104 protein-coding genes and 5 pseudogenes (2 of these 109 cut by a window edge) are annotated in these 112,329 nt (G+C 72.2%); 58 read left to right on the top strand and 51 right to left on the bottom strand.

The features are described from left to right. A pseudogene (locus tag HNR57_RS33950) lies at positions 1–255 on the bottom strand (NADP-dependent oxidoreductase); its annotated part reaches 522 nt to the left of the window's first position; the annotation flags it as partial. A gap of 163 nt (positions 256–418) precedes the next feature. Then, positions 419–1,021, bottom strand: coding sequence for a TetR family transcriptional regulator (locus HNR57_RS33945; protein WP_313675515.1), 603 nt, complete (start codon positions 1,019–1,021; stop codon positions 419–421). Between the two features lie 481 nt (positions 1,022–1,502). On the opposite strand from HNR57_RS33945, the gene HNR57_RS33940 reads away from it, so the two are divergent. Together HNR57_RS33940 and HNR57_RS33935 are read left to right on the top strand one after the other, a co-directional pair. Then, entirely contained in the window at positions 1,503–2,354 is an 852-nt protein-coding gene (locus HNR57_RS33940) for an alpha/beta fold hydrolase (protein WP_184566305.1), read from the top strand. Between the two features lie 846 nt (positions 2,355–3,200). Beyond that, complete coding sequence (locus tag HNR57_RS33935; protein WP_313675513.1) at positions 3,201–4,067, top strand: alpha/beta fold hydrolase; 867 nt, start codon at positions 3,201–3,203, stop codon at positions 4,065–4,067. A 112-nt stretch (positions 4,068–4,179) separates the two neighbouring features. On the opposite strand, the gene HNR57_RS33930 is transcribed toward HNR57_RS33935, so the two are convergent. Next, positions 4,180–4,752, bottom strand: a complete 573-nt coding sequence (locus HNR57_RS33930; protein WP_184566301.1) for a TetR/AcrR family transcriptional regulator — start codon at positions 4,750–4,752, stop codon at positions 4,180–4,182. Positions 4,753–4,870: 118 nt separating this feature from the next. Beyond that, complete coding sequence (locus tag HNR57_RS33925) at positions 4,871–5,338, bottom strand: winged helix-turn-helix transcriptional regulator (protein WP_184566299.1); 468 nt, start codon at positions 5,336–5,338, stop codon at positions 4,871–4,873. Between the two features lie 92 nt (positions 5,339–5,430). Between HNR57_RS33925 and HNR57_RS33920 the strand changes: the two genes are divergently transcribed. Beyond that, positions 5,431–5,931: a PaaI family thioesterase gene (locus HNR57_RS33920; protein WP_184566297.1), complete on the top strand. Its 501-nt coding sequence runs from the start codon at positions 5,431–5,433 to the stop codon at positions 5,929–5,931. A gap of 199 nt (positions 5,932–6,130) precedes the next feature. Here the strand turns inward: HNR57_RS33920 and HNR57_RS33915 are convergent, their stop codons facing one another. The 4 genes and pseudogenes from HNR57_RS33915 to ppk2 form a co-directional block, all read right to left on the bottom strand. Beyond that, positions 6,131–7,198 carry an alkene reductase gene (locus HNR57_RS33915; protein ID WP_184566295.1) on the bottom strand — a complete coding sequence of 356 codons (1,068 nt, stop codon included), beginning with the start codon at positions 7,196–7,198 and terminating at the stop codon, positions 6,131–6,133. 147 nt (positions 7,199–7,345) lie between these two features. Beyond that, positions 7,346–7,776, bottom strand: a pseudogene (locus HNR57_RS39910) (ATP-binding protein); the annotation flags it as partial. A gap of 60 nt (positions 7,777–7,836) precedes the next feature. Continuing rightward, a pseudogene (locus tag HNR57_RS33910) lies at positions 7,837–8,424 on the bottom strand (AMP-binding enzyme); the annotation flags it as partial. A gap of 124 nt (positions 8,425–8,548) precedes the next feature. After that, the gene (gene ppk2, locus HNR57_RS33905) at positions 8,549–9,352 is read right to left on the bottom strand and encodes a polyphosphate kinase 2 (protein ID WP_184566293.1); all 804 of its coding nucleotides are present in this window, start codon (positions 9,350–9,352) and stop codon (positions 8,549–8,551) included. 207 nt (positions 9,353–9,559) lie between these two features. On the opposite strand from ppk2, the gene HNR57_RS33900 reads away from it, so the two are divergent. Further along, on the top strand, positions 9,560–10,585 hold the full coding sequence (locus tag HNR57_RS33900) for a 6-phosphofructokinase (protein ID WP_184566291.1): 1,026 nt from the start codon (positions 9,560–9,562) through the stop codon (positions 10,583–10,585). A 4-nt stretch (positions 10,586–10,589) separates the two neighbouring features. Here the strand turns inward: HNR57_RS33900 and HNR57_RS33895 are convergent, their stop codons facing one another. Further along, positions 10,590–11,477, bottom strand: a complete 888-nt coding sequence (locus tag HNR57_RS33895) for a universal stress protein (RefSeq protein ID WP_184566289.1) — start codon at positions 11,475–11,477, stop codon at positions 10,590–10,592. Positions 11,478–11,669: 192 nt separating this feature from the next. Here HNR57_RS33895 and HNR57_RS33890 point away from each other — a divergent pair, with 192 nt between their 5' ends. Then, positions 11,670–13,400: a GAF domain-containing sensor histidine kinase gene (locus tag HNR57_RS33890; RefSeq protein WP_184566335.1), complete on the top strand. Its 1,731-nt coding sequence runs from the start codon at positions 11,670–11,672 to the stop codon at positions 13,398–13,400. Between the two features lie 45 nt (positions 13,401–13,445). On the opposite strand, the gene HNR57_RS33885 is transcribed toward HNR57_RS33890, so the two are convergent. Next, positions 13,446–14,147 (bottom strand): response regulator, encoded by a 702-nt coding sequence (locus HNR57_RS33885; protein ID WP_184566287.1) that lies wholly within the window; start codon positions 14,145–14,147, stop codon positions 13,446–13,448. Positions 14,148–14,408: 261 nt separating this feature from the next. Between HNR57_RS33885 and HNR57_RS33880 the strand changes: the two genes are divergently transcribed. From HNR57_RS33880 to HNR57_RS33870, 3 genes are all read left to right on the top strand, one after another. Continuing rightward, the gene (locus tag HNR57_RS33880) at positions 14,409–15,302 is read left to right on the top strand and encodes a universal stress protein (RefSeq protein ID WP_184566285.1); all 894 of its coding nucleotides are present in this window, start codon (positions 14,409–14,411) and stop codon (positions 15,300–15,302) included. A gap of 105 nt (positions 15,303–15,407) precedes the next feature. After that, complete coding sequence (locus tag HNR57_RS33875; RefSeq protein ID WP_184566283.1) at positions 15,408–16,133, top strand: CBS domain-containing protein; 726 nt, start codon at positions 15,408–15,410, stop codon at positions 16,131–16,133. A 16-nt stretch (positions 16,134–16,149) separates the two neighbouring features. Next, on the top strand, positions 16,150–16,647 hold the full coding sequence (locus HNR57_RS33870) for a flavodoxin domain-containing protein (protein ID WP_184566281.1): 498 nt from the start codon (positions 16,150–16,152) through the stop codon (positions 16,645–16,647). 5 nt (positions 16,648–16,652) lie between these two features. Here HNR57_RS33870 and HNR57_RS33865 read toward each other — a convergent pair whose 3' ends face one another. Continuing rightward, positions 16,653–17,015, bottom strand: a complete 363-nt coding sequence (locus tag HNR57_RS33865) for an STAS domain-containing protein (protein ID WP_184566279.1) — start codon at positions 17,013–17,015, stop codon at positions 16,653–16,655. 173 nt (positions 17,016–17,188) lie between these two features. Between HNR57_RS33865 and HNR57_RS33860 the strand changes: the two genes are divergently transcribed. Both HNR57_RS33860 and HNR57_RS33855 read left to right on the top strand, forming a co-directional pair. After that, positions 17,189–18,262, top strand: coding sequence for a zinc-dependent alcohol dehydrogenase family protein (locus HNR57_RS33860; RefSeq protein WP_184566277.1), 1,074 nt, complete (start codon positions 17,189–17,191; stop codon positions 18,260–18,262). 22 nt (positions 18,263–18,284) lie between these two features. Further along, a complete protein-coding gene (locus HNR57_RS33855) occupies positions 18,285–18,962 on the top strand; it encodes a helix-turn-helix domain-containing protein (RefSeq protein WP_184566275.1) in 678 nt (225 codons plus the stop codon). 21 nt (positions 18,963–18,983) lie between these two features. On the opposite strand, the gene HNR57_RS33850 is transcribed toward HNR57_RS33855, so the two are convergent. Beyond that, positions 18,984–19,442, bottom strand: a complete 459-nt coding sequence (locus HNR57_RS33850; protein ID WP_184566273.1) for a Crp/Fnr family transcriptional regulator — start codon at positions 19,440–19,442, stop codon at positions 18,984–18,986. A gap of 180 nt (positions 19,443–19,622) precedes the next feature. Here HNR57_RS33850 and HNR57_RS33845 point away from each other — a divergent pair, with 180 nt between their 5' ends. Then, positions 19,623–20,486 (top strand): universal stress protein, encoded by an 864-nt coding sequence (locus HNR57_RS33845; protein ID WP_184566333.1) that lies wholly within the window; start codon positions 19,623–19,625, stop codon positions 20,484–20,486. Then, complete coding sequence (locus HNR57_RS33840; RefSeq protein WP_376772319.1) at positions 20,483–22,855, top strand: glycoside hydrolase family 65 protein; 2,373 nt, start codon at positions 20,483–20,485, stop codon at positions 22,853–22,855. The genes HNR57_RS33845 and HNR57_RS33840 overlap by 4 nt, the downstream gene beginning before the upstream one ends. A gap of 35 nt (positions 22,856–22,890) precedes the next feature. On the opposite strand, the gene HNR57_RS33835 is transcribed toward HNR57_RS33840, so the two are convergent. After that, positions 22,891–24,648 (bottom strand): ABC transporter permease subunit, encoded by a 1,758-nt coding sequence (locus HNR57_RS33835; protein ID WP_184566269.1) that lies wholly within the window; start codon positions 24,646–24,648, stop codon positions 22,891–22,893. A gap of 5 nt (positions 24,649–24,653) precedes the next feature. Next, complete coding sequence (locus tag HNR57_RS33830; RefSeq protein ID WP_184566267.1) at positions 24,654–26,171, bottom strand: ABC transporter substrate-binding protein; 1,518 nt, start codon at positions 26,169–26,171, stop codon at positions 24,654–24,656. 172 nt (positions 26,172–26,343) lie between these two features. Between HNR57_RS33830 and HNR57_RS33825 the strand changes: the two genes are divergently transcribed. The 3 genes from HNR57_RS33825 (at position 26,344) to HNR57_RS33815 (ending at position 31,124) form a co-directional block, all read left to right on the top strand. Next, complete coding sequence (locus HNR57_RS33825; RefSeq protein WP_184566265.1) at positions 26,344–27,192, top strand: oxygenase MpaB family protein; 849 nt, start codon at positions 26,344–26,346, stop codon at positions 27,190–27,192. Between the two features lie 62 nt (positions 27,193–27,254). Next, the gene (locus HNR57_RS40420; RefSeq protein WP_184566263.1) at positions 27,255–29,486 is read left to right on the top strand and encodes a serine/threonine-protein kinase; all 2,232 of its coding nucleotides are present in this window, start codon (positions 27,255–27,257) and stop codon (positions 29,484–29,486) included. Between the two features lie 60 nt (positions 29,487–29,546). Further along, positions 29,547–31,124, top strand: coding sequence for a phytoene desaturase family protein (locus tag HNR57_RS33815; RefSeq protein WP_184566261.1), 1,578 nt, complete (start codon positions 29,547–29,549; stop codon positions 31,122–31,124). A 4-nt stretch (positions 31,125–31,128) separates the two neighbouring features. Here the strand turns inward: HNR57_RS33815 and HNR57_RS33810 are convergent, their stop codons facing one another. Then, the gene (locus tag HNR57_RS33810; RefSeq protein ID WP_184566259.1) at positions 31,129–32,919 is read right to left on the bottom strand and encodes a serine hydrolase domain-containing protein; all 1,791 of its coding nucleotides are present in this window, start codon (positions 32,917–32,919) and stop codon (positions 31,129–31,131) included. 152 nt (positions 32,920–33,071) lie between these two features. Here HNR57_RS33810 and HNR57_RS33805 point away from each other — a divergent pair, with 152 nt between their 5' ends. Next, a complete protein-coding gene (locus HNR57_RS33805) occupies positions 33,072–34,181 on the top strand; it encodes an NAD(P)H-dependent flavin oxidoreductase (protein WP_184566257.1) in 1,110 nt (369 codons plus the stop codon). After that, complete coding sequence (locus HNR57_RS33800) at positions 34,178–35,731, top strand: acyl-CoA synthetase (protein WP_184566255.1); 1,554 nt, start codon at positions 34,178–34,180, stop codon at positions 35,729–35,731. The genes HNR57_RS33805 and HNR57_RS33800 overlap by 4 nt, the downstream gene beginning before the upstream one ends. A gap of 25 nt (positions 35,732–35,756) precedes the next feature. Here HNR57_RS33800 and HNR57_RS33795 read toward each other — a convergent pair. Further along, a pseudogene (locus HNR57_RS33795) lies at positions 35,757–37,536 on the bottom strand (penicillin acylase family protein); the annotation flags it as partial. A gap of 210 nt (positions 37,537–37,746) precedes the next feature. Between HNR57_RS33795 and HNR57_RS33790 the strand changes: the two are divergent. The 3 genes from HNR57_RS33790 to HNR57_RS33780 all read left to right on the top strand — a co-directional run bounded on the left by HNR57_RS33790 (position 37,747) and on the right by HNR57_RS33780 (position 40,932). Next, positions 37,747–39,249 (top strand): acyl-CoA synthetase, encoded by a 1,503-nt coding sequence (locus HNR57_RS33790; RefSeq protein ID WP_184566253.1) that lies wholly within the window; start codon positions 37,747–37,749, stop codon positions 39,247–39,249. A gap of 60 nt (positions 39,250–39,309) precedes the next feature. Next, on the top strand, positions 39,310–40,143 hold the full coding sequence (locus tag HNR57_RS33785; protein ID WP_184566251.1) for an alpha/beta fold hydrolase: 834 nt from the start codon (positions 39,310–39,312) through the stop codon (positions 40,141–40,143). A 156-nt stretch (positions 40,144–40,299) separates the two neighbouring features. Then, positions 40,300–40,932, top strand: a complete 633-nt coding sequence (locus HNR57_RS33780) for an alpha/beta fold hydrolase (RefSeq protein WP_376772318.1) — start codon at positions 40,300–40,302, stop codon at positions 40,930–40,932. On the opposite strand, the gene HNR57_RS33775 is transcribed toward HNR57_RS33780, so the two are convergent. After that, entirely contained in the window at positions 40,904–42,970 is a 2,067-nt protein-coding gene (locus HNR57_RS33775) for a sulfatase (protein WP_184566249.1), read from the bottom strand. The genes HNR57_RS33780 and HNR57_RS33775 overlap by 29 nt on opposite strands. 113 nt (positions 42,971–43,083) lie before the next feature. Beyond that, positions 43,084–44,703, bottom strand: coding sequence for an acyl-CoA synthetase (locus HNR57_RS33770; protein WP_184566247.1), 1,620 nt, complete (start codon positions 44,701–44,703; stop codon positions 43,084–43,086). A gap of 174 nt (positions 44,704–44,877) precedes the next feature. Between HNR57_RS33770 and HNR57_RS33765 the strand changes: the two genes are divergently transcribed. The 7 genes from HNR57_RS33765 to HNR57_RS33735 all read left to right on the top strand — a co-directional run bounded on the left by HNR57_RS33765 (position 44,878) and on the right by HNR57_RS33735 (position 50,995). Continuing rightward, on the top strand, positions 44,878–45,678 hold the full coding sequence (locus tag HNR57_RS33765) for a crotonase/enoyl-CoA hydratase family protein (protein ID WP_184566245.1): 801 nt from the start codon (positions 44,878–44,880) through the stop codon (positions 45,676–45,678). 117 nt (positions 45,679–45,795) lie between these two features. After that, complete coding sequence (locus HNR57_RS33760; RefSeq protein ID WP_184566243.1) at positions 45,796–46,737, top strand: Zn-ribbon domain-containing OB-fold protein; 942 nt, start codon at positions 45,796–45,798, stop codon at positions 46,735–46,737. Next, on the top strand, positions 46,734–47,798 hold the full coding sequence (locus HNR57_RS33755; protein ID WP_184566234.1) for a thiolase family protein: 1,065 nt from the start codon (positions 46,734–46,736) through the stop codon (positions 47,796–47,798). Before HNR57_RS33760 ends, HNR57_RS33755 begins: the two co-directional genes overlap by 4 nt. After that, positions 47,795–48,961 (top strand): thiolase family protein, encoded by a 1,167-nt coding sequence (locus HNR57_RS33750; protein WP_184566232.1) that lies wholly within the window; start codon positions 47,795–47,797, stop codon positions 48,959–48,961. Before HNR57_RS33755 ends, HNR57_RS33750 begins: the two co-directional genes overlap by 4 nt. An 82-nt stretch (positions 48,962–49,043) precedes the next feature. Then, positions 49,044–49,286, top strand: coding sequence for a DUF397 domain-containing protein (locus HNR57_RS33745; RefSeq protein ID WP_097214820.1), 243 nt, complete (start codon positions 49,044–49,046; stop codon positions 49,284–49,286). Positions 49,287–49,445: 159 nt separating this feature from the next. After that, entirely contained in the window at positions 49,446–50,348 is a 903-nt protein-coding gene (locus HNR57_RS33740; RefSeq protein ID WP_184566230.1) for a universal stress protein, read from the top strand. Between the two features lie 149 nt (positions 50,349–50,497). Next, entirely contained in the window at positions 50,498–50,995 is a 498-nt protein-coding gene (locus HNR57_RS33735; RefSeq protein WP_184566228.1) for a glycosyltransferase family protein, read from the top strand. A 70-nt stretch (positions 50,996–51,065) separates the two neighbouring features. Here HNR57_RS33735 and HNR57_RS33730 read toward each other — a convergent pair whose 3' ends face one another. Beyond that, positions 51,066–52,205 (bottom strand): aminoglycoside phosphotransferase family protein, encoded by a 1,140-nt coding sequence (locus HNR57_RS33730; RefSeq protein WP_184566226.1) that lies wholly within the window; start codon positions 52,203–52,205, stop codon positions 51,066–51,068. A 232-nt stretch (positions 52,206–52,437) separates the two neighbouring features. On the opposite strand from HNR57_RS33730, the gene HNR57_RS33725 reads away from it, so the two are divergent. Further along, positions 52,438–53,931, top strand: a complete 1,494-nt coding sequence (locus HNR57_RS33725) for a DNA-binding protein NsdB (protein WP_184566224.1) — start codon at positions 52,438–52,440, stop codon at positions 53,929–53,931. Between the two features lie 29 nt (positions 53,932–53,960). Here the strand turns inward: HNR57_RS33725 and HNR57_RS33720 are convergent, their stop codons facing one another. From HNR57_RS33720 to HNR57_RS33710, 3 genes are all read right to left on the bottom strand, one after another. Further along, complete coding sequence (locus HNR57_RS33720) at positions 53,961–55,370, bottom strand: PP2C family protein-serine/threonine phosphatase (protein ID WP_184566222.1); 1,410 nt, start codon at positions 55,368–55,370, stop codon at positions 53,961–53,963. A gap of 274 nt (positions 55,371–55,644) precedes the next feature. After that, a complete protein-coding gene (locus HNR57_RS33715; RefSeq protein WP_184566220.1) occupies positions 55,645–56,739 on the bottom strand; it encodes a baeRF3 domain-containing protein in 1,095 nt (364 codons plus the stop codon). Positions 56,740–56,789: 50 nt separating this feature from the next. Further along, the gene (locus tag HNR57_RS33710) at positions 56,790–58,361 is read right to left on the bottom strand and encodes an alpha/beta fold hydrolase (RefSeq protein WP_184566218.1); all 1,572 of its coding nucleotides are present in this window, start codon (positions 58,359–58,361) and stop codon (positions 56,790–56,792) included. A gap of 303 nt (positions 58,362–58,664) precedes the next feature. Here HNR57_RS33710 and HNR57_RS33705 point away from each other — a divergent pair, with 303 nt between their 5' ends. Further along, the gene (locus HNR57_RS33705; protein WP_184566217.1) at positions 58,665–59,342 is read left to right on the top strand and encodes a chaplin; all 678 of its coding nucleotides are present in this window, start codon (positions 58,665–58,667) and stop codon (positions 59,340–59,342) included. A gap of 9 nt (positions 59,343–59,351) precedes the next feature. Here HNR57_RS33705 and HNR57_RS33700 read toward each other — a convergent pair whose 3' ends face one another. The 3 genes from HNR57_RS33700 to HNR57_RS33690 all read right to left on the bottom strand — a co-directional run bounded on the left by HNR57_RS33700 (position 59,352) and on the right by HNR57_RS33690 (position 65,025). Then, the gene (locus HNR57_RS33700; protein WP_184566215.1) at positions 59,352–60,086 is read right to left on the bottom strand and encodes a class I SAM-dependent methyltransferase; all 735 of its coding nucleotides are present in this window, start codon (positions 60,084–60,086) and stop codon (positions 59,352–59,354) included. Between the two features lie 6 nt (positions 60,087–60,092). Continuing rightward, positions 60,093–64,397 (bottom strand): aminotransferase class I/II-fold pyridoxal phosphate-dependent enzyme, encoded by a 4,305-nt coding sequence (locus HNR57_RS33695; RefSeq protein ID WP_376772317.1) that lies wholly within the window; start codon positions 64,395–64,397, stop codon positions 60,093–60,095. Positions 64,398–64,539: 142 nt separating this feature from the next. Next, a complete protein-coding gene (locus tag HNR57_RS33690) occupies positions 64,540–65,025 on the bottom strand; it encodes a nucleoside deaminase (protein WP_184566213.1) in 486 nt (161 codons plus the stop codon). Between the two features lie 147 nt (positions 65,026–65,172). On the opposite strand from HNR57_RS33690, the gene HNR57_RS33685 reads away from it, so the two are divergent. Together HNR57_RS33685 and HNR57_RS33680 are read left to right on the top strand one after the other, a co-directional pair. Then, the gene (locus tag HNR57_RS33685) at positions 65,173–65,949 is read left to right on the top strand and encodes a GNAT family N-acetyltransferase (protein WP_184566211.1); all 777 of its coding nucleotides are present in this window, start codon (positions 65,173–65,175) and stop codon (positions 65,947–65,949) included. A gap of 57 nt (positions 65,950–66,006) precedes the next feature. Beyond that, positions 66,007–66,933 carry an NAD-dependent epimerase/dehydratase family protein gene (locus HNR57_RS33680; protein WP_184566209.1) on the top strand — a complete coding sequence of 309 codons (927 nt, stop codon included), beginning with the start codon at positions 66,007–66,009 and terminating at the stop codon, positions 66,931–66,933. Between the two features lie 92 nt (positions 66,934–67,025). Here the strand turns inward: HNR57_RS33680 and HNR57_RS33675 are convergent, their stop codons facing one another. Beyond that, positions 67,026–67,466 (bottom strand): SPW repeat protein, encoded by a 441-nt coding sequence (locus HNR57_RS33675; RefSeq protein WP_184566207.1) that lies wholly within the window; start codon positions 67,464–67,466, stop codon positions 67,026–67,028. Positions 67,467–67,706: 240 nt separating this feature from the next. On the opposite strand from HNR57_RS33675, the gene HNR57_RS33670 reads away from it, so the two are divergent. From HNR57_RS33670 to HNR57_RS33655, 5 genes and pseudogenes are all read left to right on the top strand, one after another. Continuing rightward, the gene (locus tag HNR57_RS33670; RefSeq protein WP_513822328.1) at positions 67,707–67,871 is read left to right on the top strand and encodes a DUF8839 family protein; all 165 of its coding nucleotides are present in this window, start codon (positions 67,707–67,709) and stop codon (positions 67,869–67,871) included. Between the two features lie 116 nt (positions 67,872–67,987). Next, positions 67,988–68,071 (top strand): putative leader peptide, encoded by an 84-nt coding sequence (locus HNR57_RS40975; RefSeq protein ID WP_350710819.1) that lies wholly within the window; start codon positions 67,988–67,990, stop codon positions 68,069–68,071. A 190-nt stretch (positions 68,072–68,261) separates the two neighbouring features. Next, positions 68,262–68,816 carry an NADPH-dependent FMN reductase gene (gene ssuE, locus HNR57_RS33665; RefSeq protein ID WP_184566205.1) on the top strand — a complete coding sequence of 185 codons (555 nt, stop codon included), beginning with the start codon at positions 68,262–68,264 and terminating at the stop codon, positions 68,814–68,816. Positions 68,817–68,864: 48 nt separating this feature from the next. Next, complete coding sequence (locus HNR57_RS33660; RefSeq protein ID WP_184566203.1) at positions 68,865–70,016, top strand: LLM class flavin-dependent oxidoreductase; 1,152 nt, start codon at positions 68,865–68,867, stop codon at positions 70,014–70,016. 103 nt (positions 70,017–70,119) lie between these two features. Then, a pseudogene (locus HNR57_RS33655) lies at positions 70,120–71,038 on the top strand (serine hydrolase domain-containing protein); the annotation flags it as partial. Here the strand turns inward: HNR57_RS33655 and HNR57_RS33650 are convergent. Next, positions 71,035–72,084, bottom strand: a complete 1,050-nt coding sequence (locus HNR57_RS33650; protein ID WP_184566201.1) for an acyl-CoA dehydrogenase family protein — start codon at positions 72,082–72,084, stop codon at positions 71,035–71,037. The pseudogene HNR57_RS33655 and the gene HNR57_RS33650 sit on opposite strands and share 4 nt — an antisense overlap. A 69-nt stretch (positions 72,085–72,153) precedes the next feature. Further along, positions 72,154–73,263 (bottom strand): substrate-binding domain-containing protein, encoded by a 1,110-nt coding sequence (locus tag HNR57_RS33645; protein ID WP_184566329.1) that lies wholly within the window; start codon positions 73,261–73,263, stop codon positions 72,154–72,156. 79 nt (positions 73,264–73,342) lie between these two features. On the opposite strand from HNR57_RS33645, the gene HNR57_RS33640 reads away from it, so the two are divergent. From HNR57_RS33640 to HNR57_RS33625, 4 genes are all read left to right on the top strand, one after another. Further along, the gene (locus tag HNR57_RS33640) at positions 73,343–73,780 is read left to right on the top strand and encodes a MarR family winged helix-turn-helix transcriptional regulator (RefSeq protein WP_184566199.1); all 438 of its coding nucleotides are present in this window, start codon (positions 73,343–73,345) and stop codon (positions 73,778–73,780) included. Between the two features lie 224 nt (positions 73,781–74,004). Beyond that, positions 74,005–74,895 carry a glycoside hydrolase family 19 protein gene (locus HNR57_RS33635; protein ID WP_184566197.1) on the top strand — a complete coding sequence of 297 codons (891 nt, stop codon included), beginning with the start codon at positions 74,005–74,007 and terminating at the stop codon, positions 74,893–74,895. 76 nt (positions 74,896–74,971) lie between these two features. Continuing rightward, on the top strand, positions 74,972–76,333 hold the full coding sequence (locus tag HNR57_RS33630) for a phosphoinositide-specific phospholipase C-related protein (protein WP_184566327.1): 1,362 nt from the start codon (positions 74,972–74,974) through the stop codon (positions 76,331–76,333). A gap of 42 nt (positions 76,334–76,375) precedes the next feature. Beyond that, positions 76,376–77,284: an oxidoreductase gene (locus HNR57_RS33625; protein WP_184566195.1), complete on the top strand. Its 909-nt coding sequence runs from the start codon at positions 76,376–76,378 to the stop codon at positions 77,282–77,284. Positions 77,285–77,291: 7 nt separating this feature from the next. On the opposite strand, the gene HNR57_RS33620 is transcribed toward HNR57_RS33625, so the two are convergent. Next, positions 77,292–77,750, bottom strand: coding sequence for a pyridoxamine 5'-phosphate oxidase family protein (locus HNR57_RS33620; RefSeq protein WP_184566193.1), 459 nt, complete (start codon positions 77,748–77,750; stop codon positions 77,292–77,294). Positions 77,751–77,984: 234 nt separating this feature from the next. On the opposite strand from HNR57_RS33620, the gene HNR57_RS33615 reads away from it, so the two are divergent. After that, positions 77,985–78,377: a VOC family protein gene (locus tag HNR57_RS33615; RefSeq protein WP_184566191.1), complete on the top strand. Its 393-nt coding sequence runs from the start codon at positions 77,985–77,987 to the stop codon at positions 78,375–78,377. Between the two features lie 46 nt (positions 78,378–78,423). After that, positions 78,424–79,503, top strand: coding sequence for an adenosine deaminase (locus tag HNR57_RS33610; RefSeq protein WP_184566189.1), 1,080 nt, complete (start codon positions 78,424–78,426; stop codon positions 79,501–79,503). Here HNR57_RS33610 and HNR57_RS33605 read toward each other — a convergent pair. The 3 genes from HNR57_RS33605 to HNR57_RS33595 are packed head-to-tail and all read right to left on the bottom strand — an operon-like array spanning position 79,485 to position 81,223. Next, complete coding sequence (locus HNR57_RS33605) at positions 79,485–80,000, bottom strand: mycothiol transferase (protein WP_184566187.1); 516 nt, start codon at positions 79,998–80,000, stop codon at positions 79,485–79,487. The two genes, HNR57_RS33610 and HNR57_RS33605, sit on opposite strands and share 19 nt — an antisense overlap. Before the next feature lie 27 nt (positions 80,001–80,027). Beyond that, positions 80,028–80,309, bottom strand: coding sequence for a carotenoid oxygenase family protein (locus HNR57_RS33600; RefSeq protein WP_281403933.1), 282 nt, complete (start codon positions 80,307–80,309; stop codon positions 80,028–80,030). Beyond that, positions 80,306–81,223: a LysR family transcriptional regulator gene (locus HNR57_RS33595; protein WP_184566185.1), complete on the bottom strand. Its 918-nt coding sequence runs from the start codon at positions 81,221–81,223 to the stop codon at positions 80,306–80,308. The genes HNR57_RS33600 and HNR57_RS33595 overlap by 4 nt, the downstream gene beginning before the upstream one ends. A gap of 117 nt (positions 81,224–81,340) precedes the next feature. Here HNR57_RS33595 and mgrA point away from each other — a divergent pair, with 117 nt between their 5' ends. Next, the gene (gene mgrA / locus HNR57_RS33590; RefSeq protein WP_184566183.1) at positions 81,341–82,333 is read left to right on the top strand and encodes an L-glyceraldehyde 3-phosphate reductase; all 993 of its coding nucleotides are present in this window, start codon (positions 81,341–81,343) and stop codon (positions 82,331–82,333) included. 43 nt (positions 82,334–82,376) lie between these two features. On the opposite strand, the gene HNR57_RS33585 is transcribed toward mgrA, so the two are convergent. Beyond that, positions 82,377–82,664 (bottom strand): DUF1905 domain-containing protein, encoded by a 288-nt coding sequence (locus HNR57_RS33585; protein WP_107460052.1) that lies wholly within the window; start codon positions 82,662–82,664, stop codon positions 82,377–82,379. A 77-nt stretch (positions 82,665–82,741) separates the two neighbouring features. Beyond that, positions 82,742–83,125, bottom strand: coding sequence for a nuclear transport factor 2 family protein (locus HNR57_RS33580; RefSeq protein WP_184566181.1), 384 nt, complete (start codon positions 83,123–83,125; stop codon positions 82,742–82,744). 338 nt (positions 83,126–83,463) lie between these two features. On the opposite strand from HNR57_RS33580, the gene HNR57_RS33575 reads away from it, so the two are divergent. The 4 genes from HNR57_RS33575 to HNR57_RS33560 are packed head-to-tail and all read left to right on the top strand — an operon-like array spanning position 83,464 to position 88,636. After that, positions 83,464–83,874 carry a hypothetical protein gene (locus HNR57_RS33575; protein ID WP_184566179.1) on the top strand — a complete coding sequence of 137 codons (411 nt, stop codon included), beginning with the start codon at positions 83,464–83,466 and terminating at the stop codon, positions 83,872–83,874. A 59-nt stretch (positions 83,875–83,933) separates the two neighbouring features. Beyond that, the gene (locus tag HNR57_RS33570) at positions 83,934–86,273 is read left to right on the top strand and encodes an FHA domain-containing protein (RefSeq protein ID WP_184566177.1); all 2,340 of its coding nucleotides are present in this window, start codon (positions 83,934–83,936) and stop codon (positions 86,271–86,273) included. A 9-nt stretch (positions 86,274–86,282) separates the two neighbouring features. Next, positions 86,283–87,641 carry a hypothetical protein gene (locus HNR57_RS40970; protein WP_376772316.1) on the top strand — a complete coding sequence of 453 codons (1,359 nt, stop codon included), beginning with the start codon at positions 86,283–86,285 and terminating at the stop codon, positions 87,639–87,641. Beyond that, positions 87,638–88,636, top strand: a complete 999-nt coding sequence (locus HNR57_RS33560; RefSeq protein WP_184566175.1) for a serine/threonine-protein kinase — start codon at positions 87,638–87,640, stop codon at positions 88,634–88,636. The genes HNR57_RS40970 and HNR57_RS33560 overlap by 4 nt, the downstream gene beginning before the upstream one ends. Before the next feature lie 8 nt (positions 88,637–88,644). Here HNR57_RS33560 and HNR57_RS33555 read toward each other — a convergent pair whose 3' ends face one another. Then, on the bottom strand, positions 88,645–89,943 hold the full coding sequence (locus HNR57_RS33555) for a streptophobe family protein (protein WP_184566173.1): 1,299 nt from the start codon (positions 89,941–89,943) through the stop codon (positions 88,645–88,647). A 336-nt stretch (positions 89,944–90,279) separates the two neighbouring features. On the opposite strand from HNR57_RS33555, the gene HNR57_RS33550 reads away from it, so the two are divergent. After that, positions 90,280–91,257: a DUF6777 domain-containing protein gene (locus HNR57_RS33550; protein ID WP_184566171.1), complete on the top strand. Its 978-nt coding sequence runs from the start codon at positions 90,280–90,282 to the stop codon at positions 91,255–91,257. A gap of 27 nt (positions 91,258–91,284) precedes the next feature. Here HNR57_RS33550 and HNR57_RS33545 read toward each other — a convergent pair whose 3' ends face one another. From HNR57_RS33545 to HNR57_RS33535, 3 genes are read right to left on the bottom strand one after another with little or no spacing between them, the layout of a single operon-like run. After that, on the bottom strand, positions 91,285–91,701 hold the full coding sequence (locus tag HNR57_RS33545; RefSeq protein WP_184566169.1) for a PRC-barrel domain-containing protein: 417 nt from the start codon (positions 91,699–91,701) through the stop codon (positions 91,285–91,287). Continuing rightward, positions 91,698–92,282: a PRC-barrel domain-containing protein gene (locus HNR57_RS33540; protein WP_184566167.1), complete on the bottom strand. Its 585-nt coding sequence runs from the start codon at positions 92,280–92,282 to the stop codon at positions 91,698–91,700. The genes HNR57_RS33545 and HNR57_RS33540 overlap by 4 nt, the downstream gene beginning before the upstream one ends. Then, positions 92,279–92,419, bottom strand: coding sequence for a hypothetical protein (locus tag HNR57_RS33535; RefSeq protein WP_184566165.1), 141 nt, complete (start codon positions 92,417–92,419; stop codon positions 92,279–92,281). The genes HNR57_RS33540 and HNR57_RS33535 overlap by 4 nt, the downstream gene beginning before the upstream one ends. 187 nt (positions 92,420–92,606) lie before the next feature. Between HNR57_RS33535 and HNR57_RS33530 the strand changes: the two genes are divergently transcribed. Next, on the top strand, positions 92,607–93,071 hold the full coding sequence (locus tag HNR57_RS33530) for an ATP-binding protein (protein WP_184566163.1): 465 nt from the start codon (positions 92,607–92,609) through the stop codon (positions 93,069–93,071). An 81-nt stretch (positions 93,072–93,152) separates the two neighbouring features. Here the strand turns inward: HNR57_RS33530 and HNR57_RS33525 are convergent, their stop codons facing one another. Beyond that, the gene (locus HNR57_RS33525) at positions 93,153–94,040 is read right to left on the bottom strand and encodes an RNA polymerase sigma factor SigF (protein WP_175430654.1); all 888 of its coding nucleotides are present in this window, start codon (positions 94,038–94,040) and stop codon (positions 93,153–93,155) included. A gap of 204 nt (positions 94,041–94,244) precedes the next feature. Between HNR57_RS33525 and HNR57_RS33520 the strand changes: the two genes are divergently transcribed. Beyond that, a complete protein-coding gene (locus HNR57_RS33520; RefSeq protein ID WP_184566161.1) occupies positions 94,245–94,661 on the top strand; it encodes a helix-turn-helix domain-containing protein in 417 nt (138 codons plus the stop codon). Between the two features lie 18 nt (positions 94,662–94,679). Here HNR57_RS33520 and HNR57_RS33515 read toward each other — a convergent pair whose 3' ends face one another. The 3 genes from HNR57_RS33515 to HNR57_RS33505 all read right to left on the bottom strand — a co-directional run bounded on the left by HNR57_RS33515 (position 94,680) and on the right by HNR57_RS33505 (position 97,264). Continuing rightward, positions 94,680–95,282 carry a ClpP family protease gene (locus tag HNR57_RS33515; RefSeq protein ID WP_184566159.1) on the bottom strand — a complete coding sequence of 201 codons (603 nt, stop codon included), beginning with the start codon at positions 95,280–95,282 and terminating at the stop codon, positions 94,680–94,682. Then, positions 95,282–95,923: an ATP-dependent Clp protease proteolytic subunit gene (locus tag HNR57_RS33510; RefSeq protein WP_184566158.1), complete on the bottom strand. Its 642-nt coding sequence runs from the start codon at positions 95,921–95,923 to the stop codon at positions 95,282–95,284. The genes HNR57_RS33515 and HNR57_RS33510 overlap by 1 nt, the downstream gene beginning before the upstream one ends. Before the next feature lie 135 nt (positions 95,924–96,058). Further along, the gene (locus HNR57_RS33505) at positions 96,059–97,264 is read right to left on the bottom strand and encodes an epoxide hydrolase family protein (RefSeq protein WP_184566156.1); all 1,206 of its coding nucleotides are present in this window, start codon (positions 97,262–97,264) and stop codon (positions 96,059–96,061) included. Positions 97,265–97,385: 121 nt separating this feature from the next. Between HNR57_RS33505 and HNR57_RS33500 the strand changes: the two genes are divergently transcribed. Beyond that, the gene (locus tag HNR57_RS33500; protein ID WP_184566154.1) at positions 97,386–97,868 is read left to right on the top strand and encodes a VOC family protein; all 483 of its coding nucleotides are present in this window, start codon (positions 97,386–97,388) and stop codon (positions 97,866–97,868) included. A 37-nt stretch (positions 97,869–97,905) separates the two neighbouring features. Here the strand turns inward: HNR57_RS33500 and HNR57_RS33495 are convergent, their stop codons facing one another. Next, on the bottom strand, positions 97,906–98,796 hold the full coding sequence (locus HNR57_RS33495; RefSeq protein ID WP_184566152.1) for an aminoglycoside phosphotransferase family protein: 891 nt from the start codon (positions 98,794–98,796) through the stop codon (positions 97,906–97,908). A gap of 17 nt (positions 98,797–98,813) precedes the next feature. Continuing rightward, positions 98,814–99,713 (bottom strand): SGNH/GDSL hydrolase family protein, encoded by a 900-nt coding sequence (locus HNR57_RS33490; protein ID WP_184566150.1) that lies wholly within the window; start codon positions 99,711–99,713, stop codon positions 98,814–98,816. 199 nt (positions 99,714–99,912) lie between these two features. Here HNR57_RS33490 and HNR57_RS33485 point away from each other — a divergent pair, with 199 nt between their 5' ends. Next, positions 99,913–100,710 carry a VOC family protein gene (locus tag HNR57_RS33485; protein WP_184566148.1) on the top strand — a complete coding sequence of 266 codons (798 nt, stop codon included), beginning with the start codon at positions 99,913–99,915 and terminating at the stop codon, positions 100,708–100,710. Positions 100,711–100,751: 41 nt separating this feature from the next. Then, complete coding sequence (locus tag HNR57_RS33480; RefSeq protein WP_184566146.1) at positions 100,752–101,450, top strand: ribonuclease H family protein; 699 nt, start codon at positions 100,752–100,754, stop codon at positions 101,448–101,450. Here the strand turns inward: HNR57_RS33480 and melC2 are convergent, their stop codons facing one another. Together melC2 and melC1 are read right to left on the bottom strand one after the other, a co-directional pair. Beyond that, positions 101,451–102,272: a tyrosinase MelC2 gene (gene melC2, locus HNR57_RS33475; RefSeq protein WP_184566144.1), complete on the bottom strand. Its 822-nt coding sequence runs from the start codon at positions 102,270–102,272 to the stop codon at positions 101,451–101,453. A gap of 32 nt (positions 102,273–102,304) precedes the next feature. Then, entirely contained in the window at positions 102,305–102,670 is a 366-nt protein-coding gene (gene melC1 / locus HNR57_RS33470; RefSeq protein ID WP_184566143.1) for an apotyrosinase chaperone MelC1, read from the bottom strand. A 304-nt stretch (positions 102,671–102,974) separates the two neighbouring features. Between melC1 and HNR57_RS33465 the strand changes: the two genes are divergently transcribed. Beyond that, positions 102,975–104,372 carry an MFS transporter gene (locus tag HNR57_RS33465; protein ID WP_184566141.1) on the top strand — a complete coding sequence of 466 codons (1,398 nt, stop codon included), beginning with the start codon at positions 102,975–102,977 and terminating at the stop codon, positions 104,370–104,372. Next, the gene (locus HNR57_RS33460) at positions 104,369–104,953 is read left to right on the top strand and encodes a TetR/AcrR family transcriptional regulator (protein ID WP_184566139.1); all 585 of its coding nucleotides are present in this window, start codon (positions 104,369–104,371) and stop codon (positions 104,951–104,953) included. Before HNR57_RS33465 ends, HNR57_RS33460 begins: the two co-directional genes overlap by 4 nt. Here HNR57_RS33460 and HNR57_RS33455 read toward each other — a convergent pair. Beyond that, positions 104,950–106,677: a cholesterol oxidase substrate-binding domain-containing protein gene (locus tag HNR57_RS33455; protein WP_313675479.1), complete on the bottom strand. Its 1,728-nt coding sequence runs from the start codon at positions 106,675–106,677 to the stop codon at positions 104,950–104,952. The two genes, HNR57_RS33460 and HNR57_RS33455, sit on opposite strands and share 4 nt — an antisense overlap. A 138-nt stretch (positions 106,678–106,815) precedes the next feature. Here HNR57_RS33455 and HNR57_RS33450 point away from each other — a divergent pair, with 138 nt between their 5' ends. Beyond that, positions 106,816–107,799 (top strand): aldo/keto reductase, encoded by a 984-nt coding sequence (locus HNR57_RS33450; protein WP_184566135.1) that lies wholly within the window; start codon positions 106,816–106,818, stop codon positions 107,797–107,799. Positions 107,800–107,823: 24 nt separating this feature from the next. Here HNR57_RS33450 and HNR57_RS33445 read toward each other — a convergent pair whose 3' ends face one another. Next, on the bottom strand, positions 107,824–108,171 hold the full coding sequence (locus HNR57_RS33445; RefSeq protein ID WP_184566133.1) for a hypothetical protein: 348 nt from the start codon (positions 108,169–108,171) through the stop codon (positions 107,824–107,826). Between the two features lie 176 nt (positions 108,172–108,347). Between HNR57_RS33445 and HNR57_RS33440 the strand changes: the two genes are divergently transcribed. After that, positions 108,348–108,818 (top strand): DUF6328 family protein, encoded by a 471-nt coding sequence (locus tag HNR57_RS33440; RefSeq protein ID WP_221343367.1) that lies wholly within the window; start codon positions 108,348–108,350, stop codon positions 108,816–108,818. Positions 108,819–108,877: 59 nt separating this feature from the next. Here HNR57_RS33440 and HNR57_RS33435 read toward each other — a convergent pair whose 3' ends face one another. From HNR57_RS33435 to HNR57_RS33425, 3 genes are all read right to left on the bottom strand, one after another. Further along, positions 108,878–109,303 (bottom strand): SsgA family sporulation/cell division regulator, encoded by a 426-nt coding sequence (locus tag HNR57_RS33435; RefSeq protein WP_184566129.1) that lies wholly within the window; start codon positions 109,301–109,303, stop codon positions 108,878–108,880. 62 nt (positions 109,304–109,365) lie between these two features. Next, positions 109,366–110,406, bottom strand: coding sequence for a hypothetical protein (locus tag HNR57_RS33430; RefSeq protein WP_184566127.1), 1,041 nt, complete (start codon positions 110,404–110,406; stop codon positions 109,366–109,368). Positions 110,407–110,716: 310 nt separating this feature from the next. Beyond that, the gene (locus HNR57_RS33425; protein ID WP_184566125.1) at positions 110,717–111,688 is read right to left on the bottom strand and encodes an LLM class F420-dependent oxidoreductase; all 972 of its coding nucleotides are present in this window, start codon (positions 111,686–111,688) and stop codon (positions 110,717–110,719) included. Between the two features lie 72 nt (positions 111,689–111,760). Between HNR57_RS33425 and HNR57_RS33420 the strand changes: the two genes are divergently transcribed. Further along, positions 111,761–112,329: the start of a serine hydrolase domain-containing protein gene (locus HNR57_RS33420; RefSeq protein WP_184566123.1), read on the top strand. The gene runs 883 nt beyond the window's last position; the window shows 569 of its 1,452 coding nt (coding positions 1–569); its start codon is at positions 111,761–111,763; the stop codon falls past the right edge of the window.

The raw sequence follows: 112,329 nt of genomic DNA, 5'->3' as shown, positions 1-112,329 counted from the left end.
GTCGCCCACCGCGAAGCGCGTGACGGCCGCGCCTACTTCGACCACGATTCCGGCGAGGTCGTTGCCCAGGACGACCGGGAGCCGGTACGGCAGGATCGCCTTCAGCTCCCCGTCCCGGATCATGCGGTCGAGCGGGTTGACGCTCGCGGCATGGATCCGGACCAGCACGTCGTCCGCGCCCACCTCCGGGTCCGGCACCTCACCGGCACGCACGTCGGCCTTGTCGCCGTAGCGCTCCACCGTGAAGGCCCTCATCGTCGTCTCCGTATCTCGTCCGCAAGTGGACGGGGGTGATGGGCATCGCGGGATTCCTGGGCATCCAGGGTTTCCCTAGGTGTCGGGCGGACGCCGCAACCCTTGAGATTATGATCGTAATACTATGTGCTGGGTCGGTGGACCGCAAGGGGGTGCGGGTGTGTCACATCGCGGGGCCGGAGTGTCCATGCTCCACGCCCAGCAGGGCGAAGGCGTTGTGGATGCCCTGTTCGAGCAGTTCATCGGCGAGCTGCCGGTCGGTGAGGGCTCGGGCAAGCTGGAGTGTTCCGGCCATCATGGCGTAGACGCCGAGCACCTTGGTGCGGACCGCGAGGGGATCGTCGGGTGCCAGGCGGGCGGCGATGCCGTCGATGACCATCAGTACGCCGTCGGTGTAAGCCTGCTTGGTCGGGTCTGTGCAGCGCCGGATTTCGTCGAGCAGGGCGGCGGAGGGGCAGCCGTCTTCGGAGCTGTCGCGATGCTGGGCGGACAGGTACCAGCGCACGATCTGCTCAAGTCCTGCGCGGCCGGGTTCCGCCTGCGCGACGACGCTCGCGTTCTGCGCCTGCAATTGGTCGGCGATCGCGGTGGCGACGAGGTCGTCCTTGGATGTGAAGTGGGTGTAGAAGGCGCCGTTGGTCAGCCCCGCGTCCGTCATGAGGGTTGAGATGCCCGAGCCGTTGATGCCGTCCCGCTTGAACCGGCGTCCGGCCGCCTCGATGATCCGCTGCCGGGTCGCCTGCTTGTGCTCTTTCCCGTAGCGCACCGCGCGCTCCTTTGCTCGTCGGAGGGGCTGCTTGCTCTTGGCGGGCGCCCTCGTCATATTGTATTTCGATCGTACTTCAATAGATTCGAGGCTCCAGTGGCTGCCCGTTCGGCGGCGAGGTGCCGTGCCGGGTGGCGCGGTGTCCCCTCGCTCGGGGTGTTCATTGCGCGTCGCGGAGTGCGGCCGGCTGCGAGGGCTCGCTTGCGTTCCATCGTCTCCGTGCATAGTATTATGAACGTAATTTAATTGCCCCCGGTCAGTGCCGCCTCATTGCTCGGCGAGGCGGATGCCGGGGTGATCGGAAACGAGCCGGCAGGCATGGGTCGGCACCCGCCGCTGTGTGACCTGGTCGACAGTGCCTGTGCAGTGCATCGGGCGCCGGCGAAGAGAACTCCGTCCCGCCGTCCCGGCACGTCTGCGGTGTGCTGCGCGAGCGGACCCGCGAGATGTCACGCGCACCCGTCAAGAGGAAAAGGACATCATGGGCACCTATCTGGCAGACAAGGCCGAGGACCTCATCGTCGAGGGCCCCTCCGCGCGGTTCACCTACCGGCGGATGGGTCCGCAGGGCGGTGTCCCGCTGGTCCTGCTGAACCGCTTCCGCGGCACCATCGACTGGTGGGACCCGGAGTTCCTGGACTACCTGGCCGCCGACCACGACGTGATCGTGTTCGACAACGTCGGCGTCGGCTACACCGACGGCGAGCCGCGTGACTCCATCGAGGGATTCGCCCAGGGCGCCATCGAGTTCATCGACGCACTCGGCCTCTCGCAGGCCGACCTGCTCGGCTGGTCCCTGGGGGGCATCGTGGCCCAGCGGGTGGCCGTGCGGCGCCCCGAGCTGGTGCGCAAGGTCGTCGTGGCGGGCAGCGGCCCGGCCGGCTGGGTACCCGACGCTCCGCCCTTCAGCGAGAAGGTCCTGGGCATCATGGCCAAGCCCGATGCCGACCTGGAGGACATGCTCTACCTGTTCTACCCCGAGACGGAGACGGCCCGCGCCTCCGGGCGCGAGCACTTCGACCACGTCGCGACCCGGCTCGCCGCCGGCGGCCCCGCGGTCTCCGAGGCGGCGGCCCAGGGCATGCTCACCGCGGCGGCCACCCTTCTGGCGGCGCCCTTCGACGAGGTGGTGGCGGAACTGGAGGCGATCAAGCAACCCGTCCTCTACGCCAACGGCCTGTACGACGTGATGATCCCCGCCCACAACTCCTATGTCGCGGTCCAGCACCTCGACAACGCCACTCTCGTGCTCTACGCCGGTGCCGGCCACGCCTTCCTGTTCCAGTACGCCAAGGCCTTCACCAGGCAGGTGGCCGACTTCCTCGCCGCCTGACCACACCGGTCCCGCTGCCGCCACCGCCCCCGCAGCGCGGGGCGGCAGTGGGACCGACGCATCGTGCCGACGCCGCCTCACGGATTGTGTGAGGCGGCGCTCGCGCGATGGGCGAACGGAACCGCCACGGGACCTGGTGGCCGACTCCGTGTCCCCGCCGGGACCTCGCGGAGATGTCCGACGCGCAACCTGGCCGGCCTGTTCGGCCCGCGTGCGCAATGAGCGCCGGGCCGTCGACGTGGTCTCCCGAACCGGCGGCCGGCCGTGTCGGTGCTCCGCCGTATCGTCGCCGACGGCATGGTACGGGGAGAGCGCAAACGGGCCCGCCCCCATCGCCCGTGGCGTGCGCGACGGTCGGCTGTCGCCATGGCCTTCCTCCTTCGCCCTCCGATACGTCGCTGTCCCGAGGGCGCCGGATTCCTCTGGGATCTCGACGCCTCGAGGCGGGTCGCCCACGCACCCTTCGCTCACGTTTGGTGCCGTCGACGGCTGACTCGTCTTGGGTCGTCCGCGGGAGTGTCGGCAGGTGTCGGCGTGTCCCGGTGCGCCGAACCTTCACGACCGCTCGATGTCCGGGCGCACCGTGCCCGACCTGTCGCGCCAGGCCTCGGTGCGAGCACCTCCTCCGCGACCTGAAGAGTCGACTCCGACGAAGACGTCAGCTCTGGAACTCGTAGTCTTGCGGTCTAATAGAATTACGGTCATACTTCAATGGTCGACGTGATGCTGAGAGGCTCGACCGCTCAGGGTTCCGATGTCCGCGGCCTTTGACCGTCGACCCCCGCAGACTGCAGTCGCAGCCGGGAGACGCCAGGGATACACCCCCCCATGCCGAAGGGCGCGACCGTGAATGACTCCCAGGAAGTACGAGGCGACGTCGTGACGTCGTACAAGAACGCACCGACCCGCACCATCACCGCCGACGGGGTGACCTTCGCCTACCGCGAGCTCGGTCCCCGGTCCGGCGTCCCGGTGGTCTTCCTCACCCACCTCGCCGCGGTTCTCGACAACTGGGACCCCCGGGTCGTCGACGGCATCGCCGCCAAGCGTCATGTCGTCACCTTCGACAACAGGGGTGTCGGTGCTTCCAGCGGTTCGACGCCGCGCACCATCGAAGCGATGGCGAAGGACGCCGTCACGTTCATCCGGGCACTCGGGCTCGAGTACGTCGATCTCCACGGCTTCTCGATGGGCGGCATGATCGCCCAGGTGATCGCGCAGACCGATCCGGACCTCGTCCGCAAGCTGATCCTCACGGGTACCGGTCCGGCGGGGGGTGAGGGCATCAAGGACGTGACCCGGTTGTCCCATCTCGACACCGTTCGGGGGCTGCTCACCCTTCAGGACCCGAAGCAGTTCCTCTTCTTCACCCGTACCGCCAATGGGCGTCGGGCCGGGAAGGCGTTCCTGGCCCGCCTGAAGGAGCGCACCCAGGGCAGGGACAAGGCGATCTCTCTCACGTCGTACGGCGCTCAGCTCAAGGCCATTCACCGGTGGGGGCTGGAGCGGCCCCACGACCTCTCGGTCATCCACCAGCCGGTGCTCGTCGCAAACGGCGAGAGCGACAGGATGGTTCCGAGCCAGAACTCGGTCGACCTGGCGCGGCGAGTGCCTAACGGCGAGTTGGTCCTCTACCCCGACGCCGGCCATGGCGGCATCTTCCAGTTCCACGGGCAGTTCGTGGAGACGGCTCTCGAGTTCCTCGAGCGGTAAAAGGCGTGCGGTGCGGTCGTAGTCTGGGCCGAGGATGGTGCCTCAGGGTCGTGGCGCCCTTTGGGTGAGCGGCTCGAGGCACCCGTTCACTGACGCGACCCCGCCTTCCGCCTCACCCCATGAACGCGAGAGCGTTCTCGATCCCCAGCTCAAGGACCTCATCGGCGCGCTTCTGGTCGGACAGGGCGCGGGACAGCTGCAACGTTCCCACCAGCATGGTGAAGAGCCCGATGGCCTTGGCCTGAGCGGACCGCGGGTCCTCGGGTGTAAGGCGGGCGGAGATCTCCTCCAGGATGGCCCACGCGCCGTCGCTGTAGGCCTGCCTGGTCCCGTCCTCGCAGCGGCCGATCTCGTCGAGGAGGGCGGCGGAGGGGCATCCGAGGCCGGGGTGGTCCCGGTGCTCGGGGGACAGGTACTCGCGAATGAGGTCCTCGAGTCCCGGGCGGCCGGGTCGCAGGGTGCCGTACCTCGTGACCTGCGTGTGCAGTTCCTCGGCCACGACATGGGCGACGAGGTCGTCCTTGGACGCGAAGTGGGCGTAGAAGGCTCCGTTGGTGAGCCCCGCGTCCGCCATCAGTGTGGAGATGCCCGAGCCGTCGATGCCGTCCTGCTTGAACCGGTGGCCGGCCTTCTCGATGATGCGTCGCCGCGTCACCTGCTTGTGCTCCTTGGCGTAGCGCACCACGAGCTTCCTCCGTTCGCTCCGTAAGGCCCATGCTTCGCACTCAAGGGTAATCCATGGCCTGACGCGCGTAATATCATGACCGGCGTGCCCATGTCCGGCGTCCGCATGGCCGGCGTACTCACGACCGGATGCGGGCACCGGGTCCGAGTCGGGCGGTGACTTCCGCGGCGGTAAGGGTGGAGTGCTCCGCGGAACACTCGACGATGACGCGGACCGGGGCGTCGCAGTCGGTGTGACGGATGTCCAGTACGGGCCCCTCGGGGCCGACGGCGTACGCCTCGCCCCACTGGCTCAGCGCCATCAGGACCGGCCACAGATCCCAGCCCTTGCGGGTCAAGCGGTACTCGTTGCGCGAGCGGCTGCCCGGCTCCTGGTAGGGGACGGTCTTCAGGATGCCGGCCGCGATCAGCTTCCGGAGGCGGTCGCTGAGGACGGCTTCCGACAGGCCGATGTGGCGGTGGAAGTCGTCGAAGCGGCGGACTCCGTTGACGGCGTCACGCAGGATCAGCAACGTCCATTTCTCTCCGACCACGTCGAGCGTGCGCTGGACGGGGCAGTTCTCCGTGCTCGCCTCAAGCCACTCCATCCCGCCATCGTAGGGGCCTGGCTTCGTCATTGACAGTCAGGTGAGCGGGAAGCTAGCTTCACCTTCAAAAGTCAGATGGAAGGTGCCCGGTCGTGGGACGAACGCGTACGTATCAATGGGAAGATCCCGCGATCCTGGCGGAAGCTGCCGGACGCATGGCCGGCATCGACTTCCTGCGTGAGTTGCAGGCGGGGCGACTGCCGGGGCCGCCCATCAACTACTCCATCGACTTCACTCTGAGCGAGGTGGAGCCCGGCAGGGCGGTCTTCTCCCTGACCCCGGGTGAGGAGCACTACAACCCGATCGGCAGCGTGCACGGCGGCATCTTTGCCACCTTGCTCGACTCGGCGGCGGGTTGTGCCGTCCAGTCCACCCTTCCACAAGGTGTGGGGTACACGTCACTTGACCTGACCGTGAAGTTTCTGCGGCGGATCACCGTGGACACGGGCACGGTGCGCGCCATCGGTACGGTCGTCAACAAGGGCCGTCAAACCGCCCTCGCTCAGGCGCAGTTGGTCGACGCGAATGACCGTCTGCTCGCCCACGCCACCAGCAGTTGCATGCTCTTCCCGGTGCCTCCCTCGCAGAGGTGAGCCTCGGCGGCGACCGGTATCGGTCTGGCCGTGATGTCGGACTCCCTCGATCTCGGCGCAGAACCCCGGAGTGCGAGGTGAAACGCCTGCGGCGCACGTCGGTGGCAGCCCGATGACTCCTCGGGGTGCCGGCCGCCGTGCGCCGCAGGCGTGCCCAGGCACCCGAAGGAGATGATCCCTTCGGGCACCGTGCTCTTCGTCAGGCGGCGTGGGTGGGGTAGTCGGTGTAGCCGGCCGCGCCGCCGCCGTAGAAGGTGGCGGGGTCGGGGGTGTTCAGGGGGGCGCCGGAGCGTACGCGCTCGACGAGGTCGGGATTGGCGAGGGCCATGGTGCCGACGGTGACGACGTCGGCCAGACCTTCTTCGATGTCCTTGGCGCGGGTGGCGATGTCGGCACCGGCCCGGTTGAGGATCAGCGTGGTCGGCCACAACTTGCGGAGGGTGAAGAGGAGTTCCTCGTCGCCGCCGTGGCCGATGTGCAGGTAGGCGAGGTTGAGGGGGGCGAGGGCGCGCAGGAGGTGCGGGTAGAGCTCGTGCGGGTCGCTCTCCGCGAGGTCGTTGAGCTTGAAGGGGTTGCCGGGAGAGAGCCGGATGCCGGTGCGGCCGGCGCCGATCTCGTCGGCCACGGCCGTGGCGACCTCCACCGCGAAACGGATGCGGTTGTCGAGGGAGCCCCCGTACTGATCCGTGCGCTGGTTGGCGCTGGGGAAGAGGAACTGGTTGACCAGGTAGCCGTTGGCCCCGTGGATCTCGACGCCGTCGGCGCCGGCCGCGATGGCGGCTGCGGCGGCGCGCCGGAAGTCGTCGACCGTCGCGGCGACCTCCTCGGTGGACAGCTCGCGCGGCTCCGGCATCTCCTGGAGCCCGGACGGGGTGAACGTCTGGCCAGCCGGCTTGATCGCGGAGGGTGCCACCGGCTGCCGGTGGTGGGGGGTGTTGTCCGGGTGGGAGATGCGCCCGGTGTGCATCAGCTGGATGACGATGCGTCCGTCGGCCTTGTGTACGGCGTCGGTGACCTTGCGCCAGCCGGCGATGTGTTCCTCGGTGTAGATGCCCGGGGTCACCGGGTAGCCCTGGCCGTCGGCGGAGGGCTGGGTGCCCTCGGTGATGATGAGCGCGTGCGAGGCGCGCTGGGCGTAGTACTCGGCGTTCAGCTCGGTCTGCACGCCGTCCGGGGTGGCCCTGCTGCGGGTCAGGGGGGCCATGGCCAGCCGGTGCGGCAGGGAGATCTCTCCGACGACGGTCGGGTTCCACAGGGCGTTGAGCATGGGTGATTCCTCAGGTGATGGGTGGTGGTTCCAAAAAGGGGCGGGGGCGGACACCGCGTGGACGTGGACACCGGGCTCTTCTGCTTCCGGGTCCGAAGACGCACCCGCCCTGCGCCCGCCGACCGAGTCGGAGTCGGCATCTGCCTATCATATTACGATCGTAATGCTATGCGGTCGGGTGGGCTGTGGCAAGTGGGTCCCGGCATGGGGCACGAGCCGCGCGGCGCAACTCGCGCAAGAAGCCAGAGCGGATGAGAGTTCCGCAACGGTTGCTGGAATCGCCTGCTCCGCCCAGACGACCTTGCCCTCGCGGTTGTGCCGTGCGCTCCAGTGTTCGGTGGGCTGGACGAGGAGGAGCAGGCCCCGGCCGCCCTCGTCGAAGACCCGGGCGCGACGCAGGTGCGGGGCGGTGCTGCTAGCGTCGGAGACTTCGCACGTCAGGGCGGACTGAAGGTGATGAAGGCCAGTTCTTCCAGCCCTCAGGCGGTCAGTTGATCGGATGCCTGGGCGCGGGCCGTGGAGACGTCTGCCGGGTCGCTGGGGAGACTCCAGGTCGCGACATGATCGGCGTCAAAGGCTTCGATGGGCAGTCCGCCGGGCGCGCCCGCCCACCGTCAGCCAGGGAAGGCGACAGTCGATCACGGGGCGTGACCGGCGCGGCGGAGAACAGGGTGCAGGACCTCGATGACACCGGGGTCGTCCACTGTGGAGGGGATGGGTTCGTCGTGCCCGTCGGCGATGCCGCGCATCGTCTTGCGGAGGATCTTTCCCGAGCGGGTCTTGGGCAGGGCGGCTACTACCGCGACGTCCTTGAGGGAGGCGACGGCGCCGATGCGCTCGCGCACGAGCTGGACGAGTTCGGCCTCGACCTCGCCCGGTTCGCGCTCGACGTCGGCTTCCAGGACGACGAAGCCGCGCGGTACCTGCCCCTTCAGGGCGTCGGCGACGCCGATGACGGCGCATTCGGCGACGTCGGGATGGGCGGCCAGGGCCTCTTCACTGCTGCCGGTGGATAGGCGGTGTCCGGCGACGTTGATGACGTCATGGGTGCGGCCCATGACGAAGACGTAGCCGTCGTCGATGTGACCGCTGTCGCCGGTCAGGTAGTAGCCGGTGTAGGGGGAGAGGTAGGAGGCGACGTACCGGTCGTCGTCCTGCCAGAGCGTGGGCAGTGCGCCGGGCGGCAGCGGGAGCCGCACGACGATCGCGCCGTCGACGCCCTGCGGGCACCGGCTCGTGAGCGTGACCGCGCTGTCGGCGCGGGACTTCGACGCACCCGGCATAAGGATCGGGGCGCGGGTGTCGTGGGCAGTGTAGATGCGCAGGTACGAGGGCTCTGACCTCGGCGCGTCACAGGTGTGCGGCGTGGTCGGGAACGTAGGTCTGCAGGTCGCGCGGGGGGCGCTGGTAGCCGGTCGAGGGCGGTCGTTCGGGCAGTTCCAGCACCGGCGGGGGCGCCTCGTGGTACGGCACGGACTCCAGCAGGTGGGCGATCATGTTCAGCCGGGCCCGGCGCTTGTCGTCGCTCTCCACGACGTACCACGGTGCCTCGGCGATGTCGGTGTGCACCTGCATCGCGTCCTTGGCGCGCGAGTACGCCTCCCAGTGGGTGATCGACTCAAGGTCCATCGGCGACAGCTTCCAGCGGCGCAGCGGGTCCTCCAGACGCTTGCGGAAGCGCTCCTGCTGTTCGGTGTCGCTGACCGAGAACCAGTACTTGCGCAGCAGGACGCCGTCCTCCACCAGCATCCGTTCGAAGATCGGGCACTGGCGCAGGAAGAGCTGGTACTCCTCCTTGGTGCAGAAGCCCATCACGTGTTCGACGCCGGCCCGGTTGTACCAGGACCGGTCGAACAGCACGATCTCCCCGGCGGCCGGCAGGTGCTCGACGTAACGCTGGAAGTACCACTGGGTGCGCTCGCGCTCGGTGGGCTTCGGCAGCGCGGCGATCCGTGCGACCCGCGGGTTGAGGTGCTCGGTGACCCGTTTGATGGTGCCGCCCTTGCCGGCCGCGTCACGCCCCTCGAACACGACGACCAGCCGGGCACCCTCCGCCCGCACCCACTCCTGGAGTTTGACCAACTCCGTCTGGAGACGCAGCAGTTCCTTCTCGTACGCCTTGCGCGGCAGTTTCGCCGCCTTGCTGTCCGTCATGCCGTCTCCCGCTCCGGGATTCCATCAACGCGCCGTGCAGGCACCGTACTGGCGGGCAGGGAGCTCCGCACGGCGGACGGCGTGAGCGGGCCGGTTCTCCCCAGGGTCCGCCGGTCGGCGTCCGCCGAGTGGCAACCGTCGTCGGAACCGGGGGAGGCTGGAAGGAGCGACCACATGCCCCGGGGCACGGCGGACGGGAGAAGGCCCATGAAGGTCGGAGTGCTGACCGGGGGCGGTGACTGCCCCGGCCTCAACGCGGTGATCCGCAGTGTCGTACGCAAGGGCGTACAGGAGTACTCGTTCGACTTCGTCGGTGTGCGGGACGGATGGCTCGGCCTGCTCAAGAACGACGTCGTGCCGCTGGACATCTCCAGCGTCCGAGGGATTCTCCCCCGGGGCGGAACCATCCTCGGTTCCTCCCGGACGAACCCCTTCAAGCACGAGAACGGGCTGCAACGGGTGCGGGACACCCTGGCCGCGCACGATGTGGACGCGCTCGTCGTGATCGGCGGGGAGGACACGCTCGGGGCGGCGACAGAGCTCAGCCGGCAGGGGATCAACCTGGTCGGCGTGCCGAAGACCATTGACAACGACGTCTCGGGCACCGACTACACCTTCGGCTTCGACACCGCCGTCGGCATCGCGACGGAGGCCATCGACCGCCTCCACACCACCGCCGAATCACACATGCGCGCCCTCGTGGTGGAGGTGATGGGACGCCACTCCGGCTGGATCGCCGTGCACGCCGGTGTCGCGGGCGGCGCCAACGTCATCCTCATCCCCGAGCGGCCGTTCGACATCGATCAGGTCTGTGAGCTGGTGATGCGCCGGTTCGAGATCAATTACGCGCCGATCGTCGTCGTGGCCGAAGGGGCTGTCCCCAAGGAAGGGCAGTTGATCCTCAAGGACCAGTCGCTGGACGAGTTCGGCCATGTGCGGCTGTCCGGCATCGGCGAATGGCTGGCCCAGGAGATCTCGGCACGCACCCAGAAGGACGCCCGCACCACGGTCCTGGGTCACATCCAGCGCGGCGGCACCCCGAGCCCCTTCGACCGGTGGCTGGCCACCCGTTTCGGGCTGCACGCCATCGACGCGGTCGAGGAAGGGGACTTCGGCCGCATGGTCGCCCTCAAGGGCACCGACATCGTCCGCGTGCCCCTCGCGGACGCCACCGCCCAGAACAAGACGGTGGAGCCGTCGTTGTACGACGAGTTCGAGGTGTTCTTCGGCTGAGCCGTCATCCTCCGTGCGGTACGACCGCGACCGGGCAGCGGGCATGGTGCAGTACGGCGTGAGTGACCGGGCCCAGCCGGCCCTCGGCCGCGGCCGGCTCGGTGCGGCGCCCCACGACGAGCAGGTCCGCGTTCCGGGAGGCGTTCAGCAGCGCTTCCGCGGGATGGAGCAGCATGAGATCGGTGGCGGTCGAAACTCGCGGGTGCTTCTCCTGCCACGGCCGCACGGCGTCGGAGAGCTCCAGGACTTCCTGGTCCTCCCAGGTGGCGCGGTCCTCCTCGGTCACCACCAGGGTGCGGGAGGAAACGGACTCGGCGGGCAGGCCCCAGGCCTGCACCACGCGCAGGCGTGCCCCGCGCGCCTCGGCGGCCGAGAACGCGAAGCCGGCCGCCTCACCGACCGGACGGTGGGCGTCGAAACCCAGCACGATCCGGCCGGTGCGGCGGGTCGCGGGCGCCGCGTCGGCGTAGGCGCCGGGGCGGGGCGGGACGAGTACGACAGGGCAAGGGGCCGCTGCCGCCATCCGCAGGGCGACCGAGCCGACCGCCAGCCCCTCGAAACCGCCCGTCCCGCGAGTGCCGACGACGAGGAGCCCGGCATCGCGTGCCGCACCGAGAAGAGCGTCGACCGGGTCCTCGTCGGCCTGCCCGCCCTCCACTGCGAGGTCCGGGTGGCGGCCGGCGAGGTCCTCGACCGCCCGCTGCGTCAACCGGACGCCCATGAAGCGCATTCGGTCCAGGGCCGGGCGCGGAACGGTGGTCCCGGGAAGCCGCGGAGACGCATGCAGCAGCCGTAGCGGAACGCCGCGCAGCGCGGCCTCCCGCGCCGCCCAGCCGGCGGCTGCCGCTGCGCACTCGGATCCGTCGATGCCCGCCAGCACAAGGGGACGCATCCTGGCCTCCTTAGTCCGGCCCGCACGGGCGCCGAGTCTCCTCTCCTCCACTGTTCCACGGCGGTACCGCCGATGCGTCCGGACCGTCGCATGAGCCGTCTGACGCCCGCGGCCCAGGCCACCGTGACCCACTATCGTGAGTCGGAGAAGGTGCCCTCGCGGGTGCGCCGCGGGAACCGGTCGGAGGAGACGATGAGCGGGGAACGGCCCGGGCGTTCCGAGCAGCGTCTGCCCAAGCTGCGGCTGGACGAGCTGCTGGACGAGCTCCAGGCGCGGATCGACGCGGCGCGCGGCACTCAGGACCGGGTGCACAACCTGCTCGAAGCGGTGCTGTCGGTCGGTCGGGAGCTGGATCTGCCGCAGGTGCTCCGGCGCATCGTCGAGGCCGCCGTGGTGCTCGTGGACGCCGAGTACGGGGCGCTGGGTGTCATCGGAGACGACCGCATGCTCTCCGAGTTCCACACCGTCGGCATCAGCGACGAGCAGCGGGCCAGGATCGGCGAACTGCCCAGCGGGCACGGCATCCTGGGCGAGCTGATCCGGCACCCCGAGCCGCTGCGGCTGGCGGAGCTCTCCGAGCACTCGTCGTCGTACGGCTTCCCGCCCCACCACCCGCCGATGCACTCGTTCCTGGGTGTGCCCATCCGGGTGCGCGAGCAGGTGTTCGGCAACCTCTACCTCACCGAGAAGCGCGGCGCGGCGGAGTTCGACGCCGAGGACGAGTCGGTGCTGGCCACCCTCGCGGTGGCGGCGGGCGTGGCGATCGAGAATGCCCGGCTGTTCGAGGAGACGCGGCTGCGCGAGCGGTGGCTGGGCGCAAGCTCCGAGGTCACGCGCGCCCTGCTGTCGGGCGCGCCGAGCACGGACGTCCTGGAACTGATTGTGGAACAGGCCCGGCAGATCACCGACGCCGACGTCGGGATGATCGCCGAGCGGGTGCCGGAGGAGAACACGCTGCGGCCGTTGCTCGCCGTCGGGCTGGACGCAGGCCGGCGCAGCGGCCTCGTGATCTCCGGTCAGGACGGGTTCGTGGCCGCCGTCCTGACCACGGCCGCGCCGGTGGTGAGCGCGGACATCCAGGAGGACGCGCGGACCGGCCGGGACGCCGCGCAGTGGGCCGGCGTCGGGCCCGTGGTCGGGGTTCCGCTGGAGGCCGGCGGCAAGGCGGGTGGTGTGCTCCTGCTCGGGCGCGCGGTGGGCCGTACGCCGTTCACGGACGCCGACACGCGCCCCCTGCTGGGGTTCGCCGGGCAGGCGGCGCTGGCCCTGGAGCTGGCCCAGCGGCGCCGGGACGCCGAGCAGATCGCGCTGCTCCGGGATCGTGACCGGATCGCCCGCGACCTGCACGACCTGGCCATTCAGCGCCTGTTCGCGGCCGGGATGACCCTGCAGAGCACCCAGCGCTTCATCGACCACCCCGAGGCGGAGGAGAGACTCTCGCGGACGGTCGACGACCTGGACGAGACCATCAAGATCATCCGGTCCACGATCTTCGGGCTGCGTGCGCAGGGCGGCACCCGGGAGGGCAGCGGCCTGCGCGCCCGGGTGTCGGAGGCGGTCACGGCCGCCACCTCGTCCCTGGGCTTCGCCCCCGCGGTACGCATCGAGGGGCTGGTCGACACGGACGTGCCCGGCGATGTCGCCGATCACGCGGTCGCGGTCCTGGGCGAGGCCCTGAGCAATGTGGCCCGGCACGCCGAAGCGCGCTCCGTGGACGTGTATCTGACGTTCGCCCAGGGCGAGTTGACGCTCACGGTGACCGACGACGGACGCGGAATCCGTGCCCATGCCGTGCGCAGCGGGCTCAGGAACATGGAAGAGCGGGCCGCCGCGCTCGGCGGCCGCCTCCGTCTCGGCGAACACCCCGAAGGCGGCGGCACCCGGGTGGAGTGGCGGGTACCGGTCCGGCCGGCGAAGGGCTGAGGGCCGGCGTGCCGCGGTCGGCTTCCCGGGGGCGCTGTGTCCGGCTCAGTGCCCCGGGCGTTCGCTCGGCTCCGGCTGCTCCAGTTGTGACGCGAGGACCGCGGCCTGGACGCGGCGCTGGACGCCGAGCTTGGCCAGCAGCCGGGAGATGTGGTTCTTGACGGTCTTCTCGGACAGGTAGAGCTTCTTGCCGATCTCGCGGTTGGTCAGACCGTCCCCGATCAGAACGAGGATCTCCCGCTCGCGCGGCGACAGGCTCGCCAGCTCGGGGGCGACGGCCGGCTGTTCGGAGGGGCCGGCGCGCAGCGAGCGCATCAGCCGGGCGGTGGTCTCCGGGTCGAGCATGGACCTCCCGGAAGCGACCGTGCGCACCGCCGAGACCAGGTCGGAGCCCTTGATCTGCTTGAGGACATAGCCGGAAGCGCCGGCCATGATCGCGTCGAGCAGGGCCTCCTCGTCGTCGAACGAGGTCAGCATGAGACACGCCAGCCCGGGCATGCGGCTGCGCAGCTCCCGGCAGACGGTGATGCCGTCGCCGTCGGGCAGGCGTACGTCGAGCACCGCCACGTCGGGGCGTAGCGCCGGGCCCCGCGCCAGCGCGTGCTCGACGTTCTCGGCGTCACCGACCACCGCGATGTCGGGTTCGGCGTCCAGCAGGTCGGCCAGACCACGGCGGACCACCTCGTGGTCGTCGAGCAGGAAGACCCGGATCGGGCGCTCCTGGCTGAAGCTGCGTGACTCGCTCATCAGGACCCCTCGCTTCCCTGGACGCCGTGAGCACGGACCGGGACCGCCCGTGCTCACGATCATCACGGGCATGGGCCGTGTGCACTAGGGCCGACCGGCCCCAGTCATGCCGATGGCGCAGCGCCCTCCCGCCCGGCCGGTCCCGGCTCCGGCCGGCGCGGCAGGGCCGGTCGGTCCCGGCAGGGGACCTGTGGCCTCTGCACCGCGACGGCCCGCCGGAGCGACACTCGAGCCATCAGGCCTGCGCCGGAGGTGGAGAGGATGCGGACGAGGACGGCGGACCAGCCCGTGGTGGTCGGCGTGGACGGCTCCGAGGCGAGTCTGCGGGCCGTGGACTGGGCGGCCGACGAGGCAGCCCTGCGTGGGGTTCCGCTGCACGTGGTGTACGCGTCCCTGTGGGAGTGCTACGAACACGCGGTCTTCCCCGCAGGCCGGGAGCCGGCGTCGGAGCGGCTGCTCACCGGCGTCCTCGCGGTGGCCGCGGCCAAGCGCGCCCGGGCGCGGGTCCCCGGCCTGCCGGTCACCACCGAGGTCGTGCCCGAAGGGCCGGTGCCCGTACTGCGCCGGGCGGCGCACAAGGCCGCGGCGCTGGTCCTGGGCTCACGCGGCCGCGGGGGTGCCGCCGAACTGCTGCTGGGGTCGGTCTGCCTCGCCGTCGCCGGGCGGACCGACGGCCCGGTGATCGTGGTGCGCGGCGACCACGACAACCGGCCCGGGCACCGGAAGGGCCGCCCCGTCGTCGTCGGGGTCCCCGACGGACCGGCGGACTCGGACGCGGTGCGGTTCGCCTTCCGGGAGGCGGCCCGGCGTGCCGCCCCGGTCGAGGCCGTACGGGCCTGGCACCGGCCCGCGCACGAGATGTCCGACCATCCCGGTTTCACCGGCGAATCGGCGCAGGTGCACCGGCGGGCCTCCGAAGCCCTGGAGACCGGACTGCGCGTGGCGGCCGGGGAACAACCGGACGTCGAGGTGCGCCGGCGGATCGTCGAGGGACAGGCCCGGACCGTGCTGCTCGACGCCTCGGCCGATGCCGCCCTGCTCGTGGTCGGCGCAAGACAGCCCCACGGTCGCTTCGGCCTCCACATCGGCCGGGTCACGCATGCCGTGCTGCACCACGCGGCCTGTCCGGTGGCGGTCGTCCCCGAGCGGGCCTGACTCCGGCCCGGGGCCGGTCGGGCCCCGGGCCGGACCCGGACAGCCCATGCGACGGCGCCCCCGTCCGCCGGATGCTCGAAGAGCCGAAGAAATCGGAGGAAGACCATGCAACACGACAAGGTCGGCTCCGTGATGACCATGAACGTGGTGCGGGCCCTGTACGACACGTCGTCCGAGGGGGTCGCCCGGCTGCCGGCCGAGCACCGGATCGGCGGGCTGCCCGTGGTGGACGACGACGACCGGGTCATCGGTGTCGTCACCGCGTCCGACCTCGTGGGCCATCGGGCAGCGGCCCCGGACCCGCACCGCACACGCCGCAGTCTCGGGTTCCGGCGGCTGTCACCCGTTCGCGGGCGCGCCGCGGCGACCGGCCCGACCGCCGGCCGGCTGATGAGCGCGCCGCCCGTCACCGCCTACGCCGAGGACACCATCGTCGAGGCCGCGCGCACCATGGCCCGGCGGGGCGTGAAGAGGCTGCCGCTGCTCGACGAGGAGGACCGGCTGGTCGGCCTCGTCACCCGGCGCGATCTGCTCCAGGTCTTCCTGCGGCCCGACGGGGACATCCGCGACGAGGTGATCGAGGGGGTGCTGGTGCGCGTGCTGTGGCTGACGCCGCACAGCATCGACGTCTCCGTCACGGAGGGCGTGGTCACCCTCAACGGACGGCTGGAACGCAGGAGTGAGACGGAGATCGCCGTCGCCATGGCGCGGCGGACCGACGGCGTCGTGGCGGTCGTCGACGAGCTCACCTGGCATCTGGACGACACCCGGCCGCGGCCGGACGAACAGCCGCTGCACGGCGTGGCCGACGACCGGCTGCGCAAACTGTGAGAGGAGGCGGACCGTCATGCCGACGAACGTGCTCGTCGCCTACGGGACGACGAACGGATCGACCGCGGAGATCGCCGAAACCATCGCCGAGGTCCTGCGCAAGGAGGGGCTGACGGCAGACGCCCTCCCGGCCGGCGCCGTGCCGGACGTGGCGGCCTACGACGCCGTCGTGGTCGGCGGCGGCCTGTACGCGGGCCACTGGCACAAGGACGCCCGCCGCTTCGTCCGCCGCCATCGGAAGGACCTGGCCCGGCGTCCGCTGTGGTTCTTCAGCAGCGGCCCGCTCGACCCTTCGGCCTCGGAGCGGGACATCCCGCCCGTACCCGGGGTGAAGCGGGCCATGGCCCGGCTGGACGTCAGGGAGCACGTCACCTTCGGCGGCTGCCTCCGTGAGGGTGCCAAGGGCTGGGTCGCGCGAATGATCCTGCGCAACGGAAAGGGCGGGGACTTCCGCGACTTCGAGCGGATCGAGGCATGGGCGGCGAAGATCGCCCACGAGCCGGCTGTCGTGTGACGCGGTCAGAGCGCCGCCCTGTCGGCGGTCTCCGCGACGGGCATGCCGGGGAGCACCTCGAAGAACCCGGCCAGACCGGTGTGCCGCAGGACGCGCGGGAGATGAGTGCTGCCGACGACCAGCCGCAGCCGGCCGTGCCGTGCCCGAACGCGGTTGCGTACCCGGCACAGGACCCCCAGCCCCGCACAGTCGATGAACGACACCGGACGCAGGTCCAGCACCAGGTCGGGACAGGATCCGGCGGTCACCACGTCGAGGCGGGCCCTCAGCGCCGGTGCCGTGCGCAGGTCGAGTTCGCCGTGCAGCGTGACGACGCGGGCCGGGTGCTCCGGAGGCGGCGGCGCGGACCCGCCGGGGATGTCGGGCATGGTACGAGCAAAGCCCGGCGGGCCGGGGTCCGGTAGGGCCGATCGGCCCTGGCCGACCAGGGCCGTGAGGGGGGCCGGGGCCGACCGGCCCAAGCGCGTCCGGCCGATCCGCGCCAAGCTGGAACTGCGGTGCGATTCCGGCACATCGCCCGCGCCGACGAGGAGGTACCGCCATGAAGGCCTACGTCTTCCACGGTCCCGGACAGTCCGCCTGGGAGGACGTCCCGGATCCGGGCGTCCGGGAGGCGACCGATGCCATCGTGCGCGTCGACGCCGTCACCCTCTGCGGAACGGACTTGCACATCCTCAAAGGCGACCTCCCCGAGGTGCGCCCGGGCACGGTGCTGGGGCACGAGGCGGTCGGCGAGATCGTCGACATCGGCGGCGACGTACGCACCGTGCGGCCGGGCGAGCGGGTGCTGGTCTCCTGCATCACCGCCTGCGGCCGCTGCCGGTACTGCCGTGAGGGCACGTACGGGCAGTGCCGGGGCGGCGGAGGCTGGATCCTGGGCCACCTGACCGACGGCACCCAGGCCGAGTACGTCCGCGTGCCGTACGCGGACCTCTCGGTACACCCGTTGCCCAGCACCCTGGACAGCAAGGACGCCGTGCTGCTGGCCGACATCTTCCCGACCTCCTACGAGGTCGGCGTCCTCAACGGGCAAGTGCGTCCCGGAGACACCGTCGCCGTCGTCGGCGCCGGCCCCGTCGGGCTCGCGGCCGTCGCGACGGCCCGGCTGTTCGCTCCGGAGCGCGTCATCGCGGTGGACCTGGCCCCCGCACGGCTGGACGCGGCCAAACGCCTCGGCGCGGACGCCGTCGCGGACGCCCGGGAGGCTCCCGAACAGCTGATCGCGGACCTCACCGGCGGACTGGGCGCGGACGTGGTCGTCGAAGCGGTCGGCGTCCCGGAGGCCTTCGAACTCTGCACGCGCATGGTCCGGCCCGGCGGCCACGTCGCCAACGTCGGCGTGCACGGCGAACCCGCGACCCTCCATCTGGAAGACCTGTGGATCAAGAACGTCACCATCACCACGGGGCTGGTGGACACGTACTCCACACCCACGCTGCTCCGGATGGCGGCCACAGGCCGCCTGCCCACCGGGCAGCTGGTCACGCACACGTTCCCGCTGAACCACATGGAGGAGGCGTACGACGTGTTCGCCCGGGCCGCCGACACCGGTGCGCTCAAGGTCGTGCTGGGCGAGGAGCCGCACGAGGAAGTAGTCCCCTACCAGGCGGCCTGACCAACGAGAGAGGTGACGAGTCATGACCGAACGGCCTTCGTCGCACGCCGTGGAAGGCCACCCGGCGGGCGACCTCGGACGCCGGATCACCCAGCGGCGTACGGAACTCGGCATGAGCCGGCAGGAGACGGCCGCCCAGGCGGGAATGTCGCCCGCCTACCTCCAGTACCTGGAGGAGCGGCCGCCGGCCGACCCGGGCGCGGGCACCCTCCTCCGGCTGGCCGGAGCGCTGAAGACCACGGTGTGGCACCTGACCGGTGGCGACACCGAACTGCCGCCCGGCCTCGGCCGGGCCGCCCGCGCACCCCGGTTCACGGAGCTGACCGAGGCGGAGTGCCGCTCCCTGCTCTCCACGCACGGAGTGGGACGTCTCGCCGTGCCCGAGGACGCCGGGCCGGTCGTCATCCCGGTCAACTACAGCGTCATCGACGGCGGGATCGTCTTCCGCACCGCGCCCGGCACGACCCCGGCACAGGCGGACGGCCACCAGGTCGCTTTCGAGGCCGACCGCATCGACGAGGCGTTCAGCGAGGGCTGGAGCGTCCTGGTGCGGGGGCCCGCGACGACGGTGACGGATCCGGATGAGGTCGCCCGTCTCGAAGAGCAGGCGTACAGCACCCCCTGGGCGGGCGGCCGGCGTGACCTGTGGCTGCGCATCGAGCCCGTCGCCGTCACCGGGCGCCGGATCACGGTCGTCTGAACGGGTTCACCCCCGGCGCGCTCACAGCGCGCTGCCGCTGCCGTAGGGGGCGTACAGGTCGAGGAGCCGGACCCGCGACGCGTGCAGCCGGTGGGCGACCACCCGGCCGACCCAGTCCGCGACCGCGCGGCCGAACTCGGGGTCCCGGTCGCACATCGCCCGTACGGCTTCCGCGTCGAATTCGTAGGCGCGCACCGGGCTCACCGCCTCCGCGCCCAGATGCCACACGTGCGGCGGGAAGTGCCACGACCAGCCGACCAGCTCGCCGTGGCCCAGGGACTCGATGACAGCGGCCCGTCGCCCCGGGACGTGCAGGTCGAGCACGACCGTCCCGGTGCGCACGATCCAGAACCGGTCGGCGTGCCGCCCTTCCTCGAACAGGCGTGTGTCCGCGTCGAAGGACACCTCGCGGGCCACCCGCATCAGCCGCTCGCGGTGCCCGGCGGTGAGGCCCGTGGCCAGATTGGGCGTGGAGGTCATGGTCGGCTCCCTTCAGAACCTCGGACTGCTGACCTCAGCCTGTGCCCCGCCCGGGCGTCGCACCACGGGCCGAACGGCCCCGGCCAGGGGCCCGAACGCCCCTCGCGTCCGGCTGCGGCAGATGCGACGGTGGGAGTGGATCGGCACCATGCCGCGGACGAGGCGGTGGGAACGATGACGATGAAACTCCCCCTGGTCGTGGGCGTCGACGGGTCCGACGGCAGCCTGCCGGCGGTCGACTGGGCGGTGGACGAGGCGGCCCGCCACGGGCTTCCCCTGCGGCTGGTCCACGGCTCCCTCTGGGAGCGGTACGAGGTCCGCACACCGTCGGTCGGCCCGGACCGCCCTGCCGGGCAGGTGATGGCCGACCACATCGTCGCCTCCGCGGCGGAACGCTCCCGGCGGCGCGACCCCGGTGTGAAGGTGTCCACCGACGTCCTCCTCTCCGGGGCGACGGACGCCCTCCTGCGCGAGGGCGACAACGCCACCGCCCTGGTGACCGGTTCGCGGGGCCACGGCGAGCTGAAGGGACTGCTGCTCGGCTCCGTCGGGCTGGCCGTCGCGGCCCGCGCCCACTGCCCGGTGATCGTGGTGCGCGGCGACAAGGCCGGCCTGGCGGGGACCCACCAGAGGATCCTGCTCGGTGCCGGAACCCCGGCCACCGGCGAGGAGGCGACGCGCTTCGCCTTCCGTGAGGCCGAGGCCCGCGGATGTGTCCTGGATGTGGTCCGGGCCTGGCGCCGCCCCGCGCACGAACCCGGCCGGGACCACGAGGAGCGGGCCCGCACCGAACTCGACGACCTGCTCCGCGACGCCCTGGCCGATCACCCCGGCGTCCGGGTGCGCCCCGCCGCGGTCGAGGGCCCGGCCCGCAAGGCGCTGGTGCACCGCTCGGCCGCTGCCGACCTGGTCATCGTCGGAGCGCGACGCCGGCAGGGCCACTTCGGGCTCCAGCTCGGCACGGTCGCCCACACGCTGCTGCACCACGCCGCATGCCCCGTGGCCGTGGTGCCGCAGCAGGTCCGGCGGGAGCCGGGCCCGTGACGGACCGGTCCTGGGAATACGCGGGGTACCGCCCCGCGGAGGAACGGCTGCGCGAGTCGCTGTGCACGCTGGGCAACGGCTACTTCGCCACCCGCGGAGCGCTGCCCGAGTGCACGGCGGACGACGTGCACTACCCGGGCACCTACGCGGCAGGCTGCTACAACCGGCTCACCTCCGAGGTCGCGGGACGCCGCGTCGAGAACGAGGACCTCGTCAACCTCCCCAACTGGCTTCCCCTGCGCTTCCGCCCCGCAGGCGGACAGTGGCTCACCCCGGACTCGGCGACCGTCCTCGACCACCTCCAGACCCTCCACCTGGACTCGGGACTGCTGGAGCGCCGCACCCGGTACGCCCTCGGCGACGGACGGGCACTGTCCCTGCGGCAGCAACGGCTGGTGCACATGGGCGACCCGCACCTCGCCGCGCTGCGCACCGACTTCACCGCCGAGAACTTCACCGGCGAGCTGGAGATCGAGGCCGCGCTCGACGGGGCGGTCGGCAACGCCGGGGTGCCGCGCTACCGCGACCTGGACGGCCGCCACCTGACCCATGTGCACACCGGCACCGCCGTACCCGGCACGGTCTGGCTGCGCTGCCGCACCCGCACCTCGGACATCCGGATCGGTATGGCCGCGCGGCTGACCACCCGGGAGCCGGTCACCGACACGCACGAACCCTCACACGCCGTGCAGCGCGCCACCCTGCCCCTCGCCCCCGGCCGTACCGTCACCGTCGACAAGATCATCGCCCTGCACACCTCACGCGACCCCGCGATCAGCGACCCGTTGCAGGCGGCGGTGGAACGGGCAGGCGCGGCACCGGGCTTCGAGGACCTGCTGGCATCACACCGGACCGCCTGGGACCAACTGTGGCGCCGGGCCGAACTCGACGTCCCCGGGGAAGCCGGAGCCATCCTGCGCCTGCACCTCTTCCACGTGCTCCAGACCCTCTCCCCGCACACCGCGGAGCTGGACGTCGGCGTACCGGCCCGCGGGCTCCACGGCGAGGCCTACCGCGGGCACGTCTTCTGGGACGAGCTGTTCGTCCTGCCCTACCTCAACCTGCACTTCCCCGAGGTGTCCCGCGCCCTGCTCCACTACCGTCACCGGCGCCTCGACCGGGCCCGTGCCGCGGCCCGGGCCGTCGGCCGCCGGGGCGCGCTGTACCCGTGGCAGAGCGGGAGCGACGGACGGGAGGAGACCCAGCGCCTGCACCTCAATCCCCGCTCGGGCCGCTGGCTGCCGGACCACACCCACCTCCAGCACCACGTCGGCTCGGCGATCGCCTACAACGTGTGGCAGTACGGGGAGGCCAGCGGCGACGCGGAGTTCCTGCACACCGAGGGCGCCGAGATGCTGCTGCAGACCGCGCGCTTCTGGGCCGACTCGGCCACCTGGGACGAGAACCTCGGACGGCATCGCGTCCGGGGCGTGATCGGCCCCGACGAATACCACGAGGCCTACCCGGACGCCGACCGTCCCGGCCTGGACGACAACGCGTACACCAACGTCACCGCGGCCTGGGTCCTCGACCGCGCCCTGGAGGTGCTGCGCATCCTGCCCGAACCGCGCCGCCGTGAACTCGTCGAACGCATCGCCCTGGACGACGGGGAACCGGACCGCTGGAACGACGTCTCCCGCACGCTCCACGTCCCCTTCCACGACGGGGTCATCAGCCAGTTCGAGGGCTACGGCGATCTGGCCGAACTCGACTGGGACGCCTACCGCGGACGCTACGGCGACATCCGGCGCCTGGACCGGATCCTGGAGGCCGAGGACGACAGCGTCAACCGCTACAAGGCGTCCAAACAGGCCGACGTGCTGATGCTCGGCTACCTCTTCTCAGCGTCCGAACTCCGGCGGCTGTTCCGCAGGCTGGGTCACCGGCTGGACGAGGAGACCTGGCAGCGCACCGTCGACTACTACCTGGCCCGCACCAGCCACGGGTCCACCCTCAGCGGCCTGGTCCACGGCTGGGTCCTGGCCCGGTGCCGGCGCGCCGAGGCCTGGCACTACTGCCAGGAGGCCCTGCGCGGCGACATCGCCGACCTCCAGGGCGGCACCACCGGCGAGGGCGTCCACCTGGGTGCCATGGCCGGCACCCTCGACCTCGTCCAGCGGGGGCTGCCCGGCCTGGAGACCCGTGCGGGGTCGCTGTGGCTGGACCCCGTGCCGCTGCCCGAGCTGTCCTCGTACGGCTTCTCCATCCGCTACCGGGGCCACTGGGGCATACGGCTGCGGCTGACTTGCGGGCTGCTGGAGATCGCCGTACCGCCGTCCGGCCTCCCGCCGATCGACGTCGAGCTGCCCGACCGGGCGATCGGCGTGGAACCGGGGGAGACCTGCCGGCTGGTCCTCACGGACCGCTGAGGAGAGTGGCCCCGCGCCCCTATGCGCCGACGCCCCTATGCGCCTTTCCCCCGTCCCCGTACGCTGCCCGTCACCGCCAGCACCGACAGCACCACGAGCGCGGCGGCCGGACCCAGCACGGTCCAGGGGGCCAGTTCGGCGTACGGCTGGTTCTCCGAGAGCAGGCGCCCCCACTCGGGGGTGGGCGGCTGCTCGCCCAGGCCCAGGAAGCCGAGCGAGGCCAGGACCAGGACGGTCGTGGGCAGCCGGAGCAGGGCGTTGCGCAGGAGGGGCGGGACCACCGAGGGGAGCAGGTGGCGGCGCAGCAGATGCAGCCGCCCCGCGCCGAGCGCGACGGACGCGGCGATGTGCCCGCTCGCACGTTCCTGCTCCAGCAGCGCGGCGGTCTGGGCGGCGTACGGACTCCAGCCCACCGCGCAGACCGCGCTCGCGGCGCCCCACACCGAAGGCCCGGTCACCCCCGCGATCAGCAGGCCGGCGAGGACGGCGGGCAGCGTCGACACGACCTCCGTCGGGCCGGCGCTCGCCCGGGGTGCCATGCCCAGCAGCAGTCCGGTGAGGGCGCTGACCGCCGTGACGACCAGGGCGACCCCCGCGGTGCGCAGCGCACCGTGGCCCAGCCGGGCCAGCAGGTCACGGCCCAGCGCGTCCGTACCCAGAGGGTGGTCGAGGGACGGCGGCAGCAGCCGTGCCGCCGTGTCGACCTGGAGCGGATCGCGCAGCAGGCCCGCGGTGACCAGGCCGAGCAGGACGAGGGCGCAGCCGGTGGTGATCCAGCGCAGGGACGACGGCACCGTGAGCGAGGGCCGGTGCAGGGCGGGCAGGGCGCCGTCGCGCAGGGTCCGGCCGAGGAGTGCGTGACGCAGGGCGCGGATCACGACCCCCGCGCTCACGCCGAGCAGGACCAGAGCCAGCGTCGCGGTCTGCAGCACCGGGAGGTCCTGCGCGACGGCGGAGTCGAGCGAGAGCCGGCCCAGCCCCGGGATGTTGAAGATCTTCTCCACGGCGACCGCGCCGCCGACCAGCGCCACGACGGTCGGCAGCAGCTGCGGCAGGACGCCGGGCAGGGTGCGGCGCAGCGCGTTGCGGGCGATGCGGCCGGGCGGGAGGCCGACGGCGTACGCCGTGCGCGCCCAGGGTTCGTGGAAGGCGGCGGGCAGCGCCTGGTCGAGCAGGCCGCCGAGCATCGCGCCCGACGGGATGCCGAGGGCGAGCGAGGGCAGCAGCATCGACTGCGGCCCCTCCCACCCGCTGGACGGGAACCATCCCCACCACACCCCGCACACGGTGGCCAGCACCGAGGCGAGCAGGAACTTCGGCAGCGACGCGAGGACGGCGGCGGTGGTGCCCGCCCGGTCCTGCCGCAGCCGGCGCCGGGCACCGAGGAAGACCGTACGGGCGCACACCAGTCCGGCGACCAGCGCCGTGACGGCGAACGCTCCCAGCATCAGCGTCAGGGAGACCGACAGGGCCGTGCCCACCTGCGGCATGACCGGTGCGCCGGAGACCCACGAGACGCCCGCGTCCCCGCGCGGGAGGCCGCCCAGCCAGTGCGCGAGGTGGACCAGGGGCCCCTCGTCCAGCCCCAGTTGGCCGCGCACGGCGGCGAGTTCGGCGGGTGTGGGGTTCTGGTCGGCGGAGCGCGCCCGCAGCACCGTCCGGGCCGGGTCGGCTCCGGACAGCCAGGGGAGCAGGGCCACGGCGCCGAGCAGTGCACCACCGGCGAGCACACGGCCGGCCGCCGCCGGCCAGAGGGACGGGCGGGCGGCGGCGGGGGCGTGCGCGAGGCTCATGCGGGTTACTTCAGGTGCGTGTCGACGTCGATCAGGGACCGCTCGCGCGGGTCGAGGATCACGCCCTCGACGCCGTCCGCGACACCCTGCACGGCCTGCTCGTGGACCAGCGGCACCACCGCGTCGGTGCGCAGGATCGCCGCCTCCGCCCGCATGATCTTCTCCTGGCGCCCGGCGGTGTCCCGCTCGGCTGCTGCGGCCCGGATGGCCTTGTCCACCGCGGCGTCCTTCAGACCGGCGATGTTGTAGACGCCGTCGCTGGTGAAGTCGCTGGCGAGGTAGTCGACCGCGTCACCGGTGTCCAGGAGCGTCACCCGCGAGAAGACGAGGGCGTCGTACTTCCCAGCGAGCAGGTCGCCCTCCATCTGCGTGTACTCGCGCACGTCCTGCTTCACGGTGAATCCGGCCTTCTCCAGCTGCTGCTGGAGCACGGTCGCCGCCTCGGGCAGCTCGGCCCGGTTGGTGTAGGTGGCCAGCCGCAGCGTCCTGCCCTTGGTGTCGGTCCTCACCTCGGCGGCGGTCGCGGCCCCGGTACGGCCCGTCACCGGGACGCGCTTGCCGGCCGCCCAGGGAACGGCGGGCCCGAACAGGCCCTGCGCGGGGTCGGCGTAGCCGCCGAAGACGGAGTCGACCAGCGCCGAGCCGTCGACGGCCTTCCGGGCGGCGGCGCGCAGGCCGGCGTCGGTGAACAGGCCGCTTCCGGTGTTCAGGATCAGGCTGTCGGTGCGCACCGAGGGGACTTCGTGACGGGTCTTGTCGTCGAGCAGTTTCGCCTGGGCGGTCGGGATCCACTCGGCGATGTCGGTCTCGCCGCCGCGCAGGGCGTTGGCGCGGGCCGTCCCGTCCGCGATCCAGCTGACGTCGATGCCGGGCGCCTTGGCCTTGCCGCCCCAGTAGCCGTCGAAGCGGTCGAGCGTGGCCTTGGTCTTGCCGCTCAGCCGGGTGAGTTCGAACGGGCCGGTGCCGGTGCCGACGGGGCTGACAGCACCGTCCTTCCCGTACGCCTTCGCCGACAGGATCGCCAGGGCGGGGCTGGCCAGCCGCAGCGGCAGCACCGGGTCGGGCGACTTGGTGGTGAGGGTGACGGTGTCGGCGTCGTCGGCCTTGGCGGTCAGTGACACGTCGCTCAGGACGCGGGGCTTGGGCTTGGCGGCGCCGGCGTGGTCGAGCGCGTTGACGACGGCCTGGGCGGTCAGCTCGGTGCCGTCCTGGAACCGGGCCTTGCGCAGCTCGAAGGTCCAGGTGGTGTCGCCGTTCTGCTTCCAGGACTTCGCCAGAGCGGGCTTGGCGGTGCCGTTCTTGTCGAGGGCGGTGAGGCCCTCGGCGACGGACAGCTTGCTCAGCACGGTGGCGTCGTTGCTGTACGGGGACAGTGCCTGTACCGGCGGCACGGCCAGCGCGACCCGTAGCCGCCCGCCCGAGCCCGTCCCGGTGCCCGCGTCACCGTCCCCGGGTGCGAAGCAGCCGGCCAGCAGGGGAGTGAGGGCGAGCGCCGCTATGAGGCCGCGGGAGGTGGTGCGCATGTCGGATCCTGTCGTGCGGGAGATCGGCGGCGTCAGCATATAAGGGGAGCCTTACCAAACCATCAACCGGGTAGGTGAAATCTCAACGACTGGACGGTCATGGTCCGAACGAGAGCCTCTCGACCCGCTGTTCGACCTGTGCCATCGTGTGCGCCGGGCGGAGGTGAGGCGCATGACCGGCGCGGACCCGGGACTGTTCGGTCCGGAATCGGTGACCTGGCAGCTCCACAGCGACCCCGTGATGTGGATCGCGGGCGTCCGGGCGCTGTACCTCCAGGCCCTGCACCCGCGCGCGGTACGCGGGGTCATGCAGAACTCCGACTTCCGGCGCGACGCCTGGGGCCGGTTGATGCGCACAGCGAGCTTCGTCGGAACGACGACCTACGGCACCACCGACGCGGCCGAGCGCGCCGGAGCCCGGGTCCGCAGGATCCACCGCATGCTGACCGCGACCGACCCGGACACGGGCGAGCGTTACGGTGTCGACGAACCCGCCCTGCTGATGTGGGTGCACTGCGCCGAGATCGACTCGTACCTCCACGTCGCCCGCAGGTCCGGCTTCCGGCTCACCGACGCCGAGGCCGACCGCTACGTCGCCGAACACCGCGAAAGCGCCCGCCTCGTGGGCCTCGACCCCGACGCCGTACCGGCCGACCGGGCCGAGATGGCCGCGTACTTCGAGAAGGTGCGCCCGGACCTCGCCGCCGGACCCGAGGCACGCGAGGTGGACGACTTCCTGCTCCGCCCGCCGACGCACCCGCTCCTCGTACCGGCGCGCGAGGTGCTGTGGCGGCGCGTGGCACATCTGGCGTACGCCTCTCTGCCGCCGTACGCCCACGACTTGTACGGCAGACCGGCCCCCGCACCCGCCACCGTCACCCGCCAACTGCGCCTCGCGGGCCTCCTGCTGCGCCGCGTTCCCGCACGTGTGCGGTGGCAACTCCCGCCCAAACACATTCTGCGGGCCATGGCGAGGCTCGGCCCCGGTGCCCGCCCGGCCCCGTACAAACTCGGACGATAGGCCGCCATACTGGGTGGGCCAGGGGGGCGGGCGAACAGCTACCGGGGGGAGCGTCGCGCGACATGGGGGACAGCAGGCTCATCCAGGGCCGGTACCGGCTGCTCGATCTGATCGGGCGCGGCGGCATGGGCGAGGTGTGGCGGGCCCGGGACGAGTCCCTGGGCCGGCACGTCGCCGTCAAGTGCCTCAAACCGCTGGGCCCGAACCACGACCACGCCTTCACCCGCGTGCTGCGGGAGCGGTTCCGCCGCGAGGCCCGGGTGGCCGCCGCGCTGCAGCACCGGGGCATCACCGTCGTGCACGACTTCGGCGAGTCCGACGGCGTCCTCTACCTCGTCATGGAGCTGCTGGACGGCCGTAACCTCAGCCAGCTCCTGGAGGACAACAAGCAGCACCCGCTGCCGGTCGCGGACGTCGTGGAGATCGCCGAGCAGGTCGCCGCCGCCCTCGCCTACTGCCACGAACAGGGCATCGTGCACCGGGACCTGAAGCCCGCCAACATCGTGCGGCTCGGCGACGGCACGGTGAAGATCTGCGACTTCGGCATCGCCCGCCTCGGCCACGACATCGGCTTCACCTCCCGGCTGACCGGCACCGGCATCGCCATGGGCACCCCGCACTACATGTCCCCGGAACAGATCGGCGGCGACGGGGTCGACCACCGCAGCGACCTCTACTCCTTCGGGTGCGTCCTGTACGAGATCGCCACCGGCGTACCGCCGTTCGACCTCGACGACGCCTGGGCGGTCCTCGTCGGCCACCGCGACACCCCGCCCCGCCCGCCGCGCGAGCACCGCGCCGAACTGCCCGCATACCTGGAGCGGGTCGTCCTCGACCTGCTCGCCAAGGAACCCGGGCAACGACCCGACGACGCCCGCGAGCTGGCCCGCCGGATCAGCGCCCACCGGGCCGCGCCGGCGTACGTGCCCGCCGTCGCGGCGGCCCGCCCGGCCGCCGGTGGCCCGGCGGGCGCGGCCCGGCTGCCGTCCTGGACCCGCGGCATGACCACCGGTCACAAGGCGACCGGCACGGGTCTGCGCACCACACCAGCCGACCCCTCGGCGGGACTGTCCGGCGAGTGGATCGCACGGCCCGCCACCGGCCCCGTCATCGAAGCACCCGCCCCCGCGCGGCGGCCCGCCCCGCCCACCGAGGTCCTGACCGCCCTGGCCGGCCGGCACAACGCGGGCCTGAGCCTCGGCCGGCTCGGCCGCTGGGCGGAGGCGGGCGAGGTGCACCGGGCGGTCGCCGCCGAACGCGAGCACCTCCTCGGCCCCGACCATCCCGACACCCTCTCCAGCCGCTACGAGGTCGCCTTCACCCTCAGCCGGACCGGCCGCGCCGCGGACGCCCTGCGCGAGTACAAGCACGTCACCGAGGCCAGGATCCGCACGCTCGGCGCCGACCACCCCGACACCCTGGCCGCCCGTCAGGAGATGGCCTACGTGCTCGGCCAGCTGGGCCGCCCCTTCGACGCCCACCGTGTCTACACCTCGGTGCTCACCGCCCGTGAGCACACCATGGGCCCCGACCACCCCGACACCCTGCGCTGCCGCCACAACCTCGCGTTCAACCTCAGCCGCCTCGGCCGCCTGGAGGACTCGTACCGCATGGCCCGCGAGGTGGCCACCGCCCGCGCCCGGGTCCTCGGCCCGGACCACCCCGACACGCTCGTCACCCGCTACGAGGTCGCCTACGCGCTCGGCCAGCTGGGCCGCTGGCCCGAGGCCCTGGAGACCTACCGCGAGGTCGCCGAGGCCCGCGGACGCGCCCTCGGCCCCGACCACCCCGACACCCTCGCCGCCCGGCACGAGACCGGCATCAGCCTGGGCCGCCTCGGCCGCAGCGCGGAGGCCCTGGACCTCTACCGCGGCCTGGCCGAGGACCGCAGCCGCAGCCAGGGCCCCACCCACCCCGAGACCCTGCGCGCCCGCCACGGCCGCTGCGTCAACCTCGGACGGCTCGGCCGCTGGGAGGAGGCCCTCGCCGAGTCCCGGGAGGTCGCCGCCCTCCGCGAGCAGGTCCTCGGCCCCGACCACCCGGACACCCTGGTCAGCCTGCGCGAGGTCGCCGTCGGCCTCGGCTGGCTGGGCCGATGGGCCGACGCGCTCACCGAGTACCGGCATGTGGCCACCGCTCGCGAACGCGTCCTCGGCACCGACCACCCCGACACCCTCGCCAGCCGCAACGACGAGGCCCACTGCCTGGAACAGCTCGGCCGCGGCGCCGAGGCCGTGGCCCTGTACCGAAGAGTGGCGGCCCTGCGGGAGCAGCGGGCCGCGGCGGCGCCCTGACCCCGGGCGAGCGGCAGGCGCCGTCTGGCCGACCCGGATCACCCCGTGTTACGAAGAACCATGACCGCACCCGAGGGACCCCGCGCACACCGGACGTACGACGCCGTCATCGTCGGCGGCGGCCACAACGGCCTGGTGGCCGCCGCCTATCTGGCCCGGGCCGGCCGCTCCGTGCTGGTCCTGGAGCGGCTGGACCACACGGGCGGCGCGGCGGTGTCCACCCGGCCCTTCGCCGGGGTCGACGCCCGGCTGTCCCGCTACTCGTACCTGGTCAGCCTGCTGCCGAAGAAGATCGTCCGGGACCTCGGCCTGGACTTCCGGGTCCGCACCCGCACCGTCTCCTCCTACACCCCCGCCGAACGCGACGGGCGGCCCACCGGTCTCCTCGTCGGCGGCGGCGAACGGCGCACCCGGGAGGCGTTCACCCGGCTCACCGGCTCCGACCGCGAGTACCGGTCCTGGCAGGCGTTCTACGGCATGACCGGCCGCGCCGCCCAGCGGATCTTCCCGACCCTCACGGAGCCGCTGCCCACCCGCGACGAACTGCGGGGCCGCCTCGACGACGAGGAAGCCTGGCGGACGCTCTTCGAGGAGCCGATCGGCACCGCCGTCGAAGCGCGCTTCGAGGACGACCTGGTGCGCGGCGTCGTCCTCACCGACGCCCTCATCGGCACCTTCGCCGACGCCCACGACCCCTCCCTGAAGCAGAACCGCTGCTTCCTCTACCACGTGATCGGCGGAGGTACCGGCGACTGGGACGTACCGGTCGGCGGCATGGGAGCCCTCACCGACGCCCTCGCCGGCACGGCCCGTGCGGCGGGCGCGGTCCTCGCCACCGGCCACGAGGCGCTGCGCATCGCCACGGACGGCCGAACCGCCGAGGTCACGTATCGCACGGACGCTGGTGAAGGCACCGTCGCCGCCCGCCACGTCCTGGTGAACGCCTCACCGCAGGCCCTGGCCGAGCTGACGGGCGACACGCCCCCGGCACCCGCCGAGGGCGCCCAGCTCAAAGTCAACATGCTGCTCAAGCGGCTGCCACGGCTGCGCGACAGCTCCGTCGACCCGCGGCAGGCCTTCGCCGGCACCTTCCACATCGCCGAGGGCTACGAGCAACTGGCCGCCGCCCATGCCCAGGCCGCCGCCGGCGAGCTGCCCGCCGCGCCGCCCTCGGAGATCTACTGCCACTCGCTCACCGACCCGACCATCCTCGGGTCCGGCCTGGCCGAGCAGGGCTACCAGACGCTCACCCTCTTCGGCCTGCACACCCCGGCCCGCCTGTTCGAGCGGGACAACGACGCCGTACGCGAGGACCTGCTGAAGTCCACCCTCGCCCAGCTCGACGCCCACCTGGCCGAACCCCTCGAGGACTGCCTGGCCACCGACGCCGACGGACGCCCCTGCATCGAGGCCCGGACCCCGCTCGACCTGGAGCGCGACCTCGGCCTGCCCGGCGGCAACATCTTCCACCGCGAGCTGAGCTGGCCCTACGCCCAGGACGGCACCGGCCGCTGGGGTGTGGAGACCGGGCACGCCAACGTGCTGCTGTGCGGGGCCGGAGCGGTGCGCGGGGGCGGGGTCAGCGGGGTGCCGGGGCACAACGCGGCCATGGCCGTGCTGGAGAACACCCCCGGGTGATCCCTCAGTCGGACGATCGCTCCCACCCCACGCTCCGCAGACGCGCCGCGTCCGCCGGGCGCGACTCGTCGAACAGGACGCCCCCGGCCGCCTCGACCCGCAGCGCGTCCACGTAACAGCCGCGCCCGACGTACAGCCGGTCCGTCGCGTACCGCCAGCGCAGGGCGAGCTCCCGTGCGGCGGGAACGTCCGCGGCGAGTGCGTGCCAGACGCGTCCGGACCAGCCGGTGACCGACCCCGAAGGGTGCCGCTCGGGGTCCCGACCGCGGCGGGACGTCGTGAAGGGCACCGGCTGCCAGGTCGTGCCGCCGTCGGTCGTGGCCTCCAGGACCAGGAGGTCGGACGCGGGCTCGGTGTCCCACCACAGCGCGCAGCGCAGCCGCGCCCGCCCGGCGGACGTGTCGAGCACGGGGAGCGAGAGGGTCGCCGTCGAGGAGACCGCCATCCCGGAGAACCAGGCCGTGCGTCCCCGCGCCGGCCGGACCGGCACGGCCCGCGCCATGTTGTTCGCCGCGGCGACCCTGGGCGCCGAACCGGAACGCCAGCTCCGCACCGGATGGACGGAGTTGCCGAGAACGACGAGGAATGAGTCGGTCGTCGGGTCGAGCACCAGCGAGGTGCCCGTGAACCCGGTGTGCCCCGCGCTGCGCGGTGTGGCCATCGCACCCATGTACCAGTGCTGGTAGAGCTCGAATCCGAGGCCGTGCTCGTCCCCGGGGAAGGCGGTGTTGAAGTCGGTGAACATCAGCTGGACCGACTCCGGCCCCAGGATCCGGGCCCGCCCGTAGACACCGCCGTTGAGCAGCGTACGGCCGAGCACCGCGAGATCCCACGCGTCGGAGAACACACCCGCGTGGCCCGCGACCCCGCCGAGGCCGAAGGCGTTCTCGTCGTGCACCTCGCCCCACACCAGGCCCCGGTCGAGCCCGGACCACGGCGCCCGCGCGTCCTCCGTGGCCGCGATCCTCGGCCGCCAGGACGCGGGCGGGTTGTAGCGGGTGCGGCGCAGGCCGAGCGGCGCGGTGATCTCGTCCCGGAGCAGGGCGTCCAGGGTGCGGCCCGTGATCCGTTCCAGCACGAGCTGGAGCGAGATGAGGTTCAGGTCCGAGTACAGGTACGCCGTGCCCGGTGCGCTGACCGGCGCCTCGTTCCAGATGCGCTGGAGCTTCTCCTCGTACGTCGGCGCGCTGTACAGCGGGATCCAGGCGCGGAAACCGGAGGTGTGCGTGAGGAGCTGGCGGATCGTGATGTCCTGCTTGCCCGCACGCGCGAAGTCCGGCAGGTAGGAGGCGACCTTCGCCTCCAGCTCCAGTGCGCCGCGCTCCATCTGCTGCACGGCGAGGATCGAGGTGAACAGCTTCGAGACCGACGCCAGGTCGAAGACGGTGTCCTCGGCCATCGGGATCTGCTCGCCGGGCGGGAACTCGATACCGGTGTCGGTCTTCTCGTCGTAGGCCCGGTAGCGCACCGCCATGCCGATGGGCCGGTGCAGCGCGACCGTGCCGCCGCGTCCGGCGAGCAGGACGGCGCCCGCGTACCAGGGGTGCTTGGGGGAGGGCCCGAGGAACGCCTCCGCGTCGGTGACGAGCCGGCGCAGGTGGGAGGAGAGGAGCCCGGCGCGGGCGGCGGAGCCGTGCCGCAGGGTGGGGTGGCGGCCGGCCCCCGCCGGAGCGGCCGGGGCGGGCCCGGCGGGGAACGGGGTGAGGGCGAGCGCGCCGCCCAGGGCCATGCCCGCTCTGCCTAATTGACGCCGGGTCAGTTCACCGCTCGCCGGGCTGTCGGTCACCGCACGCATCCCTTCGTCTCCACCGTCTCGCCTGTCCCGTGCAGTATGTCCGCCGCGCGTCTTGGCCCATAGACCGCGCGCACGAACCAAGCGCGGCCTGAATCTGACGGAGCATCAGAAAACCCCTTCCGTCCTCCGGAGGACTCCGGCATCCTGCGCCCATGCAGACGGAGCTGAGCCAGGAACTGGGAATCGAGCACGCCGTCTTCGGCTTCACGCCGTTCCCCGCCGTCGCCGCGGCCATCAGCCGGGCCGGTGGCTTCGGCGTGCTCGGCGCGGTCCGCTACACCGCCCCCGACGAGCTCAGACGCGACCTGGACTGGATCGAGGCACACGTCGGCGGAAGACCGTACGGCCTGGACGTCGTCATGCCGGCGAAGAAGGTCGAAGGCGTCACGGAGGCCGACGTCGAGGCGATGATCCCCGAGGGCCACCGGCAGTTCGTCCGGGACACCCTCGCCAAGCACGGCGTGCCCGAACTCGCCGAGGGCGAGGCGTCCGGCTGGCGCATCACGGGCTGGATGGAGCAGGTCGCCCGCGGCCAGCTCGACGTCGCCTTCGACTACCCGATCCGGCTCCTCGCCAACGCCCTCGGCTCCCCGCCCGCCGACGTCATCGCCCGCGCCCACGACCAAAGCGTCCTCGTCGCCGCACTCGCGGGCAGCGCCCGGCACGCCCGCAAGCACCGGGACGCCGGGATCGACATCGTCGTGGCGCAGGGCTACGAGGCGGGCGGCCACACCGGCGAGATCGCCTCCATGGTGCTCACCCCCGAGGTCGTCGACGCCGTCGCCCCGCTGCCCGTGCTGGCCGCCGGCGGCATCGGCAGCGGGCAGCAGGTGGCCGCCGCGCTCGCCCTCGGCGCCCAGGGGGTGTGGCTGGGCTCCCTGTGGCTGACCACCACGGAAGCGGACCTCCACTCGCCCGCCCTGACCCGCAAGCTCCTCGCGGCCGGCTCCGGGGACACCGTCCGCTCCCGGGCGCTGACGGGCAAGCCCGCACGCCAGCTGCGCACCGAGTGGACCGACGCCTGGGACGACCCGGACGGGCCCGGCACCCTGCCCATGCCGCTGCAGGGACTGCTGGTCGCCGAGGCCGTGTCGCGCATCCAGAAGTACGAGGTCGACCCGCTGCTCGGCACCCCGGTCGGCCAGATCGTCGGCCGGATGACCAGCGAACGCAGCGTCCAGGCGGTCTTCGACGACCTCACCCGCGGCTTCGAGCGGGCCGTGGACCGCGTCAACCGCATCGCCGGAAGGAGCGGACAGTGAACACCCGAGCTCCCGTGGGCTTCTGGGCCCAGGCCACCGCCGACCCCGACCGCGCGGTCCTGGTCGCCCCCGACGGCGAGGAGTGGACCGCCGGACGGCTGCACGCCGCCGCCAACCGGCTCGTGCACGGCCTGCGCGCGGCCGGGCTGGAACGCGGCGACACCTTCGCGGTGGTCCTGCCCAACGGCGTCGAGTTCCTCACCGCGTACCTCGCCGCCAGCCAGGCCGGGTTCTACCTCGTTCCCGTCAACCACCACCTGGTCGGACCGGAGATCGCCTGGATCGTCTCCGACTCCGGCGCCAAGGTGCTCCTCGCCCACGAACGCTTCGCCGACGCGGCCCGCCACGCCGCCGACGAGGCAGGCCTCCCGGCCACCCACCGGTACGCCGTGGGCACGGTCCAGGGCTTCCGCCCGTACGCCGAACTCCTCGACGGCCGGCCCGGCTCGCCCCCCGGCGACCGCACCCTCGGCTGGGTCATGAACTACACCTCGGGCACCACCGGCCGCCCCCGCGGCATCCGCCGCCCGCTGCCCGGCAAACCACCGGAGGAGGCGTACCTCGGCGGGTTCCTCGGCATCTTCGGCATCCGCCCGTTCGACGGCAACGTGCACCTGGTCTGCTCGCCGCTCTACCACACCGCCGTCCTGCAGTTCGCCGGCGCGTCCCTGCACATCGGCCACCGGCTGGTCCTCATGGACAAGTGGACGCCCCAGGAGATGCTCCGCCTCATCGACGCCCACCGCTGCACCCACACCCACATGGTCCCCACCCAGTTCCACAGGCTGCTGGCCCTGCCCGGCGAGGCGAAGGACCGCTACGACGTCTCCTCGATGCGCCACGCCATCCACGGCGCCGCGCCCTGCCCCGACCACGTGAAACGGGCCATGCTCGACTGGTGGGGGCCCTGTGTGGAGGAGTACTACGCGGCCAGCGAGGGCGGCGGCGCCTTCGCCACCGCCGAGGACTGGCTGAAGAAGCCGGGCACCGTCGGCAAGGCCTGGCCCATCAGCGAACTCGCGATCTTCGACGACGACGGCAACCGGCTGCCGCCCGGTGAACTCGGCACCGTGTACATGAAGATGAACACCGGCGGCTTCTCGTACCACAAGGACGAGGCCAAGACCCGCAAGAACCGCATCGGCGACTTCTTCACCGTCGGCGACCTCGGCCACCTCGACGAGGACGGGTACCTCTTCCTGCGCGACCGCAAGATCGACCTGATCATCTCCGGGGGCGTCAACATCTACCCGGCCGAGATCGAGTCGGCCCTGCTCGCCCACCCCGCCGTCGCGGACGCCGCCGTCTTCGGAATCCCGCACGACGACTGGGGCGAGGAGGTCAAGGCGGTCGTGGAACCGGCCGAAGGACACCGCCCCGGACCGGCCCTGGCCGCCGACCTCCTCGACCACTGCGCCCACCGGCTCGCCGGATACAAGCGGCCCCGGAGCATCGACTTCATCACCGAGATGCCCCGCGACCCCAACGGCAAGCTGTACAAGCGGCGGCTGCGGGAACCGTACTGGGAGGGCCGGACACGCCCGGTGTGAGCGCGCCCGGCCCCTCGCACCACGGTCAGCGGCGCTCGTGCACCCGCACGACCTTCAGCTTCGGCGAGGACAGGATGTCCTTCTCGCAGAAGCGCGACGTCACCCACCGCTCGCCGGAGAACAGCCGGGTCTGGTCGGCGTAGTGCGGCGACTTCGGGTTCGACGACTGGGAGTACGTCAGCAGTGTGCGCGCCACCGGGCAGCGACTGCCGTCCCAGCCCACCGCCTGGAGGTGGCTGGAGCCGAACGGTACCTCCGTATAGCCCCCGGCGGCCGCGTCCCACGTCGGCTCGATCACGTTCCACACGCCGAGCCGCCCCGCGCCGCCCGGTATGGGCAGGCGCTTGCCGTCGCGGACGACGAACTGGTGCGTGCCGAGCGGCGCGTCGAGCGCGATCCCCGCGCCCCGCAGCTCGCCCACCGCGTCGGCGAGGGCGGCGGGGAAGCCGGGAGCGTCCGTGTTCAGGGTGTTCGGGGTGCGGACCGGGTCCGCCGCCGAGAACGGCACCTTCCACAACCGGTCGGCGGGCACCGCCTGTTCGAGCCTGCGCCAGAACCGGTCGAAGAGCAGCGCTCCCCGGCTCCCGGTGTCCATGGTGCGGTCCCACGCCTTCAGCACCCCGCAGGCCTCCGACACGTCGACGGCCTTGCCGTCGCTGCCCGTCGCCGCACCCCCGGGCAGCGCGGCGCACGCCCGGGCCACGTCACCGGCGGCGAGATCACCCGTCGGCACCCGGTTGGCGAACTGCTGCCGCTGCAGGTCGCGTACGGTCAGGCCGCCGCGGTCCGCCATCGCCGCCACGTCCTCGATCGCGCCACGGGTCCGCAGGCCGAGCTGTGTGCCCACCGTGCCGAAGACCCGCTCGTAGCCGGTGAGGGGCCGGTCGGCATTCGTCATCCACGCGGTGCCGTTGGAGTTCTCGGCGTACGGGGCGTCCTTCAGGGTCGGCATCCTCGCCGGGCCGAAGATCCCCGGCACGACGGCGTCGGAGTCACCGCCGAGGGCACAGTCGCCGCGCGAACCGTCCAGGATCGCGATCCCGGACGCCGGGTACGTGGTCCTGCCGAGCTCCGTCGAGCAGCGCCGGGCCACATCGTCGGTGATCCGGGGAAGTACCTGCGACTGGGTGAAGAGGGAGTGCCCCGCGCGGTCGGCGGCGAGTGTGTTCACCCAGGGGATGCCCTGGTGCCGGTCGAGCGAGGCGAGGACGTCGGCCGTGCTGCGCGCCTTGGCGAAGCCGAGCGAGGTGTCGGCGAAGCGGAGGTTCGCGGCGTTGGGGTCGTTGAGGGCGTACGCCGTCCGGCCCAGTCCAGGGCAGCGGGACCTGGGGGCTGAGGGACGTGACGACCGGGCCGTAGCGCGTCCACCACTGGGTGCGGGTGACCGGCGTGCCGTCCTTCACCGCGACCGTCACGGTCCGCTTCTTCATGCGCTCCGGCCTGCCGTCCACGAGGTACGACGTGGGATCGGCCGGATCGAGCGTCAGCTGGTGGAAGTTGGCCGGGATGCCGGTGGAGACCGTGTGGCTCCACGCCACATGTGCGTTGAACCCGATGGAGATCGCCGGGGTGCCGAACAGGGATCCGCCGGACACGTTCAGCTCACCGGGGATCGTCTGCTGCGACTGCCAGAACCGGCGCCCGCCGTCCCACGGGTAGTGCGGGTTGCCCAGCAGCAGACCACGGCCGTTCGCCGTCGTGTCCCCGCGGAAGACGACCGCGTTGGAGCCCATGCCGGGGTCGCCCCACAGCTCCTCCGCCGCCTTCGCCACGGCCTTCGCTCCCGGCGTGCGGGCGGACGGCGTAGTCGTCTCAGACGACTGCGCATCATACCCTCCAACATCGTCGGGGGATGGAAGTGCCGACGGTACACATCTGATTCGAACGTCTGTCGGCTTCATGACACCGGACGCCATCGGCGGCGGCAGGGTTGCCCGTGGCCGGTCCTCGTCCCTGACTCCCGGCCTGCCCGGGGTCCTTGACCTCCTCGTGCGGTGAACCGAGGATCATGTGTCATGACGACGCCCGGACACGGCAGCACGGTCGACGCAGTTCTGCGGCGCAGCGCCCGGCGCACACCGGCGCGGGTCGCGGTGGAGTACGCCGAGCGGACCTGGACGTACGACGAACTCGACACCGCCGTCTCCCGCGCGGCGAGCGTCCTCCTCGACCAGGGGCTGACCCCCGGGGACCGGGTCGGCGCCTACGGCCACAACTCCGACGCCTACCTGATCGCCTTCCTGGCCTGCGCGCGCGCCGGACTGGTGCACGTACCCGTCAACCAGAATCTGACCGGCGACGACCTCACCTACATCGTCGGCCAGTCCGGCAGCTCGCTGGTCCTCGCCGACCCGGATATCGCCGCGCAACTGCCGGACGGTGTACGGACGTTGCCCCTACGGGACGCCGACGACTCGCTGCTCGCGAGGCTGCCCGGGGCGCCCGCGTACGACGGCCCCGAGCCGCGCACCGAAGACCTCGTGCAGCTGCTGTACACGTCCGGCACGACCGCTCTGCCCAAGGGCGCGATGATGACGCACCGCGCCCTGGTGCACGAGTACCTGAGCGCGATCACCGCCCTCGACCTCAGTGCGGGCGACCGCCCCGCGCACTCCCTGCCGCTGTACCACTCGGCACAGATGCACGTCTTCCTGCTGCCCTACCTGACCGTCGGTGCGACGAACATCATCCTGGACGCACCCGACGGCGACCGGCTCTTCGACCTGATCGAATCGGGCCGCGTGGACAGCCTGTTCGCGCCGCCCACCGTCTGGATCTCCCTGGCAGGCCGCCCCGACTTCACCACCCGCGACCTGAGCGGTCTGCGCAAGGCCTACTACGGTGCGTCGATCATGCCGGTCCCCGTACTCGAACGGCTCCGGGAGCGCCTGCCGGGCCTGGCCTTCTACAACTGTTTCGGCCAGAGCGAGATCGGCCCCCTCGCCACGGTGCTCGCGCCCGACGAACACAAGGGCCGCATGGACTCCTGCGGCCGGCCCGTCCTGTTCGTCGACGCACGCGTCGTCGACGAGGACGGCAAAGACGTCCCCGACGGCACCCCCGGCGAGATCGTCTACCGCTCACCACAACTGTGCGAGGGCTACTGGGACAAGCCCGAGGAGACCGCCGAGGCCTTCCGCGACGGCTGGTTCCGCTCCGGTGACCTCGCGGTACGCGACGCGCACGGCTACTACACGATCGTCGACCGGGTGAAGGACGTCATCAACTCCGGTGGCGTCGTGGTCGCTTCACGCCAGGTGGAGGACGCGCTGTACACCCACCCCGCCGTCGCCGAGGCCGCGGTCGTGGGCCTGCCCGACGAGCGCTGGATCGAGGCCGTGACGGCCGTCGTCGTCCCGCGCGGCGACGTCTCCGAGGCGGAACTGATCGACCACGTCCGAGGGAAGCTCGCCCCCTTCAAGGCGCCGAAGCGGGTGGTGTTCGTGGACGAACTGCCGCGCAACGCCAGCGGGAAGATCCTCAAACGGGAACTGCGGGACGGTCTCGGGAAGCGGTAGCGCACCCGAGACCGTCCAACCCGGTTGTGCCGGACCGGACCAGGACACCAGGATCGGCGCATGCCGATCTTCAGCGCCCCGGACGGAACCCGCCTCACCTATCACCTGCGCGGCGAGGGCGAGCCGCTCGTCGTGCTGCCCGGCGGCCCCATGCGGGCCTCCGCCTACCTGGGGGACCTGGGAGGCCTGGACGCCCACTGGCAGCTGGTGCTGCTCGACCTGCGCGGCACGGGGGAGTCCGAGCTGCCGGCGGACCCGGGCACGTACCGCTGCGACCGGCTCGTGGACGACGTCGAGGCGTTGCGGGTCCATCTGCGGCAGGAGCGGATGGACGTGCTCGCGCACTCGGCGGGCGGCAGTCTCGCCATGCTGTACGCGGCCCGGCACCCGCAGCGGCTGGGACGGCTGGCACTGATCACCGCCATACCGAGGGCCCTGGGCATGCCGGCGACGGCCGAGGACCGGCTGACGGCGGCCCGACAGCGGGCGTCCGAACCGTGGTTCGCGGACGCGTTCCCGCCGTTCGAGGCCTGGCTGGAGGGCAGGGGCGACTTCGACCCGGCGTTCCTCCCGTTCTTCTACGGGCGGTGGGACGACACCGCCCGGGCGCACGCCTTCCGTGAGGAGGCCGAGACCAACGACGACGCGGCAGAGGTCTACGGTGCCGACGGCGCCTACGAACCGGACGCCACACGTGATGCGCTCGCCCGGGTGAGAACCCCCGTGCTCGTCCTGGCCGGTGGAATGGACGGTGGCCCGACCCCGTCGCTCGCCCGGCAGACCGCACAGGCTTTCCCGGCCGCCGAGTTCGCGGTGCAGCCGGGCGCCGGGCACTACCCGTGGCTCGACGACCCGGAGCGGTTCGTGCGGCGCGTGGCCGGCTTCTTTTCCTGACGCGGGGGACACCCTCTGCTGTCGGCAGAGCGACCCCGGCCGGGCAGCACCCGTCGCCTACCGTGCCGGTATGGACAACCGACCCCTCACCGTACGGGCGAACGGCATCACGCAGGCCTAGTCTGGGGACCGCAGGACGCCCCGCCCCTCCTGCTGTTGCACGCCCGCGGGGCCGACGGCACCGACTGGGCGGAGATCGCCCCCGCCCTGGCCACGGGGGCGGCTGGGCCCCGCCGGGTGTACGCGCCCGACCTGCGCGGACACGGCCGCAGCGACTGGCCCGGCGGATACGCGTACGAGACCCTGCGCGACGACGTTCACACCTTCCTCGGTGCGCTCGGCATCGAGCGCGCCGACGTCGTGGGCCACTCGCTCGGCGGCGCCGTCGCCTACCTGCTCGCACAGCGCGGCCCGGGACTCGTCCGGCGGCTCGTCCTGGAGGACGTGCCCGCGCCCTTCCCGCTGGACCCGCCGCGCCCACCCGCCGAACGGCCCGGCGGGGACCTGCCGTACGACTGGGCGATGATCCTCGCCACCGACGAACAGCGCAACGCACCGAACCCCGAGTGGTGGGACCACATGGGGCGGATCACAAGCCCCACACTGCTGATCGGCGGCGGGCCGAGCAGCCTGATCCCGCAGGAGCAGATCGCCGCCTTGGCCGAACTGCTCCCCGACGCCCGGCACATCACCGTCGACGCCGGGCATCTCGTGCACGAGGCCCGCCCGGCGGAGTTCCTCGCGGCCGTGGAGGACTTCCTCAGCCCTGCGGACCGTACGCCGTCATGAAGCGGTCGCGGAACTTGTCCATGCCCCACCGGGGGGCGTTCGCCGCCGGCTTGAGGCCGTCCGTCCAGTTCCAGTCGGCGACCCGGTCCAGGACCTTCTTGTCCTTGGCGACGATGGTGATCGGCACGTCCTTGCCGGTGTCCCCGGCGGTGACGGTCGGCACCGGCTGGTGGTCGCCGAGGAAGACCAGCACCGTGTCGTCGTCGCCGTAGCGCTCGACCCACTCGGTCAGGCTCCGGATCGAGTACTCGATGGCCCGCCGGTACTCGGTGCGCACCTTCTCCGGGTCCTTCCAGACCTCCGTTGGGTTGGTGCCCTCCTTCTTGATCCGGTGGAACACCGAGCCGTCACCCAGGTCGTCCCAGTCGATCATCCGCGCGATGGGGGACCAGGGGTTGTGGCTCGACGCCAGGATGATCTCCGCCATGATCGGCTCGCGGTCCTTCTTGCCGTGCTCCAGCCGCTGGAAGGCCTCCATGCTGAACTGGTCGGGCACGGGCGTCCAGCTGAAGTACGGGCCGTGGTAGCCGAGGTGCTCGGAGTCGTAGATGTGGTCCAGGCCGAAGTACTTGCCCTCCGGCCAGGCCCGCCGCACCCCCGGCACGATGCCGACGGTCCGCCAGGCGCCCGTCTTCCCGAAGTAGTTCGTCAGCGTCATGCGATCGCTCGTGGTCAGGTTGCGGTACCGCTGCTGGTTCTTGATCCACAGCCCGGACAGGAAGGTCGAGTGGGCGAGCCAGCTGCCCGCGCCCGTCACCGGCGACTGCAGCCAGCCGCTGCGCGACTCGAACCCGGCCGCCTTCAGCCGGCCGGTGCCCTCCGTGAGGACGGCGTCGGTCTGCTGCGCCATAGCCGGATCGTCGATCGCGACCCGGCCGTAGCTCTCGATGAACGTGAACAGGACGTCCTTGCCGCGCAGTCCCGTGAGCAACTGGTCGGGCGGCGTCTTCGCGAAGGCGTCGACGGCGGCCTGCTTCTCGAAGACCCGTGCGTCCTTCAGGCCCGCCCGGACCTGCTCCACCCGGTTGCCCAGGAACTCCGCGTTGCCCTTGGTGGCGATCGGCACCGTGCCGATCTGCAGGCCCAGGGTCATGGAGGTGATCCACGCGGTGCCGAGGATCAGTGTCGTACGGGCGGCGACGGGCCGGTGCCGGACCATCAGGTGGGTCAGCCGCACCACGGCGAGGGTCGTGAGGACCAGCACCGCGACGAACAGGACGATCACGCCGGTCACGGCCAGCACCTGGCCGGTCCGGCCGAACGTCTCCCTCAGGAAGTCCGTGCCGTTCTCGATCAGGATCCAGTCCAGGACCAGATCGAAGGGGCGGGCCAGGATCTGGTAGAAGCCCATGTCGACGAACTTCAGGATCGTGACCAGCCCGAGGAACGCGCCCATGACCACGGCCGTGATCCGGCGGGCCTTCGGCGGCAGGGCGAGCAGCAGGCCCGCGAGGAGCACGCCCTCGGCGGGAATCCTGACGAACGAGGCGAACTCGATCTTGTCGACCTGGTTCGGCACGAGCAGCGCGAACAGCACGAGGGCACCGGCCAGCACGGTCGTCCCCACGCTGACGCCGCGTGCCGCGCAGGGGTAGCGGCGCCGCCAGCCGAACCAGCCGGGCTTCGTCGCAACGGGGGGCGGGTCGGAAGCCGGGCCGGGGACCGTGCCCGATCCTGCGTCCGCAGATGTGACCGGCTCCGCCTCCCGAGCGGTGTCCGGCTCCGCCTCCACAGCCGTGTCCGGCTCCGCCTCCGGAGTCGTGTCCGGCTCCGCCCCCGGAGCGGTGTCCGGTTCGGCCTTCGGTGCGGTGTCCGGCTCCGCCTCCGGAGTCGTGTCCGGCTCCGCTCCCGGTGCGGTGTCCGGTTCGGCCTTCGGTGCGGTGTCCGGCTCCGCCTCCGGAGTCGTGCCGGGTTCCGTCCCCGGCTTCTCCGCCTCGGTCCGTTCCGCTGCCGGTTCCTTCTCCGCCGTGTCGTCATCCGGTTCCGCCCCGCCCTCGGTCGTGTCCGGGAGCTGACGGGAGCGAGTGAAAGGCGACACCCGGTGGTCCTTCCGTGCGGTCTTGCTGGCATGGCTGACAGAGCCCGGAGTCCGAGCCTGCCACCACCAGTACGTCCGCACGTCACCCGGGGTTCAATGTTCCGGCCGGAGAATCACCCGTCCGCAGCCACCGCCACCTCCCGGGCCCACCGATAGTCCGCCTTGCCGCTCGGCGACCGCTGGATCGACGCGGTGATCACCAGCCGGCGCGGGAGCTTGTAACCGGCGAGCCGGTCACGGCAGTGCGTGCGGATGTCCTCCAGCGACAGCCTCGCCGCTCCCTCGCGCAGTTGCACCACCGCCGCCACATGGTGGCCCCACCGGGGGTCCGGCACCCCGGCCACGAGCGCGTCGTAGACGTCCGGATGGGACTTGAGGGCCTGCTCGACCTCCTCCGGGTACACCTTCTCGCCGCCGGTGTTGATGCACTGCGAGCCCCGGCCCAGGACGGTGACCACGCCCTCCTCGTCGACGGTGGCCATGTCGCCGAGCAGCACCCACCGCTCACCGTCCCTCTCGAAGAAGGTCGCGGCGGTCTTGGCCGGGTCGTTGTAGTAGCCGAGCGGCACGTGTCCGCACTGGGCGATCCGGCCCACCTCACCGGCCGGCACCGGCGCGTACGTGGCCGGGTCGACCACCTGGGTACGGGCGTTGACCCGCACCCGGAAGCCCCGCTCCGGGCCGGAGTCCTCGGTCGCCGTCCCGTTGAAGCCGGACTCCGACGAGCCGAAGTTGTTCAGCAGCATGGCGTTCGGCACCAGCTCCTGGAACTGCCGGCGCACCGTGTCCGACATGATGGCGCCGGACGACGACACACTGAACAGCGACGAGCGGTCGATGTGCCGCAGCGGACCGCTCAGCGCGTCGATGAGCGGCCGCAGCATCGCGTCCCCCACCAGCGAGATGCTGCTGACCCTCTCCTTCTCCACGGTCCGCAGCACCTCCTCGGGCACGAACTTGCGGTGGATCACGACCCGCTGCCCGAAGTTGAAGCCGATGAACGCGGTGAGGGTGGAGGTGCCGTGCATCAGCGGGGCCGTCGGGAAGAACGTGATCCCCGCGCCTCCGGCCGCGACCCGCTCGGCGAGCTCCTCCGGCTTCTTCACCGGCTCCCCGGTCGGGGCGCCCCCGCCGAGGCCCGCGAAGAACAGATCCTCCTGCCGCCACATCACGCCCTTGGGCATGCCGGTCGTCCCGCCGGTGTAGATGATGAACTGGTCGTCGCCCGAGCGGGCCGGGAAACCGCGCTCGGGCGACCCGGCCGCCTCCGCCTGCGCGAACTCCACGCAAGGCACCTCCGCGGCTCCGGGCGGCGGAGTGCCCACCCGGATCAGATGCCGCAGCTTCCCGGCCCGGGGACGCGCCGCCGCCACCCGGTCCGTGAACTCGGCGTCGAAGACCAGCGCCGCCAGGTCCGCGTCCCGGTAGAGGTACACCAGCTCCTCTGCCACATATCGGTAGTTGACGTTGACCGGTACGATCCGCGCTTTCAGGCAGCCCAGCACCGTCTGCAGGTACTCCACGCCGTTGTAGAGGTGGAGCCCGAGGTGCTCACCGGGGCGTATCCCGCTGTCGAGCAGGTGGTGGCCGACGCGATCGGCCGCCGCGTCCAGTTCCGCGTACGTCAGCCGGCGCTCCGCGCCCGTGCCGGGGTGGTCGGCGTACACCAGCGCCTCACGGCCGGGGACGACGTCGACGACCGACTCGAACAGGTCGGCAAGGTTGTACTCCACCGCTCCTCCTGACCCCGGGCGTGCCTGGCATCGGACGGTTCGCCGGTCATCAGAGCAAAGGGCGGTCCAACTGTGAAGGGTCCACGCGAAAGAATCTGACTGACTGTCAGAAAACCCTTGAAGTGCTTCCCGCCCTACTGCAACCTGTTCTCGTTCCAGAGAGGGGAGTTCGCCATGGGCGGGACGGAACACCTCACCGTGCAGCGCGAAGGCGCCACACTGGTGCTCACGCTCAACAGGCCGGAAGCCAGGAACGCGCTCTCACTGCCGATGCTCGTCGGCCTCCACGACGGATGGCTGGAGGCCGACGCCGACGACTCGGTCCGCTCGATCGTCTTCACCGGCGCGGGCGGCTCGTTCTGCTCCGGCATGGACCTCAAGGCCCTCGCCGGGAACGGCATGGCCGGTCAGGAGTACCGCGACCGGCTCAAGGCCGACCCCGACCTGCACTGGAAGGCCATGCTGCGCCACCACCGCCCGCGCAAGCCGGTGATCGCCGCCGTCGAGGGGCCGTGCGTGGCGGGCGGCACCGAGATGCTCCAGGGCACCGACATCCGGGTCGCCGCCGAGTCCGCCACCTTCGGCCTGTTCGAAGTGCGGCGAGGCCTGTTCCCGATCGGCGGCTCCACGGTCCGCCTGCAACGCCAGATCCCGCGCACCCACGCCCTGGAGATGCTCCTCACCGGCCGCTCCTACAGCGCCCGCGAGGCCGCCGCCGCCGGCCTGGTCGGTCGCGTCGTCCCCGACGGCACGGCACTCGACAAGGCGCTGGAGATCGCCGAGCAGATCAACGCCTGTGGCCCACTGGCCGTGGAAGCCGTCAAGGCCTCGGTCTACGAGACCGCCGAAATGACCGAACAGGACGGCCTCGCCGCCGAACTGACCCGCGGCTGGCCGGTCTTCGGCACCGCCGACGCCAAGGAGGGCGCCCGAGCCTTCGCGGAGAAGCGACCACCCGTCTTCAAGCGCGCGTAGCGCTGTGCCGGAGATGGCCGGTTCCGAGCTGCGGGTCGTCTGTGGCCGAGCGCGCAGTTCCCCGCGCCCCTGAGGGGGCGCCCCGTGCACGCCGATCACGAAGGAGGCAGGCCCTCGATGTCCGTAGTTCTCAAGGCGCCGCTCGTCGTCGAATTTCCCTTCACTCGCTCCCTCGGCCCTGTCCAGAGTGCCTTCCTGACCGGTCTGCGGGAACGGGTGATCCTCGGAGTGAGGACGCGCGACGGCCGCGTCCTCGTCCCGCCCGTCGAGTACGACCCCGTCACCGCCGAGGAACTCGGCGACCTGGTCGAGGTCGCCCCCACCGGCACCGTCACCACCTGGGCCTGGAACCCCGCCCCCCGCCGCGGCCAGCCCCTCACCACGCCCTTCGCCTGGGTCCTGGTCCGCCTCGACGGCGCCGACACCGCCCTCCTGCATGCCCTCGACGCCCCCGGCCCCGCCGCCGTGCACACCGGCATGCGGGTCCGCATCCGCTGGGCGGGCGAACGCACCGGCGCCATCACCGACATCGCCTGCTTCGAGCCCTACGACGGCCACCGGGCCGAACCGACGGGACACACGGGCGAGTTCGAGGATCCCGTCACCGGCATCGTCGCCGCCGCCCGCCTCGACTACACCTACTCGCCCGGCCGCGCCCAGACCGCCTACATCAACGCCCTCTCCGGCCGGCGCACCATGGGCGAGCGCTGCCCGTCCTGCCGCAAGGTGTACGTCCCGCCGAGGGGCGCGTGCCCCACCTGCGGGGTCGCCACGTCCGAGCAGGTCGAGGTGGGACCGCGCGGCACCGTGACCACGTTCTGCATCGTCAACATCAAGGCGAAGAACCTCGACATCGAGGTGCCGTACGTCTACGCCCACATCGCCCTCGACGGCGCCGGCCTGGCCCTGCACGGACGGATCGGCGGCATCCCCTACGACGAGGTCCGCATGGGCCTGCGCGTCGAACCCGTCTGGACCGAGGACGCCCGCTACCCGGACCACTACCGGCCCACCGGCGAACCCGACGCGGACTACGACACCTACAAGGAGCTGCTGTGACGAGCGCACCGCGGGACCGTGAGATCGCCGTCGTCGCCTTCGCCCAGACCGACCACCGGCGCACCAGCGAGGAGCTCTCCGAAGTGGAGATGCTGATGCCGGTGCTGCACGAGGTCCTCGACCGGACCGGCCTGAAGACCGCCGACATCGGCTTCACCTGCTCCGGCTCCAGCGACTACCTCGCCGGCCGCGCCTTCTCCTTCACCCTCGCCCTCGACGGCGTCGGCGCCTGGCCCCCGATCTCCGAGTCGCACGTCGAGATGGACGGTGCCTGGGCCCTGTACGAGGCCTGGACGAAACTCCTCACCGGCGACGCCGACACCGCCCTGGTCTACTCCTACGGCAAGTCCTCGCCCGGCTCCGTCCGCGACGTCCTGACCCGCCAGCTCGACCCCTACTACGTGGCACCCCTGTGGCCCGACTCCGTGGCCCTCGCCGCCCTCCAGGCCCAGGCCCTCATCGACGCCGGCGACACCGACGAACCCGCCCTCGCCGCCGTCGCCTCCCGCAACCGCGAGGCCGCCGCCGCCAACCCGCACGCACAGCTGCGGGGGCCCGTGCCGCGGGGCGACCACATCGTCCAGCCCCTGCGCACCGGCGACTGCCCGCCCATCGGCGACGGCGCCGCGGCCGTGATCCTCGCGGCGGGGGACCGGGCCCGTGACCTGTGCGCACGCCCCGCGTGGATCCGCGGCATCGACCACCGCATCGAGGCGCACGGCCTCGGCGTGCGCGACCTGACCGATTCGCCGTCCACCCGCCTGGCCGCCGAGCGGGCCGGAGTCTTCGAGCGGCCCGTCGACACCGCCGAACTGCACGCGCCGTTCACCGCGCAGGAGATCGTCCTGCGCAAGGCCCTCCGGCTGGGCGACGACGTGGACGTGAACCCCTCCGGCGGGGCCCTCGCCGCCAACCCGATCATGGCCGCCGGCCTCATCCGCATCGGAGAAGCCGCCGCCCGCATCCACCGCGGCGAGTCCGACCGCGCCCTCGCCCACGCCACGTCCGGCCCCTGCCTCCAGCAGAACCTGGTCGCCGTACTCGAAGGGGAACCCCGATGAGCAAGGAGCCCGTGGCCGTCGTCGGCATCGGACAGTCCAGGCACGTCGCGGCCCGCCGGGACGTGTCCCTCGCGGGACTGGTCCGGGAAGCGGCCCTGCGCGCCCTCCAGGACGCCGAGCTGACCTGGGCCGATATCGACGCCGTCGTCATCGGCAAGGCGCCCGACTTCTTCGAGGGCGTCATGATGCCGGAGCTCTACCTCGCCGACGCCCTCGGTGCCGTCGGCAAACCCATGCTCCGCGTGCACACCGCCGGCTCCGTCGGCGGCTCCACCGCGCTCGTCGCCGCGAACCTCGTCGCGGCCCGCGTGCACGGCACGGTCCTCACCCTGGCCTTCGAAAAACAGTCCGAGTCGAACGCCATGTGGGGCCTGTCCCTGCCCATCCCCTTCCAGCAGCCCCTGCTCGCCGGGGCCGGCGGGTTCTTCGCGCCGCACATCCGCGCCTACATGCGCCGCAGCGGCGCGCCCGAGACGATCGGTGCCCTCGTCGCCTACAAGGACCGCCGAAACGCGCTCAAGAACCCCTACGCCCACCTGCACGAACACGACATCACCCTCGACAAGGTCATGGCCTCGCCCATGCTGTGGGACCCGGTCCGCTACTCGGAGACCTGCCCCTCCTCCGACGGCGCCTGCGCCATGATCCTCACCGACCGCGCCGGAGCCGCCCGGGCGCCACGACCGCCCGCCTGGATGCTCGGCGGCGCGATGCGCAGCGAACCGACCCTCTTCGCCGGCAAGGACTTCGTCTCCCCGCAGGCCGGACAGGACTGCGCCGCCGACGTCTACCGGCAGGCCGGGATCACCGACCCCCGCCGCGAGATCGACGGCGCCGAGATCTACGTGCCGTTCTCCTGGTACGAGCCCATGTGGCTGGAGAACCTCGGCTTCGCCGGCGAGGGCGAGGGCTGGAAGCTCACCGAGGCGGGCGTGACCGAACTGGACGGGGACCTGCCCGTCAACATGTCGGGCGGCGTGCTGTCCACCAACCCGATCGGCGCCTCCGGCATGATCCGCTTCGCGGAAGCGGCGCTCCAGGTGCGCGGTCAGGCCGGAGAACACCAGGTGGACGGGGCGCGCAGGGTCCTCGGACACGCCTATGGCGGCGGCTCGCAGTTCTTCTCCATGTGGCTCGTGGGCGACCGTCCCCCGGACTCCTGAAAGGTCCCCCTCACGTGCCCTGTTGGCCGTGGGACACGATCGCTAGGCTGGCCGCGGACGACGAACCGGGAGGAGCACGGACGTGGCCGAGACCACCACCCAGCAGCGCCCGCTCACGGGCTGGGACAAGCCGGAGCTGGACCTCACCAACGCACAGTGGCAGTCCAGCAGCCGAGGGCGGGGGGATGTCCAGATCGCCTTCGTCGAGGGCTTCATCGCCATGCGGAACAGTGGCCGCCCGGAGAGCCCTTCGCTGATCTTCACGCCCGCCGAATGGGGCGCGTTCGTGTCGGGAGCGCGGGAGGGAGAGTTCGACCTCACCTGAGGACGGGTCCGCCCTTTCCGGACGGCAGGGGGGCCGACGGCCGATCCGGGGGTGTTCCGCCCGCATTTCCGGACACGCCACCGGAGGCAGCTTCCCGGAGCCACCGCCTGAGTCAGGCTGGCCCCGGGAGGGGACAGCCGGATCCCGGAGGTGAGGACCATGAGCACGCAGCCCGTCGTCGCGGCGGTCGACGGATCGGACGACAGCCTGCGCGCCCTGGAGTGGGCCGTCGACGCCGCGCGCCGGCGCGCGGCACCCCTGCGCGTGGCGCACGTACGCCAGTACGCCCACTGGGCACAGCCCGAGGTCCTCGCCGCAGGGCTCGCCCACCCGCAGGACGACCCCGTGCTCGACCAGGTCCGCACCCGCCTGGAGGGGCGCGCCGACCAGCCGGACACGGAGTACGTCGGCATGGAGGGCGCGGCCGGCGCGGTCCTGCCCGAACTGGGTGCCACCGCCCAGCTGCTGGTGCTCGGCTCCCGGGGCCGCGGCGGCTTCGCCAGTCTGCTGCTCGGCTCCAACAGCATGGCCGCCGCCCGCGACGCCGAGTGCCCCGTCGTCGTGGTGCCCCGGCCCGGACGCGAGGTCCACGGCGAGGCCCCGGGCGGCCCCGGCTCGCGCGTGGTCGTCGGCCTGAAGGTGGACGGTCCCGACGAGGCCACACTCGAGTTCGCCTTCGCCGAGGCCGCCCGGCGCGGTGCCCGGCTCCAGGCGGTCGCCGCCTACCCGTGGCCCGCGCAGCCCTGGATGATGCCCGGGGAGCTGCCCCCGCCGATCGTCGACCAGGACGTCATCGAGGACGAGACCCGGGTCCTCGCCGACGGCTTCCTCGCTCCGTACCGCGAGCGGCACCCCGACGTCCCGGTCCAGCTGATCCCGGCGGCGGGCGACGCGGCCGGCCACCTCGTCGCGGCCTCCCGGGACGCCGACCTCGTCGTGGTGGGCCGCCACCGGCGGCGGCTGCTCTCACCCGTGCGCATGATGGGCTCGGTCACCCACGCCGTCCTGCTGCACGCCGCGAGCCCCGTCGCCGTCGTGCCGCCGGCGTCCCCTGCGGACTGACCTCGCCGTCCTGGCGGGACCGGTCCTGCCATCAGCCGTACCACCGTCCCAGCGGCCCCGAACCGCTCACTGTGCCGGGCGACGACCCGGCCCGTCCGGTCCGCCGCCCACCCCGCACTTCGCAGGCCGGGGCACGTACCATGGGCGACATGTCGTTCCTCCGCCGCCGCAGCGCCACTCCCGCCGGGCCCGACTTCGACGTACTGGCCATGGACCCGGGCGACTGGCCCGGCAACCTCGGTGCGGGACTGCTGCCCGCGCCCGACGGCACCTGCCAGGGCGTCTTCCTGCGCTACGACCTGTTCGGCGGCCGCGGCCCCGCGATGATCATCGGCAATCTGCCGGAGGGCTCCCCGGCCCGCGAGGTTTCCGAGGGCGAGGTCCCCTTCGAGGTGGCCCAGCTGCTGCTGGCGCTGGAGAACGACGAGGAGGTCACCGTCGTCAGCACCGAGGACGTCCCGGTGATGCAGGGCGACAACCTCCTGATCGTGCGGCGCGTCAAGCTCTCCGAGAGCCGGATCTCCTGCGTGCAGTTCGACCGCAGCGACAACGTCCTCGTGACCATCGCCGCCTGGGACCGCCCCATCACGGACGACCTCTACGCCCTCCTCAAGCCGCTGCCCGCGGAACTCTTCCAGCAGAGCTGAGAGCCGGACCGACCACACACGAGAGGGCCGCTGCACGCCTACCCGGCGTGCAGCGGCCCTCTCGTCCCCGTCAGCGAGTGCCGACCGCCGCGCGCACGGCGCGCCGGGCCAACTGGCAGTCGTCGTGCAGCCGCCGCAGCAGCAGCCTCTGCTCCTCGCCGGACGGCGCGGCAGCCGGGTGGGCCGCCCCCGGTGCCGCCGGGGCCGCGTCGTGCATCGAACGCTGCACGGCCGTCTCGTAGGTACGGATCTCACGGGTCAGCACCAGCATCAGGTTCACCAGGAAGGCGTCCCTGGACGCAGGCCCCGCCGACTGGGCGATCTGGCTGATCTGACGGCGCGCGACCGGTGCGTCCCCGAGCACCGACCACAACGTCGCCAGGTCGTAGCCCGGCAGGTACCAGCCGGCATGCTCCCAATCCACCAGCACTGGACCGGCCGGTGACAGGAGCATGTTCGACAGCAGTGCGTCGCCGTGGCAGAACTGGCCCATGCCCTGCCGCCCGGCCGTCTGCGCGATGCCGTGCAGCAGCTTCTGGAGGTCGCCCAGATCCCGGTCGGTGAGCAGACCCAGCTCGTGGTACCGGGACATCCGGGCCGCGTAGTCGAGCGGCGCGTCGAACGTGCCCGCCGGCGGGCGCCAGGCGTTCAGCCGGCAGATCGCGCCGAGTGCCGCTCTGATGTCCGCCCGGGGCGGCGCCTCCACCGGGTGCCGCTGGAGCGCCGCCACCCGGCCCGGCATCCGCTCGATCACCAGGGTGCAGTTGTCCGGGTCCGCCGCGATCAGTCTCGGCGCCCGCACGGGAGGGCGGTGCCGGACGAACGAGCGGTACGCCGCTATCTCGTGGCGGATCCGCTCGGACCAGGCGGGGGAGTGGTCGAGTAAACACTTGGCGACAGCCGTGCTGCGACCGGTCGTGCCGACCAGGAGCACGGACCGTCCGTTGCGGCGCAGGACCTGCACCGGGGCGAACTCCGGGCAGATGCGGTGCACGGACGCGATCGCCGTGCGCAGCTGCGCGCCCTGGGGGCCGGACAAGTCGAGTCTCCCGCTGAGCGGTTGCGTGCCGATGACCGCGCCGCGCCGGGCCCTGCCCGCACCGAGCACGGGGGCCGCCGGCCGCGCGGGGGCGAGGTAGGGGCCGCTGTCCGTGGGACGCGGGTGCAGCGACCGGGGCGGTGCGGACACGGAGGACGATGCTGCGTACATGGGCGAAACAGATCCCTTCGTGTGCCTGCGACGACAGCGCACCACCCGGCCCGGAGGCCCGGGAGAACCCTGGGGAGTGTCCCTGGCGACCGGGTCGGGGTGGCGCGTTCCTACCTGACACCGGATGGCCCGTGGCACACCATCTGGCGCACCCTGGCGAACCCTGGCGAATAGTCGCCCGGCAAGTCTCCCCGGGCTACTGTCAACTCAGCCGAGAACCTGGGGGCTTGACGTGAGCGGACAACCCAACACCCGGCTCGCGGACCTGTTCGGCCTGGCCGGCTGGTCCAAAGGCGAACTCGCGAGGCTGGTCAACCGGCAGGCGGCGGCCATGGGCCACCCCCAGCTGTCGACCGACACCTCCCGGGTGCGGCGGTGGATCGACACGGGAGAGATCCCGCGCGATCCGGTGCCGCGGGTGCTGGCGGCTCTGTTCACCGAGCGTCTCGGCCGTGTCGTGACCATCGAGGACCTCGGTCTGGTCCGGCACGGGCGTGCGGGGAAACGGCAGGGCGGCGGGAGCGACGATGCTCCCGACGGCGTGCCGTGGGCGCCCGAGCGGACGGCTGCGGTCCTCACCGAATTCACGGGAATGGACCTCATGCTCAACCGACGCGGCTTGGTGGGCGCGGGCGCCGCGCTCGCCGCGGGATCCGCACTCAGCAGCGCCATGTACGACTGGCTGCACACCGACCCTTCCCTGGCTGCCGACGCCCCCGACCTCGACCATCCCCTGCACGCCGACCCCGCTGGGTTCGACCGCTACGAGGCCGCCCCCATCGGGTCGCAGGAGATCGAGGAATTGGAGCGCTCGGTCGAGGTGTTCCGTGCCTGGGACGCGGCCCGCGGCGGCGGGCTCCAGCGCAAGGCCGTGGTGGGCCAGCTCAACGAGGTGGGCGGCATGCTCGCCTACCGTCACCCACCCCACCTCCAGCGGCGCCTGTGGGGCGTCGCCGCCAACCTCGCCGTCCTCGCGGGCTGGATGTCGCACGACGTCGGCCTGGAGCCCACGGCCCAGAAGTACTTCGTCATCGCCGCGCACGCGGCCAGAGAGGGCGGGGACCGCCCCCGCGCGGGCGAGGCACTGTCCCGCGCGGCCCGCCAGATGGTGCACCTGGGCCGGCCCGACGACGCCCTGGACCTGATGAAGCTCGCCACGTCCGGTTCCGGTGACGAGGTGCTGCCGCGCACCCGGGCGATGCTCTACACCATCGAGGCCTGGGCGCAGGCGTCCATGGGCAAGGGCCAGGCGATGCGCCGCACGCTCGGGCGGGCGGAGGACCTGTTCGTCTCCGACAAGGCCGACGTACCGCCGCCGGACTGGATGCAGACCTTCAAGGCGGAGGACCTCTACGGCATGCAGGCCCTGGCCTACCGTACGCTCGCCGAGTTCGAGCCGGGCGCGGCCGCCCATGCCCAGCACTACGCGGAGAAGGCGCTGGCCCTGCGGGTCGACGGCCGGCAGCGGTCGAAGATCTTCGACTACCTGTCGATGGCGTCGGCCTGCTTCATCGCGGACGACCCCGAACAGGCCGACCGGTACGCTCGCCTGGCCCTGGTGTCGATGGGGTCCAACTCCTCCCACCGCACCTGGGACAGGCTGCGCCAGATGTACCGGCTCACCGCCGAGTACTCGGGCTACCCGAGGATCCAGGAGCTGCGGGAGGAGATCAAGCTCGCCCTGCCGAAGACCAAGGGCAGGGGCGGCAACCGCGCGCAGGCCTGAGTTCCCCGGTCAGCCCGGGTTCCGGTTCCCTACGACACGACCTTGGCGACGAGCAGACAGGCGTTGTCCTCACGCTCGCCCTCACCGAACTCCTGGACCACGGTCCGCACGCAGTCCTCCGCGGTGCGGTCCCCCGCCAGGCGCGGCGCCAGGCCGAGGAGGAGGTTCGCCGCCGCCGCTCCGGTGTGCCCGGGCACCAGCCCGTCGGTGTGCAGGAGCAGCAGGTCGCCCACCCGGAGCGTCTCTTCGGCCTGCCCGTAGACGGCGCCCGAGGTGGCGCCGAGCAGGACACCGTCCGGTGCCTCCAGGACGTGCCCCGTCCCGTCGCGGAACAGCAGCGGGGCGGGGTGTCCGGCCTGCGCCCACACCAGGGTGCGGTTCGCGGGCCGGTAGCGGCAGCAGACGGCGCTGCCCAGGGCGGGTTGCACGGTGGCGTCGAGTAACTGGTTCAGCCAGGCCATCACCTGCCCCGGCGTGGCGCCGGCCATGGCCATGCCGCGTACGGCACCGAGCAGCATGGTCATGTTCGATGTGACGCCGACTCCCTCGCCGGTGAGGTCGCCGACGCTGAGAAGCGTTTCACCGTCGGTCAGTTCGAGTGCGTCGTACCAGTCGCCGCCGATGAGGGTGCGGGTGGACGCCGGCAGGTGGTGGGACGCGAGGTCGAGGGTCCTGGGGCCCCGGTGCGGGAGCCGCAGGGAGCCGCGCCACGGCGGCAGCACGGCCTCCTGCAGCTCGGCCGCGATCCGGTGCTCGCTCTGCGCGGCCTGCTGCCGGTGGTGCAGCGAGTCACGGGTCTCGCTCACCACCCGCTGGCTGCGGCGCAGTTCGCTGACGTCACGCAGCACGGCCCACATCGAGGCGGTGCTGCCGTCACCGTCGAGCACCGGTTCGCCCATCATGTGCACGGTCCGTACGTCGCCGGCCCGGCGGGCGATGCGGAACTCGCCGTCGATGGGCCGGGCGTCGACGAGGCAGCCGGTGACCATCGCGGTCAGCTTCGGCCGGTCCTCGTCCACCACCAGTGACGGCAGTTCGTCGAGGGTGAGCGGGGGAGCGGCCGGGTCGCGGCCCAGGATCCGGTAGAGCTCGCCGGACCAACTGGCCTCGTCCGTCAGCAGGTTCCATTCGGCGCTGCCGACCCGGCTGAGCAGGGAGCCCTGTGCGGGGGAAGGGGCTTCCGGGGCGGCCGCCGTGGGCAGGGGGCCGTCCCGCAGCTGCGCCAGGTGCTCGTCGAGGTCGTTGAGCTGGTGCAGGGCCAGGTCGTACAGGGCGCGTTGCCAGCGCTCGCGGGGGTGGTCCGATCCCGCTTCCTCGGAGTCGCGGCGCACCGCGTCCACGTCGCCCTTGAGCCGCCGCGTCTGCGATATGAGCGCGTCGACCGAGCCGCGTCCGGGCGGCTGGGCGGCTGGGCGGTCCGCGGAGAGGTGGGACGGCATGACGCACTCCGATGCGGGGACGGTTCGGCCAAGGCTGACGGAGGGACCGTTACGACTGTTGCACAGCCCGCGACGGCCTGTAAGGGATTCGGCAACACACGATACGGTGGTGCTTCTGGCATATGCCACAGTCTCACGGAGCTACTCCGGAGTAGGTGGGGAGTGCCCCTCCCGGAGGCTCAAGTCGTAGGTTACACAGGCTATTTGACGATCCATCGGAAACACCCGCACGAGGCTCATGCGGGTGTTCGATGGTGTTGTGTTCGAGTCCCGGTCAGTACCGCAGTACCCCGGCCATGCCGTCCGCCTCTGCGAGGGTGCCGTCCGGGACGAAGCGGACATCGGCTCCGGTCTCCAGGCACTGCTCGACGATCTCGTCCACGATGTCCTCGCGGGAGTCGAGGTCGCCGCTCTCGGCGAGGATCAGATGGTCCCCGGCGTCGCGGACCGTCACGCGGTAGTTCTCCTCGACGGCCAGCAGCCGGACGCGGCCGTCCCGGGCGCTCTGCCACAGCTCGTCGACACCGGCGGCGAACTCGCGCCGGCCGCGGGCCGTTTCGAGGGCGCGGGTCACGGCTTCCGTGCTGCGGCGGGCCTCCGCCTCGACCACCGGGCGCACGGCCTGCCACACCGTCTCGGGGGTCCCGTGGGCGAGCCCCCCGTGCGGGATGTGCACCGCGCCGCGGGCGGTGCTGCCGACCTCGTCCAGCAGGGTGAGGGCAGCCGGCTCGCCGGTGACGTACAGCTGCCTCGGGTGGTCGCGCAGCACGGCGTTCATCGCGGTGCCGGCCTCGCGCAGGAACTGGCGGGTGCGTTCCTCCCGGAAGGCGCTCGGCGTGTCGCCGATCCGCTGCTGCCGTTCCGGGTCGAAGTTCTCCACACGCCGGGTCAGCGGGAAGCCGCCCAGCCGGGCCTCGGCGACCCGGTCGACGCCGCCGTTCCACAGGGTGACGCGGTCCGCGGCGAGCGACAGGATCCAGAAGGGCCGCCCGGCCGTCTGGGCGGAGACGAGGTTGCGGGTGAGGAAGGTGTCCGAGAGCACCACGCGTTCGGGCACGGACCTCGCCAGTGACCACACCTGGTGTTCGCCCGGAGCGGCGAAGATCACCAGGCCGTCCTCGGCGTGGGTCAGGTCGACCTCGGTCATGGCCCGGTCCAGGTGTCCGGCGACCTCGGTGCGCCGCTCACGGGTGACGGCCGGATCGGCTTCCAGCTGCCTCTTGGCCTCGGCCACCGCGTTGCGGAGCCGGACCTGGTCCTGGGCGTTGTAGGGATCGCGCCGGTGGGTCGGCGTCAGCACGGAGACCGCGGGGTAGGGGCGCGGGCGCCGCAGCTCGGCAAGGGTCGCGGGACTCAGAACGCTCTCCATGACAGAACGATAGAGCGAATTCGCCATGGGGGCATTTGGGGCAATCGATCTCACTCGTCGTCGCGGTCGGAGCCGCAGGAGCTGCCGTCCGGCGGGAGCGTCCCGTACAGCAGGAAGGCGTCGACCTTGCTGTGCACGCACTTCGACGAGCCGTAGCCGGTGTGTCCTTCGCCGCGGTTGTCGAGCACCACGGCCGACGATCCGAGCCGCCTGGCCGTCTCCACCGTCCAGCGGTACGGCGTGGCCGGATCGCCCCGGGTGCCCACGAGCAGCATCTTCGGGGTGTCGACGTCCTTGACGTCCTCGCGGATGTAGTCGGTGCCCTTGGGGCGGCCGTAGCACATCAGCACCTGGGTGAGCCGGTAGCGGCCGAAGACCGGTGAGGCCTGCTCGTAGCGGGCACGCAGCCGGCCGAGGTCCTCGGTGACCTGCGCGGCGGCGGGGCGGTCCGGGTCGTCCGCGCAGTTGACCGCCATCAGCGCCGCGGGCAGGTTGTCGAGCGGGACGTCCGCGGGGTCGGTGAGCCCGGCGTGCGGGCCGCGCTTCGGCGGAAGGGTGAAGCCCCCGGACAGGAACGCCTCCAGGCCGCTCGGGTCGCCGTCCTCCAGCAGCCGGCCGATGGCCCGCTGCAGGGAGGGCCAGAGCTCCCTGCTGTAGAGGCCCTGCCCGAGGGCGCCGGCGAAGTCCTGGCCGGAGAACGCCTCGCCGAAGTCGTTCGGCAGCGGATCCTTGTCGAGCGACTCGACCACCTGTACGACGTGTTTCCGGGCCTCGCGCGGATCCCGTCCGAACGGGCAGGCGATGTCCTCGGTGCACCAGGTCAGGAAGTTCTCCAGTGCGGTCTGCTGCCCCCGGGCGCTGGCCACGCCCTGGTCGGCCAGGGGCTCGGTCAGCGTGTCGACGCCGTCCAGCACCATCCTGCCGACCTTCTCGGGGTGCTGGGCCGCGTACACCGCGCCGAGCCGGCTGCCGTAGGAGAAGCCCAGGTAGTTGAGCTTGTCGTCGCCGAGCGCGTCGCGTATGACGTCCAGGTCGCGGGCGGCGTTGACGGTGCCGATGTGGGGCAGGACCGGGCCCGAGTGCTCGGTGCACTGGGCCGCCGCAGCGCGCAGCTCTGCGAGCACGGCCTCCGGATCGGTCACGTCGGCATTGCCGTCGGTGGCGTCCAGGGCGCTGTCCGAGGCGTTCCCGCAGCTGACCGGCGAGGAGCGGCCGACCCCGCGGGGGTCGAAGGAGACCACGTCGTAGCCGTTCGTCAGCCCCATGAAGTCCTTGCCGCCCATGGCGAGTTGGGCCACGCCCGGCCCGCCCGGACCGCCGAAGTTCAGCAGGACCGATCCCCGCGACGTGCCCGTGGCCCGGTAGCGGGCGACGGCGACGTCGAGGGTGCCCTGCCCGGGTTTGGCGTAGTCGAGCGGGACGGTGACCTTCCCGCACTGGAGGTCCTTCGGCATGTCCATGCCTTCGCACTTCGACCAGGTGACCTTCTGGTCGTAGAAGCGCGTGAGGCCGGGCGGAGGGTCGTCGGCGGCCGGCAGAGCCGTGCCCAGCAGGGCGAGCCCTGCCGTACCGGTGACCGCGCAGCGCCGTATCGAGGGGCGCGTGGACAGCTTCGCCAGCATCGATCCTCCAGGGACGCGGGGCGTCCCGCAGCGGACCGGGACCGGCGCCCTCGCTCACCATATGCGGGCCCCGGAAGCCGCGCCTCCGGGCGGGTGGGGCCGGGTGGCGGACCGTGTTCCGCGCTGCTCGCCTCTGCGCAGCCCGCAGGCGGGGCCGGTATACGAAGGGCTTTACCGCTTGTTCGACAACCGGGCCGCCCGATGGAGTGAAAGGCCGATAAGCCATAACTCGGACCGGCCGCCCGGCGTTCACTGCGGTGCGGGTGAGTGCCCGCGACACGATGTCTGGAAGGCAGGGGTCCCATGAGACGCCTTACCCGAAACGGAGTGATCGCCGTCGCCGCCGCCTCGGGCGCGATGGCCGTGACCGTCCCCGCGTACGCCGGTTCCGGTGCTGACGGCTCGACGGCCGGTTCGCCCGGGGTGGGCCCCGGCAACACCGCCCAGCTGCCGGTGCACGTCCCGGTGAACGTGTGCGGGAACACCGTGAACGTGGTGGGGCTCCTGAACCCCGCCGCGGGCAACAGGTGCGCGAACAAGGACGACGGGCGGGCGGGCCGGCCGGGCGCGAACGGCGGTGCGGTCGCCGAAAGCAGCGGAAAGGATTCACCGGGCGTGATCTCCGGCAACGGCGTGCAGCTGCCGGTCGACCTCCCGGTCAACGTCACCGGCAACTCGGCGAACGTGATCGGCATCGGCAACCCGTCGACCGGCAACCAGTCCTCGAACACCCCCGGAGACCAGCGCCCGGTCCGCCCCCAGCACCCGCCGGAGCCGGCCCCCGAGCGGACCCCGCCGCCCCGGCCGAACCCGGCCCCCGAGCCGGTCCCGCACACCTTCCCGCACACCGTCCCGCACGCCACCGGCGCCCTGGCCCACACGGGCACGGACCACACCCTCCAGGCCGTCGCGGCGAGCGCGGCACTGGTCGCCGGGGGAGTGGTGCTGCGCCGGAGGTTCCGCCCGGGGGCGGACGGCTGACGGACCGGGCTACACCGCCTCCGCCACCCCCGTGAGCAGCACCATCCCCGAGTCCCCGTAGTCGGGCAGGGTCGGGTCCACGTCGATGTGGGTCACGTCCAGGTCCCGGGTCAGCGGCGTGAAGACCTCCGTCACGGTCGCCGGGGTCACCGGGCAGCCCGGCCAGCGGGAGGCCGGACCGATGCGGTACGTCGGCATGTTCTCCATGAACGCGGCGACCAGGTGGCCACCCGGCCGGACCGTGCGGACGAAGGCGCGGCAGAAGTCGGCGAACTCGGCGAAGTCCTCCGTGACGCTCTCGGCGACGAAGTGCATGGAGGCGAGTCCGTAGGCGGCCGGCGGCAGGGTGCGGACGTCGGCGTGGACGATGTTCACCGGGGCCAGCGCCCCGGCGAGGGTCGCGGGCACCTCCGGGTTCAGCCGCCGGCACAAGGCGTGGAACGGCAGCCAGCTGGCGTCGAGACGGTGGCAGATCTGGTCCTCCAGATACGCGATGTTGCTGGCTCCGGCCTCCACGGCGTCGATGCTGCGGCACGCGGCGGACGCCAGCATCAGCGGGTACAGGTTGGGCCCCGCCCCGAACTCCACCGAGCGGGCGATCCGGCCGGGCGGCAGGCTCCGGAAGAACGCGGAGTGGTGCGCGATGACCGCCGCGTCCGACGCGTGCACCTCGCGGTAGTTCTCCGCGAGGTAGTCGGAGACCGGCCAGCGGTCCCAGTCCACGTCGTCGTTGTGCGTCGTCATGGCCGTCTAGCCCTTCAGCCGCAACGGGAAGCGTTCGGACAACCGGGTCAGGGTCCCGTTCAGATGGTCGATGTCCTCGTCCGAGTTGAGGGCCGTGAGCCGGACGCGGAACCCCACCCGGCCCCGTGGGACCAGCGGGTAGGCCGCCAGCGTCACGTAGACGCCCTCCTGCCACAGGAACGCGGCGACCGCGTCCAGGTCCGCCGGGTTCGCCAGGGGCACCTCCACGATCGGCAGCCGGTCCGCGTTGAGGGTGCTCACCCCCATGCCCTCCAGGTGGTCGAGGACCCGGACCGTCTTGCGGTACAGGTCCGCCCGGATCGCGTCGCCCCGGCGCTCGTTGACCTCCAGCCCGGCCAGCGCGGTCGCCAGTGACGCCGTCGGTGACGGTCCCGAGTACAGATAGGGCGCCGCCGCGGTCTTCAGCCGGTTCTTCAGCTCCGGCGGAAGGGCGAGGAACGCCAGCAGGGACGAGTACGCCTTGGAGAACCCGCCCACGAGCACGATCCCGTCGTACGACTCCCCAGTGTGCCGCACCACGCAGTTGCCTCGCATGCCGTACGGGCACGTCTCGCCCGGCCCGCGCTCCCCGATCACACCGAAGCCGTGAGCGTCGTCGACGTACAGCGTCGCCCCCTCGGAGCGGCACACCGCCGCCAGGGAGGGCAGATCGGGGATGTTGCCGCTTATGCTGTTGACGCCGTCGAGACACACCAGCCGAGGCGTGCCCGGCGGGACCCCGGCCAGCAGGGCCCGCAGTTCGTCGAGCCGCTCGGCGTGGAAACGGTGCAGGGTGGCACCCTGCGCCCGGGCCACCACGCAGCCGTCGCAGACCGTGCGGTGCGCTGTCGCCTCCACGAAGACGTGCCCGTCCTCCGCGATGGCCGGGATCACCGAGGAGTGCACCAGCGTGAGCGTGGGCAGCAGCAGCGTGTCCGGCGCGCCCAGCAGCGCGGCCAGCCGCTCCTCGATGTCGAGGTACAGCCGCGGACTGCCATGCAGCCGCGACCAGCTGGGATGCGTGCCCCACCGGCGGACTGCGGGCTCGACCGATTCCATGACCTCCGGGTCCCAGTCGAAGCCCAGGTAGTTGCACGACGCGAAGTCGATCAGCCAGTGGTCACCGCTGCGGATGTGCCTCCCGCGCACCTCGTCCAGGACCGCGTCGCTCATCGGGCTGGTGCGCCGCAGGTGCTCCAGGTCCGCCCAGCGCGCTTCGCGGCGTCCCCGGGCGGCACCGACACGGGGCATGGGGGTCTGCGGGGGTGCGAAGGGACGGGCGGTCGGCTCCCGCAGGACGTGCGCGCTCTGCTCCACCGTCAGCGGCCGGGCGAACAGGAACCCCTGCCCGAACCGGCACCCCATGCCGGCCAGCAGATCCCGCTGCGCGGTGTCCTCGATGCCCTCGGCGATGACCTGCAGGCCCAGGGTGTCGGCGATCCGCACGATGCCCTCGACCAGGGCGACCTGCTGGGCGTCCTGGGCGATGTCGTCGATGAACGACTTGTCGATCTTCAGCACGTCGATCGGGAAGTCCCGCAGGTAGCGCAGCGACGAGAAGCCGGTGCCGAAGTCGTCCACCGCGATGTGCACCCCGAGTTCCTTCAGCGTGTTCAGCACCGTCTGGAGCCGGTCGTCGCGCTGCAGCAGGACCGTCTCCGTCAGCTCCAGCTGCAGCGATCCCGGTTCGAGTCCCGGGGTGCCCAGCGCCTCCCCGACCTCCTCGATGAACCCGGCGTCGCGGAACTGACGGGCGGAGACGTTCACGCTGACGTACGGCGGGCGGCCGGGACCCGGCAGCCGCTGCAGCCCGATGATGTCGCTGATCGCGTTCTCCAGCACCCACGTGCCCAGCGGGGCGATGTGCCCGGTCTCCTCCGCCAGCCTGATGATCTGCTCCGGGGCGAGGGGCGGCCGGTGCTCTTGCGGCCAGCGGACCAGCGCCTCGAACCCGACGACCTCACCCGCCGTGATGTCCACGACCGGCTGGTAGCGCAGCGCGAACGCCTTGTCGGCGACCGCCTGGGCCAGCTGGGACTGCAGATCGTGCCGCTCCACCATGCGGCTGCGCAGCAGTGGCCTGAAGCGGCGCCACTGCCGTTTGCCCGCCGCCTTCGCCGCGTACAGCGCGAGGTCGGCATGGCCCAGCAGTTCCTCCGCGTCCGTGCTGTCGCGCGCGGTGGCCACGCCCACGCTGGCGGACACCGTCACCGACTCGTCGGCCAGCTCGAAGGGCCGGCTCAGGGTCTGGATCACCTGGGCCGCGAGCAGTTCGGCGTCCAGCGGCTGCTTGGCGTCCTCCATCAGTACGGCGAACTCGTCGCCGCCGAGCCGGGCCGCGGTGTCGGTGCGCCGCAGCGTCCGGGACAGCCGGTTGCCGACGGCGACCAGCAGATGGTCGCCCGCCCGGTGCCCCATGGTGTCGTTGACCAGCTTGAAGTCGTCGAGGTCGATGAAGAGCAGACAGGTCAGGGACGACTCGCGGCGGCCGCGCAGCAGGGCGCGTTCGGTCCGCTCCAGCAGCAGCGTCCGGTTGGGCAGACCGGTCAGCGAGTCGTGGAAGGCCCGCTGCGTCAGCTCCTGCTCCAATCGCCGCTGCTCGGTCACGTCCCGCAGGGTCACCACCAGACCGGACACCGTCCGCTCGTCGCGGAAGTCGCTGAAGCGGACCTCCACCTCGACACGCACTCCCCGGCGCCGCACCCACCAGTGGTCGTGGCCCGCCCCCGAACCCCGCTCCCGTACGGCGGCCAGCTCCAGGGTCGCCCGCTCCCGGTCACGGGGGTCCACCAGGTCCGGCAGGGGTACGCCGAGGAGCTCGTCGGTGCCGAAGACGGACAGCGCGGACGGGCTGGCGTACCGGATGGTGTCGTTGTCCTCCAGGATCAGGATCACGTCGGAGGCGTTGCGGACGAGGGTGCGGAAGTACGCCTCGTTCTCCCGCCGGATGACCTCCTGGCGCAGCGCGACGCGCTCCATGGCCAGGCCCGCGTGCGAGGCCAGGATCTCCAGGGAGCCCCAGGTCTCGTGGAGATGCCGCTCGGGGGCGGCGACCAGCAGGATGCCCGGCACGGCTCCGGCCGGGCGGTCGGGCTGGGTCATGGGGCACACCAGGACGGACGGCAGGCCGTCGAGCACGGCGGCGACCTCGGCGTCGAGGGCGGCCGGGCTGACCAGCCGGGTGCCATGGGCGCCCAGGTCCGTCGCGTGCTCCCTGGGCAGCAGCATCGTCCGGTGCGGTACGTCCGGGCCCATCAGCCGGTCGACCGCCCGGTGGCACGACTGGTCGACCTCTTCCTGCCGGAAGGCGGAGACCAGTGACGCGGCGGCTCCCCGCAGGGCCTGCTCCCGCGTCATCGCGTGACGGTGCGCCACGACCATCCCCGCCAGCCGGAGGATCACGAGCAGGAACAGCACTCCCGAGAAGGCCGCGATCACGGCGGCGTCCCGGGTCTGGCCGCTCAGCCCCTCCCAGAGCAAAATCCCCGGCGCGATGAGCGTGGCCACGGCCAGCATGACCAGCCGGCGCGGCGGCGGCAGCAGGGACTCCCGCTGGGGCACCGAAGCCGTCAGCTCGACCATGGAGGGCTGCAGTGCCGCCAGGCCCCAGGCGGTGTAGAAGACGACCCAGCCGAGATCCAGCAGGCCGCCGGTCTGCCAGACGTCGTTCAACCGCAGGATCCCGTACGCGATGTCCGTCACGAGCAGGGTCACCGTGCCGACGACCAGCAGGCGTACGGCACGATTGGAACCGTCGACCGGGCTGGGGGTGAGCAGCCTGACCAGCAGGGCCAGCACGAGGATGTCGCCGAGGAGGTAGGCGATGCTGATGGCCCGCTGCTGCCAGGTCAGGCCCTGCAGCACGGTCAGCGGTTGCACCAGGTACACCCACAGGGGCAGCGCGAGGCCGGCGGTGACGATCAGCGCGTCCAGCAGGCTCGGCAGGTCGCGGTCGGCCCAGCGGTGGCGCACCAGGCCCAGGAGGCCGATCGCGAAGAGCGGGTACATCGCGAGGTGGCAGGCGTCGGCCGGGGACGGGAACGGGTTGGAGGCTCCCAGGTACTGCTCCATCACGAAGTCGTACGTGCCGCCCGCGATGAAGACGAGCAGGCCGGCGGCCAGGACCCACCAGGGCCAGGAGTGGGCGGGCCGGTACAGGCGCGTCCCGGTCAGGATGGCGGCGACACCGGCCAGCCCCATCACGGCCCACATCACGGGAACCATCACCGGTACGGTCATGTACACGACGGTGACGACCGCAACCAGGATGACGTAGACGGCCATGAGCCGACGTGCCGGCAGTGGGGACATGTGCCTCCCCCCGTCGGGGAGACCGGGGTGTACGCCTGGTCTTACACCTGGGCCAATTGAAATCGATCATAGGTTCGTCCGAGCGGCCCTGCATCTCGGGCGGATGCCCATAGGGGCGGACCCGGCGTCTCCCTGTGACGTCTCAGCGGCGTCCGCGGTGGAACGTTACGTGCAACTCCCGCACTTGTTCCGTCAGTTCGGGCACCGGGCCGTCCACGGTGACACCGGGTGTCACATCCTGCACGGGGAGTGGCCGGACCGGTGCCGCGGGAACCCCCAACTCACCCAGCCAGGCGGTGAGTTGCTCGGACGAGGCGACGTAGACGATGCGCCCGAGGCCGACCCAGGCGTGCGCGGCCGCGCACATCGGGCAGTGCTCGCCGGAGGTGTAGACCGTGGCCGCCGCCCGTTCCCCGGGCGTGAGGTGCGCCGCCGCCCAGCGCGCCAGCTCGAACTCAGGGTGCCGGGTGCGGTCGCCCGAGGCCACCCGGTTGTGGTCCTCGCCGAGGACGGTGCCGTCCGCCCCCACCAGGACCGAACCGAACGGCTCGTCCCCGGCCTCCAGTGCCTCGGCGGCCAGCTCCACGCAGCGGCGCAGATGAGGCAGTTCCTTGTCCTTCACGACCATGGGCCGGCCTTTCCCGTGACGATGCGGTCAACAGGACCCTAGGGCGGCGGTGCCCGGGGCGGAAGGAACGGGGCCGCTGTGCGGGGAGGGTGCCGCCGGGCCGGAAATCCGTTTGCCGTCCGGCCCGCCGGCTGCTGAGGTCTGCCCATGGACCATGCCGAGTTGCTCGCCCTGTTCGACCGCGACCTGCGTGCGGGAGCGCGGCCGGACGGCCCCGGCGCCCGTGTCGAGCGGACCGGCGGTGTCGTCCGCCAGGTCGCCTCCCCGCAGGGCTGGAACGGCATCGTGTGGTCCGCCCTCGACGAGGCCGGGGCGGACGCGGCGATCGCCGCGCAGATCGGCCACTACACCGGTCTCGGCCTCGGCTTCGAGTGGAAGCTGTACGGGCACGACCGGCCCGCGGACCTCGGTCGGCGGCTGCGCGCGGCCGGGTTCACGCCCGGTCCCGAGGAGACGCTGATGATCGGCGAGGCCGACGGCCTGGGCCTCGGCGCCGAACCGCCCGCGGGCGTGCGCGTCGAGCCGGTCACCGACCCGGCGGGCGTCGATCTCGTGGCCGGCGTTCACGAGAAGGCGTTCGGCGCTGACAGCTCCTGGCTGCGCCATCAGCTCCTCGCCCGGCTGTCGGCCGACCCGGACACCGTCGTCGCCGTCGTGGCGATGGCCGGAGACGAGCCGGTGAGCGCGGCCCGCATGGAACTCGTACCCGGCACGCCCTTCGCCGGGCTGTGGGGCGGCGGCACCGTCCGGGACTGGCGGGGCCGCGGCATCTACCGCACGCTGGTGGCCCACCGCGCCCGCGCCGCCGCGGCCCGCGGCTACCGCTACCTCCAGGTCGACGCCTCCAGTCAGAGCCGGCCGATCCTGGAACGTCTCGGCTTCGTGCCGCTGACGACCACGACGCCGTACGAATACGCGTCGTAGCCGAGCCAACCGGGGCACCGATGTCACATCCGGGGCCGCGCGGTCCGTCGCAGTGTCATGACGACGAACGGGACGAGTCAGAGCATCCTCCTCGCCGGCGCGAGCGGCGTCCTCGGCCGGCACATCACCCACGCCCTGACCGAGGCGGGCCACAAGGTCACCGGCCTCGGCAGGAGCCCGGAGAACGGCGTCCGCGCCGACCTCATGGACCGCGACGCCCTGCTGCGCGCCGTCGAAGGGCACCACTTCGACACCGTTGTCCACGCCGCGACGGCCCTGCGCAAGCACCCCGTGCGGGACCGCGACATGTACGCCACCGACGCGTTGCGCACCCAGGGCACGGCCCACCTCGTCGAGGCCGCCCGCGCCACGGGTGCCCGCCGCCTCGTCGTGGAGTCCATGGCCTTCGGGTACGGCTACGGCGACCACGGCGACCGCCCGCTCGCCGAAGGCGACCCCTTCGGCCCGCGCGGCGCCACACCGCCGCTGGAGCGGCACATCGACGGCATGCGGACCAAGGAGCGGCTCGCCTTCGAAGCGGAGGCGCTGGAGGGCGTCGCGCTGCGCTTCGGCCTGTTCTACGGGCCCGGCGGCACCGAGGCGCTGCTGCCCCTGTTGCGCAGGCGGCAGCTGCCCCTGCCCGGTGACCGGGACCGCGTGCTGCCGTGGGTGGAGCTCACGGACGCCGCCCGCGCGGTGGTGGCCGCCGTGGAGCGCGGCCGGCCCGGGCAGGCGTACAACATCGCGGACGCCACGCCCCTGGGGTTCCGCGCCCATGTCGAGGCCGTGGCCCGGTCCTTCGGGCTGCCGAAGCCGTTGAACGTGCCGCTGTGGCTCTTGAAGCTCATGTCGTACGCGCACACCGTGATGTCGTCCCGGCTCCGCATGTCCTGCGCGAAGGCGGAGCGCGAACTCGGCTGGACGCCGCGCTGCGCGTCGAGCCACGAGGGGCTCGCCGCGATGCGGCCGGCGAGTCACCACTGAGGTCCGGGCCCGGGACGGCGGCTGCCGCCGAGGCTGTCATGGGTGGGCCGGTCCGGGGCGCGGACCGGCCTTCGGCTCCCTTTCGGCGTTCGCTACGGCCTGGTCGAGGCCTTCGCCGCCGTTCCGGCGCACACCAGCCCCAGGACCACGGCCAGCGCACCGATGATGATGTTGTTCCACACGACACCGGCGTCCGGGCTTTCGCCCACGATCCACGGCGAGACGATCATCCAGACCCCGAGGGCACACATGGCCCAGCTCAGGCCGTACATGCGCTCGGGAGCACGAGTGAAGCCGAGCGCCAGCAGGCCGATCGCGATGCCCATGATCAGGTTGTGGGTCACGAGTGCCGGCTGGCTGGTCGTGTAGTGGACTATCCACGGAGAGGCGGCGCAGTACAGACCGAGCAGGAACACCGGTCCGTCCACGAGCGCCACATCGCGGCCGCCGAGCACGCGGGCGTACCGAGCCCGCATCTCGGAGGCATCAGGGTGGCTGGTTATGTCACCTCTGGTGGGCGAGACGTTGGCCATGACTCGTCTCCTTCATGGTGCAGGGCGACCGCGTCTGGTGGGGTATGCGGTAAACGCCGCGTAAGCATCATTCTGCTCTTATGTCCTCTTTATGTGTAGAGGTCGGCGAGAGGTGCGGAATCTACCCGGCGGTACATGTCCGGGCGGATCGGGGGCATCCGCATGTGTACGACAGTGACCGATCGACGTCGCCCGGCGGGCGGCGCGGGACAGGGGAGGGCAGCGGACGTGACTGCGGCCATCAGCGCGAAGGTGTTGGAACGGTTCCCGGCGGGGTCTCCGCGAGGATCGTGGCCCGCGGAGGAATACGCGGCCCGCCGCCGCGCCGAGGGTCAGGCCGCCACCGTCGTGATGGACCTGGAGTCGGACGCCTTCCTCGTGGTCGTCCCGGCGGACGAGGACTGAATTCCTCCGTCCCGCACGGCCTTTCAGGTCGCCTTTCGTGAAATCCGCGGTCCGGCATACGAGATGGGCCGCGGATTCCTTGACGGGCCTCGCACCCCACTGCCACGATCCATGGCATGACCATGCGACTGGACCTCACGCGGCGACGCCACGTCGACCTCGCACGCGTCTCCAGCGCTTCCTGTCGCGCCGCAGCCTGAGTCTCCCGGCTCGCCGCTTCCCCTCACCGCCTCATCCGCCGCCGGACGACCGTCGTCGTGCCGGCGGGACGCCCTGTGCGGTGAATTTCCCTCACGCCTGAATTCGGCGCTCCGGCACGCCCTTCTCCAGCGACGTCCCGAATTCGGTGGTGCCCCGCGCAGTCGCGCCTTCTCCCGGAAAAGAGAACCCATGGCCACCGTCCTGTCCGTCTCCGGCAGCCCCTCCGCCTCCTCCCGCACCAGCCGACTGCTGCGCCACCTCGACCAGCGGCTGGCGTCCCAGGGGCATGACGTGATCCCGCTCGACGTCCGCACGATTCCCGCCGAGGCCCTGCTCGGCGCTGATTTCCGCCACCCCGCGATCGTCGAGGCCACCGAGCTGTTCGCGCGGGCCGACGGCGTCGTCGTCGGCACCCCCGTCTACAAGGCGTCCTACTCCGGTGTCCTGAAGGCCTTGCTGGACCTGCTCCCGCAGTACGCCCTCGCCGGCAAGACCGTGCTCCCGCTCGCCACCGGCGGCAGCGTCGCCCACGTCCTGGCCATCGACTACGCGCTGCGCCCGGTGCTCACCTCCATGGGCGCGGCCCACATCGTGCAGGGCTGGTTCACCCTCGACAAGGACCTCGCCGTGCAGGACGACGGCACGCTGGCCGTCGCGCCGGCCGCCACCGAGGCACTCGGCCAGGTGGTCGACCAGTTCTCCGCCGCGCTCGGCCGCACCCCGCTGCTGGCCGTGGCGGGCTGACCCCGCCCGCCGCCGCACCGCCGCACCACCCCCTCGATCGGAGACCCCGTGTCCCTCACCTTCCACTGGTTCCTGCCCACCAACGGCGACAGCCGCCATGTCGTCGGCGGCGGTCACGGCACCCCGGCCACCGCGTCCGGGCGGGACCGGCCGCCCACGGTCGCCTACCTCAGCCAGATCGCCCGGGCCGCCGAGGAGGTGGGCTTCGTGGGTGCCCTCACGCCCACCGGCGCCTGGTGCGAGGACGCGTGGCTCACCACCGCGATGGTCGCCCAGCACACCGAACGCCTGAAGTTCCTCGTCGCCTTCCGGCCGGGCCTCATCTCACCCACGCTCGCCGCGCAGATGGCCGCCACCTTCCAGCGGCAGACCGGCGGCAGGCTGCTGCTCAACGTCGTCACGGGCGGCGAGAACAAGGAACAGCGCGCCTTCGGCGACTTCCTCGACAAGGACGGGCGATACCGCCGTACCGGAGAATTCCTGGAAGTCGTCCGGGGGTTGTGGGAAGGCAGGACCGTCGAACTGCACGGCGAGCACGTCCGCGTGGAGGACGCGGCGCTGGCCCGGGTCCCCGACCCCGTGCCCGAGGTCTACTTCGGCGGCTCCTCGCCCATCGCCGGTGAGATCGCCGCCCGGCACTCCGACGTCTATCTCACCTGGGGCGAACCACCCGCCCAGGTCGCCGAGAAGATCGCCCGGATCCGCTCGCTGGCCGCCGCGCGGGGCCGCACCCCGCGCTTCGGCATCCGGCTGCACGTCATCACCCGCGACACCGCCGAGCAGGCCTGGGCCGAGGCGGACCGGCTGCTCGACGGGTTCGACCCGGAGACGGTGGCGTCGGTGCAGGCCGGGCTCGCCCGCAGCGAGTCCGAGGGGCAGCAGCGCATGCTCGCCCTGCACGGCGGCCGCCGCGACCGCCTGGAGATCCACCCCAACCTGTGGGCCGGCATCGGCCTGGTGCGCGGCGGGGCGGGCACCGCCCTGGTCGGCAGCCACGACGAGGTCGCCGAGCGGATCAGGGAGTACCACGCCCTGGGCATCGACGAGTTCATCCTCTCCGGCTATCCGCACCTGGAGGAGGCGTACTGGTTCGGCGAGGGCGTCCTGCCGCGCCTCGCCGCGCAGGGACTGTGGCGGCACCCCGCAGGCACGGAGACCGCGCCCGCGGCTGCGGCCCCCTTCGTGCCGGTCGCGAGCTGACGCCCCGTCGGTTCGGTTCGGAAGATCAACCCTGGAGCCGTAGGCGGGCGTCCTGGTCACCGAGGGGGCAACCCCGCCCCCTCGGTGACCAGGAGGCACAGGTGCGGAAGGCAAACTGAGCCTGGACGACACGGTGGAGCGATGGCTGCCCGGCCTGCTGCGCGGCAACGGCCACGACGGCGCCGAGGTCACCCTGCGCCGGCTCCTCAACCACACCAGCGGCCTCCCGAACTACACCGACGACCCCGACTTCGGCTTCAACGCCGCGGGGCCCGGATTCCCCGAGCACCGGTACGACACCCACACGCCCGAGGAGCTCGTGGCGATCGCTCTGCGGCAGCCACCGCGGCCCGGCCCGGAGAACGAACCGTCGTACTCGAACACCAACTTCGTCGTCGCGGGCATGGTCATCGAGAAGGTCACCGGCCGCGGCTACGCCCAGGAGATCACGCGCCGCATCCTCCGGCCGCTGAAGCTGCACGGGACGTCGTTCCCCGGCACGGCACCCCACATGCCGAAGCCCCACCCCGTCGGCTACTCCCTGCTCCACCAGGACGCCCCCGACGCCGAGATCCACGACGCCACCGAACAGAACATGACGTGGCTGGGCGCGGCCGGCGACGTCATCTCCACCGGCGGCGACCTCAACCGCTTCCAACGAGCCCTCGTCAAGGGCCACTTGCTGCCCCCGCGGCAGCTGAAGGAGATGTTCGGGGAGGTCCCGGCCGGACACGGCGTCGGATACGGACTCGGAGTCGAGTTCGCAGTTGTCCTGCGGCGTGAAGGTGGTGGGCAAGAGCGGCCGGACGAACGGCTCGCTGTCCGCGATGGTCGGCACCCAGGACGGCCAGCACCAGCTCACGTTCAACATCAACGGCGACTGGCTCCGGGACTCCTCCCTCTACATCGACGTCATCGAAGCGGAGTTCTGCGGGAAGATCCCCTCCCGGACGGACCGGAAGGACCGGAAGGACCGGAAGGACCGGACGGACCGCACGCCGGCCGTGCCGCGCCTCGGCTAGCCCGACGCCAGCGAGCCGAGGTGCGTCCGGCGTGCCTCGGCCGTCTGGCCCTGCACCAGCAGGAACATCCCCTCGCGCGCCAGCCGTTGCGCCCGGCTGTCCAGGGCCATGGCGCGGCCGCCCCCGGCCACGATCGCCGCGGTGGTGGCCGCGCGCAGGAGGTCGTACGCGCGGGTCTTCACGGCCAGCCGCTCCGGTACGCAGCCGGGCGCGGCGGGCCGGTCGGCCAGGGCGTAGGCGTCCCGCCGGACCTCGTCGAGCCGGGCCCGCAGCGACCGGGCCGTCTCCTCGCCGTCCGGGCTCTGTGCCACCAGGTCCAGCGCCGCTCGCGCCACGCCGAACACGGCAGGACTGGCGTTGGCGGCCCGGGGGAGGTCGACCAGGGCGAACTCCTCCTGCGGCGTGCGCAGTACGACCGCCTCCTCCGGCACCCGCAGGCCGTCCAGGTCCAGGGACACCGTGCGGGCGGCGGTGAGAGCCGCGAGCCGCATCGGCGCCGACGCGGTCAGCCCCGGCTGCTCGCGGGCCCCGGCGAACGCGAACACCACCTCGGCCGTGTCCGTCACCCCGGCCAGCAGCATCACGTCGTTCAGTCCCCAGCCCGTGTACCAGGGGACCCTGCCCTCGAAGCGCCAGCCGCCCGCCTCGGGAACGGCCCGCACGGGCACCCGGGGGAAGGCGCGGACATGGGCGAACGCGATGCCCGCCATCAGCTCGCCGGTCGCCAGCGGCCGCAGCAGCTTCTCCCGGACGGGCGAGTCGTAGGTGGCGAGCAGCTTCACCGGTGTGTGGTGCTGTGTCTGCACGAACCAGGTCGAGCAGCATGCCCCGGCCAGGATCTCCGCGGTCTCCCGCGCCACGGCCACGGGCGCGTGCGCCCCGCCGTACTCCTGTGGCGCGACCACCCCCAGGAGCCCCGCCCGCTTCACCGCCTCGACGTGGCTCGCGGGCACCCCCTCCTGGTCGACGCGCCCGGCCTGCGGGACGAGGAGATCGCCGGCCAGTCGCCGAGCTCGGGTGACGAGGGGATGGGGTGTGGTGGTCATGGGAGGAATTCTCGCGGCCGGGCGGCGCGGGGCCCCGATCCGGGGGGTGTGTCGTCCGGCCCTTCGAGGTCAGGCACGCGCATCCAGCTCCGTGAGGACGTCGAAGTCCAGTCCGTCGGCCCGCGCCAGATAGATCCGCTGGCGGACATGTGCGTTCCTCAGGTGGAGCAGCCCGCGGGGACCCTCGTACGACACCGCCCCCGCACCGGCCGCCGCGCCGATCGCCGACACGTCCAGCGCCCCGGCCCGCTTCAGCAGCGCGGCCAGCAGCAGTACACCCTCGTAGCAGGACTCGCCGAGGCTGCCGAGGGCGGGCGCCTCGACGCCGTAGCGGGCGGCGTACCGCCCGTGGAAGTCGAGGGTGTCGCGATTGGCCAGCGAGGCGAAGAACCCGGCCGTGCTGTAGAGGTCCTCGGTCGCCGCGGGGCCGCTCGCCACCAGCATGTTCTCGTCCATCAGGGTGCTCAGCCGCAGACAGCGCGCGTCCAGGCCGTACGCGGCGAACTCCCGGTTGAAGCGCACCGCGTCACTGCCGACGAGCAGCATCAGCACCGCGTCGGCGCCGGAGCGTTCGACGCCGCGCAGCACCGGCCCGAAGTCGTGGGTGCCGAGCGGCAGGTACGCCTCGCCGGTGACGCATCCACCGCAGTCCCGGGCGTACCCGCGGGCCGAGCGGGCGGTGTGCCGCGGCCAAACGTAGTCGTTGCCCACCACGAACCAGCGCTTCACCCCGCGCTCGCGCGCCAGCAGCTCCATCGCCGGCCGCAGCTGGTCGCGCGGGGTCTCGCTCGTCAGGAACACCCCCGCCGTGTCCTCCCCGCCCTCGTACAGCGCGGTGTACACGTACGGGACGCGGTGCGCGATCCGCGGCGCGAGCGCCTGCCGTACGGAGGAGATGTGCCAGCCGGTGACGCCCTGCACGGCCCCCAGGTCCACCAGCGCCCCGACCTCGTCGGCGACCTCGTGCGGCGCGCCCGAGCCGTCGACCGGTACCAGCCGCAGCTCCCTGCCGAGCACGCCGCCGTCCCGGTTGACCTCCTCGGCGGCCAGCCGGGCGCACAGCTCACAGGCGGGCCCGAAGATTCCGGCCGGCCCCTGGAGGGGGAAGACGAGGGCCACGCCGAGTACGGAGTCGTCGGCCGTGAACCACGCGGGCGCGGGGAGGTCGAGCCGGAACATGGCGTCATGATTCCGGCTCGACGGGACGAACTCCAGTGCGTCTCCTACGATGGACACCCCTCGTGACCTAGGAGCAGGGATGCCCAGCCCCACCCCGCGTCGGCCCGACGACCTCGTGCAGTTGCTGACGCGGGCCGAACGGCTCGCGGCACGGCGGTTGCAGGGCGTTCTGGAGGCGGAGGGCTGCTCGCTCGACGCCTGGCGGGTGCTGGCCTCGCTGTCCGACGGCGAGGGGCACCACATGACGGGGCTCGCCGAGGCCGCCTTCCTGCCGCCCCCGACGCTGACCAAACTGGTCGACCAGCTCGTCGACCAGAACCTCGTGCACCGCAGGGTCGACCCGTTCGACCGCCGCCGCGTCCTCGCCCATCTCACCCCGCGCGGCCAGGAGTACTGGCAGCGCCTCGACCGGGCGGTCCGGGCCGGGCGGCCCCCGCTCGACGACGGTGACGAGGACCTGCTGCGGGCCCTGCTGGGCCGGCTGGCGGCGGCGCTGGAGGACTCCGCGCACGTCTAGCCCCGCCCACCTGACCCCTCGTCACCCGGGCCCGGGGCAACTGGTCTGCACCTGACTGGTCTACACCCTTGACTGGTACAGACCAACGCGGTTGAGTGTGCTTCCACAGCCCCCCACCACGGCCGCCCCCACGCCGTGACCGGACCACCGGCGCGTGCGGTCAAGGGCCTGCTTCACCCTGCCCTCGTCAGGGTGCGGCCGTGCTCCGCAAAGGAGTTGAACCCGTGTCGAGACGCCGTATCTCCGCAGTCCTGGCCACCCTCGCGCTCGCCGGCGCCGCGCCGGTGCTCCTGCCCGCCTCGAACGCCTCGGCCGCCGCCTGCTCCAGCTACCCGAACTGGACGGCCGGGAAGTCGTACAACGCCGGTGACATCGTCCGCTACACCGACGGCAAGGCGTACATCGCCGAGCACGCCAACCCGGGCTACGACCCGGTCATCAGCACCTGGTACTGGGAGCCGTACACCTGCGACAACGGACCGGGCACGCCCAACGCGCGCTTCGTGGTGAGCGAGGCGCAGTTCAACCAGATGTTCCCGAACCGGAATTCGTTCTACAGCTACAGCGGGCTCACAGCGGCCCTCAGTGCGTACCCCGGCTTCGCCAACACCGGCAGTGACACGGTGAAGAAGCAGGAGGCCGCCGCCTTCCTCGCCAACGTCAGCCACGAGACCGGCGGTCTGGTGCACGTGGTCGAGCAGAACACCGCCAACTACCCGCACTACTGCGACTGGAGCCGTCCCTACGGCTGTCCGGCCGGACAGGCGGCCTACTACGGGCGCGGCCCGATCCAGCTGAGCTGGAACTTCAACTACAAGGCCGCGGGCGACGCGCTCGGCATCGACCTGCTGAACAACCCCTGGCTGGTGCAGAACGACTCGGCCGTCGCCTGGAAGACCGCCCTGTGGTACTGGAACACCCAGACCGGCCCCGGCTCCATGACCCCGCACAACGCCATGGTGAACGGCGCCGGGTTCGGCCAGACGATCCGCAGCATCAACGGCTCACTGGAGTGCGACGGCAAGAACCCGGCGCAGGTGCAGAGCCGCGTCAGCAACTACCAGCGGTTCACGCAGATCCTCGGGACGTCGACCGGCGGCAGCCTGTACTGCTGACGCCGGACCGCGCGGCATGGTGTCATGCGGGATGTCATGAACCTGACTGGTTGATCGAAGGGCATCCCTCATGCGACTGCGCACCCCCCACGCCCTGCTCGCCACGACCGCGGCACTGGCCGCCGCGGTCGTGGCCCCCCAGCCCGCCGCCGCAGCCGGCCCGGCTCCGGGGACGTACTACGTCCAGAGCGCGACGACCGGGCTCAACGCGGCCGACAGCGGCGGAGCGGTCGAGCAGCACAGACCCCGGGGCAACGAGGACCGCCAGCAGTGGCAGTTGAAGCCGAGCGGGTCCTCCTACCTCCTGGAGAACACCGTCGCGCCCGGCGGCTGCCTCGGCCGGGCCGGCGACCAGGCCGCGACCGTCCCCTGTGCGAGCGCCGACGCGGGGTGGGAGATCACCCCGGCCGGCTCCGACCGCTACACCCTCAAGGCGCCCGGGACCACACGGCACCTCACCGTGGCGCCCAAGCCGCCCGGCGCCACCTACCCCGCCCGGCTCGCCGTCGGCGGACCGGGCGACCTCGCCGAGTGGTATCTCACCCCCGTGGACCCCGCCACCGGCCCCATGCCGCCGCAGGACCGGCGCACCCTGGACCAGGTCACGTTCCTCACCACCCACAACGCCTACGCCAACGGCGTCGACGGCGGCTTCGCCCCGCCCTTCGTCAACCTCGTGCCCAACCAGACCCGCGGCATCGAACGCCAACTCGCCGACGGGGTCCGCGGATTCATGCTGGACGTGCATCAGACCCGGGACGGCGCGATCCTCTGCCACAACAGCTGCACCCTCGTCAGCAGGCCCGTCGCCCTGTGGGTGGACCTCCAGCGCATGGTCGACTTCCTGAAGGCCCACCCCGACCAGTTCGTCACCGTCTTCCTGGAGGACTACGTCGACCCGGCCGTCCTGCGCGCCGAACTCGCCCGCGTGAACGGCCTGTCGGACGTGCTCTACCGGCCCGACCTCACCGGCGTGCGGCAGAACGGCTGGCCGACGACGGCGGACCTGGCCGCCGCCGGCGACCGGCTGCTGATCTTCACCGACCACAGCCGCTCCGCCGACCAGGCCGCCGGCCTGACCCGGGACAGCTTCGGCGTCATGTACCAGCGCGAGTGGACCGTCGAGAACCACTGGTCCATGGGCTCGGGCGTCGGCACCTCCGACTGGTCCTGCTACAGCCGCTGGTACGGAGCCGACACCAACGTCCCGCTGACCCGCACCGAACCCGGCTTCCGCCCGCTGTTCGTCATGAACCACTTCCGTGACGTCCCGCTCACCGGCACGGCCGGCACGGACAACACCAAACTCGCCGACCGCGCCCGGAGATTCTGCCAGCCGGCCGCCCGCAAGAAGCCCAACTTCCTCGCCGTGGACCACTACGACCGCGGTAACCCGGCCTCCGCCGTCACCACCCTCAACTCCTACACGTACCCGTAAACCGGTTGCCCCGGCCAACGCGCCGTGTGTGAGACTCCGCCGATGAGCTCACAGACGATCACCGCGGACGCCGCGGGCACCTGGAAACTCGGCGACCTGCCCGTCCACCGCCTCGGCTTCGGCGCGATGCGGCTGACGGGCAGCGCCGCCTTCCACCATGGCACGCCGAGCGACCGCGACCGGTCGATCGCCGTACTGCGCACGGCGATCGACCTCGGCGTGAACCACATCGACACGGCCGCCTTCTACTTCTCGTCGCTGCGCTCCGCCAATGAACTGATCAACAGCGCGCTCGCGCCCTGTCCCGAAGACCTGGTCATCGTCACCAAGGTGGGCCCCTACCGGAGCTACGACGGGCAGTGGGGCACTTCGGCCCGCCCCGAGGACCTGCGCGGCCATGTGGAGGAGAACCTGCGCCAGCTCGGCCGTGACCACCTGGATGTGGTCAACCTGCGCCGGATGCCGCAGTACGACTCGATCGCCGAGCACTTCGGGGCACTCGCCGAACTGCGCGAGGCGGGCCTGATCCGCCACCTCGGCATCTCCAACGTCACGCCCCGCCATCTGGACGAGGCCCGGGCCATCGCCCCCGTGGTCTGCGTGCAGAACCGGTACGCGCTCGACCGCCCCGATCCCGACAGCGACGAGCTGCTCCGCGTCTGCGGCGAGCAGGGCATCGCCTTCGTGCCGTTCTACGCCGTCGCGGGCGAGGCCGCCGAGCAGGGCGCCACCACGGCCCATGACGAGGACGTCCGAGCCGTGGCCCGGGCCCATGGCGCGAGCCCCGCCCAGATCCGCATCGCCTGGACCCTTCACCAGGGCCCCCACGTCCTCGCCATACCCGGCACCGGCAATCCCGGCCATCTCGCGGAGAACGTCGCAGCGGGCGCGATCCGTCTCACCGACGAGGAGCTGACCCGGCTCGACAGGCCGCGCCAGGTGGCAGGCTGATTGACGGCTACACGGCCCAGACACCCTCCCGCATGAGATGCCTGCGCGGCAGCTCGTGCACCTCGCACCACGCCTGCACCGCGCGCGGCCGCACCCGGAAGAACGCGTACGACGCGTGATCCTCGCGAGGATCCCAGCCGGTCTTCGCGCGGAACGCCTCGGCCGCCGCCGACGGCACCTCCCGCATCGGGTAGGTGCGCACCTCACCGTCGACGAGCACGACGTCCCGGGTGTCCCCGAAGGCCAGCCGGGACCGCGCGCCGTCCCGCAGATTGCGGCCGGTCGGGTTGGTCAGCCGGGTGCACAGCCACACGGCCTCGTCGTGCCACACGAACCACAGCGGCACGAGACAGGGCATACCGTCGGCGTCGGCCGTCGCGACCCAGATGTCGATCTCGTGCTCCAGACGACCCAGCAGGTCCGCCTTGCGCTGCTCGGGGGTGCGGGGCGGCTCGGTGATCTTCATGGACACGACGGTAGCGAGCAGCGCTGCCCGCCACCTCGGGCCACAGCCCTAGGCCGGGGGCCTAGGGCTCGCACGCTGCCGCTCGCTCCGTGGTGGCCCGTCAGATCCGGGAGCGGTCGTCGGGCGGGACGCCGAGCGTCTCCACCCGTCTGAACGGTGGTCCGCAGGCAGTTGGCATCCCCCGCGTTTTACGTATAACCTCTCCGGTCAACCGCCCGCTCCGAGAGGCCCTCGATGAGACGTATCGCCCTGGTCACCCTCGTCGTCGACGACTACGACGAGGCGATCCGCTTCTACACCGGCGCCCTCGGATTCCGGCTCGTGGAGGACGCGCCACGGCCCGACGGATCGCGCTGGGTCGTCGTCGAACCCGGCACCCCGGGAGCCGGTACCGGTCTGCTGCTGGCCCGCGCCAAGGGGGAGTCCCAGGCCGCCCGGGTCGGGGACCAGACCGGTGGACGGGTCGGGTTCTTCCTGCACACCGAAGACTTCCCCCGCGACCACGCCCGGATGACCGCCTCGGGCGTGACCTTCCTGGAGGAGCCGCGGCACGAGCCGTACGGGACCGTCGCCGTCTTCCAGGACCTGTACGGCAACCGCTGGGACCTGCTCCAGCCCGCCGGCTGATCCTTTTCCCGCCGCTTCGAACCACCCGCCCGAGGAAAGACCCGCCATGACTGCTACGCGCGTAGACACCGATCTGATCCGCCGCCTCCCGAAGGCCGTGCTGCACGACCACCTCGACGGCGGCCTGCGCCCCGCCACCGTGGTGGAGCTGGCGGACGCGGTCGGCCACACCCTGCCCACCACCGACCCGGACGAGCTCGCCGCCTGGTACTACGAGGCCGCCAACTCCGGCGACCTGGTGCGCTACATAGCCACCTTCGAGCACACCCTCGCCGTGATGCAGACCCGCGAGGGCCTGCTGCGCACGGCCGAGGAGTACGTGCTGGACCTGGCCGCCGACGGGGTCGTCTACGGCGAGGTGCGCTACGCCCCCGAGCTGAACACCAACGGCGAGCTGACCATGGCCGAGGTCGTCGAGACCGTCCAGGAGGGCCTGGCGGCGGGCATGGCCAAGGCGGCCGCCGCGGGCACGCCGGTGCGGGTGGGCACCCTGCTCTGCGGGATGCGGATGTTCGACCGGGTCCGCGAGGCCGCCGACCTGGCCGTGGCGTTCCGCGACGCCGGTGTCGTCGGCTTCGACATCGCCGGCGCCGAGGACGGCTTCCCGCCCGCCGACCACCTCGCGGCCTTCGAGCACCTGCGCCGCGAGAACGTGCCGTTCACCATCCACGCGGGTGAGGCGCACGGCCTGCCCAGCATCCACCAGGCCCTCCAGGTGTGCGGCGCCCAGCGCATCGGGCACGGCGTGCGGATCACCGACGACATCCCGGACCTCGCGGCGGGCAAGCTCGGCCGGCTCGCGGGCTGGGTGCGAGACCGGCGCATCGCGCTGGAGATGTGCCCGACGTCCAACCTCCAGACGGGCGCCGCCACCTCCATCGCCGAGCACCCGATCACCGCGCTCAAGGACCTCGGCTTCCGCGTCACCCTCAACACCGACAACCGCCTGGTCTCGGGCACGACCATGACCCGCGAGATGTCCCTGCTGGTGGAGCAGGCGGGCTGGACCGTCGAGGATCTGCGCACGGTCACCGTGAACGCCCTGAAGAGCGCGTTCATCCCCTTCGACGAGCGGAACGCGCTCATCCGGGACGTGGTGCTGCCCGGTTACGCCGCCGCGCTCTGAAGCAGCCCGCGGAGGTAGGCGGCCTGTCCGACGTGCTGAAGATCGTCGGACAGGACGCTGACCAGCCGGACGCCCAGGGTGACCGGCGGGTCCCAGCGCTCGTCGATGACCTGCTCCAGGTCCTTGGCGGCGAGGCCCCGCAGGGCGTCCAGGCTCTGGTCGTGCACGGCGTCGTAGTACCCGGTCAGCAGATCACCCGAGTCGACCCGGACCCGCGCGACCTTGGCGGGGCTGTGGCCGTAGCCGGTGTCGCGGCGGGGCAGGTCAAGACCGAAGCGCTTCTCCCAGTCCTGAGACAGCCACACCTGTTCCAGGCCGAAGGCGTCGGCCATGTGGTCGTCCTGGACGCGGGTGAGGTGCCAGACCAGCCAGGCGATCGAGTTGGTGTCGGGGGAGGGGCGGGCCGTCAGCGCGTCCGGCCCGAGCCCCTCGACGGCGGCGTGGACTTCTTCGCGGATGCGGCTGAAACCGTCGATGAGGATGTCCTTCGCATGCATAGCTCCACCATCGCGCATGGCCGGGCATCACGCGTCGGGAATCCAGCTCCCGTGGAGGCCCAGCGGCACCCGCCCCGGGAGACGGATCCGGGCCACCGGCTCCCCGGTGAAGTCCCGGGCCGCGAGGATCACCAGGTCCGACGCCCCGCGGTCGGGGTTGTGCACATACGCGATCGCGTACCCGTCGTCCTCCGCGGCCGTCCCGTCGCACGGATCGGACGGCACGAACACGGCCTCGCTCGCCCACTCGCGACCGCAATTGCCTTCGGGGACGGTCACGAGTCTGCTGCGCGCGACGGATCGGGTCAGGAGGGGTGGACACCCTCCTGGGGTGGTGCCGCACTACCTGTTTCCAGCAATGCCATCAGGGCCCGGGCCGCCGGACTGGTCGCCTGCTCGGGCGGCAGCAGGGCCACCGTCTCGTACCCGGCGTCTCCGGCGCCCTTGACCGGCAGTGCGGTCAGCGAGGCGCGCTTGTGCCGGAAGTGGCGCGGCACGACGGCGATGCCGAGGTCCTCGTCCACGAGGTCGAGCAGGCTGTGCACGTCGTTGACCTCCAGGGCGACACTCCGGCGCACGCCCGCGGCGGCGAACGCCGCGTCGGTGGTACGCCGCGGCCCCCAGTCCGGATGGAAGTCGACGAAGACCTCACCGCCGAGATCCTCCGGCGTCACCGCGACCCCGGCCGCCGCGAGCCGGTGGCTCGGATGGCACAGCACGGTCATCGGCTCGCTCGTCAGCGGCACGGTCCGCAGCTGGTCGGTGTCCTCCCGGTCGGTGCGCACGGCGAACGCCAGATCCAGGCGCCCGGCCGCCACCTCCTCCGCCAGGGCCCCCGATCCCGCCTGCCGCAGACAGATCTCCACGTCCGGGTGGCTCCGCCGGAACGCCGCCAGCAGACCCGCCACGTGGACCCCGGCGATGCACTGCTCGGACCCGAGCGCGAGCATCCCGCGCAGCACGCCCTGCACCGCGGCCACCGCCTCGTGGGCCGAGCGGACCTGCGCGAGGATCCGCTCCGCCTCACCCAGCAGCGCCCGCCCGGCCGGGGTGAGCGTCACCCGGCGGGTGGTCCGTACGAACAGCGGCGTCTGCAGCTCCCGTTCCAGCGCCCGGATGGACGCCGACAGGCCCGACTGGGACACCAGGAGACGCTCCGCCGCCCGCGTGAAGTGCTGGTCCTCGGCGACCGCGACGAAATGCTGCAAGTGACGCAGTTCCATGACTGAGAAGCGTAGCCGCTGAATTCCATCGGATTCTTCTGTTGGACGCATGGGCGCAGGTCACGCCAGAGTGGACACCGGTTTCCTCCCGTCCGAGCCAACCCCTCTGGAGTCGCGTTGTACACCGCACACCCCGACCGCTACGCGGACATGCCCTACCGGCGCACCGGACGCAGCGGCCTGCAGCTCCCCGCGCTCTCGCTCGGCCTGTGGCACAACTTCGGCCCGGACCGGCCCGTCGAGACGCAGCGTGCCATCCTGCGCCGCGCCTTCGACCTCGGCGTCACGCACTTCGACCTCGCCAACAATTACGGCCCGCCGCCCGGTGCCGCCGAGTCCGCGCTGGGCGAGTTCCTGAAGACGGACTTCGCGCCGTACCGCGACGAGCTGGTGATCTCCACCAAGGCCGGCTACCTGATGTGGCCCGGCCCGTACGGCGAGTGGGGCTCGCGCAAGTACGTGCTGTCCTCGCTGGACCAGAGCCTGAAGCGGATGGGCCTGGACTACGTCGACGTCTTCTACTCGCACCGCCCCGACCCGGACACCCCGCTGGAGGAGACGATGGGGGCCCTGCACTCGGCGGTGCAGCAGGGCAAGGCGCTGTACGTCGGTGTCTCGAACTACTCCGCGGAGCAGACCCGCGAGGCCGCCCGCATCCTGGGCGAGCTGGGCACCCCGCTCCTCATCCACCAGCCCCGCTACTCGATGCTGGACCGCCGCCCCGAGGACGAGGGACTGCTGGACGCCCTCGACGAGCTCCAGGTCGGATCCATCGTCTTCTCCCCGCTGGAGCAGGGCGTCCTCTCCGCCCGCTACCTCGACGGCATCCCCGAGGGCTCCCGGGCCGCGAGCGACAGCCCCTTCCTGAACAGCGACGCGCTCACCGAGGACCTGGTGGGGCGGCTGCGCGACCTGAACGACATCGCGAAGTCCCGTGGCCAGACCCTGGCCCAGATGGCACTGGCCTGGGTGCTGCGCGGCGGCCGGGTCACCTCCGCGCTGGTCGGCGCGAGCAGCGCGCAGCAGATCGAGGACAGCGTCGGCGCCATCCGCAACCTGGACTTCGACGCGGACGAACTGGCCCGGATCGACGCCATCGTCAAGCAGTAGCAGGCCGGCCCGCCCGGGGGCGTCCGCCCCCGGGCGCGCACGGTCAGGAACCGATCCGTTCCTCCAGGCGCACGGTCACCGTGTCGCCCTCCTCCTTGCCGATGGCCTTGCGGACGTCGGCCTTCACGGGCAGCTTGTGCGTGCCGTCGCCCAGGGCCATGAACGAGCTGCGGAACGGATGTCCGTCGATCGTCCCGCGGACCTTGACCAGGCCGCGGGTGCCGAAGAACTCGACGGACCGGGGCCAGACCAGATAGGTCCAGCCGCCCTCGGCGGGACTTTTGCGCAGGACCGCGGTGAACTCGGCGTCCAGTACTCCCGTGGTGGCCATGACGTCCTCCGGTGCTCGGCGGCCTCTTCCTCACATCAGACCGCCGGACGCCGGGAAACTCATCGCGGGCGCCCGCTTCACGCCCCGGCGGGCACCCGGTCCAGGAATCCGAGCACGGCCCGGATCCGGCCCTGCCCGTCGAGGGTGATCACGTCCGACCCGGCGACCGGCGCCGAGCCGTCGGCCGCGCTCACCAGCTCCCAGGAGAAGCGCGCGGTGTCGTGATGCCCGTCGACACCACCGGTGAGCCGGAACTCGAACCCCGGGAACTGCTCGCGGGCCGCCGCGATCACCGCGGCGATCCCCTCATGGCCGCTGACGTCGGCCGGCGGGTCGGTGTAACCGCCCTCCTCGGCCCAGGCGGCGGCGACCGCCTTGACGCGCGCCGCCGGATCCTCGGCGTTCCAGGCCTCGAAGCAGCGGGCGACGGCGTCCTCGTAGCGGTGGGCGGTCGTGGACATGGGAGATCAGCCTCCTGAAGGTCGTCCCTGCTGGTCAGGGCCCGGGTTCCGGTCGCGGTGGACCCGGTACGACCACCTTGCCCGTGCCCGCCGGGAGCGTCGTTTGCCTCCGGAGTCATGGGCCGGCGCCGTAGTTCGCCGTATTTCGGCCAGCCCCGGGGGGTGAATATGCCAGGAGAGTGGCCGGAAAGTCGTGGTGACAGTGATTCAGTAGTGAACATACTGACCTGCGAGAGCGCTTTTCACTTGGGGCGACGGCGCCCTCACACACAGCACGCGAGTCGCAGGAGAAGTGAGGCCGGGCAAGGCGGACGGGCAGGGCGACGGGGGAGGGTCACGTGCACGACGAGTTTCTGTGCCACGTCACGGCGTACGGAGTCTGCGACGGCCGCCGGATCGGAGTGCCCCTCGGTACCTACCGTGCGCCCACCCTCGCCCTCGCCCTGTGGTGGCTGCGCGACCGCGCCTCCTGGATCGCCCAGCGCCTCGACCCCCGGCCCGAGGCCGAGCACTTACCGCCGGGCGCGCTCGTGCCGGTCGCCCACACCGTGCCCGACGTGCCCGGGCTGCTGCGCGCCTGGTGCGCCGATCCGGCCCAGCAGGAGCGGGTCGCCGAGGAGTTGGCGGCCGGACGGCTGGTGCGCATCGCCACCAGCGACGACACCACCGAATACGAACTGCTCGCGGAGTCCGTCGACGCCCTGCGGATGCAGCGCGCGGCTCCCTTCGTCGGCATCTCCGTCGGCTGACCTGCCGCACGCCCCGCTCGCCCAGGCGCACAACAGGGCAAATCGGTAGAATCTTGACCATGGCGCAACCCTCGGTAGCACCTGAACTCGTCCTGGAGACAGAGACGGGCAGCACCGTGATGATCCCGGGCCGTGACTACCACGTGGGGCGCGACCCGATGTGCGACATCGTCATCGACGACGACCGGGTCTCCTGGCACCACGCGGTGCTGAAGCCCGAAGACGGTCACTGGACCATCGAGGACGAGGACAGCACCAACGGCACCTACGCCGACGGCCGGCGCATCCACGAGTGGGACGTCGGGCCCGGCACCGTCATCCGCTTCGGCAATCCGGCCGACGGTCCGCGCATGACCCTGACGGGCCGCCCCGCCCCCGCCCGACGCACCCCGGAACGCCCCTCCGCCGTCTCCATGCCGGCCCACACCGGCACCTACCGGCAGCCCACGACCGTACGTCCGCTGCCCACCCGCACCGTCCGCATCGGCCGTGCCCCCGACAACGACCTGGTCATCGACGACCTCGTCGTCTCCCGCCGGCACGCCGAACTGCGTGCCCTGGCCGACGGAACCTACGAGATCACCGACCTGGGCAGCCACAACGGCACGTACCTCAACGGCAGCCGCGTCACCAGCGCCCCGGTCGGCCAGGGCGACATCGTCGGCATCGGCCACTCGGCGTTCTGCCTCGTCGGCGACCAGCTCCAGGAGTACGTCGACACCGGCGAGGTCTCACTCGACGTGCAGGACCTCGCGGTCGCCGTCGACCGGGGCCGCAAGACGCTCCTCGACCACGTGTCGTTCCCGGTGGGGGAGAAGTGCCTGCTCGCCGTCGTCGGCCCGAGCGGCGCCGGCAAGTCCACGCTCCTCAACGCCCTCACCGGCCAGCGGCCCGCGGGCCACGGCACCGTCCTCTACGACGGCCGCGACCTCTACCGCGACTACGCCGAGCTGCGCCAGCGCATCGGCCTGGTCCCGCAGGACGACATCCTGCACGCGCAGCTGACCGTCCGCAAAGCCCTCTCCTACGCCGCCGAGCTGCGCTTCCCGCAGGACACCGCCAAGGCCGAGCGGCGCGCCCGGGTCGACGAGGTCATCCGCGAACTGGGCCTGGAGCAGCGCGCCGACCAGCCCGTGCACAGCCTGTCCGGCGGCCAGCGCAAGCGCGTCAGCGTGGCCCTGGAGCTGCTGACGAAGCCGTCGCTGCTGTTCCTCGACGAGCCGACCTCCGGCCTCGACCCCGGCATGGACCGCTCGGTGATGCACATGCTGCGCGGCCTCGCCGACGACGGCCGCACCGTCATCGTCGTCACCCACAGCGTGCTCAGCCTGGACGTGTGCGACCGGCTCCTCGTGCTCGCGCCGGGCGGGAAGATCGCCTACTACGGGCCGCCCGAGGACGCCCTGGCCTTCTTCGGCTTCGAGGAGTGGCCGGAGGCCTTCGAGGCCTTCGACCGCGACACCGGCCGGGACTGGGCGGGGGAGTACCTCGTCTCGCCCTTCCACGGCCGGTACGTGGCCGACGCCTCCGCGCAGCCCCAGCAGCCGCGCTCCGAGCCCGTCGTCATCACCGCCCCGCCCCGGCCGCGCAGCCGCGGCGCCCAACTCGGCACCCTGGTACGCCGGTACGCGGCCGCGCTGAGCGCCGACCGCACCTTCCTGATCATCATGATCGCGCTGCCGTTCGTCATGGGAGCGATGGCGCGTGCCCTGGCCGGCGGCAAGCTGACCCTCGACACGGCGATGAACGCGCTGCTCATCCTGTGCGTCGGCGCCGTGCTGACCGGGGCCGCCAACGCCGTGCGCGAACTCGTCAAGGAACGCGTGATCTACCAGCGGGAACGGGCGGTGGGCCTGTCCAGATCGGCGTACCTGATGTCCAAGGTCATCGTCCTGGGCGTCATCACCGTCCTCCAGGCCGTGGTGCTGACCCTGGTCGCCCTGCTCGGCGTCGACCTCAACGCACCCGGCGGCGAAGGCGTGCTCATGCCGCCGCTGGTGGAGATCACGGTCGCCGTCGCCCTGCTGGCGTTCACGGCGATGATGCTCGGCCTGCTCGTCTCCGCGCTGGTCCGCAAGGAAGAGGTGACGATGCCGCTGCTCGTGCTCATCGCCATCGTCCAGGTCGTCTTCTGCGGGGCCCTGCTGAAGCTGGCCGACACCCCAGGGCTGGAGCAGCTGGGCTGGCTGGTGCCGGCGCGCTGGGCACTGGCCGCGATGGCCGGGACCGTCGGGCTGGCCCGGATCGTGCCCGACGATCTGACGAAGGACCCGCTCTTCGAGCACTCCGCGGGCACGTGGCTGCTGGACGTCGGGATGCTGGTCGTGCTGTCGGTGCTCTTCGGCTTCCTCGTGTCCCGGCTGCTGCGCCGGCACGAACCGGCCGTGATGCGGAAGTAGGGAGCGCCCGTGACGACTCCCGGATTCCGGCCCACGCACGTCGTCCCGCAGCACGGGATGCCCGCCTGGGAGGTCCCCGACCCGTCCCGGCCCACCGTGGACCTGGACCCCCTGCTGCCGGTGCAGCTCCTGGAGCGGCACGGCGACTGGGGGCACGTGCTGTGCTTCAACGGCTGGTCGGCCTGGGTGGACGGACGCCGCCTGGTCGCCGTACCGCAGGACCCGCCCGCGGCGGACGGGCCGCTCACCCGCGCCGCCGATCCGCGGCCGCTGCTGGGCCGGGCGCAGGAAACCCTGGCGCGCTACCGCTCCGCGGTGGAGGACCTCGCGGGCGGCCTCGACCGGGAGTCGTTCCGCGCCCGCACCCATGGCATGCGGATCGGTGTCGTCGTGGACGGCGAGTCCGTGTGGCTGTACGACTCCGCCCACGGGCACTGGGTGTACGCCGACGGCGCCCGGATGACCACGTACGCGACGGACGAGACGCCTGCGGCCGGACCGGCGTCCCGCCCGGCCGTGGCACCCGGGCATCCCCCCGCGCGGGCGGTGCCGCCCGAGGGCCCCGTCGGGACCGGGACCTCCCGCCGGCCCGACGCGGCTCCGCCGGAGCCGCAGGGAGCTGCGCGGCCTGGGGCACCGGAGCAGATGAGGTCCGCGCCCGTGGAGGCACCCGCGCCGAGGAGGGCTGCGCCTGCGGAGGCACCCGTGCCGAAGAGGGCTGTGGCACCTGAACCGACCCGGGTGGTCGCACCGGCGGCCCAGGAGCCCGCACGGAGCACCCTGCCTCCGGAGACACCGGAGCCGCCCCGGGCTGTGCCTGCCGAGGCGCCTGAGCCGACGCGGGTGGTGTCGCCTGAGGTTCCGGAGTCGGCGCGGGTGGTGCCTGCGGAGGCGCCTGATCCGACCCGGGCTGTGCCCTCGGAGGCGCCTGAGCCGACGCGGGTCGTGCCGTCCGAGACACCTGAGCCCAAGCGGGCAGCGTCTCCCGAGACTCCCCGGCCCACACGCGTGGTGCAGCCGGATGGTCCCGAGCCGACGCGGGTCGTGCCGTCCGAGGCACCTGAGCCCAGGCGGGCAGCGTCTCCCGAGGCTCCCCGGCCCACACGCGTCGTGCCGCCCGACGGTCCCGAGCCGACGCGCCTTGTGTCTGCCGACGGTCCCCAGCCCACGAGGGTCGTGTCGCCTGAGGCCCCCCAGCCCACGCGGGTCGTGTCCGCCGACCCCCCCGAACCCACCCGCGTCGTGTCCCGTGAGGGCCGGGACGGGGAGGGTGAGGTCGAGGTGGAGCGGTCTGACGGGCCGCCGCCCACGCGGGTCGTGGGGCATGAACCCACCCGGGCCGTACCGTCCGAGGGTGACGGGCGGTGAACCGCGAGACGAGCCTGTTCTCGGGGCGGCCCTCCGAGCTGATCGGGCAGCAGATCGCCGGGTACCGGGTCGAGCAGGAGATCGGGCGCGGCGGCATGGCCGTCGTCTACCGGGCCCGCGACCTGCGCCTGGAACGCACCGTCGCCCTGAAGCTGCTCGCCCCGGAACTCGCCCGCAACGACACCTTCCGCCGCCGGTTCACCCACGAGTCCCGGGCCGCCGCGGCGATCGACCACCCGCACATCGTGCCCGTCTTCGAGGCAGGCGAGACGGACGGCGTGCTGTACATCGCCATGCGGTACGTCGCCGGCAGCGACCTGCGGCACGTCCTCGACCGCGAGGGCCCGATGCCGCCCGTCACCGCCGTACGCGTCGCCGCCCAGGTCGCCTCGGCGCTCGACGCGGCCCACGACCACGGACTGGTCCACCGGGACGTCAAGCCCGGCAACATCCTGGTCTCCCGCGGCACCGACAGCGACCACCCCGAGCACGTCTACCTCACTGACTTCGGCCTGACGAAGAAGTCGCTGTCGCTCACCGGCTTCACCACCGTCGGCCAGTTCGTCGGCACGCTCGACTACGTCTCCCCCGAGCAGATCTCCGGCAAGCCGGTCGACGCCCGCTGTGACGTGTACGGGTTCGCCTGCGTCGTCTTCGAGACCCTGGCCGGCCACCCGCCCTTCCTCCGCGACGACGACATGGCCCTGCTCTGGGCCCACCAGTACGACGAACCGCCGCCGCTGACCGAGGACCGGCCCGACCTCGACCCACAGGTGGACCCCGTCTTCGCCCAGGCCCTCGCCAAGAGCCCCGACGACCGGTACCCCTCGTGCCTCGCCTTCGTCGCCGCACTGCGCGCCGCGACGACCGGCGGCGGGACCGGCGGTGCCACGCGGCAGCCCACGCGGGTGGACCGGCAGCTGCCGGGCGCGGGGGAGGAGCTGCCCAAGCCACCCCCGCGCTGGGCCGAACCGGTCTTCGTGGAGCGGATGTAGAACGGGCGTCAGCTTTCGCTGTCGGAACGCACCTCGCCGCGCCGCCGTACGTGCCGGGCCAGCAGCGCTCCGGCGAACCCGGTCACCAGCCCCCAGGGGACGGCCAGCCCGACGGCCCCCCACAGCTTGGGTCTCAGGAACAGCTCGCCCCCGAGGCCGCCGCCCAGATCGCCGATGCCGAGCACGGACAGGCCGTAGTGCGCGGAGATGCGCCCGACGAGGCAGATCATGAACACCGTGAGCACGAGGGCGACCGCCATGTGCACGGCGTGCTGCCAGGCCCGGACCCGGGCCGGCGACCGGGCCGCCATCACGAACGCGGCCGCCAGCAGCAGTACGACGTCGACGACCAGCAGCCACCACACCCGGCCGTCGTACTCGGCCAGGGTGCGCAGGTTCAGTTCGGAGATGTCGGGGGTGCGCAGCACCTCGTCGAGCACGTGAGGCATGGGGAGCCCGAAAGGCCCCTCCACCCTGCCGTTCCAGGTGGCGCCCAGTCCGATCGTCAGCGCCGGCCACACCAGGTTGGGGATGCCGAGCAGGATCACGGCGAACGTCTCCCGCGGGTGCCCCTTGGTCGCCGCGACGATCAGGGCGATGGCCACGCCGATGACGACGCAGGCCAGCAGCAGCGCGACCATCGCGTACGCGGCCGGCCGCACCGACGCCTGGAAACGCAGCAGCCGCGCGGGCAACGGGGCCCCGCGCGACACCAGCAGCGCCAGCACCAGCACACCGGCCAGCCACACCACGCCGACGAACACGGACAGCGGAACGTCCGTGGTGAAGCCGACCTTCGGCGACGCGCCGAACAGGTCGCCCAGTTCACCCAGCGTGTCGTCCCCGAGGGAGATGTCGAAGGTGTGGCGGGCGGCGAGCGTCACGCCGATCAGCGCGAGCAGCCACAGGGCCGCCACCCGGCCGGCCCAGCCGGCCAGCTCCGTGGCCCCGGCGACCGCGCGGTGCCGCAGCGGCCGCAGGAAGGCCCAGGCGATCACCAGCGCCCCCGTCAGTGTGACCGACAGCGGAATCACCGTCAGGCTCGCCTGCGTGTCGGCGAGATCGCCCGCGCTTCCGGTGAGCTTCACCGTGCCGCCGACGGCGGTGACCACGGTGGCCGCGACGACGGGGGCGAAGGAGCCGTCCGGAAGATCCGCGGCCCCGGCAGCCCACAGTCCCAGGCCGGCCACCACTGCCATGGCGAGCAGCCCGCCGAGCACCGTGACGAGGGCGTGCGCCCAGCCGTGGCGGGCGACGGCCCGCTCGCCGGAGGTACGTGCCTGGCCGGAGGGGGTGCGCGAACTCACGCTGTCACGCTAAGCAGCCCCCGCGCCGACCGCCCGCCGGAGAGGTCCGTCCGCGTCGGCTTGCGGGGCGTCGGGGACCGGGGCACACAATGAACACGTACTGGAAGAAGCGGCACACGCCGGGACAAAGCACCCCTGGGTGAAGACCGCAGGGAACCCACGCGGGGAGTAGAACTCGTGAGCGTCGATCCGCCGTCGTCCGGCCGCCCCACAGGACCTCCCTCGGGCCCGCTGTCGGGCCCCTCCCAGCCACCGCCGGGCGGCGGCGGCCCGCCCTCGGAGCCGCCCACCGGAGGCGGCGGGGAACCGGAGCCCCGCCGGCCCTGGTGGGGATCCGTGCCCCGTGTCGCGATCATCGCCACCGCGGTGGTGGCCGCCGTCATCCTGGCCGTGGTGCTCTCCCGGCCCGACAACGGCGGCACCGGCGCGTCCGACGGCGGCACCAGTACGTCCAGCGGGGAGGTCTTCCTCCAGCCCGCGGCGGACACGGGCCCCGACGCGTTCACCGAGTCGACGGCCGAGGAGAAGAGCTCCGCCTCGCCGGTCTCGCCCTCGGGGGCCTCCGAGTCGGCCCCGCAGAACGCCGTCCGGGGCGTGGAGGGCGACGCGCCCGGCCTGTACGGCGGCACCCGCAACGTCGCCAGCTGTGATGTGGAGAAGCAGATCCAGTACCTCGGGGAGAGCCCGGACAAGCAGCGCGCGTTCGCCTCGGTCGCCCGGATCGAGCCGTCCGAGGTTCCCTCCTACCTGCGCTCCCTCACCCCCGTTCAGCTCCGCATGGACACCCGTGTGACCAACCACGGCTACAAGGACGGCGCCCCCACCAGCTACCAGGCCGTCCTCCAGGCCCGCACGGCCGTCCTGGCCGACGACCGCGGCGTGCCCCGGGTGCGCTGCGCCTGCGGCAACCCGCTGTCCCCGCCGGTGGCCCAGCAGAGCGCGCCCAGGACGACCGGCGAGGCGTGGCCGGGCTACAAGTCGTCGAACGTCGTCATGGTGACGCCCGCACCGGAGCCGGTCGACGCCTTCGTGATGTGCGAACCCGACGGCGAGTGGTTCGAGCGCCAGCCGGGCGACACGGGCAAGAAGGACCAGAAGATCAAGAAGCCCGCGAAGCCCTCCCCGTCGGCGAGCGTCACCACGCCCACGGCACCGCCCGACACGACGTCGTCGCAGCCGCCCACCAGCGAGCCGCCGACCTCCGACACGGACACGACCGGGCCCACGACGGACGAGCCGCCGACGTCCGACGGCGACACCGGCACGGGAAGCGACACCGGCGGCGGCGCGACGGAACAGCCCCCGGCCTCCTGACCCGGCAGGCCTCGCGACCCGGCCGGCTCAGGCGGCGCGGACCACCAGGGCGTAGTCCCCGAGTCCGAGCAGCCGGTCGGCCGGCAGGTCGCCGTGGGCGGTGACGACCGCCTCGATCCGGCCGGTCTCCGGTTCGAACGCGACATCCTGCACCGTGCCGAGCGTGTCGCCCGTCTCCGTGAGGATCCGCAGGCCCGGCAGCTCGTGGTGCGGCGGCACCTCGGACGGTTCGGCGGTCGTGCGGACCAGCACCGCGTCCGGGCCGACGGCGTGCAGGGCACCCCAGGCCAGCACGGTCTCCTTGCGGGAGTGCCGGCCGCGCACCCGGATGTGGGTGACCACGCCGGACTCGGCGTCGACCGTCAGCGACCTCAGGGCGCCCACCTCCTCCGCCTCGTTCAGCGTCAGCACCGGCAGGCCCCGGGCCTCGGAGATCAGCATCATGACGCCGTCCCCTCCCGCCCGGCCCGGAAGGCCCCGACCCGGGCGACGAAGGCCGGCAGGTCGTCGGCGACGTAGCGGGTGGCGTCCGCCGGGATGACCAGCGCCCGGCCGGAGACGGCGAGTGTCTCGCCGCGCGGCACGTACACCCGGTGCCGACGGCGTCTGGAACCCTGCACCAGCGCCTTGCCCGCGGCGATCCGGAACCCCACGACCCGGCCGCTGGTCCCGCCCTCGACGATCACGTCGAGCACGGTGCCGACCTCGGCACCCTCGTCGGTCAGCACCTTCGCGTGCAGCACCCGGCCCTGCTGGGCCTCGCGGCGGGCCACCACGACGGAGGTGTCCTGCAGCGCGAGGGCATCGCGGACCATGACCGCGTGCGGGCCCAGTGCGTGCACCGCCGGCCAGGGCAGGCTCTGCTTCAGCGGACCCGACAGCAGGCCCCGGCCGCTGAGGGTGAAACCGGTGATCCGGCCGGCGGCGGCGTCGAAGACGGTGTCCTTGATCTGGGCGAGGGCCTCCCCGCCCAGGGTGACCACCGGCAGGGTCGTCAGGCTGCGCGCGGCCAGCAGCTCGTTCATCGCAGGCCCTTTCCGCCTGGCCGGCGCCGGACCGCGATGACGGTCCCCGACCGGCGGCCCGCCTGCACCGCGAGCGTCACCACGGCGACGGCGGCGAGCGCCGCGATCACCACGACCAGCCATGTCCACCAGGCCACCGCGCACCTCCGGCGATCCGGCCCGGCCGCCCTCGGCCGGCCCTGATTCCTTCCGGGTGCCCCGCGAACGGGGGACAATGCCCTGGGCGCCGGACGTGCGAGCATCTGTCAGGACTGCAAAACCCGGCTCGGGGTACGAGCACTGGTGCAGAGCGTCCGGCCAGTCCGGCTTCCCAGAGAGAAAAGAATGATCGACTACCTGGACGGGGCAGTGATACCGACTGGTTTCGATGTGCCCGTGGAACCGCTGAGGCGGGCGGCACACTACACCGGCGAGCAGGGATGCATCGCCGAGGCGCGGTCCTTCGCCGCGCTCTTTCTCGACCAGCTCAGGACCGAGTGGTGCGCGCGGATCGACGAGCGGGTCGACGGCGCCGTACTGCTGGTGGTGAGCGAGCTGGTCACCAACGCCGACCGGCACAGCAACGGGCCGTACATCCTGGAGCTCGTCGGGACCGACAGCGCGGTGACGGTCTCGGTCTACGACAGCAGCTCGGCGCTGCCCCGCATCTTCCCGCGCAACCCCGAGCGCATCGGCCGGCACGGCCTGGAGATCGTCCACGCGCTCGCGGAGCAGGTCAGCGTGGAACGGGTGCCGGTGGGCAAGCGCGTGCGCGCGGTGCTGCCGCTCTCCGAGGCAACCCAGGGTTGAAACGGTCCCGCACCGGAACGCAATCGCGGGTGCCGCCCCACTCCCGCATGGGGGACGGCACCCGCTGGTCGTACGACGGTGTCAGGCGCAGCCCAGCTCGCCCAGCATGCCCTCGCGCAGTCGCGTGATGATCCGCTTGATCAGGCGGGAGACGTGCATCTGCGAGCAGCCGAGCCGCTCACCGATCTCCGCCTGGGTGGCCTCCTCCACGAACCGCATGTGGATGATCTGCCGGTCGCGCTCGCTGAGCTCCGCCATGAGCGGGGCGAGCGAGTGGAAGTCCTCGACGAGCCGCAGCCCGTCCTCCTCGACCCCGATGAAGTCGGCCAGGACCGCCTCGCCGCCCTCCGGACCGTCGCCGGTGAGGGCGGCGTCCAGCGACGACGAGTTGTACCCGTTCGCCGCGATCTGGCCCTCCACGACCTGGCGCTCGGAGATGTTCATCAGGGTGGCCAGCTCGGCGACCGTCGGCTCGCGGTCCAGCCGGCTGGCGAGCTCCTCACGGGCCTTGGCCAGCTCCACGCGCAGCTCCTGGAGCCGCCGCGGCACGTGCACCGCCCACGTCGTGTCGCGGAAGAAGCGCTTGATCTCGCCGACGATGTACGGCAGCGCGAAGGAGGTGAACTCGACCTCGCGCGAGAGCTCGAACCGGTCGATGGCCTTGATCAGGCCGATCATGCCGGTCTGGACGATGTCCTCCATGTCGTCACCGCGGCCCCGGAACCGGCCGGCAGCGAAGCGCACGAGCGACATGTTCATCTCGATCAGGGTGTTGCGCGCGTACTGGTATTCGTGCGTGCCCTCTTCGAGTTCCGTCAGGCGCTGGAAGAACTGACGGGACAGCTCCCTGGCGTCCCGCGGGGCCACGGACCGCGGGTCCACGACGCCCGGCAGTGCTCCGTCACCCGCGCTGGCCTCGGTGTTCTCTTCGACGACCTGTGCCTTCGACCGGATCACGGCGGTCTCCATTACCTCTCCCACGAACGTCACGGCGGACATCTGCATAGGTACTCCCGAGTTGCGGGTACCCGGGAGAACGCGCACCATGCCCCCCGATTCTCCCATGGGCGAAATCGGGCGGAATGTACCCTTCCGCCGGTGTGGGCGCGTGATTCCCCCCAGGGCGGAACGCAGGGCCCTTCCCCTCGCGCCCGGGGTTCCTAGGCTGGTGCGGTGAGCAACCACCTGCCGAACGAAGCCCGAGTCATCCCGCTGCGCCCGCACGGCGGCGCGCGCCCCGCCGGAGCACCGCCGCGGCAGGCGCCGCCGGCCCCCGCCGTGAAGGAGCCGCTGTGGCGGGACCTGGTGGGCGACGTCCTGCGCCGTGAACGCCTGGCACAGGAGCGCACCCTGAAGGACGTCGCCGAGGAGGCGCGGATCTCCATGCCCTACCTCTCGGAGGTGGAGCGCGGCCGCAAGGAGGCCTCCTCGGAGGTCCTCGCGGCCGCGGCCCACGCCCTCGGACTGAACCTCGGCGACCTGCTGACGAGGGCCCAGGGCGAACTGACCCGCGTCACCTCGCGCTACGCGGGCGCCGGCCGCCGAGGGACGTCCACCTCGTCGCACGACGGAATGTGCCTGGCCGCCTGAGCCGTACCGGCCGGCGCCTCAGGCCCTCACGAGGCGCCGGCTGAGCACCTCGTCGGCCAGCCCGTAGCCCACCGCCTCCTGCGCGGTGAACACCTTGTCCCGGTCCATGTCGGCCCGCAGGGCCGCCACGTCGTGGTGGGTGTGCCGCGCCAGCACCTCCTCCACCTGGGAGCGGATCCGCACCATCTCCTTGGCCTGGAGCGCCAGGTCGGACACCATGCCACGCTGCCCGCCGGCGGCCGGCTGGCCGAGCAGCACCCGGGAGTGCTCCAGCACGAACCGCCGCCCCGGATCCCCGCCGGCCAGCAGCACGGCCGCTGTGGAGGCCGCCTGTCCGACGCAGAACGTGGAGATCGGGGCCTGCACGAACGTCATGGTGTCGTAGATGGCCATGAGCGAAGTGAACGAGCCGCCCGGAGAGTTGATGTAGATCGCGATCTCGCTCTCCGGGGAGGACGACTCCAGGTGGAGGAGCTGGGCGATGACGACGTTGGCGACGCCGTCGTCGATCTCGGTGCCGAGGAAGATGATCCGCTCGGACAGCAGCCGGCTGAACACGTCGTAGGACCGCTCGCCCTGCGGGGTGCGCTCGACGACGTTCGGAATCGTGTACGAACCCATCACTGCAGCCCCATCCTGCGCCGGGTGGCCGCCGGGCGGACGTCCGCGAGGGACTCCACCACCCGGTCCACCATGCCGTACTCACGGGCCTCCTCGGCCGTGAACCAGCGGTCCCGGTCCCCGTCCCGGGAGATCGTCTCCTGGCTCTGGCCGGTGTGCTCGGCGGTGATCCGCTCGATGGTCCGCTTGGTGAACTCCAGGTTCTCCGCCTGGATCTCGATGTCGGCCGTGGTGCCGCCGATCCCCGCCGACGGCTGGTGCATCATGATCCGCGCGTTCGGCAGGGCGTAGCGCTTGCCCGGCGCGCCGACGCTCAGCAGGAACTGGCCCATGCTGGCCGCGAATCCCATGGCCAGCGTGGAGACCTCGTTGGGGATCAGCCGCATCGTGTCGTAGATGGCGAGGCCCGCGTGCACCGCCCCGCCCGGGCTGTTGATGTACAGGCTGATGTCGGTGTGGGCGTCCTCCGCGGACAGGATGAGCAACTGGGAGCAGACCCGGTTGGCGGAGACCTCGTCGACCTGGGTGCCCAGCAGCACGATGCGCTGCGCGAGCAGCTGGGCGGCCAGATGGTCGTCGAAGCGGGTCGGAGGGGTGTCGCCCTCCTCCGCCCTCGGGGCGAGCGTCGTGAGTGGAGTCATCGGTTCTCCTCGTCGTGGCGGCGAGCGCCGTGGACGTGTCGGGGATGTGCCGTCGACTCCACTCTTGACCTCGGACGACGGCCCCGAACGGTTTCTCTGCCCTCGGCAGATCCGCTACCGGCAGAGCCCCAGGGCTCAGCCCTTTTCGCGCAACTGGCGGAAGAACGCCCGCACATCACCGACCAGCAGGTCGGGCTCCTCCATCGCCGCGAAGTGCCCGCCGCGGTCGAACTCCGTCCAGCGGACGATGTTCTCCGTCCGCTCCGCCTTGTGCCGCAGCGGGATCTGGGGGTCGCCGGAGAAGGACGCGACCGCGGTCGGCACGGTGGAGGGCTCCTGCGGGGCGGCGGTCCTCTCGCCCCGGGCGTGGGCGCGCTCGTAGTAGACCCGGGCCGACGAACCGGCCGTGCCCGTCAGCCAGTACAGCATCACGTTCGTGAGCATCAGGTCCCGGTCGACGGCCTCCTCGGGCAGCTCGCCGGAGTCCGTCCACTCCTGGAACTTCTCGACGATCCAGGCGAGTTGCCCCACCGGGGAGTCCGTGAGCGCGTAGGAGAGGGTCTGCGGCCGGGTGGACTGCACGTGGAAGTAGCCGGTGCCGTCGCGGGACCACTCCGCCCACCGGCGCCACGAGGCGAGCGTGCGCTCCCGCTCCGCGGGGCTCAGCGCCTCCAGCTCTCCGGCGGCCGGCTCGGCGGCGGCCTGAGCACCGGGCAGCAGATTGAGGTGGAGGCCGATCACCCGGCCGCTGTGGACGCGGCCCAGTTCCCGGGAGATGGCCGCCCCCCAGTCGCCGCCCTGCGCGCCGAACCGCTCGTAGCCGAGGCGCGTCATCAGCTCGGCCCACGCGTCGGCGATCCGGCGTGCCTCCCAGCCGGTCTCCCGGGTGGGGCCGGAGAAGCCGAAGCCGGGGATGGCCGGCAGCACGAGGTGGAAGGCGTCGGCGGGATCGCCGCCGTGGGCGGCCGGGTCCGTCAGCGGTCCCACGATGCCGGCGAACTCGACGATCGACCCCGGCCACCCGTGCGTCACGATCAGCGGTGTCGCGCCGGGCTCGGGGGAGCGGATGTGCGCGAAGTGCACCCGCGCGCCGTCGATCTCGGTGGTGAACTGCGGCCACGCGTTCAGCCGCGCCTCCGCGGCCCGCCAGTCGTACTCGTGCCGCCAGTACCGCACCAGTTCGCGCAGATAGCCCGACGGAACGCCGTACGTCCAGCCCACGCCGGGCAGCTCGTCGGGCCAGCGGGTCCGGTCGAGGCGATCGTGGAGGTCGTCGAGGTCGCTCTGTGGTACGTCGATACGGAAGGGACGGATGCCGCTGCCGGCGGGCGAAGACGTCATGAGCGGATGCTAGTTCCGAACGGTGTAGCGGCCATCTGAATTGGCCGGCCCCTCACCGATGAGTTCCCGAGCGAGTACCGGTCGACAGTGGTGACAGCGTTCGACGCGTGCAGGAGGACCTATGACCACCGACGGTTTCACCACGTGCCTCTGGTTCGACGGCCAGGCAGAGGAGGCCGCCCACCACTACGTCTCGATCTTCAAGAACTCCAGCATCGGCAAGATCGCGCGCTACCCCGAGGGAGCGCTCCAGGCCGCCGGCAGTGTGATGACGGTCGAGTTCACGGCCAACGGGCACCGGTTCCTCGGGCTCAACGGCGGCCCGCAGTTCAAGTTCACCGAGGCCACCTCCTTCATGATCTTCTGCGAGAACCAGGAGGAGATCGACTACTACTGGAGCAGGCTCACCGAGAACGGCGGCGAGCCGGGCCCCTGCGGCTGGCTCAAGGACAGGTTCGGCGTGTCCTGGCAGGTCGTCCCGGACCGGCTCTCCGACATGATCAGCGACCCGGATCCGGCGAAGGCGTCCCGGGTGACCCAGGCGTTCATGGCGATGGGCAAGTTCGACATTGCCACGCTGGAGAAGGCGTACGCGGGCGAGTGACGCGCCCCCGCACGCAGGGGCGGAGCCGTCTCCGCCCCTACGCCGCCTCGGCCAGGATCTCCTCGATGACGTACCGGGAGTTCTCCGCGACCGGCGGGTTCGTCTCCCAGTAGTACGGCAGCGCGATGACCGCGATCGACAGGGCCCAGCCCCGCCCCCGTGCCCACTCGGCCTCGCCTGCACCCACGGCCTCGCGGAAGACGCCGCGGGCCGCGGCCGGCAGCAGGCACCAGGCGCCGATGAGATCGACGGCCGGGTCCCCGACCCCGACCGTGCCGAAGTCGATGACCGCGCTCAGCCGCCCGCCCGTGACCAGGAGGTTCCCGGCCATCAGGTCGCCGTGGGCCCACAGTGGCGGCCCGGTGTGCTCCGGAGCCCGCAGGGTCTCCTCCCACACCCTGGCCACCGCGCCGGTGTCGACCCGCCCCGCGAGCAGCCCGAGCGCCTCACGCACGTAGGGGTCGCGGGTCGCCAGCGGCACGCCCCGGTACCCCCGGGGTCCCTCGCACGCGTCGATGCGGCGCAGGGCCGTGACGTACGCCGCCAGGTCCATGGCGAGCAGGGCGGGCTCCTCGATCCTGCCGGGCACCGGGTTGCGGCCGTCGAGCCAGCCGTAGACCGACCAGGGCCACGGGAACCCGTCACCGGGTTCGCCCCGGCCGAGCGGCTCGGGCGAGGCGGCGGGCAGCCCCGGGCCCAGCCGGGGCAGCCAGCGCAGCTCGTGCGCGATGGCCTCCACGGCGCGGGGATGCCGGGGGAGCCGTACGACCTTGTCCGCGCCGAGGCGGAACATGGCGTTCTCCGTCCCGGAGGACTCCAGCCGCCGCAGGGGCAGCCCGGCCCACTGCGGGAACTGCCCCGCGATCAGCCGGCCGACGAGGGAGACGTCGATGTCCAGCTCGTCCTCATGCATCCGCACCGCACACATGGTGCCCATTCGAGCGGTCAACGCGCCGCCTGTCGAACGGTTTTGGTGACCTCCCGGGCGATGCGCAGGATGCCGGGGGAGCGGACGGGGCAGGGCTTCGGCCGGGTGGTGGTCGGGGCCAGGCAGAAGTGCAGATAGTCGTCGTCGCGGTGCAGGGCCGTGCGGTCGCGGCCGGGCTGTGTGCACAGGCCCGGGCGGGCACGTTCGTGGGCCGTGCACGGCAGGTACTGCGTCCAGGTGTAGCGGCCCGTGGCCGGGCTCACCGCCTTCCCGGCGTCCGCCACGAGGTCGCCCGAGGCGGCGGCCCGCTTCTCGTAGAGCGCGTTGACGCGCCGGACCCGGTCGGGGGTGATCGGGTCCGGGCCCTGGGACACCCAGACGATCCGCGGTCGGCTGCCGCCCCCGGCCGCGGTGATCTGCTCCGTGAGCCGTCGCGCGTCGGCGTCGTAGCGGCGGAAGTAGCGGGCCGGCGACTTGTCGTAGGTGATGCCGTCCATGCACGGCGTGTAGCCCCAGGAGTTCCCCCAGAACTGCAGGACCACGAAGTCGGGCCGCAGCCTGCGCACCAGTGCGGCGGCCTTGTCGGCGGCCGGCACCAGGGACCGCTCGGCCGTGCCCTCCAGGTAGTCGCACAGGGTGGTGCCGGAGTACGGGGCGCCGGTGTACCGCGCCTTCAGGTCCCGGCGTAACTCCTGGCCCAGGACCTTCTGGCCCTCCATCGCCAGCGAGTCGCCGAGGTACAGCACCGTCGGGGCCTTCTCCGGCTCCGGGCCGGGGGAGGCGGGGGCCCGCTGATGGGTGGTGGCCGACGCGCGCGGCGCGGCCGGTGCCGGCACCTCGGGTCCGGACGCGGGATCCCCGCACCCGCCGAGGAGCACCCCGGCCAGTATTGCCCCCACGATCCACGGCTTGCGCATACGGCAACTCCCGCCCCTGCCAGCGAAACGGCACTCAGGCAAGCACAGCCGGGCCCCGGGGGGAAGACGTCCGCCGGACGCGATCGCCCGGACCGGCGGGCGCGACCTGCGGCGGCCGGCCCGCTCGACGCGCGGGCCGGCCGCCCGGTGACTAGCGTGAGGAAGCGGATGATTCCACCCATCGGAGAGGGTCGTGGTCATGGCCGTGCAACCTGAAGGAACCCCCTGCTGGGCCGACGCGATGTTCGGCGACCTCGAAGGGGCCAAGAGCTTCTACGGGGACGTCCTCGGCTGGACCTTCGCCGAGGCGTCGGCGGAGTTCGGCAACTACACGGAGGCCTACGCGAACGGCAAGGCGGTCGCCGCCGTCGTCCCGCCCATGCCCGGCCAGGAGGGCCTGTCGCAGTGGTGCCTGTACTTCGCCGCGGACGACGCCGCCGCCACCGCCGCCCGGATCCGTGACAACGGCGGCGAGGTGCTGATGGAGCCCATGCAGGTCGCCGATTTCGGCACCATGTGCCTGGCCCGCGACCCCGGCGGCGTCGTCTTCGGCGTCTGGCAGGCGGGCACCCACGAGGGCTTCCAGGCGATGGCCGAACCCGGTGCCTACACCTGGGCGGAGGTCTTCACCCGTGAGCCCGCGAAGTCCGACGCGTTCTTCCCCGCCGTCTTCTCCTACCGGCAGCGGGACATGGAGGACGGCGAGATGGACTTCCGGATCTACGACCTCGGCGAACGCACCGTGCTGGGCCGGATGAAGATGGGCGACGACTTCCCGCCCGAGATGCAGCCGTACATCAACGTGTACTTCACCGTGGAGGACTGCGACGAGGCCGTGGCGAAGGCGACCAAGCTCGGGGGCGTGCTGCGGTTCGGCCCCATGACCACCCCGTTCGGCCGCTTCGCGGCGATCAGCGATCCGCAGGGCGCGAACTTCTCGGTGATCGACATCACGAAGACCGAGGGAGAGATGCCGAAGCTGACCGATGTGGCGTAGGCGCCCGGACCTCCCGGCCGGACGGCCACCGCGGTCATGGCATGATCGAGCGCATGCGTGAACGTGTTGTGGCCGCGTGTGACGGGGCTTCGAAGGGAAACCCCGGGCCCGCGGGCTGGGCCTGGGTCGTCGCCGACGCTTCCGGGACACCGGAGCGGTGGGAGGCGGGGCCGCTCGGCAAGGCCACCAACAACGTCGCCGAACTGACCGCGCTGGAGCGCCTCCTGGCGGCGACCGACCCGGACGTGCCGCTCGAGATCCGGATGGACTCGCAGTACGCGATGAAGGCCGCCACCACCTGGCTGCCCGGCTGGAAGCGCAACGGCTGGAAGACCTCCGCCGGCAAGCCGGTCGCCAACCAGGACCTCGTCGTGCGCATCGACGAACTCCTGGACGGCCGGTCGGTCGAGTTCCGCTACGTCCCCGCCCACCAGGTCGACGGCGACCGGCTCAACGACTTCGCCGACCGCGCCGCCAGCCAGGCCGCCACCGTCCAGGAGCCCGCGGGCAGCGGCCTCGGCTCTCCCGAGCCGCCGCCCGCCCCGGACACCCCGGCCAAGGCCCCGCGCTCCCGCCCGCGCACCACCAAGGCCGCAGGGAGCAAGGGCTCCGCGCGCACCATCAAGGCGAAGTTCCCCGGCCGCTGCCAGTGCGGCCGTTCGTACGCGGCCGGCGAGCCCATCGCCAAGAACGACAGCGGCTGGGGCCACCCGGAGTGCCGCGCGGGCTCGAGCGTCTGATCAGACGTCGAACGTGTAGTGCGGCGTGTGGTCCAGCAGATCCGCCGGGCTCATGTCGTGCCACGGCCGCATCGTCTCGTTGAGGTCGATCACGTTCGGCGTGCCGGCGACCGGCAGGTAGCCGGAGCCGGGGTGCCGGCGCTGCCACTCGGCCCACAGCTTGTCTATGTACGCGTGGTGCAGCCAGAACACCGGGTCGTTGGGGGAGACCCCGGTGGCCATCTGACCGCCGACCCAGACGTGGACGCGGTTGTGCAGGTTCACGCCCCGCCACCCTTCGAGGTGGTTGCGGAAGCCGTCCGAGCCGCTGTTCCAGGGCGCCATGTCGTACGTGGACATCGCCAGCACCGACTCGACCTCGGCCCGCGTCGGCAGCTCGCGCGTACCGGCGCCGAGGGAGCGCCGCAGGAACGTACGGCCGTCGACCCGCACGTTGACCGGCCAGTTCCCGCCGGACGAGGAGAACGGCCCGTCCGTCACCCGGCCGTCCCGCTCCCGTCCGGTGCCGCCGAGGAAGTCGGGCGCCCACAGCGAGGCGCGCGGCGTACGGTCGACGGTCCAGTCCCAGTAGGGCAGCGACACCGAGGCGTCCACCGACTGCAGCGCCCGCTCGAACTCCAGGAGGAATCTTCGGTGCCAGGGCAGGAAGGACGGTGAGCGGTGCCCGGTCCGCTCGCCGTTGTCGGTGTCGGAGACGATGAACGCGTTGTGCGTCGTGACGAACTCGTCGTAGCGGCCGCTGCGCTTCAGCTCCAGCAGCGCGGCGACGAAACGCCGCTTCTCGTCGGCGGTCAGGGTGGACTGGTTCTTGCGGACAGCCATGTGCGGTTGCTCCAGATGCCTTGCGGGGCGGGTCAGTTGGCGGGGAAGGGCAGCAGGGGTGCGCCCTGCAGCTCGTCCACCGCGGCGCGGGCGGCGGCCCGCGGGGTGGCCACCGGGTCGTAATGGCTGACGACGCTGATCCAGCTGCCGTCGGCGTTGCGCATCACGTGCAGCTCCACCCCGTCGATGAACACCGCGTATCCCCCGCCGTGGTGGTGGTGACCGGACCCGGTGGCCGGCCGGCCCTGTATCCGGCGGCCCTTGTAGACCTCGTCGAAGGTCCCGGGGGACCCGTGGTGCCCGGCGGCCGAGGCCGGGGTGACGGCGGACAACGTCCCCGCGCTCGTGGCGAGGACGGCCGCGGCGGTGAGCGCGCTGCGACGGCTGAGTTCCGGCATGCGGACCTCCAGGGTGGGTTCGGCTGATGTCCCCGCATGCCTACCGGCCCGCCCGCTACCGGGAGAAATCCACGCGAGCCGGTTGGCTGCGATCCGGGCAATTCCCCTTATGTCGTGCAAGGTTGAACCAAGATGATCTTGCCTCGACAGGCTGGCGCGGGGGCGCGGAAGGGGAAGTTCCGCCCGTGAGGGGTGCTGTGGCGGATGTTTCTGCCGGTGCGGCCCGCTGTCCGTGGTGCGCGTCACGCCGCGAAACTGGCGCGATTCGGCGGTCCGGTCTGCGACACCCGCGTGCGGCATCCTCATGGCCGTCATGCAGACCGTCGTCGTACCCCTGCTGCCCGACCTGCCCCGGCTCACCGGCGCCTCGGCGGGCACGGTCTCCTGGATGGTGACGGCCACCCTGCTGTCCGGTGCCGTCCTCACACCCGTCCTCGGCCGGGCCGGCGACATGTACGGCAAGCGGCGGGTGCTCATGGCGGCCCTCGGGCTGATGACCGCCGGCTCGGTCCTGTGCGCGCTGACCTCCGACATCGCCGTGCTCATCGCCGCCCGCACCCTGTCCGGAGCGGCCGCCGCGGTCGTACCGCTGTCCATCAGCATCCTGCGGGACGAACTGCCGCCGGAGCGCCGGGGATCGGCCGTGGCGCTGATGAGCTCCACCGTCGGCATCGGCGCCGCACTCGGCCTGCCGCTGGCCGCGGTGATCGTGCAGTACTTCGACTGGCACACCATGTTCCGGGTGACCAGTGCCCTCGGTGCCGCAGGCGTGACCCTGGTCGCGTGGGCGGTGCGCGAGTCGCCGGTGCGCGAGCCCGGCCGCTTCGACGTGCCGGGCACGCTGGGGCTCGCCGCCGGGCTGGTCTGCCTGCTGCTCGGGGTGTCGCAGGGCGGGCAGTGGGGCTGGGGCAGCGGGCGGGTCGTCGGGCTGTTCGCCGCCGCGGTCGCCGTGCTGGCGCTGTGGTCGTGGCAGCAGCTGCGCGCCGAACGGCCGCTGGTGGACCTGCGGTTGGCGGGGCAGCCCCGGGTGGGTCTGTCCCATGTGGCCGCGCTGCTCGCCGGGTTCGCGTTCTACGCCAACACCCTCGTCACCGCCCAGCTGGTGCAGGCGCCCGAGGCCACCGGGTACGGGCTCGGGCTGTCCATCGTCGCCACCGGTCTGTGCCTGCTGCCGAGCGGCATCGTCATGCTGCTGCTGTCGCCCGTCTCCGCCCGGATCTCCGCCGCCCGCGGGCCGCGCGTCACCCTGGCCCTCGGGGCGGCGGTCATCGCGGCCGGGTACGCCGTGCGCATCGCCGACAGCCGCGAGCTGTGGATGATCATCGCGGGGGCCACGGTCGTCGCGATCGGCACCACCCTGGCCTACTCGGCGCTGCCCACCCTCATCCTGCGGGCCGTGCCGGCCGAGCAGACCGCCTCCGCCAACGGCGTCAACGTCCTTTTGCGCACGATCGGCCAGGCCGGCTCCAGTGCCGCCGTGGCCGCCGTCCTGGTGCACCACACCAGCCCGGTCGGCGGTGCCCCGGTGCCCACCCTGCACGGCTATCTGCTGGCGTTCGCGATGGCCGGCGCGGTCGCCCTCGTGGCCGCCGCTGCGGCGCTGTGCATCCCCGGCGACACCGGCCAGGACGTCACCGACGGTCCGGATCAGGCCCGGGTGCGCACCCCGGGCGCGCGCGACGGGGCGTTGGAGGGAGCATGAGTGCCGTGAGCACTCCACCCGTCACGCCCACGCCCGCCCGCCGGGACGCGGAGTCGACCAGGACGGCCATCCTGAAGGCGGCCCGGTACCTGCTGGCCCGACACGCGCACGGCGACATCACCCTCAAGGCCGTCGCCGACCGCGCCGGGGTGAGTCCGCCGCTGATCCTGAAGTACTTCGGCAACAAGGACACGCTGTTCGCCCGGGTCATGTCCTTCGAGTCCGACGCCGAAGCCCTGCTGGCGGCGCCCCTAGACGGCCTCGGCCCGCACATGGTCCGGCACGTCCTGGTCAGCCAGTCCGAGCAGGGCGCCGACCCGCTGCTGCGGATCGTGTTCGCGCCCCTGCACGGCGAGCAGGGCGACACCCTGCGCGCCAACTTCCGCACCCAGGTGACCGACCGCCTCACCGCCCGTCTCGCCGGCCCCGACGCGGGCCTGCGCGCCGAACTCGCCGTCGCCACCCTGCTCGGCCTCGGCGTCATGTACGGCATCGCCCGTGGCAGCGAGCTGAGGGCGAGCACCGTCGACACCCTGGTGGACCGGTACGCCCCCACCGTGCAGGCGTACCTCACCCCCTAGGGACCGAACAGCCGGTCCAGGAAGGCGTTGCCGTACACGCGGTGCGGATCGAGCCGGTCCAGCGCGGCGTTCGCCTCCGCCCACGCGTCCCGGCCGACCGCCGCCGGGACGACGCCGCCCAGCACCTCCTGGTCGCTCCACACGTCGTCGTCCGTGTACGCCCACCCCTTGGACCACTCCACCCGGGTGAGCGCGGACCCGCCGTCGAACGTGCGCAGCAGGAACCGCTCGATCTCGCGCAGGAACGCCTCCGCGTCCGGCGTGCCCGGGAGCGTCAGGACGTCCAGCCACACGGCCGTGTCCCACTCGGGGTGGTCCTCCGGCGGCCGGAGCGCCGACAGCAGCGGCGGACGGGCCCCGGCCAGGCCGGTGTCGGCCGGGTCGTCCAGTCCGGTCACCCGGATCTCCACCGAGCCGTTGACCGGGAAGCTGCCCCAGGCGGCGTACGCCGTCAGCCGCTCCCGGTAGAACGCGGCGAACTCGGAGACGACCCGCTGCACCCGGTCCCGCGCGGTGAGGACCGCGTAGCCGTTGGCGTGCACCTGCAGCGTGGTCGGCTTGAGATACAGCATCGTGTTCTTGGACGGTCCCCAGAGGTCGGCGGACAGCGTCGTCACCAGCCCGAGGGCGGCGGCCTCGTACTGCGCGGCGCCGAGCACCGGCGCGAGGTACCAGGCCGCCTCCGACGTCATCCGGCCGACCAGCTCCGCCACCGGCGTGGGGACGTTGTCGGAGAACGGGTAGTTGTACGGCCGTGTCACCTTCCGCGAGGTCAGCGGCCGGGCGGGGGAGACGCTCCACACCTTCAGCCAGGGGTGCTCGGTGAAGGCGAACCAGATCGCCTCGACCCGCCCCGCCTCGTCCAGGAAGCTCGCGAACGTCCGGCCGCCGCCGGAGCCGGGCGCGGCGAACAGTTCTCCGGCCGGGATGTCCGTGAGGCTCACGCACCGCAGGTTCGTGTTCGCGCCGACGCGCAGCACCACCTCGGTGACCAGGGACCGCCCGAGATGCGTGAGCAGCGCGGCGCCGTCCGCGCCGTCGCGCCGGAACGTGCGCAGCACGTACGCACCGGCCCTGTCGTCCCACACCACGGCCGTGAGGGACAGGATCAGGTTGCTGAGCGAGCCGTAGGTGTGCCCGGGCCGCCGCGGCTCGCCCCGCGCGGGGACGGCCGTGCCGTGGCCGTCGACGGCCAGGACTCCGCCCAGCGTGAGGACGCCGGGAGCGGGTGCCGCGGTGACACCGAGGCCGTGCCCCTCCAGGAAGGTGAGCAGGTCCTCCATGGTCACGCCGGTCCCGGCGCGCACGGCGGTCGGCGATTCCAGGGCGAGGTCCGTGAGGTGGGCCGTGGTGTCGACCAGGAGGACCGGGGCCCCGGAGGGCGTTCCCTCCGTCACCGTCAGCGGCGACCAGCCGTGCGCGGCGCCCCGGGCGCGCACCCGCCACCCGTGCCGCCACGCCCAGTTGACGACGGCGACCACTTGGTCCGGCCCGTCCGGCGCACAGGCCCACAGTCCGTCGGCGGTGATCTCACCGACCCAGTTGCGGTAGGCCGAGCGGTACAGCGCGACGTCCGCCGGGAAGTCCGGCAACTCCGCGGCGGCAGCCGCGGGATCCGCCGGCAGACCGGGCACCGCGGCCAAAGCCGCGGCGCTGAGGAGGAAACCCCGGCGGGTCCAGGGCGAGGCTTCGGACGGGTGGTTGTTGGCTGAACCGGTAGTCACCGGCGCCACGGTAGAGGCCCGTTGACACGTGACGTGTTCCTGTCGCATCGATTCACTCGTGTGAGTGAATCGTGGGGGCTCGACGAGCCGGAGCCGAACGTTCCGCGCGGCGCCGTGACGGGTGACAGACTGACGCCCATGGAAGAGCGCACATTCGACAGGTCGGATCAGCACGCCTCCGTCATCGGTCTGGGCACCTGGCAGCTGGGTGCCGACTGGGGAGACGTCGACGACAAGGAAGCCCTGACGGTACTGGAGACGGCGGCCGAAGCCGGGGTGACCTTCTTCGACACCGCCGACGTGTACGGCGACGGCCGCAGCGAGCAGACCATCGCCGCGTTCCTCAGCGGCCGCCCGGACCTGCACGTCATGGTCGCCACGAAGATGGGCCGCCGGGTCGACCAGATCCCGGCCAACTACGTGCTCGACAACTTCCGCGCCTGGAACGACCGCTCCCGGCGCAACCTCGGCGTCGACCGGATCGACCTGGTGCAGCTGCACTGCCCGCCGACGCCCGTCTACTCCACGGACGAGGTGTTCGACGCCCTCGACACCCTGGTCGAGGAGGAGCGCGTCGCCGCCTACGGCGTCAGCGTCGAGACCTGCGCGGAGGCACTGACCGCGATCGCCCGGCCGAACGTGGCGAGCGTGCAGATCATCCTCAACCCGTTCCGCATGAAGCCCCTGCGCGAGGTGCTCCCGGCCGCCCGTGAGGCGGGCGTCGGCATCATCGCCCGGGTGCCGCTGGCCTCCGGCCTGCTGTCGGGCAAGTACACCCGGGACACCGTCTTCCCGGAGAACGACCACCGCACCTACAACCGGCACGGCGAGGCCTTCGACCAGGGCGAGACCTTCTCCGGCGTCGACTACGCCGCCGGCGTCGAGGCTGCCGCCGAGTTCGCGGCGCTCGCCCCCGAGGGCTACACCCCGGCCCAGCTGGCCCTGCGCTGGATCATCGAGCAGCCCGGTGTGACGACCGTGATCCCCGGCGCGCGCTCACCCGAGCAGGCCCGGGCCAACGCGGCCGCCGCCCGCCTGCCGGGTCTGCCCGGCGAGACGCTCACGGCGATCCGTGACCTGTACGACCGGCGGATCAAGGACCAGGTCGAATCCCGCTGGTGAGGCCGGTTCTCACGGCCCCGCTTCTCACGGCTCCAGGAGCAGCTCCCTCTCCTGCTCCTGGTCGCCGGAGGCGGCCCCGTCGTCGCGTGCCGTGAACGCCCGGGTGAGCGTGTCGCTCGCCCGCCGCACGGCCTCCGGGCTGCCCTGCACGGTGACGGTCACCGGCGCGGACAGCCGCCCGGAACCCTCCCCGCCACCGCCGGCGCGGCCCGCCTCCGGCTCTCCGTCGAAGGTCGCCGTGTGCACCGTCGCGTTCTCGTCGGCGGGAAGCTCGTCCGGCGCCCCGAAGGTGCCCTCCAGGGCGCGGACGACCACTCGCGCGTCGTCGGCGCCTCCGCCGCTGAGCGTCACGGTGAGCTGCGTACCGGACATGCGTCCACGACCTCCTCGGGCTCTGCGTCATTCGCGCCGTCCGTGTAACCGCCCCCTGATCGCTCAAACCGCCGCGGTCCCGGGGACGGCGAGTTGTTACGGGGAACCCGGGAAAGAGGAGGTCTCAGGTCTCACACCAGGAGGAAGCAGTGGCGGACACGGCAGAGGGCGGGGTCATGCGCCGGGGGCGCAACGAGACGGAGGAGGAGAGAGCGGACCGGATGTGGCAGGAGCTCATCCAGGAGGTCCGCGTGGCGCAGATGGGCGTGCAGATCCTGTTCGGCTTTCTGCTCACCGTGGTGTTCACCGAGAAGTACGACGACCTCTCCGGCACCGACCAGACGATCTACCTCGTGACGGTCGTCCTGGGCGCCTGCGCGACCGGGGCGCTCATAGGCCCGGTGTCCCTGCACCGCCTCGTGTCCGGGCGGCGCGTGAAGCCACAGGCGGTGCAGCTGGCCTCGCGGCTCACGCTGCTCGGCCTCGTGCTGCTGCTCGCCACGACGACCTCCTCGCTGCTGCTGATCCTGCGCGTGGCGACGCACAACGGTTTCGTGCCCTACCTGGTCGCCGGGGTGGTCGCCTGGTACCTGCTGTGCTGGTTCGTCCTGCCGCTGTGGACGCGGCACCGCTACACGTCGAGGTGACAGTACGGTGGCCCGCTGCCGGCCGGCAGCGGGCTCCCCTCGAGACGGCTCGCCCTGATTCAGCCCCCGGCGAGCACGCCCGCCAGGAAGTCGTCGACGTGGACCTCCTCGCGGCCCGGCTGCACCACCTCGTACGTCTCGCGCAGGAACGCGGCGAAGCCCGGCGCCCACCCGAACACCACCGCGTGGTGCCGTCCTCCGTCGGCGCGGGCGTCGCCGAGGAACTCCATGCGCAGCTCCTGCCACATGCCCCGCGCCTGGGGACGCATCCGCACGTCGCCCACCCCCACCGGGCGCCGCAGCGCCTCGGCGAGCATCTCCCGGTCCAACTGCCACCGGGCGAGAACGCGGCCGTCATGGCTGAAGACCACGGTGACGGCGAACGGGTCCGCGGCGTCGTAGCTCAGGTGGGCGAGCACGGAGAAACGTTCCGTGTCGCCCGCCTGGAGCTGCACCACCAGGGTCTTGTGGACGAACGAGTTCACGAGGGGGCCTCCGGGAAGAACCGACGTAGAGCCCTCTAGTACCCCCGATCCCGCCGGAATGCTCAGCCGACCGGGTGATTCCCGCGGGCACCGCGCAGCGACTCGATGCAGACGGAGACGGCCCGCTGGAGCTCCTCCAGGCGCTGCACCATGTCGTCCTCGTAGAACTCCCCGGCGTCGTCGAAGGTCAGCTCCTCGAACACCTTGGTCGCCTTCTGCAGGCTGCTGTAGAACTTCGTGCGCCGCTCCTGCACCCGCAGCCCCGGGTCGGCCTCCACGACCTCGACGACGAGGGACTTCATCGTGTCGTACGCCTCGGCGGCCCACTCGCCGGCGTCCTCGCCCTCGTCCAGCTCGTCGATGAGCGACAGATGCCGCTCGGCCTCCTGGCGCAGGTCCGCGGGCGCGTCGACGGTCTGCCCGGCGGGCGTCCTGATCTGCCCCGACTCGGCGATCTGGCGCACGTAGCCGATCCGGTCGGCCGCCCGGCTCTCCCCGGCGACGGCCTTCTTCAGCTCGTCGGTGCGCACGACGTCACGGGCCAGCTCCGACTGGAGTTCCGGGTCCTCCCGGACCCGGTCCAGCAGGGCCTGGCGGGCCGCGCGGGCGGTGGAGGGGTCGGCGAGGATCGCGGCGCGCAGGGCGGTGGGGTTCTCCGCGACCTCCAGGGCCTTCGTGGGCCGGATGCCCTCCGCCTCGGCGGCCTCGGTGATGGCGGTGCCGCGCTCGGAGGTCGCGCTGTTGCGGGAGACGTAGTAGCTCAGCCACACGCCGGAGTCCGGCAGTTCGACTTCCTGACCCGGCGCCAGCGCTTCGAAGTGCGGGACCATCCCGTCGTCGGCCGCCCGGTCCCAGGCCTTGTAGTAGCGCATGACCCGCTCCGGGGAACAGCCGGCGAGTTCCGCGAACTCCTTGGCGGACACCTTGGGCGTCTCGTCCGCGTCCTGCCCGCCGGGCCGCACACTGCGCGCCACCCTCAGCCCGAAGGCCCATCCGCCGGTCCGGGCGTAGGCCCCGAACTCCCGCGCGTCCCGCGCGACGTGGTCGGAGACGGGCGCCGGGGCGGCGGGGGACGTCTCGGGCGGGGTGATGGCAACGGTCACGGACGACTCTCCTGAGGCGGGGCGGACGGGACGGCACGAAGTGCGCACGGAAGCCTAGCGGCACCCGCTGACCTCGATGTTCACGTCCGAGAGGCGGCCCGTCCGAAAACCGTTGTCCCCACCGGCCGCGCGTGCGCGACCATGCTCGGCATGGTGCGACAGGAGACGCACGTCACACTGCGCCGCTGTACGGAGTACCACGTGCCCACGACGGAGGAGGCCCAGCGGGTGAGCGCCATCGTGAAGAAGAGCCCCCCGGGGCGGAGGGCTCAGTCCGTGGAAGAGGCCGTCGAGGCGCTGGCCGAAAGCTTCAGCCGAACGCGTCGCGCAGCGCCGGCAGGAGCGTCTTCTCCGACCAGTCCAGATACGCCGGCTGCGATTCGCCCCCGATCTGGACGAGGGCGACCTCGGTGAACCCGGCCTCGGCGTACGGGCGGACGGCCTCGACGAACGCGTCCGGGTCGTCACCGCACGGGATGGCGTCGGCGACGTCGTCCTGCGTGACGAACTGGGTCGCCGCCTCGAAGGAATCCGGGTGCGGCAGCTCGGAGTTGACCTTCCAGCCGCTGCCGAACCAGCGGAACTGGGAGTGCGCCCGCTTGACGGCCGTGTCCCGGTCGGGGTCGTAGCAGACCGGCAGCTGGCCGACGCGGGGCTTGCCCTGGCCGCCGTACCGGTCGAAGGCCTCCAGCAGCCCGGCCTTGGGCTCCGTGGCGATCACCAGGTCCCCGAGCCGGCCCGCGAGTTCGCACGACCGCTCACCGGAGACGGCGACCCCGATCGGCGGCGCCTCGTCCGGCAGGTCCCACAGCCGGGCCGACTCCACGTCGAAGTGCGTCCCGCGGTGGTTGACGTGCCCGCCCTTGAACAGGGCGCGGATGATCTCCACGGCCTCCTCGAACATCTCGTGCCTCACGTCGACGGAGGGCCAGCCGCCGCCCACCACGTGCTCGTTGAGGTTCTCGCCCGAGCCCAGTCCCAGCCGGAACCGGCCCTCGGACAGCAACTGCAGCGTCGCCGCCTTCTGCGCCACCACCGCGGGGTGGTAGCGGAACGTCGGGCACGTCACGTACGTCATCAGCGGGATGCGGGACGTGGCCTGGGCGGCCGCGCCCAGCACGGCCCACGCGTACGGCGAATGACCCTGCGAGCGCAGCCACGGGAAGTAGTGGTCGGAGGTCACCGAGAAGTCGAAGCCGGCCTCCTCGGCCCGGACCACATGGTCGACGAGGTCACGGGGGCCGGCCTGCTCGGTCATCATCGTGTATCCGATTTGCACCATAACCGGCGAGTCCCCTGACAGCGGGCCCGGAAACGGCTCGATCAAGGTCGCCGACGGGTGCAGGATGCATCCATGAGCGCTTCCGCCCTGCCGTCCTCCGGCCCCGCCGCACAAGGGGTCGACGCCGCCGGAGTCCACGCATTCCTCGACGCCCTCGAAGCCGCCCCCGAGATCGAGCCGCACAGCCTGATGATCATGCGCCACGGGCGCATGGTCGCCTCCGGCTGGTGGGCGCCGTACACCGCCGAACGGCCCCATCTGCTGTACTCGCTCAGCAAGAGCTTCACCGGCACCGCGGCCGCCCTGGCGGAGGCCGAGGGGCTGCTCGACTTCGACGCGCCGGTGATCTCGTACTTCCCGGAGTTCGAGGCCGACATCACCGACCCGCGCAGCCGGGCCATGCTCGTACGGCACGTGGCGTCCATGGCGAGCGGCCACCGGCGGGAGACCGTCGACGAGGCCTTCGCGCGGGACCCCGCCGAGCCGGTCCGGGGCTTCCTGCTGCTGCCGCCCGACCAGGATCCCGGCACCGTCTTCGCCTACAACCAGCCCACGACGTACACCCTCGCCGCGATCGTCCAGCGCGTGACCGGCCAGTCGCTCAGCGCCTATCTGCGGCCCCGGCTGCTGGACCCGCTGGG

Origin of the sequence: Streptomyces paradoxus (assembly GCF_014202475.1) — a bacterium.
Taxonomy (GTDB): domain Bacteria; phylum Actinomycetota; class Actinomycetes; order Streptomycetales; family Streptomycetaceae; genus Streptomyces; species Streptomyces paradoxus.
This window is presented reverse-complemented; position numbering and strand designations above follow the sequence as displayed.

Bases quoted from the DNA above. Each gene is read 5' to 3' on its own strand.
- HNR57_RS33940 (WP_184566305.1), top strand. From the start codon at position 1,503: ATGGGCACCTATCTGGCAGACAAGGCCGAGGACCTCATCGTCGAGGGC.
- HNR57_RS33925 (WP_184566299.1), bottom strand. From the start codon at position 5,338: ATGGAGTGGCTTGAGGCGAGCACGGAGAACTGCCCCGTCCAGCGCACG.
- HNR57_RS33915 (WP_184566295.1), bottom strand. From the start codon at position 7,198: ATGCTCAACGCCCTGTGGAACCCGACCGTCGTCGGAGAGATCTCCCTG.
- ppk2 (WP_184566293.1), bottom strand. From the start codon at position 9,352: ATGACGGACAGCAAGGCGGCGAAACTGCCGCGCAAGGCGTACGAGAAG.
- HNR57_RS33900 (WP_184566291.1), top strand. From the start codon at position 9,560: ATGAAGGTCGGAGTGCTGACCGGGGGCGGTGACTGCCCCGGCCTCAAC.
- HNR57_RS33895 (WP_184566289.1), bottom strand. From the start codon at position 11,477: ATGCGTCCCCTTGTGCTGGCGGGCATCGACGGATCCGAGTGCGCAGCG.
- HNR57_RS33890 (WP_184566335.1), top strand. From the start codon at position 11,670: ATGAGCGGGGAACGGCCCGGGCGTTCCGAGCAGCGTCTGCCCAAGCTG.
- HNR57_RS33885 (WP_184566287.1), bottom strand. From the start codon at position 14,147: ATGAGCGAGTCACGCAGCTTCAGCCAGGAGCGCCCGATCCGGGTCTTC.
- HNR57_RS33880 (WP_184566285.1), top strand. From the start codon at position 14,409: ATGCGGACGAGGACGGCGGACCAGCCCGTGGTGGTCGGCGTGGACGGC.
- HNR57_RS33875 (WP_184566283.1), top strand. From the start codon at position 15,408: ATGCAACACGACAAGGTCGGCTCCGTGATGACCATGAACGTGGTGCGG.
- HNR57_RS33870 (WP_184566281.1), top strand. From the start codon at position 16,150: ATGCCGACGAACGTGCTCGTCGCCTACGGGACGACGAACGGATCGACC.
- HNR57_RS33865 (WP_184566279.1), bottom strand. From the start codon at position 17,015: ATGCCCGACATCCCCGGCGGGTCCGCGCCGCCGCCTCCGGAGCACCCG.
- HNR57_RS33860 (WP_184566277.1), top strand. From the start codon at position 17,189: ATGAAGGCCTACGTCTTCCACGGTCCCGGACAGTCCGCCTGGGAGGAC.
- HNR57_RS33855 (WP_184566275.1), top strand. From the start codon at position 18,285: ATGACCGAACGGCCTTCGTCGCACGCCGTGGAAGGCCACCCGGCGGGC.
- HNR57_RS33850 (WP_184566273.1), bottom strand. From the start codon at position 19,442: ATGACCTCCACGCCCAATCTGGCCACGGGCCTCACCGCCGGGCACCGC.
- HNR57_RS33845 (WP_184566333.1), top strand. From the start codon at position 19,623: ATGAAACTCCCCCTGGTCGTGGGCGTCGACGGGTCCGACGGCAGCCTG.
- HNR57_RS33835 (WP_184566269.1), bottom strand. From the start codon at position 24,648: ATGAGCCTCGCGCACGCCCCCGCCGCCGCCCGCCCGTCCCTCTGGCCG.
- HNR57_RS33830 (WP_184566267.1), bottom strand. From the start codon at position 26,171: ATGCGCACCACCTCCCGCGGCCTCATAGCGGCGCTCGCCCTCACTCCC.
- HNR57_RS33825 (WP_184566265.1), top strand. From the start codon at position 26,344: ATGACCGGCGCGGACCCGGGACTGTTCGGTCCGGAATCGGTGACCTGG.
- HNR57_RS40420 (WP_184566263.1), top strand. From the start codon at position 27,255: ATGGGGGACAGCAGGCTCATCCAGGGCCGGTACCGGCTGCTCGATCTG.
- HNR57_RS33815 (WP_184566261.1), top strand. From the start codon at position 29,547: ATGACCGCACCCGAGGGACCCCGCGCACACCGGACGTACGACGCCGTC.
- HNR57_RS33810 (WP_184566259.1), bottom strand. From the start codon at position 32,919: ATGCGTGCGGTGACCGACAGCCCGGCGAGCGGTGAACTGACCCGGCGT.
- HNR57_RS33805 (WP_184566257.1), top strand. From the start codon at position 33,072: ATGCAGACGGAGCTGAGCCAGGAACTGGGAATCGAGCACGCCGTCTTC.
- HNR57_RS33790 (WP_184566253.1), top strand. From the start codon at position 37,747: ATGACGACGCCCGGACACGGCAGCACGGTCGACGCAGTTCTGCGGCGC.
- HNR57_RS33785 (WP_184566251.1), top strand. From the start codon at position 39,310: ATGCCGATCTTCAGCGCCCCGGACGGAACCCGCCTCACCTATCACCTG.
- HNR57_RS33765 (WP_184566245.1), top strand. From the start codon at position 44,878: ATGGGCGGGACGGAACACCTCACCGTGCAGCGCGAAGGCGCCACACTG.
- HNR57_RS33760 (WP_184566243.1), top strand. From the start codon at position 45,796: ATGTCCGTAGTTCTCAAGGCGCCGCTCGTCGTCGAATTTCCCTTCACT.
- HNR57_RS33750 (WP_184566232.1), top strand. From the start codon at position 47,795: ATGAGCAAGGAGCCCGTGGCCGTCGTCGGCATCGGACAGTCCAGGCAC.
- HNR57_RS33740 (WP_184566230.1), top strand. From the start codon at position 49,446: ATGAGCACGCAGCCCGTCGTCGCGGCGGTCGACGGATCGGACGACAGC.
- HNR57_RS33735 (WP_184566228.1), top strand. From the start codon at position 50,498: ATGTCGTTCCTCCGCCGCCGCAGCGCCACTCCCGCCGGGCCCGACTTC.
- HNR57_RS33730 (WP_184566226.1), bottom strand. From the start codon at position 52,205: ATGTACGCAGCATCGTCCTCCGTGTCCGCACCGCCCCGGTCGCTGCAC.
- HNR57_RS33720 (WP_184566222.1), bottom strand. From the start codon at position 55,370: ATGCCGTCCCACCTCTCCGCGGACCGCCCAGCCGCCCAGCCGCCCGGA.
- HNR57_RS33715 (WP_184566220.1), bottom strand. From the start codon at position 56,739: ATGGAGAGCGTTCTGAGTCCCGCGACCCTTGCCGAGCTGCGGCGCCCG.
- HNR57_RS33710 (WP_184566218.1), bottom strand. From the start codon at position 58,361: ATGCTGGCGAAGCTGTCCACGCGCCCCTCGATACGGCGCTGCGCGGTC.
- HNR57_RS33705 (WP_184566217.1), top strand. From the start codon at position 58,665: ATGAGACGCCTTACCCGAAACGGAGTGATCGCCGTCGCCGCCGCCTCG.
- HNR57_RS33700 (WP_184566215.1), bottom strand. From the start codon at position 60,086: ATGACGACGCACAACGACGACGTGGACTGGGACCGCTGGCCGGTCTCC.
- HNR57_RS33695 (WP_376772317.1), bottom strand. From the start codon at position 64,397: ATGTCCCCACTGCCGGCACGTCGGCTCATGGCCGTCTACGTCATCCTG.
- HNR57_RS33690 (WP_184566213.1), bottom strand. From the start codon at position 65,025: ATGGTCGTGAAGGACAAGGAACTGCCTCATCTGCGCCGCTGCGTGGAG.
- HNR57_RS33685 (WP_184566211.1), top strand. From the start codon at position 65,173: ATGGACCATGCCGAGTTGCTCGCCCTGTTCGACCGCGACCTGCGTGCG.
- HNR57_RS33680 (WP_184566209.1), top strand. From the start codon at position 66,007: ATGACGACGAACGGGACGAGTCAGAGCATCCTCCTCGCCGGCGCGAGC.
- HNR57_RS33675 (WP_184566207.1), bottom strand. From the start codon at position 67,466: ATGGCCAACGTCTCGCCCACCAGAGGTGACATAACCAGCCACCCTGAT.
- HNR57_RS40975 (WP_350710819.1), top strand. From the start codon at position 67,988: ATGACCATGCGACTGGACCTCACGCGGCGACGCCACGTCGACCTCGCA.
- ssuE (WP_184566205.1), top strand. From the start codon at position 68,262: ATGGCCACCGTCCTGTCCGTCTCCGGCAGCCCCTCCGCCTCCTCCCGC.
- HNR57_RS33650 (WP_184566201.1), bottom strand. From the start codon at position 72,084: ATGACCACCACACCCCATCCCCTCGTCACCCGAGCTCGGCGACTGGCC.
- HNR57_RS33645 (WP_184566329.1), bottom strand. From the start codon at position 73,263: ATGTTCCGGCTCGACCTCCCCGCGCCCGCGTGGTTCACGGCCGACGAC.
- HNR57_RS33640 (WP_184566199.1), top strand. From the start codon at position 73,343: ATGCCCAGCCCCACCCCGCGTCGGCCCGACGACCTCGTGCAGTTGCTG.
- HNR57_RS33625 (WP_184566195.1), top strand. From the start codon at position 76,376: ATGAGCTCACAGACGATCACCGCGGACGCCGCGGGCACCTGGAAACTC.
- HNR57_RS33620 (WP_184566193.1), bottom strand. From the start codon at position 77,750: ATGAAGATCACCGAGCCGCCCCGCACCCCCGAGCAGCGCAAGGCGGAC.
- HNR57_RS33615 (WP_184566191.1), top strand. From the start codon at position 77,985: ATGAGACGTATCGCCCTGGTCACCCTCGTCGTCGACGACTACGACGAG.
- HNR57_RS33610 (WP_184566189.1), top strand. From the start codon at position 78,424: ATGACTGCTACGCGCGTAGACACCGATCTGATCCGCCGCCTCCCGAAG.
- HNR57_RS33605 (WP_184566187.1), bottom strand. From the start codon at position 80,000: ATGCATGCGAAGGACATCCTCATCGACGGTTTCAGCCGCATCCGCGAA.
- HNR57_RS33595 (WP_184566185.1), bottom strand. From the start codon at position 81,223: ATGGAACTGCGTCACTTGCAGCATTTCGTCGCGGTCGCCGAGGACCAG.
- HNR57_RS33585 (WP_107460052.1), bottom strand. From the start codon at position 82,664: ATGGCCACCACGGGAGTACTGGACGCCGAGTTCACCGCGGTCCTGCGC.
- HNR57_RS33580 (WP_184566181.1), bottom strand. From the start codon at position 83,125: ATGTCCACGACCGCCCACCGCTACGAGGACGCCGTCGCCCGCTGCTTC.
- HNR57_RS33570 (WP_184566177.1), top strand. From the start codon at position 83,934: ATGGCGCAACCCTCGGTAGCACCTGAACTCGTCCTGGAGACAGAGACG.
- HNR57_RS33545 (WP_184566169.1), bottom strand. From the start codon at position 91,701: ATGATGCTGATCTCCGAGGCCCGGGGCCTGCCGGTGCTGACGCTGAAC.
- HNR57_RS33540 (WP_184566167.1), bottom strand. From the start codon at position 92,282: ATGAACGAGCTGCTGGCCGCGCGCAGCCTGACGACCCTGCCGGTGGTC.
- HNR57_RS33530 (WP_184566163.1), top strand. From the start codon at position 92,607: ATGATCGACTACCTGGACGGGGCAGTGATACCGACTGGTTTCGATGTG.
- HNR57_RS33525 (WP_175430654.1), bottom strand. From the start codon at position 94,040: ATGGAGACCGCCGTGATCCGGTCGAAGGCACAGGTCGTCGAAGAGAAC.
- HNR57_RS33515 (WP_184566159.1), bottom strand. From the start codon at position 95,282: ATGGGTTCGTACACGATTCCGAACGTCGTCGAGCGCACCCCGCAGGGC.
- HNR57_RS33510 (WP_184566158.1), bottom strand. From the start codon at position 95,923: ATGACTCCACTCACGACGCTCGCCCCGAGGGCGGAGGAGGGCGACACC.
- HNR57_RS33505 (WP_184566156.1), bottom strand. From the start codon at position 97,264: ATGACGTCTTCGCCCGCCGGCAGCGGCATCCGTCCCTTCCGTATCGAC.
- HNR57_RS33500 (WP_184566154.1), top strand. From the start codon at position 97,386: ATGACCACCGACGGTTTCACCACGTGCCTCTGGTTCGACGGCCAGGCA.
- HNR57_RS33495 (WP_184566152.1), bottom strand. From the start codon at position 98,796: ATGTGTGCGGTGCGGATGCATGAGGACGAGCTGGACATCGACGTCTCC.
- HNR57_RS33490 (WP_184566150.1), bottom strand. From the start codon at position 99,713: ATGCGCAAGCCGTGGATCGTGGGGGCAATACTGGCCGGGGTGCTCCTC.
- HNR57_RS33485 (WP_184566148.1), top strand. From the start codon at position 99,913: ATGGCCGTGCAACCTGAAGGAACCCCCTGCTGGGCCGACGCGATGTTC.
- HNR57_RS33480 (WP_184566146.1), top strand. From the start codon at position 100,752: ATGATCGAGCGCATGCGTGAACGTGTTGTGGCCGCGTGTGACGGGGCT.
- melC2 (WP_184566144.1), bottom strand. From the start codon at position 102,272: ATGGCTGTCCGCAAGAACCAGTCCACCCTGACCGCCGACGAGAAGCGG.
- melC1 (WP_184566143.1), bottom strand. From the start codon at position 102,670: ATGCCGGAACTCAGCCGTCGCAGCGCGCTCACCGCCGCGGCCGTCCTC.
- HNR57_RS33465 (WP_184566141.1), top strand. From the start codon at position 102,975: ATGGCCGTCATGCAGACCGTCGTCGTACCCCTGCTGCCCGACCTGCCC.
- HNR57_RS33460 (WP_184566139.1), top strand. From the start codon at position 104,369: ATGAGTGCCGTGAGCACTCCACCCGTCACGCCCACGCCCGCCCGCCGG.
- HNR57_RS33450 (WP_184566135.1), top strand. From the start codon at position 106,816: ATGGAAGAGCGCACATTCGACAGGTCGGATCAGCACGCCTCCGTCATC.
- HNR57_RS33445 (WP_184566133.1), bottom strand. From the start codon at position 108,171: ATGTCCGGTACGCAGCTCACCGTGACGCTCAGCGGCGGAGGCGCCGAC.
- HNR57_RS33440 (WP_221343367.1), top strand. From the start codon at position 108,348: ATGCGCCGGGGGCGCAACGAGACGGAGGAGGAGAGAGCGGACCGGATG.
- HNR57_RS33425 (WP_184566125.1), bottom strand. From the start codon at position 111,688: ATGGTGCAAATCGGATACACGATGATGACCGAGCAGGCCGGCCCCCGT.